The organism is Paenibacillus sp. J22R98 (genome assembly GCF_059383835.1).
Window position 1 is genome coordinate 115,344 of record NZ_JBXENW010000007.1, and the last position, 115,343, is coordinate 230,686.

Annotated in this window: 100 protein-coding genes, 1 pseudogene and 1 riboswitch (1 of these 102 only partly in view); of the genes and pseudogenes, 20 read left to right on the plus strand and 81 right to left on the minus strand. The window is 50.4% G+C overall.

Annotation, left to right across the window (positions count from 1 at the left end):
• The first annotated feature begins 13 nt into the window (after positions 1 to 13).
• Positions 14 to 1,069 carry a LacI family DNA-binding transcriptional regulator gene (locus AC50Y3_RS19950; protein ID WP_494820477.1) on the plus strand — a complete coding sequence of 352 codons (1,056 nt, stop codon included), beginning with the start codon at positions 14 to 16 and terminating at the stop codon, positions 1,067 to 1,069.
• A gap of 56 nt (positions 1,070 to 1,125) precedes the next feature.
• Here the strand turns inward: AC50Y3_RS19950 and AC50Y3_RS19955 are convergent, their stop codons facing one another.
• The 28 genes from AC50Y3_RS19955 to AC50Y3_RS20090 all read right to left on the minus strand — a co-directional run bounded on the left by AC50Y3_RS19955 (position 1,126) and on the right by AC50Y3_RS20090 (position 38,185).
• Positions 1,126 to 2,520 (minus strand): hypothetical protein, encoded by a 1,395-nt coding sequence (locus AC50Y3_RS19955; RefSeq protein WP_494820478.1) that lies wholly within the window; start codon positions 2,518 to 2,520, stop codon positions 1,126 to 1,128.
• 76 nt (positions 2,521 to 2,596) lie between these two features.
• A complete protein-coding gene (locus AC50Y3_RS19960) occupies positions 2,597 to 3,925 on the minus strand; it encodes a sensor histidine kinase (RefSeq protein WP_494820479.1) in 1,329 nt (442 codons plus the stop codon).
• The gene (locus AC50Y3_RS19965; RefSeq protein WP_494820480.1) at positions 3,918 to 4,610 is read right to left on the minus strand and encodes a response regulator transcription factor; all 693 of its coding nucleotides are present in this window, start codon (positions 4,608 to 4,610) and stop codon (positions 3,918 to 3,920) included. Before AC50Y3_RS19965 ends, AC50Y3_RS19960 begins: the two co-directional genes overlap by 8 nt.
• Positions 4,611 to 4,766: 156 nt before the next feature.
• Positions 4,767 to 6,473 (minus strand): FTR1 family iron permease, encoded by a 1,707-nt coding sequence (locus AC50Y3_RS19970; RefSeq protein ID WP_494820481.1) that lies wholly within the window; start codon positions 6,471 to 6,473, stop codon positions 4,767 to 4,769.
• A 127-nt stretch (positions 6,474 to 6,600) separates the two neighbouring features.
• On the minus strand, positions 6,601 to 7,902 hold the full coding sequence (gene efeB, locus AC50Y3_RS19975) for an iron uptake transporter deferrochelatase/peroxidase subunit (RefSeq protein ID WP_494820482.1): 1,302 nt from the start codon (positions 7,900 to 7,902) through the stop codon (positions 6,601 to 6,603).
• Between the two features lie 6 nt (positions 7,903 to 7,908).
• Positions 7,909 to 8,769, minus strand: a complete 861-nt coding sequence (gene efeO / locus AC50Y3_RS19980; RefSeq protein ID WP_494820483.1) for an iron uptake system protein EfeO — start codon at positions 8,767 to 8,769, stop codon at positions 7,909 to 7,911.
• A 153-nt stretch (positions 8,770 to 8,922) separates the two neighbouring features.
• Positions 8,923 to 10,029 carry a Ger(x)C family spore germination protein gene (locus AC50Y3_RS19985; protein ID WP_494820484.1) on the minus strand — a complete coding sequence of 369 codons (1,107 nt, stop codon included), beginning with the start codon at positions 10,027 to 10,029 and terminating at the stop codon, positions 8,923 to 8,925.
• A complete protein-coding gene (locus AC50Y3_RS19990; protein WP_494820485.1) occupies positions 10,026 to 11,111 on the minus strand; it encodes a GerAB/ArcD/ProY family transporter in 1,086 nt (361 codons plus the stop codon). The genes AC50Y3_RS19985 and AC50Y3_RS19990 overlap by 4 nt, the downstream gene beginning before the upstream one ends.
• Positions 11,108 to 12,607: a spore germination protein gene (locus tag AC50Y3_RS19995; protein ID WP_494820486.1), complete on the minus strand. Its 1,500-nt coding sequence runs from the start codon at positions 12,605 to 12,607 to the stop codon at positions 11,108 to 11,110. The genes AC50Y3_RS19990 and AC50Y3_RS19995 overlap by 4 nt, the downstream gene beginning before the upstream one ends.
• 128 nt (positions 12,608 to 12,735) lie before the next feature.
• Positions 12,736 to 13,320: a TMEM175 family protein gene (locus tag AC50Y3_RS20000; protein WP_494820487.1), complete on the minus strand. Its 585-nt coding sequence runs from the start codon at positions 13,318 to 13,320 to the stop codon at positions 12,736 to 12,738.
• A 116-nt stretch (positions 13,321 to 13,436) separates the two neighbouring features.
• Positions 13,437 to 13,994 carry an Hcp family type VI secretion system effector gene (locus AC50Y3_RS20005; protein ID WP_494820488.1) on the minus strand — a complete coding sequence of 186 codons (558 nt, stop codon included), beginning with the start codon at positions 13,992 to 13,994 and terminating at the stop codon, positions 13,437 to 13,439.
• Between the two features lie 161 nt (positions 13,995 to 14,155).
• Positions 14,156 to 14,590: a protein-tyrosine phosphatase family protein gene (locus tag AC50Y3_RS20010; protein ID WP_494820489.1), complete on the minus strand. Its 435-nt coding sequence runs from the start codon at positions 14,588 to 14,590 to the stop codon at positions 14,156 to 14,158.
• Positions 14,591 to 14,677: 87 nt separating this feature from the next.
• Positions 14,678 to 16,594 (minus strand): ADP-ribosylglycohydrolase family protein, encoded by a 1,917-nt coding sequence (locus tag AC50Y3_RS20015; protein ID WP_494820490.1) that lies wholly within the window; start codon positions 16,592 to 16,594, stop codon positions 14,678 to 14,680.
• Positions 16,591 to 19,365: an alpha-mannosidase gene (locus AC50Y3_RS20020; RefSeq protein ID WP_494820491.1), complete on the minus strand. Its 2,775-nt coding sequence runs from the start codon at positions 19,363 to 19,365 to the stop codon at positions 16,591 to 16,593. Before AC50Y3_RS20020 ends, AC50Y3_RS20015 begins: the two co-directional genes overlap by 4 nt.
• A 64-nt stretch (positions 19,366 to 19,429) precedes the next feature.
• Positions 19,430 to 21,046 carry an ABC transporter substrate-binding protein gene (locus AC50Y3_RS20025; protein WP_494820492.1) on the minus strand — a complete coding sequence of 539 codons (1,617 nt, stop codon included), beginning with the start codon at positions 21,044 to 21,046 and terminating at the stop codon, positions 19,430 to 19,432.
• Between the two features lie 68 nt (positions 21,047 to 21,114).
• Positions 21,115 to 22,002, minus strand: coding sequence for a carbohydrate ABC transporter permease (locus AC50Y3_RS20030; protein WP_494820493.1), 888 nt, complete (start codon positions 22,000 to 22,002; stop codon positions 21,115 to 21,117).
• A 36-nt stretch (positions 22,003 to 22,038) separates the two neighbouring features.
• A complete protein-coding gene (locus AC50Y3_RS20035; RefSeq protein WP_494820494.1) occupies positions 22,039 to 22,971 on the minus strand; it encodes an ABC transporter permease in 933 nt (310 codons plus the stop codon).
• A gap of 301 nt (positions 22,972 to 23,272) precedes the next feature.
• Complete coding sequence (gene hutG / locus AC50Y3_RS20040) at positions 23,273 to 24,241, minus strand: formimidoylglutamase (RefSeq protein ID WP_494820495.1); 969 nt, start codon at positions 24,239 to 24,241, stop codon at positions 23,273 to 23,275.
• Positions 24,238 to 25,542, minus strand: coding sequence for an imidazolonepropionase (gene hutI, locus AC50Y3_RS20045; RefSeq protein WP_494820707.1), 1,305 nt, complete (start codon positions 25,540 to 25,542; stop codon positions 24,238 to 24,240). The genes hutG and hutI overlap by 4 nt, the downstream gene beginning before the upstream one ends.
• A gap of 36 nt (positions 25,543 to 25,578) precedes the next feature.
• Positions 25,579 to 27,252, minus strand: coding sequence for a urocanate hydratase (gene hutU, locus AC50Y3_RS20050; RefSeq protein ID WP_494820496.1), 1,674 nt, complete (start codon positions 27,250 to 27,252; stop codon positions 25,579 to 25,581).
• A gap of 29 nt (positions 27,253 to 27,281) precedes the next feature.
• Positions 27,282 to 28,811 (minus strand): histidine ammonia-lyase, encoded by a 1,530-nt coding sequence (hutH, locus tag AC50Y3_RS20055; RefSeq protein WP_494820497.1) that lies wholly within the window; start codon positions 28,809 to 28,811, stop codon positions 27,282 to 27,284.
• Between the two features lie 276 nt (positions 28,812 to 29,087).
• Positions 29,088 to 30,869, minus strand: a complete 1,782-nt coding sequence (locus AC50Y3_RS20060) for a cache domain-containing sensor histidine kinase (protein WP_494820498.1) — start codon at positions 30,867 to 30,869, stop codon at positions 29,088 to 29,090.
• Positions 30,859 to 32,445, minus strand: coding sequence for a response regulator (locus AC50Y3_RS20065; protein ID WP_494820499.1), 1,587 nt, complete (start codon positions 32,443 to 32,445; stop codon positions 30,859 to 30,861). The genes AC50Y3_RS20060 and AC50Y3_RS20065 overlap by 11 nt, the downstream gene beginning before the upstream one ends.
• Positions 32,446 to 32,635: 190 nt before the next feature.
• On the minus strand, positions 32,636 to 33,847 hold the full coding sequence (locus AC50Y3_RS20070) for a glycosyltransferase family 4 protein (protein WP_494820500.1): 1,212 nt from the start codon (positions 33,845 to 33,847) through the stop codon (positions 32,636 to 32,638).
• Positions 33,834 to 34,889, minus strand: coding sequence for a lysylphosphatidylglycerol synthase domain-containing protein (locus AC50Y3_RS20075; RefSeq protein WP_494820501.1), 1,056 nt, complete (start codon positions 34,887 to 34,889; stop codon positions 33,834 to 33,836). Before AC50Y3_RS20075 ends, AC50Y3_RS20070 begins: the two co-directional genes overlap by 14 nt.
• Positions 34,890 to 35,097: 208 nt before the next feature.
• On the minus strand, positions 35,098 to 36,189 hold the full coding sequence (locus AC50Y3_RS20080; protein WP_494820502.1) for a WG repeat-containing protein: 1,092 nt from the start codon (positions 36,187 to 36,189) through the stop codon (positions 35,098 to 35,100).
• A gap of 160 nt (positions 36,190 to 36,349) precedes the next feature.
• Positions 36,350 to 37,117, minus strand: coding sequence for a sugar phosphate isomerase/epimerase family protein (locus AC50Y3_RS20085; protein ID WP_494820503.1), 768 nt, complete (start codon positions 37,115 to 37,117; stop codon positions 36,350 to 36,352).
• A gap of 18 nt (positions 37,118 to 37,135) precedes the next feature.
• A complete protein-coding gene (locus AC50Y3_RS20090) occupies positions 37,136 to 38,185 on the minus strand; it encodes a Gfo/Idh/MocA family protein (protein WP_494820504.1) in 1,050 nt (349 codons plus the stop codon).
• Positions 38,186 to 38,859: 674 nt separating this feature from the next.
• Here AC50Y3_RS20090 and cysC point away from each other — a divergent pair.
• Positions 38,860 to 39,471: an adenylyl-sulfate kinase gene (gene cysC / locus AC50Y3_RS20095; protein ID WP_494820505.1), complete on the plus strand. Its 612-nt coding sequence runs from the start codon at positions 38,860 to 38,862 to the stop codon at positions 39,469 to 39,471.
• 75 nt (positions 39,472 to 39,546) lie between these two features.
• Here the strand turns inward: cysC and AC50Y3_RS20100 are convergent, their stop codons facing one another.
• The 36 genes and pseudogenes from AC50Y3_RS20100 to AC50Y3_RS20275 form a co-directional block, all read right to left on the minus strand.
• Positions 39,547 to 41,352, minus strand: coding sequence for an ABC transporter ATP-binding protein (locus AC50Y3_RS20100; protein ID WP_494820506.1), 1,806 nt, complete (start codon positions 41,350 to 41,352; stop codon positions 39,547 to 39,549).
• A 13-nt stretch (positions 41,353 to 41,365) separates the two neighbouring features.
• Positions 41,366 to 42,307 carry an aldolase gene (locus tag AC50Y3_RS20105; RefSeq protein WP_494820507.1) on the minus strand — a complete coding sequence of 314 codons (942 nt, stop codon included), beginning with the start codon at positions 42,305 to 42,307 and terminating at the stop codon, positions 41,366 to 41,368.
• 116 nt (positions 42,308 to 42,423) lie between these two features.
• Positions 42,424 to 42,564: a paeninodin family lasso peptide gene (locus AC50Y3_RS20110; RefSeq protein ID WP_494820508.1), complete on the minus strand. Its 141-nt coding sequence runs from the start codon at positions 42,562 to 42,564 to the stop codon at positions 42,424 to 42,426.
• Between the two features lie 29 nt (positions 42,565 to 42,593).
• Positions 42,594 to 44,534: an asparagine synthase-related protein gene (locus AC50Y3_RS20115; RefSeq protein WP_494820509.1), complete on the minus strand. Its 1,941-nt coding sequence runs from the start codon at positions 44,532 to 44,534 to the stop codon at positions 42,594 to 42,596.
• 68 nt (positions 44,535 to 44,602) lie between these two features.
• A complete protein-coding gene (locus tag AC50Y3_RS20120; protein WP_494820510.1) occupies positions 44,603 to 45,772 on the minus strand; it encodes a nucleotidyltransferase domain-containing protein in 1,170 nt (389 codons plus the stop codon).
• 12 nt (positions 45,773 to 45,784) lie between these two features.
• Positions 45,785 to 46,189, minus strand: a complete 405-nt coding sequence (locus tag AC50Y3_RS20125) for a lasso peptide biosynthesis B2 protein (protein WP_494820708.1) — start codon at positions 46,187 to 46,189, stop codon at positions 45,785 to 45,787.
• A 37-nt stretch (positions 46,190 to 46,226) separates the two neighbouring features.
• A complete protein-coding gene (locus AC50Y3_RS20130; protein WP_494820511.1) occupies positions 46,227 to 46,529 on the minus strand; it encodes a lasso peptide biosynthesis PqqD family chaperone in 303 nt (100 codons plus the stop codon).
• Positions 46,530 to 46,531: 2 nt separating this feature from the next.
• On the minus strand, positions 46,532 to 47,356 hold the full coding sequence (locus tag AC50Y3_RS20135; protein WP_494820512.1) for a phosphoenolpyruvate carboxykinase (ATP): 825 nt from the start codon (positions 47,354 to 47,356) through the stop codon (positions 46,532 to 46,534).
• A 199-nt stretch (positions 47,357 to 47,555) separates the two neighbouring features.
• On the minus strand, positions 47,556 to 47,687 hold the full coding sequence (locus AC50Y3_RS20140; protein ID WP_143111553.1) for a paeninodin family lasso peptide: 132 nt from the start codon (positions 47,685 to 47,687) through the stop codon (positions 47,556 to 47,558).
• 225 nt (positions 47,688 to 47,912) lie between these two features.
• A complete protein-coding gene (locus AC50Y3_RS20145) occupies positions 47,913 to 49,853 on the minus strand; it encodes an asparagine synthase-related protein (RefSeq protein ID WP_494820513.1) in 1,941 nt (646 codons plus the stop codon).
• The gene (locus AC50Y3_RS20150) at positions 49,850 to 51,094 is read right to left on the minus strand and encodes a sulfotransferase family protein (RefSeq protein WP_494820514.1); all 1,245 of its coding nucleotides are present in this window, start codon (positions 51,092 to 51,094) and stop codon (positions 49,850 to 49,852) included. The genes AC50Y3_RS20145 and AC50Y3_RS20150 overlap by 4 nt, the downstream gene beginning before the upstream one ends.
• A 41-nt stretch (positions 51,095 to 51,135) precedes the next feature.
• Complete coding sequence (locus tag AC50Y3_RS20155) at positions 51,136 to 54,078, minus strand: chitobiase/beta-hexosaminidase C-terminal domain-containing protein (protein WP_494820515.1); 2,943 nt, start codon at positions 54,076 to 54,078, stop codon at positions 51,136 to 51,138.
• A 21-nt stretch (positions 54,079 to 54,099) separates the two neighbouring features.
• Positions 54,100 to 55,440, minus strand: a complete 1,341-nt coding sequence (locus AC50Y3_RS20160) for a UDP-glucose dehydrogenase family protein (protein WP_494820516.1) — start codon at positions 55,438 to 55,440, stop codon at positions 54,100 to 54,102.
• A 51-nt stretch (positions 55,441 to 55,491) separates the two neighbouring features.
• Positions 55,492 to 56,862: a sugar phosphate nucleotidyltransferase gene (locus tag AC50Y3_RS20165; protein WP_494820517.1), complete on the minus strand. Its 1,371-nt coding sequence runs from the start codon at positions 56,860 to 56,862 to the stop codon at positions 55,492 to 55,494.
• Positions 56,863 to 56,895: 33 nt separating this feature from the next.
• On the minus strand, positions 56,896 to 57,861 hold the full coding sequence (locus AC50Y3_RS20170) for a polysaccharide pyruvyl transferase family protein (protein WP_494820518.1): 966 nt from the start codon (positions 57,859 to 57,861) through the stop codon (positions 56,896 to 56,898).
• A 47-nt stretch (positions 57,862 to 57,908) separates the two neighbouring features.
• Positions 57,909 to 58,460 (minus strand): acyltransferase, encoded by a 552-nt coding sequence (locus tag AC50Y3_RS20175; RefSeq protein ID WP_494820519.1) that lies wholly within the window; start codon positions 58,458 to 58,460, stop codon positions 57,909 to 57,911.
• Positions 58,461 to 58,478: 18 nt separating this feature from the next.
• Complete coding sequence (locus AC50Y3_RS20180; protein WP_494820520.1) at positions 58,479 to 59,819, minus strand: lipopolysaccharide biosynthesis protein; 1,341 nt, start codon at positions 59,817 to 59,819, stop codon at positions 58,479 to 58,481.
• A gap of 21 nt (positions 59,820 to 59,840) precedes the next feature.
• Positions 59,841 to 60,740 (minus strand): glycosyltransferase, encoded by a 900-nt coding sequence (locus AC50Y3_RS20185; RefSeq protein WP_494820521.1) that lies wholly within the window; start codon positions 60,738 to 60,740, stop codon positions 59,841 to 59,843.
• Positions 60,737 to 61,786 carry a glycosyltransferase gene (locus tag AC50Y3_RS20190; protein WP_494820522.1) on the minus strand — a complete coding sequence of 350 codons (1,050 nt, stop codon included), beginning with the start codon at positions 61,784 to 61,786 and terminating at the stop codon, positions 60,737 to 60,739. The genes AC50Y3_RS20185 and AC50Y3_RS20190 overlap by 4 nt, the downstream gene beginning before the upstream one ends.
• 5 nt (positions 61,787 to 61,791) lie before the next feature.
• Positions 61,792 to 63,009 carry a glycosyltransferase family 4 protein gene (locus AC50Y3_RS20195; RefSeq protein ID WP_494820523.1) on the minus strand — a complete coding sequence of 406 codons (1,218 nt, stop codon included), beginning with the start codon at positions 63,007 to 63,009 and terminating at the stop codon, positions 61,792 to 61,794.
• Complete coding sequence (locus tag AC50Y3_RS20200; RefSeq protein WP_494820524.1) at positions 63,006 to 64,319, minus strand: O-antigen ligase family protein; 1,314 nt, start codon at positions 64,317 to 64,319, stop codon at positions 63,006 to 63,008. The genes AC50Y3_RS20195 and AC50Y3_RS20200 overlap by 4 nt, the downstream gene beginning before the upstream one ends.
• A 29-nt stretch (positions 64,320 to 64,348) precedes the next feature.
• The gene (locus AC50Y3_RS20205; protein ID WP_494820525.1) at positions 64,349 to 65,605 is read right to left on the minus strand and encodes a glycosyltransferase family 4 protein; all 1,257 of its coding nucleotides are present in this window, start codon (positions 65,603 to 65,605) and stop codon (positions 64,349 to 64,351) included.
• Between the two features lie 19 nt (positions 65,606 to 65,624).
• Positions 65,625 to 66,305 (minus strand): sugar transferase, encoded by a 681-nt coding sequence (locus AC50Y3_RS20210; RefSeq protein ID WP_494820526.1) that lies wholly within the window; start codon positions 66,303 to 66,305, stop codon positions 65,625 to 65,627.
• On the minus strand, positions 66,289 to 67,188 hold the full coding sequence (galU, locus tag AC50Y3_RS20215) for a UTP--glucose-1-phosphate uridylyltransferase GalU (protein WP_494820527.1): 900 nt from the start codon (positions 67,186 to 67,188) through the stop codon (positions 66,289 to 66,291). Before galU ends, AC50Y3_RS20210 begins: the two co-directional genes overlap by 17 nt.
• Positions 67,189 to 67,452: 264 nt before the next feature.
• On the minus strand, positions 67,453 to 68,103 hold the full coding sequence (locus AC50Y3_RS20220) for a CpsD/CapB family tyrosine-protein kinase (protein ID WP_494820528.1): 651 nt from the start codon (positions 68,101 to 68,103) through the stop codon (positions 67,453 to 67,455).
• Entirely contained in the window at positions 68,084 to 68,839 is a 756-nt protein-coding gene (locus tag AC50Y3_RS20225; RefSeq protein ID WP_494820529.1) for a YveK family protein, read from the minus strand. The genes AC50Y3_RS20220 and AC50Y3_RS20225 overlap by 20 nt, the downstream gene beginning before the upstream one ends.
• A 302-nt stretch (positions 68,840 to 69,141) precedes the next feature.
• Entirely contained in the window at positions 69,142 to 69,777 is a 636-nt protein-coding gene (locus tag AC50Y3_RS20230) for a response regulator (protein WP_494820709.1), read from the minus strand.
• A gap of 14 nt (positions 69,778 to 69,791) precedes the next feature.
• Entirely contained in the window at positions 69,792 to 70,490 is a 699-nt protein-coding gene (locus AC50Y3_RS20235; protein ID WP_494820530.1) for a sensor histidine kinase, read from the minus strand.
• A 750-nt stretch (positions 70,491 to 71,240) separates the two neighbouring features.
• Positions 71,241 to 71,909, minus strand: a complete 669-nt coding sequence (locus AC50Y3_RS20240; RefSeq protein ID WP_494820531.1) for a PspA/IM30 family protein — start codon at positions 71,907 to 71,909, stop codon at positions 71,241 to 71,243.
• Between the two features lie 2 nt (positions 71,910 to 71,911).
• Positions 71,912 to 72,397: an LPXTG cell wall anchor domain-containing protein gene (locus tag AC50Y3_RS20245; protein WP_494820532.1), complete on the minus strand. Its 486-nt coding sequence runs from the start codon at positions 72,395 to 72,397 to the stop codon at positions 71,912 to 71,914.
• Positions 72,398 to 72,524: 127 nt separating this feature from the next.
• Complete coding sequence (locus AC50Y3_RS20250; RefSeq protein ID WP_494820533.1) at positions 72,525 to 73,901, minus strand: sensor histidine kinase; 1,377 nt, start codon at positions 73,899 to 73,901, stop codon at positions 72,525 to 72,527.
• Positions 73,891 to 74,566: pseudogene (locus AC50Y3_RS20255) on the minus strand (response regulator transcription factor). The gene AC50Y3_RS20250 and the pseudogene AC50Y3_RS20255 overlap by 11 nt, the downstream one beginning before the upstream one ends.
• A gap of 89 nt (positions 74,567 to 74,655) precedes the next feature.
• The gene (locus tag AC50Y3_RS20260; protein ID WP_494820534.1) at positions 74,656 to 75,585 is read right to left on the minus strand and encodes an ABC transporter permease; all 930 of its coding nucleotides are present in this window, start codon (positions 75,583 to 75,585) and stop codon (positions 74,656 to 74,658) included.
• Entirely contained in the window at positions 75,582 to 76,469 is an 888-nt protein-coding gene (locus tag AC50Y3_RS20265; RefSeq protein ID WP_494820535.1) for an ABC transporter permease subunit, read from the minus strand. Before AC50Y3_RS20265 ends, AC50Y3_RS20260 begins: the two co-directional genes overlap by 4 nt.
• A gap of 27 nt (positions 76,470 to 76,496) precedes the next feature.
• On the minus strand, positions 76,497 to 76,637 hold the full coding sequence (locus AC50Y3_RS20270) for a hypothetical protein (protein ID WP_494820536.1): 141 nt from the start codon (positions 76,635 to 76,637) through the stop codon (positions 76,497 to 76,499).
• Positions 76,638 to 76,678: 41 nt separating this feature from the next.
• The gene (locus tag AC50Y3_RS20275; protein ID WP_494820537.1) at positions 76,679 to 77,317 is read right to left on the minus strand and encodes a succinate dehydrogenase cytochrome b558 subunit; all 639 of its coding nucleotides are present in this window, start codon (positions 77,315 to 77,317) and stop codon (positions 76,679 to 76,681) included.
• Positions 77,318 to 77,499: 182 nt separating this feature from the next.
• Here AC50Y3_RS20275 and AC50Y3_RS20280 point away from each other — a divergent pair, with 182 nt between their 5' ends.
• The 9 genes from AC50Y3_RS20280 to AC50Y3_RS20320 all read left to right on the plus strand — a co-directional run bounded on the left by AC50Y3_RS20280 (position 77,500) and on the right by AC50Y3_RS20320 (position 85,808).
• On the plus strand, positions 77,500 to 78,936 hold the full coding sequence (locus AC50Y3_RS20280) for a spore germination protein (protein ID WP_494820538.1): 1,437 nt from the start codon (positions 77,500 to 77,502) through the stop codon (positions 78,934 to 78,936).
• A 2-nt stretch (positions 78,937 to 78,938) separates the two neighbouring features.
• Entirely contained in the window at positions 78,939 to 80,036 is a 1,098-nt protein-coding gene (locus AC50Y3_RS20285; RefSeq protein ID WP_494820539.1) for a GerAB/ArcD/ProY family transporter, read from the plus strand.
• Positions 80,037 to 80,039: 3 nt separating this feature from the next.
• The gene (locus AC50Y3_RS20290; RefSeq protein ID WP_494820540.1) at positions 80,040 to 81,137 is read left to right on the plus strand and encodes a Ger(x)C family spore germination protein; all 1,098 of its coding nucleotides are present in this window, start codon (positions 80,040 to 80,042) and stop codon (positions 81,135 to 81,137) included.
• A gap of 95 nt (positions 81,138 to 81,232) precedes the next feature.
• The gene (locus AC50Y3_RS20295) at positions 81,233 to 81,481 is read left to right on the plus strand and encodes a hypothetical protein (protein ID WP_494820541.1); all 249 of its coding nucleotides are present in this window, start codon (positions 81,233 to 81,235) and stop codon (positions 81,479 to 81,481) included.
• 156 nt (positions 81,482 to 81,637) lie between these two features.
• Positions 81,638 to 82,678: a ubiquinol oxidase subunit II gene (cyoA, locus tag AC50Y3_RS20300; protein ID WP_494820542.1), complete on the plus strand. Its 1,041-nt coding sequence runs from the start codon at positions 81,638 to 81,640 to the stop codon at positions 82,676 to 82,678.
• Between the two features lie 17 nt (positions 82,679 to 82,695).
• Positions 82,696 to 84,663, plus strand: coding sequence for a cbb3-type cytochrome c oxidase subunit I (locus tag AC50Y3_RS20305; protein ID WP_494820543.1), 1,968 nt, complete (start codon positions 82,696 to 82,698; stop codon positions 84,661 to 84,663).
• Positions 84,663 to 85,253 (plus strand): cytochrome o ubiquinol oxidase subunit III, encoded by a 591-nt coding sequence (gene cyoC / locus AC50Y3_RS20310; RefSeq protein ID WP_494820544.1) that lies wholly within the window; start codon positions 84,663 to 84,665, stop codon positions 85,251 to 85,253. The genes AC50Y3_RS20305 and cyoC overlap by 1 nt, the downstream gene beginning before the upstream one ends.
• A 1-nt stretch (position 85,254) precedes the next feature.
• The gene (gene cyoD, locus AC50Y3_RS20315; protein WP_494820545.1) at positions 85,255 to 85,581 is read left to right on the plus strand and encodes a cytochrome o ubiquinol oxidase subunit IV; all 327 of its coding nucleotides are present in this window, start codon (positions 85,255 to 85,257) and stop codon (positions 85,579 to 85,581) included.
• A 14-nt stretch (positions 85,582 to 85,595) separates the two neighbouring features.
• Positions 85,596 to 85,808, plus strand: coding sequence for a hypothetical protein (locus AC50Y3_RS20320; RefSeq protein WP_494820546.1), 213 nt, complete (start codon positions 85,596 to 85,598; stop codon positions 85,806 to 85,808).
• On the opposite strand, the gene AC50Y3_RS20325 is transcribed toward AC50Y3_RS20320, so the two are convergent.
• From AC50Y3_RS20325 to AC50Y3_RS20335, 3 genes are all read right to left on the minus strand, one after another.
• A complete protein-coding gene (locus AC50Y3_RS20325) occupies positions 85,805 to 86,488 on the minus strand; it encodes an NAD(P)H-dependent oxidoreductase (protein WP_494820547.1) in 684 nt (227 codons plus the stop codon). The genes AC50Y3_RS20320 and AC50Y3_RS20325 overlap by 4 nt on opposite strands.
• Positions 86,489 to 86,510: 22 nt before the next feature.
• Positions 86,511 to 87,149, minus strand: a complete 639-nt coding sequence (locus AC50Y3_RS20330; RefSeq protein ID WP_494820548.1) for an NAD(P)H-dependent oxidoreductase — start codon at positions 87,147 to 87,149, stop codon at positions 86,511 to 86,513.
• 258 nt (positions 87,150 to 87,407) lie between these two features.
• Positions 87,408 to 88,277, minus strand: a complete 870-nt coding sequence (locus AC50Y3_RS20335; protein ID WP_494820549.1) for an alpha/beta fold hydrolase — start codon at positions 88,275 to 88,277, stop codon at positions 87,408 to 87,410.
• 403 nt (positions 88,278 to 88,680) lie between these two features.
• Here AC50Y3_RS20335 and AC50Y3_RS20340 point away from each other — a divergent pair, with 403 nt between their 5' ends.
• The 4 genes from AC50Y3_RS20340 to AC50Y3_RS20355 all read left to right on the plus strand — a co-directional run bounded on the left by AC50Y3_RS20340 (position 88,681) and on the right by AC50Y3_RS20355 (position 91,430).
• Positions 88,681 to 90,036, plus strand: coding sequence for a cytochrome ubiquinol oxidase subunit I (locus AC50Y3_RS20340; RefSeq protein WP_494820550.1), 1,356 nt, complete (start codon positions 88,681 to 88,683; stop codon positions 90,034 to 90,036).
• Positions 90,033 to 91,058, plus strand: a complete 1,026-nt coding sequence (locus AC50Y3_RS20345) for a cytochrome d ubiquinol oxidase subunit II (RefSeq protein WP_494820551.1) — start codon at positions 90,033 to 90,035, stop codon at positions 91,056 to 91,058. Before AC50Y3_RS20340 ends, AC50Y3_RS20345 begins: the two co-directional genes overlap by 4 nt.
• Before the next feature lie 24 nt (positions 91,059 to 91,082).
• Complete coding sequence (gene cydS / locus AC50Y3_RS20350) at positions 91,083 to 91,184, plus strand: cytochrome bd oxidase small subunit CydS family protein (protein ID WP_494820552.1); 102 nt, start codon at positions 91,083 to 91,085, stop codon at positions 91,182 to 91,184.
• A 93-nt stretch (positions 91,185 to 91,277) separates the two neighbouring features.
• Complete coding sequence (locus AC50Y3_RS20355) at positions 91,278 to 91,430, plus strand: DUF6254 family protein (protein ID WP_177186578.1); 153 nt, start codon at positions 91,278 to 91,280, stop codon at positions 91,428 to 91,430.
• A gap of 72 nt (positions 91,431 to 91,502) precedes the next feature.
• Here the strand turns inward: AC50Y3_RS20355 and AC50Y3_RS20360 are convergent, their stop codons facing one another.
• From AC50Y3_RS20360 to AC50Y3_RS20370, 3 genes are all read right to left on the minus strand, one after another.
• Positions 91,503 to 94,310, minus strand: a complete 2,808-nt coding sequence (locus tag AC50Y3_RS20360; RefSeq protein ID WP_494820553.1) for a bifunctional diguanylate cyclase/phosphodiesterase — start codon at positions 94,308 to 94,310, stop codon at positions 91,503 to 91,505.
• Positions 94,300 to 96,069, minus strand: coding sequence for an ATP-binding protein (locus AC50Y3_RS20365; protein ID WP_494820554.1), 1,770 nt, complete (start codon positions 96,067 to 96,069; stop codon positions 94,300 to 94,302). The genes AC50Y3_RS20360 and AC50Y3_RS20365 overlap by 11 nt, the downstream gene beginning before the upstream one ends.
• An 85-nt stretch (positions 96,070 to 96,154) precedes the next feature.
• Positions 96,155 to 96,249: riboswitch (cyclic di-GMP riboswitch) on the minus strand.
• Positions 96,250 to 96,440: 191 nt separating this feature from the next.
• Positions 96,441 to 97,520, minus strand: coding sequence for a Gfo/Idh/MocA family protein (locus AC50Y3_RS20370; protein WP_210655585.1), 1,080 nt, complete (start codon positions 97,518 to 97,520; stop codon positions 96,441 to 96,443).
• Between the two features lie 165 nt (positions 97,521 to 97,685).
• On the opposite strand from AC50Y3_RS20370, the gene AC50Y3_RS20375 reads away from it, so the two are divergent.
• Positions 97,686 to 98,555, plus strand: a complete 870-nt coding sequence (locus AC50Y3_RS20375; protein WP_494820555.1) for an AraC family transcriptional regulator — start codon at positions 97,686 to 97,688, stop codon at positions 98,553 to 98,555.
• 22 nt (positions 98,556 to 98,577) lie between these two features.
• On the opposite strand, the gene AC50Y3_RS20380 is transcribed toward AC50Y3_RS20375, so the two are convergent.
• The 5 genes from AC50Y3_RS20380 to AC50Y3_RS20400 form a co-directional block, all read right to left on the minus strand.
• Positions 98,578 to 99,351 carry a sugar phosphate isomerase/epimerase family protein gene (locus AC50Y3_RS20380; protein ID WP_494820556.1) on the minus strand — a complete coding sequence of 258 codons (774 nt, stop codon included), beginning with the start codon at positions 99,349 to 99,351 and terminating at the stop codon, positions 98,578 to 98,580.
• 87 nt (positions 99,352 to 99,438) lie between these two features.
• Positions 99,439 to 100,158: a response regulator transcription factor gene (locus tag AC50Y3_RS20385; protein WP_494820557.1), complete on the minus strand. Its 720-nt coding sequence runs from the start codon at positions 100,156 to 100,158 to the stop codon at positions 99,439 to 99,441.
• 119 nt (positions 100,159 to 100,277) lie between these two features.
• Positions 100,278 to 102,059, minus strand: a complete 1,782-nt coding sequence (gene pnpS / locus AC50Y3_RS20390) for a two-component system histidine kinase PnpS (RefSeq protein WP_494820558.1) — start codon at positions 102,057 to 102,059, stop codon at positions 100,278 to 100,280.
• Between the two features lie 54 nt (positions 102,060 to 102,113).
• Entirely contained in the window at positions 102,114 to 103,031 is a 918-nt protein-coding gene (locus AC50Y3_RS20395) for a bile acid:sodium symporter family protein (RefSeq protein WP_494820559.1), read from the minus strand.
• Between the two features lie 79 nt (positions 103,032 to 103,110).
• Positions 103,111 to 104,655, minus strand: a complete 1,545-nt coding sequence (locus AC50Y3_RS20400) for a fumarate hydratase (protein ID WP_494820560.1) — start codon at positions 104,653 to 104,655, stop codon at positions 103,111 to 103,113.
• A gap of 150 nt (positions 104,656 to 104,805) precedes the next feature.
• On the opposite strand from AC50Y3_RS20400, the gene yfbR reads away from it, so the two are divergent.
• Together yfbR and AC50Y3_RS20410 are read left to right on the plus strand one after the other, a co-directional pair.
• A complete protein-coding gene (yfbR, locus tag AC50Y3_RS20405) occupies positions 104,806 to 105,408 on the plus strand; it encodes a 5'-deoxynucleotidase (RefSeq protein WP_494820561.1) in 603 nt (200 codons plus the stop codon).
• Between the two features lie 121 nt (positions 105,409 to 105,529).
• Positions 105,530 to 105,943: a cupin domain-containing protein gene (locus AC50Y3_RS20410; protein ID WP_494820562.1), complete on the plus strand. Its 414-nt coding sequence runs from the start codon at positions 105,530 to 105,532 to the stop codon at positions 105,941 to 105,943.
• Between the two features lie 57 nt (positions 105,944 to 106,000).
• On the opposite strand, the gene AC50Y3_RS20415 is transcribed toward AC50Y3_RS20410, so the two are convergent.
• From AC50Y3_RS20415 to AC50Y3_RS20425, 3 genes are all read right to left on the minus strand, one after another.
• Complete coding sequence (locus AC50Y3_RS20415; RefSeq protein WP_494820563.1) at positions 106,001 to 106,333, minus strand: HIT domain-containing protein; 333 nt, start codon at positions 106,331 to 106,333, stop codon at positions 106,001 to 106,003.
• A 298-nt stretch (positions 106,334 to 106,631) separates the two neighbouring features.
• Positions 106,632 to 107,627 (minus strand): phosphotransferase enzyme family protein, encoded by a 996-nt coding sequence (locus AC50Y3_RS20420; protein WP_494820564.1) that lies wholly within the window; start codon positions 107,625 to 107,627, stop codon positions 106,632 to 106,634.
• 30 nt (positions 107,628 to 107,657) lie between these two features.
• Entirely contained in the window at positions 107,658 to 109,466 is a 1,809-nt protein-coding gene (locus tag AC50Y3_RS20425) for an ABC transporter substrate-binding protein (RefSeq protein WP_494820565.1), read from the minus strand.
• A 116-nt stretch (positions 109,467 to 109,582) separates the two neighbouring features.
• Between AC50Y3_RS20425 and AC50Y3_RS20430 the strand changes: the two genes are divergently transcribed.
• A complete protein-coding gene (locus AC50Y3_RS20430; RefSeq protein ID WP_494820566.1) occupies positions 109,583 to 109,786 on the plus strand; it encodes a hypothetical protein in 204 nt (67 codons plus the stop codon).
• Positions 109,787 to 109,800: 14 nt separating this feature from the next.
• On the opposite strand, the gene AC50Y3_RS20435 is transcribed toward AC50Y3_RS20430, so the two are convergent.
• Genes AC50Y3_RS20435 through AC50Y3_RS20445 form a run of 3 tightly spaced genes read right to left on the minus strand, consistent with a single transcriptional unit; the run spans position 109,801 to position 113,385 of the window.
• On the minus strand, positions 109,801 to 110,334 hold the full coding sequence (locus AC50Y3_RS20435; RefSeq protein WP_494820567.1) for a cysteine hydrolase family protein: 534 nt from the start codon (positions 110,332 to 110,334) through the stop codon (positions 109,801 to 109,803).
• A gap of 30 nt (positions 110,335 to 110,364) precedes the next feature.
• Positions 110,365 to 112,101 carry a Rieske (2Fe-2S) protein gene (locus AC50Y3_RS20440; RefSeq protein WP_494820568.1) on the minus strand — a complete coding sequence of 579 codons (1,737 nt, stop codon included), beginning with the start codon at positions 112,099 to 112,101 and terminating at the stop codon, positions 110,365 to 110,367.
• Between the two features lie 54 nt (positions 112,102 to 112,155).
• On the minus strand, positions 112,156 to 113,385 hold the full coding sequence (locus AC50Y3_RS20445) for an MFS transporter (protein WP_494820569.1): 1,230 nt from the start codon (positions 113,383 to 113,385) through the stop codon (positions 112,156 to 112,158).
• Between the two features lie 326 nt (positions 113,386 to 113,711).
• Between AC50Y3_RS20445 and AC50Y3_RS20450 the strand changes: the two genes are divergently transcribed.
• Positions 113,712 to 115,343 carry the 5' portion of a family 78 glycoside hydrolase catalytic domain gene (locus AC50Y3_RS20450; protein ID WP_494820570.1) on the plus strand. It continues 1,245 nt past the right edge of the window, so 1,632 of the gene's 2,877 nt are visible here — the first part of the coding sequence; it begins with the start codon at positions 113,712 to 113,714; its stop codon lies beyond the right edge, outside the window.

The window sequence follows — 115,343 nt, forward strand, 5'->3', positions numbered from 1 at the left end:
CCGGGAGGATAACATGTCAGCTACAATCAAGGATGTAGCGAAGATGGCGGGCGTTGCCGTTTCGACCGTCTCCTACGCACTGAACAACTCGCCTAAGATCAGTGAAGAGACGCGCCGTAAAGTCGTTCGGGCCGCAGAGGCGCTGAATTTCCGTCCAAGCGGGGCTGCTCGCAATTTAAAGAAACGCAAGAGTGAAACAATCGGACTATTCCTAAACGATCTTGGCGGTCCTTTCTACAGCCAGGTCATTGAAGGCGTCCAAGAAATTGTAGCCTCACATGATTACAATTTAATCGTCTGCAGCACCTATGGCGGCGAGAACAGCTCCGCACATCGTTTCTTAAGGGAAAAATTTGTTGATGGCGCTATCATCATGGGAACCGCGATCAGCGACAGCCTTATCCTTCAAGTGGCCTCCGAATCCTTCCCTATTGTCGTTCTCGATCGGGAGCTAAGAGGCGATTACGTACATAATGTCCTCATTACCAATGAGCAAGGCGGTTATGATGCGGTTGCGCATCTGATCAAGCTGGGGCGACGCAACATTGAATTTCTGAGCGGACCAACGGCAGCCTTCGATAATACGCAGCGATACGAAGGCTACAAACGTGCTTTGCTTGAGCATGACCTGCCCGTCCCCAAGCGGATTGCAATGCACGGACGCTTCCTCGAGGCCGGCGGTTATCAAGCAGTCAAGCTGCTAATTGCAAGTAAGCGGCTGCCGGATGCTATATTCGCAGCCAATGATGAGATGGCTATCGGCGCTATTCGTGCCCTGCACGAAGCAGGCCTACGCGTGCCTGAGGATATTGCCATCGTCGGTTTCGATAACATTAACTTAGCCCCTCTAATCAGGCCCGCTTTATCGACGATCGGCCATTCTAAATTTGAGGTTGGCGCAATTGCCACCCAGCTCGTCTTCAATGCACGCAAGGAAGAAGATTCCATTATCCTTCCAACCCAGCTTATCGCGAGACAGTCCTGCGGATTCTCGGGCGGCGTGAGTGAACAGGATCATGACAACCTGGTTGCTTCCATCCTCCATGTCGGGGGACGAACGAAACAATAAGCATCAAACAAAACAAGGAGCTGCAGATGCAGCTCCTTGTTGCTATATATGTTGATTTATTTTTTAAAGGTAACGCTTAGATTAAGCTTCTCATCGACGAACTTATCGACGAACGCACGGGCATCCTTTTTCTCCCGATCTGCTTCTGCTTGCGTTAGTTGCTTGTTAGCCACAAGTTTCTTCAACTGCGCGTCCACATCAATGAGCAAAGCATCGATGAGCTGCTGACGGGTAAAGCCTTTGTCTTTGGCGATATCGCTAAGTGATTTACCGGAATGAACAAGCTCTTCGAATGCGGCTTTATCCAGTCCAAGGAACTCGATCGCTGCTTTCATATTCAGACCATACTTACCATCCGATTGTTGCTTATTTAGAGGCTCGTTTACAATCCGAGCTGCCTCGAAGCTGATCTTCTTCTTCCGATTATTCTTCTCTTCATCCGTCAGTTTCTCGGAGTCGTCAGACTTTTGCAGGCTGCTCAAAAGCTTGTTCGTCACGTCATCGATAATCGGCTGAATCGCGATTCCCTTCTCTTTCGCAAGGTCAGCGAGCGATTTGCCGTCTTCGACTGCCTTCCCATAGGATGCTTTGTCTAGACCGAGCTTCGATATCGCAATTTCGGCTACGTCGACTCCCACGCCGCCGCGATCCACTTTAATAACCTGTTCTCGCTTAGCAGCTTTCAGTTGCTCCGCTAGTGGCTCCGTTACAATCCGCTTCGCCTCAAGGCCAACCTTCTTCGTAATATTGCTCTTCTCCTCAGCCGTCAACTTCTCGGCATCTTTGGGCTTCTGTATACCTGCCAGCAGCTGTTTGGTTAATTCGTCGATAATCGGCTGAATCGCGATCCCTTTTTCTTTCGCAAGATCGGTGAGCGATTTGCCATCTTTGACCGCTTTCTCGAAGGCAGCTTTGTCCAGACCGAACTTCGTCACGGTGAACTCAGCGATGTCGATTCCAAATCCTCCATGATCTTCGATATAAACCGCATTGCTCTTATTATCCTTCAACTGCTCAGACAGCGGCACGGTGACAACCCGATTCACTTCGGTGGTGACTTTCAGATTAATATTGTTCTTCTCTTCGTCCGTCAATTGCACCTCGGAGCCTCGGGACTTCTGTATCTCTGCCACCAGCTGCGCAGTCAATTCGTCGATGATCGGCTGAATCGCGATCCCTTTCTCTTTCGCAAGGTCTGTAAGCGATTTGCCGGCTTTGGCCGCAGCCTCGATAGCTGCCTTGTCCAGCCCGAGCTTCGTCACCGCGAGTTCGAGTACGTCAATTCTTGCATCCTTCCGTTCCGATTTGACGCCGCTTTTGTTGATCGAAATCACATGATATTTCTTGTCCGGGTTTTTCTGGCTTGCCCCATCTGCTGCCGCATATGCCGATACCGGAATCGCTACAGCCAGTGCAATGGCCGCTCCGGCCAGCTTCCACTTCTTGTTCATGGTGATGTTAACCTCCTGTACCTTAATTCCGCCCATCTGGCGGTTACAATACTGATTCTATCGGGACATTCTGAAACTAATCTGAAACGTTCGGCATGTTCACGCGAAACGTTGTGCCGACCTCTGGTTCACTCCATACCTGCAATCTTCCTCTATGAGACAGAACAATTTGCTTCGCAATGGCAAGACCGAGTCCCGTCCCTTCCGAGCGGCGAGTACGAGCTTGATCCAAACGATAAAACCGCTCGAATATACCGGTTAAATGCTCCTTCGCAATGCCGATGCCGGTATCGGTTACCATGATTGCGGCTTCATCCGGCCCGCATTCGATCGCAACGGTGACTGTGCCCCCCGGACGATTGTACTGAATCGCATTCTCCGCGAGAATGAACGTTAGCTGCCTGATTCGCACCTCATCGCCGCAAAATTCCCTCTCCACCGTCTCGGAGCTTTCCGCTAAATGCAAGCGCACCTGCTTTCCCTGTGCAATCGGCTCCAGCTGCTCCAAGACTTGCAGAACCATGCCGCGCAGCGAGAACGGCCGCTTCATAATTTCAATCCGCCCGTTCTCGCTGCGTGCAAGCGTCAGCAAATTGTCGACAAGTCGGATCAAATGATGGATTTCCTTGCCGGACTTCGCAAGCACATTCCGGTAGAACTCAGGCAGCGTCTCTCGCTGTTCATTAAGCACCTCCACGGAGGACCTTAATATGCTGAGCGGAGTACGCAGTTCATGGGATGCATCTGCCGTGAACTGCTCTTGGCGCCGGTAAGCATTGAATATCGGAACCATTGCCCGGCCTGCAAGCAAGTAGCCGGCAGCGGCTCCCGCGAGCAGCATAACGAGGGCAAAACCTGCGAACGCCCATCGCAATTGAACAAGCAGGGCGACGTCGCTTGTCACCTCCTGCGCGACGATGACTCGATATTCATCACCGGTTGAGGCGTTGATTGTCAGCCCTCCAATGCGAAACGTTCTACCATCAGACCGCACATTGTGATACTTATCATCCGGCTTGCTTAGTATGTTCGGAAGCAGCGGCAGAATGGGAAAGTCGCTTGCAATAAGACTGCCATTCTTACCCCCGGGAGATTGAAGCAGAATTTCCCCTTGATCCGAAACAAGCCAAGTCATCTGATTGAGTTGCAGCCCCGTCGGCGAGAAAGCCTCGTTAAGCTTCTTGTCATTCATATTCTGGTCAAACAATACAGCCGCTTTCGGCGAATCCAGCAGTTGTTGAAGATCCTTGGCATACTGATGACTAAGTGATCGCAGCTGATTATTCTCCGTTGACGTAAGGATATATTGGACCATCCAATGCGCGAAGAAGACGGTAACGAGAAGAATAATTCCGATCGTGATTGAAAATTGCCGTGTCAGCTTGGTCTGCGTTCGTTTAAACATGATGCTCCCCGCCGTTCTGCGAGAGTCGGTAGCCTGCGCCGTAAACGCTGTGAATGCATTTATGCTCGTACGGCCCGTCCACTTTCTTGCGAAGCAGCTTGACCGTGGCATCCACTGTATTCAGTGTTACCTCTGCTCCCACACCCCAAACTTGATCCAGCAGCTGCTCGCGCGACAGCACCTGCCCTTCATGACGCATCAAGCAGACAAGCAGCTGAAATTCTCGCCGGGTTAACGTAATCGCGGCTCCACCGCGCGTCACCTCGAACCGATTCAAATGGGCAACCAGCTCGCCAACCTGCAAGGAATCGGATTGAATCACACGTTCTTGACGTCGGAACAATGCGAGAAGCCGTGCTTCTAATTCTTCGAACGCAAACGGCTTGATCATATAATCGTCCGCGCCTGCGAGCAATCCTTCTACTCGATCCTGAACGGCGTCCCGCGCTGTAAGCAGCAGAATCGGCGTATGATCTTCCTTCTTCCGAGCTGCGCGAATCAGGTCCATCCCCGTTGCACCGGGAAGCATCCAATCCAGCACATAGACGTCATATCGGCCGGGACCCATTGCTTGACGCGCTTCTGCCCCATCCTTCATCCAATCCACAACATGATAACGCCGCAGCAGCTGATGCTCTGTCAGCTCTCCCAGCGTCTCATCGTCCTCCGCAAACAATATCCGCAACGTCTGTTCCTCCTATGTAACCGTAGACCCTTATAATCGTCGAAAATATAGCTCCCATCATTATACCTGCAAAAGATGAAAGAAATCTGAAAAGCCATAACGAAAAAAGCTTAATCCGTTATCCCCTTTCAGGAATTGGATTAAGCTAATTCATGTTTATTTTAGAGTGGTTTTGGTCATTCCTGCCCGGCGCGCACCGATGATAAAGACGGAACTATACCGAATGAGCAAATATAGAACCAGTGCAGCTTGCGGAATGGCGGTTTCGAGGGTCGGGTAGATCCCCAGTGCATTCACGGAGAAGCTTCTTGGCAGCGAATGAGCCGGTACCCATGTTGCTACCTGCAGCGAATGAATGCTTTCGCCGATGAACCGGAACACCAGCAAGTAGATGAACGCCGAGGCCGTCAGGAAGAACGGACGAAGCGGCAGCTTCACGCTGTACTTGATCATCAGTACGGCAAGAATCAGGAGTAACAGCAGCGCCACCGCGATACCGAGCAGCATTTGCATCGGATCGATCGACGGGGCCATTCCGACATAGAATATAGCCGTTTCTGCTCCTTCACGGAAGATGGAAAGCCCCGATACGACAAACAAAGACCATAAGCTGCCCTTTGCCAAAGCGCCTCCGACTTGTTTATCAATGAATGCATTCCATGCGCGGATATTCGATTTATTATGGAGCCAGTTTCCCACCAAGAGCATGAAGAGAACCGCGGCGAGACCGCTTAAGCCTTCGATTTTCTCCCGCATAGTGCCTGATATCGCTTGCGAAACCGCATAGGTCAGCACGACCGCCATAATAGCGCTTAGCAGCAGCCCCATGCCCGCTCCGCCCCAAATCCATTTGCGCTTATCCGCATGCCCGGCCTTGTTCAAATATGAGATGAGAGCCGCCAGAACCAGAATCGCCTCAAACCCTTCTCTGAGCAAAATCGCGCCTGCATCGAAAGCGTTATAACTCGCTTCCTCCAGCATCGGTGCCAGCTGTTCCTTCATTTCTGCAATAGTTGCACTGGCTTTCTCCGTTTCAGGCGGGTCGGATAGCAGATAACCGGCCGCTTCCGTCATCCGATTCTCGATATCGCGATAAACGGTAGCCGATCGCAGCTGAACATCCCCTTCAACGCTCGGCCACATCCGGATGAAAGCTTGCATCTGGCCGTTCGCTTCCGCTGCATGCCCTGCTTTCGCATCCGCCTCCGCTTGACTCAGCACCTCGAATGCATCGGTAAGCGTTAAACTCGTATCCACGGATGCCTGCGCGATTTTGCCGGATGCGTAATCCTTAACCTGCTGCAGCAATGCGGCGGTTTCCGACTCCGCCTGCGCGGCGCGCGGAGGGTCCGAGCGTAGTGCAATTCGAATCATGCTCATACTCGTCTCAAGTGAAGCGTATACCGTAACATTATCGCCTCGAATCGGCTGTTCAATCTTCTTCCAGCCGCTGTCGATCTGTCTGTAGTCCGCATTCGCTGCTGACCAAGCAGCCGCCTTAATATGCGTAGTCAACTGATCCAACAAGGGAATCAGCGTTGCCGCAGCTTCAGGACCGGACATCTGCGACTTGCTGCTGTTCGCTTTGGAGTAGGCATTGATCGCCTTCGCGGCTGCTGCCAATGCTTTCTTCGCTGCAGCCGGATCACCTTTCGCATCGGCTACCGCTTTAGCAGCGTGAGCAAGGGAAGAATTCACATTCGCAGTCAACTCCGAATTCTCGGCTTGAACGTCTACCCACAGCTGGTTCGCCTCAGCTAACGCATCCTGCGCTTCCGTGAATTTCTCTTGACCGATATCTACAAGGGCATCGCCGATCAGAGGGAGCATACGTTCAACGGGGGTTTGTTCCCCTGCTGCCATTGCTATACTTCCCAGAGGAAACCATAGCATAAGTGCTATAAAAACAATGGGGAGCAAGCTTGCTCCCCGCTTTATCCAATGCTTGGATGGATGAGACCTTAACTTCATGTATCTATTCCCCTTCTGATCACAACAGTGTGTCCCCAATATAGCCGCCTTTGCGTACGCCTGGGAAACAAGCAAATACAGCACTTCCATGGTGAAGGATGTACTCGTTCAGCTTGTCGGTCGCAAGCCGCTGCTGCATTGGAATAAACTGTTTGGCAATGTCGCGTTGGTAGCTGATGAACAGAAGTCCCGCATCCAATTGTCCGGTCACATTATCGAGCCCGCTTGAGTACGAATAGGAGCGCCGCAAAATCCGAATCGAGCTGTCGCCTCTTGCCAGGCGCACATGGGAATCCATTGGGATTAACGGTTTTCCTTTCTCATCCTTCGCGGCAAGATCCACCTTATCCAGCTCATTCTGACTGCCAATCGGTGCTCCGCTGTGCCGATGGCGGCCAAAGGTATCTTCCTGATCCTTAAGCGTCGAACGATCCCATACCTCAACGCGAATCCGAATGCGCCTCACCACCATATAGCTTCCCCCTGCCATCCATGGAGCGCCATCGCCCGCCCCAGCCCAAACGACCTCATTCATCGTCTGCGCATCACGAATATCGGGATTGCCGGTACCGTCCTTGAAGCCCATGAGATTTCGCGGTGTACCGCCGGACGGATCTGACTGACCCGTCCGTTGAAAGCCCTCTTGTGTCCAGCGAAGCACGGCCTTCCCACGCGCTATGCGAGCGAGATTGCGAATCGCATGGAAAGCAACCTGCAGATCATCGGCGCATACTTGTACGCCGATATCTCCACCCGTCCATTCCTCGCGAAGCGCATCTCCATTAAAGAGCGGCAATACAGCGAAGTTCGCCGGGCGTTTCCCTGCAAGACCGAACCGTTCATCAAAGAAGCTTGGTCCTACCCCGAACGTAATCGTCGTACGGGAAGCATTCAGTCCAACCGCTTCTCCGGTATCGGTCGGCGGCACGTTCTCGTTCTCATGAACCGGCTCTCCGATTAATTGTCCGCGGGTCATTGCACCGGAAGCTTCCGTCCACTTCTTGAACAGCTCGCGTACATCCGCAATATCCGTTGTTTTCAAATCGAATGCGGCAAAACAAACAAAATTCTGAGAAGGCGTCGTAATGCCCGCCTGATTCGGACCGTAGAACGCAACAATCTCATCGTCAGACGACGAGGTCTCGTTGCCAAGCAGACGTCCGCTTGCTTCCAGCAGCCCGCCTGTTCCAAGGCCGCCCAGCAGAAGACCGGCTCCGCCGATACCGGCCATCTTAAGCAGATCACGCCGGCTGACCGGCTTTTTCCAAATTCCGCCTTGCCCCTCTTCCGGATGCCCCTTCTTCATATCCTGGTCCTTCATATCTCATTACGCCCCCAAAATAGTTCCCATCTGTGAAAGCGGCTCTGCAAGCGCATCAAGAGATTGACTTAGCGATTTGGTATCCGCATCCTTTAATTCGGTAAACAAGACAAAACCATCGCCTGATTTGTATTTATCCAGAAGACCTTCCAGATCCGTAAAACGTTCACCGATTTGCTTCTCAAGATCGGCATCCTTCTCCGCAAGAGCTGGCTTCAGCAGTTCATAGATTTTCTTCGCGCCTTCTACGTTTGCTACAAAATCATAGAGGTCCGTGCGGGAATAACGCTCTTCTTCCCCGGTCACCTTCGAGGAGGAAACCTCGTTAAGCAGTTCCACGGCTCCGGTCACAAGCATCGTGCTGTCAACTTCAACGGTTTCCATCAGAGCGCGAAGCGCTTTAACATCGCTGAGCAGGCGATCCGCGTACTCTGTCATACCGTCAGTCGTGTTATCGGCCCACAGCGCTTTCTCAATGCGATGGAATCCGCGCCAGTCCGCATCTGCCACATCGCCTTCACGTGCATCGATATTCGGATCGAAATCGCCAAGCGACTCCGCGATCGGTTCAATACGCTCATAATACATACGCGCAGGGGCATAAAGCTTCTTAGCCTCATCGATATTGCCTGCTTTCACGGCCGTTACGAATTTCTCCGTATCCGCGATCAATAGATCGCACTGTTCAATGCCGTAAGTCTGATATTTAGCTTGCGCCTCCGTCAAGTCAGCAGTTCCTTCTACATTCGCAGCTGCTGCATTCGTCGCATTGGACACATTAGTCGTTTTGTTGTCATTCTTACCGCAACCGGACAATACGATTGCCGCTGCAGTAATTAGAATTGCACCTCTATACCAAGCTTTCATCTTTACATCCCCCTAGTAATGATAATCAATCTCATTATAAGCCTGTAGAGGCTGAATCGTAAATCTCTCTTGTGAACGATTGGTGAATAAACTTTTTCCATCTCGCCAAAACACAAAAAGATGACCTCTCATTAGGAGAGATCATCCTTCCAATCACTTGATAATGCCCGTATTTGCAATATGGACTTGAACTTCCGTTTTGATCTTCACTTCCTTGTATGTTTTCTTCCAGTCGATCGTTTTCCACAGCTTGGAATGATGGGCTTTAAGCCTTCTTCCGATCCCAAGCGCATCGCAATTCGCCTGCTGCAACTTGTTTGTTACGCCTATGGCGCGTTTGTTAAGATTTCTGTTAATCTCCAGTGCCACCTGTTCGCGGTCAATCTTCTCGCCTAGATGGTTCGGAAAACTACTAATGACACCAAATAGCTCTACTTTAACGGCGCATTCGATTTCGGACGTAGATGGATTGACCGTCAACCGGATGGATCTCTTTTCTTTTCGCACTTGATAGTTAAGCAAACTCCCCTCTGCCTGAATGTCCATGTTTGCCATTTTGTTCAGCTTCCCAAGCATGAGCAATAACAATGTACTATCTTCCGACATGAAGGTATGACCCGTGAATTTATCGCCATCGAATAAACCGACACTGTCAATGACCAAGGCTTTATTACCAACTTTATGGATGAGGGGCAGCACCATATCTTCGCCCGTGTCGAACAATGGACTCCAAATCGAATACAGCGTTTGATTCGGAATCACCGTCGTGCGTTCTGACCCGTTAATCAATTGTTTAATGCCAAACGCGATGGGACTATTATCTATTTTTCTGAAAGATAATACTTCGGAACCCTGCCCCTTGCTTATTAAAATATTCGAGTTCAGATATCCTTTCGGATTACGATAAATGTACTCTAAGGGAACCTTTATCCCTTGTTTGGCGAGTTCTTCCCCAATGATAACAACATGCATTTTCGTGGCTTCAATGGTACCGGGAAGCATACTATCGATTTGCATGCCGGTATTGGCAATCGATGGCCCGGTTGCTTGCATCTCTTGATCCTTTACATCGAATTGACCGCCGCCTTTGCTATTCAGCAGGATTGTTTTTACGGTCGTCGTTAATTGATTGTTTTTATCCAAATCCATGCTAATTCCGTTTACCATCTTCTTCGTGGATAAATATTGGGCGTCCCAGCAGCCTGTCAGCATCGTCGCGCATAACAAGCCCCCGACCACAACCAACCATCTTCTTCTCATATTGACCCTACCTTTTCATTGGTTTTAACAAGGAAGGATGCAAGCCAGAGCAATAGCGGCACCGCTGCAATCATGATCAAATAGCCATATTCCAGCCATTTACTTACGAGATTCACATTCTCGATCGTTGTTAAATACCATGCTGCGAAGAAGACAATCCCCGCGCTGAACCACACAAGCTTGCGATAGGAGCTGCGTTTGGTCGATAGGCTTTTCCCGGCGACACATAAATAAGAAACGATGGTAGCGGTCATCGGAATGATCCAAATCGTCAGGAAGATTAAATCCAATCGATCAAATAGCTGAAAGTACAACCCCCGTAATAAGAACAATACCGGTTCATTCACCTGCTCTAACGCCTTTGGACTCAATCCCATTAAGCAGATGAAGACAAAGTAGGTATAAAACAAAGTCACAAAGCCATTGGCGGCTGATATGACAGTCAACATGCCCTTCCGGTTACCTTCAACTTGAGAGTAGAAGAACAGCGTTACCTCAAACCCGAGCATGGAGAAAAACGTTTTTTCGCTTCCGCTGAATATGGGTATCATGCCTGATTGACCTATAGGTAAAATGTTCGACATGTGCATATCATTCTTAAAATTCAGAATGCTCATCAGAATCAATACAACAAACAGGATAGAAGCAAAGGCAAAAAAACGAGCGATGACACGTAAATTATCCAGCGCCAAATAGACGCTTGTCCCGACAATAAGCAGAAGCACTACCCATCCAGGCGTCAATAACAGCATCCAGCTATTAATCAGTTTGGTGTATAGCGAACAAGCATAAGCCGCAATGAGCACGAAAAAAACATAATAAACGACGTTGACTGCCTTCCCTAAATATCGTCCAAGCATGCGAACCGTAATTTCACTTAAAGTGTTGTTCGGAAACTTCTTAAGCAAACGCCAATAAACGAATAGCATCAGTTGAATGACAACCCCGGCAACAATAACCGATATCCAAGAATCCCCATCCGCGATGCCCTGAATTTCAGAAGGTAAAGATAATAAGCCTATTCCAATCTGCGTTTTGACAATCAAAAAAAACAGTTGGGGTTTACTTATTGTCAGCTTCACGGCCGCTTCCACCTCCCGAAAATCGCCTGTTTAATGGGGCTGACTTCCGCTTTATGTGCGCCTTTATTGACCATCCACAGCGGTAGTCTGAGGAATACATCTTTGAAATTCTCTTTGCCTTGAAACGGACCAAACGGCGTGAAATACGGAATGCCAAGTGTCTCGATTTTGCACAGGTGAATAAAAATCAGCATGAGCATAATGGAGATGCCGAAAAAACCGAATAAGGAGGCGGCCAGCATCATCGGAAACCCCAGAATGCGAAGGCTTGTTCCAAATTCGTTTATCGGGGTTACGAAAGACGCGATCGCCGTTAACCCGATGACAACAATCATCGTGTGCGATACCAATTGGGCTTCCACCACAGCCGTTCCGATGACTAACCCCCCAACAATACCGATCGTCTGGGAGATCGGTGAGGGCAGCCTGATCGCCGCCTCTTTGAGCAGTTCCAGAATGATTTGCATCACAAGTGCCTCCAGAATAGGAGGTAAAGGAACGTAGGTTAACGACACCTTGACCGAATACAGAATCCCGATCGGCAGCACTTCAGAATGATAGGTTACGGTAGCGATGTAGATGGCCGGCAAGCAAATGGCCAGAATGAAGCTAATTAACCGAATGAAGCGATAAAAGGAACCGATGATCCAGCGGCTGTTGTAATCATCAGGCGATTGATAAAACGAAAAGAACGTGATCGGCAGCACCAGAACGCTTGGATTGCCATCCACGATAATCGTGATTTTTCCTTCCATCAGGTAGGAAACTGCCCGATCCGGCCTCTCCGTCTGCAGCGTTTGCGGAAAAGGAGACAGCGGATGCTCCTCAAGCATTTCATCGATGTTCCCGGCGGAATACAAATATTCCAGATCAAACTCGGAGAGCCTTCTCTCGCATTCCGCAACGACCTTGGGATCAGCGAAGCCATCCATATAGATCATGGCGACCTTCGTATTCGTAACGCTGCCTAACGTGTAATACTTCACTTTCAACTTGGGGTTTTTCATTCGATTGCGAAGCAAAAATAGATTTGTGCTAAGGCTTTCAATAAAACCGTCATGCGCGCCTTTAATAATCTGTTCGGCTCCAGGCTCTTGTATGGCTCGGTCTTGCGATTTGGCTGCGGGTATCACGATGGCTGTTGAGTCGTTTTCCGTTACAATGACGCAATGACCTTCAAGCATATATTTTCCGATTTGGATCAGATCGGATGACTTTTTGACTTCGACAGCCGTTAACTTCTGCTCGATCTCATCGGAGCTGGATTCCTGCAAGGCATCGATGACAAGCGTTTGAATGGAAGCCGACTGTACGAGTGACTCCAGATAGATCAAAGAGCAGGTTTGATCCGAGCAAGAAAGCTTCTGCATTTTCAGATCTTCCGTTTGTGCGAAATAGTTCTGAATCTGTGCGATCTTCGTATCAAGGTCTCCGGATTCCAATTCAACGGATTGTGGTTTACCGGATTTCCGGATTGTTTTCTTGAAGCGGAACATGCCATCACCACCTGCCGATAGTCAATTATTTCCTTATTGTTTGCAGTCGCGCTTATAATTATGAATACTCACCATCAACGCAAAAAAGCCAGTTCGATCAGCGCTCTGATCGAACTGGCTTTTCCCTTCTAATTCGCCTTTCTCAGCAACACGCGTTCAATCCGCTTGTCGGGCACAAACCAGAGCACCGCAACAAGCGCGAAGAAGAAGCAAGATACCCATGCGTTCAAGTAGGCCGTCACGATCGCTAATAGATAGATCACAGGCGAAATCTTACCTTTGAAATCTCTTCCCATCGCCGCCCGAATCGCAGAGTCAGATGGATGCTGGCCCAGAATCGCGCGCTGCAATAACCAATATGAAAGGGAGGCCAGCAGCAGCACGATGCCATACAACGCTGTTGGCGTGGGAGCAAAGTGACTCTCTCCAATCCACGCCGTAGAGAAAGGCACGAGAGATAACCAGAATAGCAACAGCATATTAAGCCACATCAGCTTTCCGTTCATCGTATGAACGGCGTGAAGCAGATGATGATGGTTATTCCAGTAGATCCCTACGTAGATAAAGCTGAATAAATAACTGAGCAGCTTCGGAGCCAAACTTACCAGCGAATGCCACTCGTGTCCCTCCGGCACTTTCAATTCAAGCACCATGATCGTTATAATGATGGCTAATACGCCATCGCTGAACGCTTCCATTCGATTTGCTTTCAACTTGCACGCACTCTCCATTTATAGATGTATGTCTGGTTGTTTCGACACACTCGGCGGAAACCCTTTTTCACGCACGACAAAAGAAGGCAACCGGCGCGGCTGCCTTCTTTTGTCTATTAAGCGGCGGGTGTATTTTTCTTAGCATCCCAGCCGCCTGTGATTGGAGTCCGTATCCCTTTCGCATCCGTAATCCAATACGTCCACTTGATTTTACCGTAATTCAGCACCACGGTCTCTTCGGTATCATCGAAGGTGTAGCTGTTTAGGGTTACATCTTCAAGCTCGAGCATCAGGAATGGTTGATTCCCATCTGCAGCATTGCGTGTATAGACAAGCTTGCCTTTCGGAATATGTAAGCCTTTCATCGCAGTCAGCATGATCGGTATGGAAGCTGCATCGGTCGATTTGGTAATGGTGAGAGAGGACAGACTGACTTTACCAGCCCCTGAACCTGAACCTGAACCTACAGCAACGGAGCCCTGACTGGATAAGGAGAATGAGGCACCGGTAACGATACTCCACTTTTCATACCCTTTCATGGTAGATTCGCCGGATATCCCATCCAGCTGCAGCAATACGCTGCCGTTACTCGGTGCTGCCGCACTTGCCGGTACAATGCTGAGCGTAGTTAGCCATAAACAAGCAATCAAGACGGACGATAGCAGCTTCTTCAAAAATGATCACTCCTCCTTTGTTATAGATACATTATGTATCAACAAAAGGAGTATGACAATAACTGTTCGTTTCAAACTCGAAAGGTTTTTCCCGATGTGCATGAATTGGTTTTCGATATTAAAAACCCACCATTACTATGGTGGGTTGGTGGATTATAGGTTTAATTCTCATACAGCTTCTCAAGCGCTGCACGCTGCGGTGGTTTTATATTGATTTTGGCGCGAATATCGATTGCCTTCGCTTCCGCTTCTTCAATTCCGGTTGCTTGCGCAAGCTCGATCAGTGTTCCGACCGCTACGACTCCTGTTCGGCCACCTCCGCCGGCGCAATGAAAGGCTACCTTCTTGCCGTTCTTATACGCACCGACAACTTCAGCAATTGCTTTCTTAAATAAGAGATGGTCTTCAGCCGTATTGTCGCCAAGCGGGATTTGAATCCAATCCACATCCGCACCTTCATACGCACAGCCGGTGGACTCAGCACGCAAGTCGATGACGACATCCACCTCTTCGTTCTTGATCATATCCTCTACATCCGCGGCTCCGCCCATGAAGATTCGATCATGGATTAAGGCTTGATAGTTATTCTGTGACATGTATAATGGCTCCTTTGCGTTTTCTTGACCATGCCAAACTATATGTTCCAGCCTAGCAATAGTCTGAAGAAATTGCAATTGAAGCTATTATTCGAATTTATGCTTAATCCACGAACCAAGATCCGTAATGTGATGCGGGAACGATTGGCCGAGCTCCGTGAAGATTAAGCTGTACTCCGCATGACGCCCGCGCCGAATCGCTTGCAGCACGATTTTATTCCTGCCCTGACGCAGCTTAACCTCAGCATGATGTCGGTTCTCGGCCGTCCACCAATCGTGGTGATCGGCCTCACTGATTAATTGATCGTTGATCCATAGACGATAGGCTTCGGTATGCCCGAATATAATATTGACCTCTCGGTCCTCCGGAAGCTCGATCTCCCGCTCCGCGTATACAACGCAAGGTCCCTGGAAGCCGATCAAATCCGAAACCGAGAACAAATCCTCGGTGACATTCACGAGCCGATAGTCCTTCGGATCGGCCTGGCTCCGATAATCTTTGCTCGCATCGGCCTTCGTATTGAGATGGAATTGACGCGTCAGATCGGCGACTTCGTCTCTGGTGCCTTTGAAGGCGCCATAATACCATTCACCGAGCTCCGTGCGAGGAAGCTCGATATGATTTTCCCAGAAAGGTCCGTATACCTTCCAGACTTGGGCTCCGTTCAGACCGAAGACAAAGGAAGCCTCGCCAAATTTGGCCGTCAGCAAGTTTTTCTCCGACAAGTAGCAAACCTGCTCCGGTACGCTTACCGTGAGCGTAACCGATTTGATTTCCCCCGGCTGTAGAACGATATGCCGCGAAGTCCAATCACTTAGCCAGCCTCCAGGCAAGTCGACTGTCAATTGATCCACAGCGACAAACTCCGTCTCGTTCGACAGTCCGATTGCAATTGTCTTACTCTCGGACCATCCAACAACGGGAATTCCTAGATAGTCAACGGAAAGCACAATCGAAGGCTGCGGTTTATGCGATGGAATCGAACCGAGCTCGGACGGCAAATCCGTAATGCCGATGGCCGAATTAAGCTCCCTCAAGATAGTCAAACCAGCTGCACAAGTATCCTCAGCCAAGTCCGCCAGCTGATTGGAGCGGCGAGTTACTTTCACATCAAGCTTATAGCTGGTGTCGTAGAAGGCGTGCTTCTCAATTAAGCTGCGTGCCCCATATATAATACCGAGAAGAGCGCCTGCCGTCGCGCAGCTGCAATCCGTATCAAATCCGCAATTCAAAGCGATCATCGTCGTCGCCAGGAAATCCCCTTTACCGTAAAACAAACATACCAGCGTAAAGCCGATATTCTGATACAGGTTCGTACAGTCCGGGTGTCCGTAGTCGCGAATGATTCGAGAGCGAACCTGCTGCCAGGTCAAATCCTGCAAGGACCATGCCATCGTGTCCTCCACAAGCCGGCGAATTCTCGTGCCCGCAGGCAAATAAACCATGCCGTCCCGCAGTACCTTCATGAGATCGTTTTCGACGAATGCCATAGCTTCAACTGCCGCTAAGTACTGCTCTGCATAGATGGAATCACCCTCATGATCCAGCATGCCGTCGCGTCCCGCGAACTCTGCCGCCAGCTCGGGATTGCCCGGAGCAACACAAGCCCATATTTCGGAACGGATGGGACAGCCCATTCCGTTGATATAATAGCGATTATTGAACGCCCCCGATACCGGCGGATAGATACCACGATTATAGTTTTTCTTGAACCAAGCATATTCCCCCGGTACGAACGGATAACGTTCATAGAAGGCCTCTGCCAAATCCATCGAGGTGAAATAAACCCCTTTCTGCTCTAGCACATGCAGCCATAACACTTGAAGATCCAAATCATCATTCGGCAGCATTTCCTTGATGGCGCGCGGGTCATACTCGTAATCGAACAGTTCCTTCCTGCCTTCGAATGGGGCGCCGATCGTACCGGCAATGCTTTTGCCCAGCCACGCGCCATACACTTTATCCAGATAATTCTCGTAGGTCAACCGGTATTTAGCCATCATCGCTCTCCCTCTTGTCCTTGAATTTGCCCTTGAAATTTAATCGTGACCAGCTCCCCGGCTTGCATCGCGATGCCCTTCGTTGCTGCGTCATCGACCTTTTCCTTCACGCTTTCATCTAACAATGTGGAATAGACGCCACTAGCCCCACCGAGAAGCACGCCTGCTACTTGCAAGTGCCCCGATTGATCCGGATTCCATAGACGAGCGACCCATCCACTCCGATCCTCCGCCTGTTTCAGACAGCTCATGAATGGATGGCTGCCTGCCGTCGATTGTACAGACAGAATGGAACCGCAAGATGCCCAATGACCAGCATGCTGCAACGAGGCTTCTACCAATAGAGGTGTACGGAAATCGGAAGCTTTCCCCAAACATTGTCCTTGCCGCCAATCCCCTTCGTGCGGAATTAACGCATATTCGAAACGATGCGGTCCTTGGCATTGTCCTCCAGGAGCCGGATAGTTGGCGCCGGCTGCTTGCCCGACGCTGCCTGCCGATCTGACTAACGTAAACTGCACAACGGTTCCTTTATCTCCGCCGCCATGAACAGCCTCATAAGCCGGGAGCCCTTTTGTCGATATACATAGTCCTTCTCGTCCATCCGATACATCAATAAATTCCTGGAACGGCTCGTCTCTCCATTCCCCGCCGCCATCTCTCACCTTCCGATCCACGACTTGAAAATGATCGTAGGCCGATACCCTATGAGCTGGCAGTCCCGTCTCGAAAGCGACTCGCAGCATATGGTCTTTGCAGGTATTATCGATTTCGAGCACGAGGTCCAGCCTCTCCAACTTCTCATATAGCGTTGCATACATCGTGATCGGGAGCCCGGCCATCACCGAGGATCGTTTACCAGCTTGATTCGCTTCAGGCAGTTCCCAGGTAAAGTCGGCTTTATAGACGATACGATCTTCAAAATATTCATGAAGCCGCCAGCCCGTCTCCGTTCCCGTCCCAGCTCCAACTCCGGCTCTTGCTCCGCAATCTCTGGAATCACGTTCATCATGCTCCGCAAATTCATGATGGTCGTACAAATCGCCCGTCTCTTCCCGATCGAGCAAATAATGAAGCTGGCGATACTCACGCCCTGTGCGCTTATAAAGAAGATCGAACGTGCCATTCTCATGGAAACGAACCCGGATCGCGTCGTTCTCCATGCCGTTCTCGCACAAGGAAACCCCAGAAGGAGCAGTTGCTGCTTCAATAGATACGCCTTCATTGCTCGGTGAACCGGGCTTGATCCAATAGGTTCGATATCCGGCTGCCGGAACATGATCCGCGATAAAATCAACCTCCAGTACCGTAAACACCTGATTATCCGCGCGCGTGTCCTCACTCGTCTTCGAAATCAACACCGCCAGCATGTCAGCGGTCATATATTCGCTTTCCAAATCCTTATTTTTGTCCGCGATATGGCGTATTCTCGCAGCAATGGGCTGCCCTTCCTCGTCGACCAGCCTATAAGAGTCATGCTTGAAGCGCTTCGGAACTCGCACATAACGCTTTACCGGACCCGCATGCGTGCGGCCAAGCGGATTGACCACCACAACGGCAATCGCAGCTTCTTCTTCCGAAGTAGTCGTATCGATAGCCCCTATCAAATGGTGGAGCCCATCCTTGATCAAGTAAGCTCCGGTATGCTCTATTTCCTCGAATCGGTTCTGCATATCCTTGTGAACCTGATCCAGGCTGCAGCCGCAGATGGAATCATGCGGATGGTTCGCCAGCAGCAGCTTCCATAGGTTCTGAATGAGCCCTTTCGGATAAGCCACGCCGCTCGCACCGGAAGCCATCACCCACAATGGCTCTACTAATCGCTGCAACAGAATTTCGCTGGCATCGTTCTGCTGCTTCAATCTCATATGAGAAGATAATGTGCCTACCAAATCCATCGGAAACGCATCTGAGCCGCGCATCTCTCCGGTATACGTGGACAGCCCTTCGGCTGCTTCTGCCACAGCGGCGAGATAATCTTCCGGCATCGAATAATGCAGCTCAAACGCTTCTTGATGCTGATTGATATAATCAACTATCCCAGGCAATGAAGGCCGGGGCTCCATATGGTCAATTCCAATGGACATATATAAATTTGAGGTTGCTGCCAGATCCAGCTGTTTCTGTGCCTCTTCAAGGAAGCTGCGCAAGGTCATCTCGGCATCAGGTGCAAGCGAAGACGGCTGGCTAATATCGGACCAAATATCCGGATAACTCAGAAATATGCCGTGACTGTAACCGTGATTGGCAGCTAAAACTTTAGAATTTGCCGGTCCCTGCCACCAAAATTCATAATGGGGAAGCTCTTCATCCCACTTCGGACGTCCACGCCCAAACGTTGCATATCGAATCCCGAAGCCATTGAGAATCATCGGCAAACTCGCAATACTCCCGAAGGAGTCCGGCACATAACCGAGCATCATTGGCCTGCCGCGCATTTGCCGAATCAAATCCATGCCCATTAACAAATTCCGAATCGTAGACTCTCCATTCTCCAGAAACTGATCAGCCAGCACATACCAAGGACCGGTAACCAGCCTGCCCGACTCCATCAGGGCAGCCATCCGTTCCCTCTGTTCCGGTTTGATGGCTAAATAATCCTCAAGCACGATCGCTTGCCCATCAAGCAGAAACCGATAAGTCGGATGTTCGTCCATGATGGTGAGCAGCCGATCAATCAGATGAACCAAACGAACCTGAAACTGCCCTTTCGTCATGACCCATTCCCGGTCCCAATGCGTCGTCGGCGTAAGGAACATCTTCTTCTTCTCCATGAGTACCTCCATTTGTTCAAAAAAAGGGCTGCCACCTTCCGGGAGCAGCCCTCTTCCGTTATCTTTACTGCGCTTGTTTCGAAGCAACGAATGCCGCTGCTTGTTTCTTCACTTCCTCCAGCACCTTCTCGGCACCGGCTTTCTTGTATCTTTCGATCAGGTCATTGACTGCTGCATCTACATCTTTCACAAGACCCATTTGAATCGGTGCAGAGTATTGTTTATCGATGTTCACGATGTTCGCAAGCTCCGTCTTGATGTTTGTCGTGTCGATGTTGAAGCCGTTAAGCAGGAATGGCTGCGCCTTCTCAAGCAGTGCTTTCTTCGTGTCGATATATTGCTGCGTATAGCTCTCAAGCGGCGGCCATTGGTCGCGGTTGTTGGACCACCAGCCTGCACCGTACATCGGATACGGATTCGGATCGGATTGGGCGATTACCATTTTGCCATCGGCATTCATCGTGTAGTTTTTGCCTTCGATACCGAATGCGAGCAGCATGTTATAAGCTTTGTCTTGATGCAGCAAATCGATCGCCATCAAAGCTCTTTCGTAGTTTTTCGATTTCGGCGAGAATGCGAAACCGTTACCTGTAGCAGGGCGAGTCATAACGACGCCGCTGTCTGTCAAGTTATTCACTGCACCAAGCTCCCAGCCTTTAGCAATCATGTCGGAGCTGTATTGGGCATAGTTCTCGAACGCGTTTGCCCAGTAGCCGGATTTCCCTTCTTTGGCAAGGTCAGCCGCTGCCGTCTTCTGCGCGAATGCGTTCTTAGGCAGCAAACCTTTGTCCGCCCAGTCCTTCATTGTTTTGGCAGCATCGATGAACTTCGCTTTGAAAGCATCGTCGAGTAATCCGGTTATCGTATAGTTCGGATCGTCAGGGAAGAATCCGGTGATATACGGCGCTTCTTTAAGTACATAGTTCTTCATCAAGCCGCCGAAAATGCCTTGAATATCGGAAGCGGAACCGTCAACAGGAAGCATGCCTTTCTCATTGTCTTTCAGCGCTTGGAAGTAAGCTCCCAAGTCCTTGAAGGTTTTGATTTCAGGAACATTGTACTTTTTACGAAGATCTTCGCGGAAGAAACCTGTACCTACATCCAACTCCTTAAACGTTTGCGGAATCATGTAGATTTTTCCGTTTACGCGGGCATCCGTCCACTGGCCTTCGGACGTTGCCGCTGTCGTCAAAGGCATGAACTTGTTGACGTCATCCATCGTGATTTCATGATAACCGCCTTTGGATGCATTGGAGCCGTAGTTGATGTTGCCGTAGATGACATCCCAATCCTGCGGGGAAGCCAGTACGAGCGGATACTTGGTGTTAATGTCTGCGAATGGAATATAAGTCAATTCAATTGTCGCGTTGATGTCGGCTTCAAGCTTCTTGTTGACTTCAGCCATGACCGCTTCATTGTCCTTCGGAGCTTCGCCGAGCAGTACGAATTTCAACGTTACCTTATCCAATTGCGGTTTCTCGGTGGTGTCTGTAGCTGTGTTATCGGCACCGGCGCTGTCTTCCGTGTTGCTTGCCGCAGCGTTGTTCTTCGTCTCATTGGCAGGCTTGTTGTTTGCTGCAGCATTGTTGGTATTGTCATTCTTGGAACAAGCGGACAAGATTAACATCAGGCAGAGCGTAAGCGATAAACTCAGACTCAGTGCTTTTGACTTCTTGCTCATCTTTGTTTAACCTCCCAATTATTGAATGAACTATGTTAAACCGCTCTTGCGGAATTAACCAAACTTTACTAGCCTTTGACAGACCCAATCGTGAGGCCGGCAACGAAATACTTCTGAACGAACGGGTAGGCGAATACGATTGGCCCGGTCGCGACGACGGTCAGTGCAAGCTTAACCGTTTGCTGCGGGAGTTCAATGGCAGATGCAGCACCATTATTCTGGAGCATCTGCTTCGCAAAGGTCGTGGAGCTCAGAATTCTGTAAAGCGTGTACTGGAGCGGAAACAGGTTGTCTTTGGTGATGAACAGCGTTGCCGTATACCAATCGTTCCAATAACCGAGGGCGATGAATAACCCGATCGATGCGAGTGCCGGCTTGAGCAGCGGGAACACGACTCTGATGAAGATGGAGAAGTCATTCGCGCCGTCGATCTTCGCCGATTCGGAGATGGAATCCGGAATGCTGTTCGCGATATAGGTTCTCAGAATCAGGATGTAGATGACATTGAACATCCCGTTCAAGAGCAGAATCATCATCGTATTTCGGAGCTGCAAATAATTGGACATCAGCAGGTAGTAAGGCACTAAGCCTCCGCTGAACAAGGTTGTGAAGAAGAGGTAGAAGGCCATCCCATTGCGGTACTTCACATCTTTTCTGGCGAGTACATAAGCGGTCATCGAAGAGAAGAAGATGGATATTCCGGTACCTGCTACCGTAAGGAATATCGTGACCAGATAACTGTGAAAGATCTTCTCCGGCTCCAGAAAAATGAATTTATAAGCGCCAAGATCGAAGGTCCGCGGAAGTAGCGAGTATCCATACTGTAGGATCGAGCTCTCGGATTGAAAGGAACCCACCAGCAGCATAATGAACGGCAGTATCGTGGCGATGCCAATGAAACCCACGACGATGAACGCGATAATATTAAAGGTGATGACGTCTTTTCCCATTTTCATAGCTTGATCCGCCTTCCCTGCTCCCACCGAGATTGACTAATAGAGCGCATAATCGCTGTTCCATCTCTTAACGCCCCAGTTAACCGCATAGATAATGAAGAAGCTCAGAACCGATTGGTATACGCCACCGGCGGAGGCCATTCCGAAATCATTCGCGAATATCAGGGAGCGGAATACGAACGTATCGATAATGTCCGTTTTGTCTGCCAAGAGGCCGTTGTCGCCAATCAGCTGGTAGAACATATCGAATTCGCCGCGCATAATTCGGGACAGACCGAGCAGAACCAGCGTAATGATGGTCGGCTTCAGCATCGGAATCGTAATGTACCAGATGCGTTGGAACAAATTCGCGCCGTCGATTTTGGCCGATTCGTAGCTTTCATGGTCAATTCCCATAATTGCCGACAGATACAGCACGCTGGAGAAGCCGATGCCCTTCCATACATAGAATAGAGGCAGAAGGATGAGCCATATATTCGGATTCGAGTAGATGTCGATCGGCTCTGCGCCGAGCGATTTCAGCCACGAGTTCAAAGCACCGTAGTCATAGTTGAAAATGTTATAGAAAAACGCCGAGACGGTAACCCATGAGATGAAGTAAGGCAGGAACATGAAGGTTTGTGCCGTCTTCTTGAAGTATTTGCCCATCATTTCCGCAATTAGGATGGCCACTAGCACCGATAAGAGCGTGCTTACGGTCAGAAACACGAGATTGTACAGCACCGTGTTCTTCGTAACGAGCCATAGCTTGCCGGATTCGAAGAAGTATTTGAAGTTTTCGATTCCATTCCATTTGCTTCCGAAAATGCCGCCGTCGTAGGAGTACTCCTTGAATGCGATGACGATACCCGGCATCGGAAGATAAGCCAGCACGAGAAAGTAGATCCCGACGGGCAAAAACATCAGATAGAGAATTCGGTTTTTCATAATCTCATAGAAGAAGCCTTTTTTCTTCTGAACCGCTTGCATGCAACCACCTCTTACCGAATGTCGTTTATTGGTTACGCTTTCATAATTCATGATAAAGCGTTTTCAAAGTCCGTGCTACGAGAGAAAATTACGATCCCTTTGCAATCTTACGCAACACCTCCAAGAGATTATGGCGGACTGACTATACGGCCCATCTTATCATAGGGTGGTGTGCAATTGTACAATTCCAGTGTCCTAAACGCAAAGAAAGCTTACTGGAATTCGCCTCCGAGCATGAATGCTCTTTCGGAAAATTCTAGTAAGCTCCCAATCCTTCTCTCAATAGCTGCAAACTAGCGGATCAACCAATTCGACTTGCCATTCCTGCCAAGAAGCTAAGCATGAACTGTACCGCGAGGCGAGAAGTCACGTTGCGCACATCCACGGATGGGTCAATGCAAACAAAATCAATCCCCATCACCTGCGGCAAAGCCCCGAGACGGTACAACGCATCAAGCGCATCCCACGGATTCATCCCCCCAGTCCCAATAGCCGGACAGCCCGGCGCGAAGGCTTGATCGATGACGTCTACATCGAAGCTGACATAGATTGCTTCCGTTCCGTCGCCCGCAAGCGCGAGCGCTTGATCGATGACCGGATCGATGCCCATCCGGCGCACATCCCGCGAGGTAAACACGTGTACGCCCTTACTCTTCACATAATCGTGATAGGGCTTCGCATTCATAAAACCTCGGATGCCGATTTGCACGATATTGCGCCCTTCTACTGCGCCCGATTCCAATATCCCACGGAAAGGAGTGCCATTCGTAACGCCGCCGTCTTCGAAATTACGCACGTCATGATGGGCATCGAAATGGATGATCCCTACTTTCTTTCCCGGAAAACGCTGGCTGAAAGCTTTAATAGATGGGCAGCTTGTCGAATGGTCCCCGCCCAGAATGATCGGAACTATAGAAGGCTGAGCCCCGTAAATCGCGTTCATGCTTTCCTCGATGCGACGGTGGCATTCCGCGATATCCGTCACGTGCATCTGAATGTCGCCGAGGTCGCGGACGGCCATGTCCTGCAAATCAACGCCATATTCGAGCGAGTATGTCGTAAACGACTTGAATGCCGTACGAATCGCTGCCGGCGTCGTCGAGGCGCTCGATATTGAAATGGAAGGTTTGGAGAGCGGTACTCCGATGATGCCCGCAAGCAATTGCTCCTTGCCGTCCCACTCTCGAATCCAGTGAGCAACCTTTGTCTCCAGATGATCTCTAAACACTGCCTGATCAGGTCGTTTAAGATTAGGGATCTCCTGGCTCATGGAAGTGTCCCCTCCTTCTTTGCTTGCTTTGTCACGATTTGCCGATCCCAAACCGCGACATTCCCGTTCTTGATCACGCCATACGTATGGTTGATGCCGAAATGATAGGGCAGATAAGCTAGACTCGGCGCGTCGAATATCGTGATGTCCGCGCGTTTCCCTACTTCAATCGAGCCTATTTGATCGCCTCGCCCAATCGCGTTTGCCGCATTGACCGTGCAGGCCGTCAATATCTCTTCCGGCGTCATCTTCAAGTTTAGTGAGGCAAGCATAATCACGAGCTGAATGGATTCGGTCGGACAAGAACCCGGATTATAATCGGTCGACAGGGACACCGGCAGGTTGAAGTGGTCGATCATATCCCGAGCACGGGCATGCTTGTTTAGTCCAAGGTTAAACGAAGTGCCGGGCAGCAGCACCGGGATGACGCCGTTTGCCGCAAGCGAGCGCAAGCCCTCATCGGATGCAGCCAGCAAATGCTCAGCGGAAATCGCGCCGATTTCAGCCGCTAATTCAGTACCGCCGAGCGATTCGATTTCATCGGCATGGATTTTGGGAAGCAAGCCGAGCCGCAGCCCTTCGAGCAAAATGCGGCGAGACTGTTCGACGGTAAAAACCCCATGCTCGCAAAATACGTCGCAAAACTCTGCCAACCCTTCTTTTGCCACTTCGGGAAGCATGTCGCAAACGAGGTCCACGTAATCCTGCGTCCTGCCTTTATATTCAGGCGGCACGGCATGGGCACCCATAAACGTTGAGACAACGTCAATCGGATGCGTTTCGTTCAGCCGTTTCGCCGTACGCAGCTGTTTAAGCTCATCCGCTAAGGTAAGGCCATACCCGCTCTTCGCTTCCACCGTCGTGACCCCTTGCAAAAGCATAATATCGAGGCTTCGATAGGCCTTCTCATATAATTGCTGCTCGCTTGACGTACGGGTCGCTTGAACGGTGCTGAGTATACCGCCGCCTTGAGCCAGAATATCCAAATACGGGACGCCGGAACGCTTGAGCGCAAGTTCATGCTCCCTTGAGCCGCCATGAACCAGATGCGTATGCGGATCAACGAGGCCAGGCGTAACCAGACACCCGCGAGCGTCTAGCGTTTCCGTAATTTCGACGCCCTGCAGCAGGTTAGTCACTTCCTCTTCGGAACCGATATGCGCAATGCGGCCGCCTTGAATCGCGATCGCAGCGTTTGTAATCTCCCGGAGCTCCTTCATCTCTCCTCCGTAACGAGGTGCGTTCCCGATAGGGGTTACCAACCGGCCGATTCCTGTCAGCAATAAGTCTATCCGTTCTATGATCGTCACGCTCCTTTAAGGTTATTGCGCGGCATCCTAATCGCGCATAGGGATACGGATTCCGTGTTTCTCCGCGCTGTCGATGGCTTCGTCGTAACCGGCATCCACGTGACGGATGACGCCCATTCCCGGGTCTGATGTCAATACGCAGCGAAGGCGTTCGGCTGCTTCATCGGTTCCATCCGCAACGACAACCATGCCCGCATGCAAGGAGTAGCCCATACCGACGCCTCCTCCATGATGGACGGACACCCAAGATGCCCCTGCCGATGTGTTGATGAGCGCGTTCAGAATCGCCCAGTCGCCAACCGCGTCAGATCCGTCCTTCATCGCTTCCGTCTCCCGGTTCGGCGATGCCACGGAGCCGCAGTCCAGATGATCGCGGCCGATGACGATCGGTGCTTTCAACTCGCCGTTCTTCACCATGTCGTTGAGCGCGAGACCGAACTTTTCCCGTTCTCCGTAACCGAGCCAGCAGATGCGTGCCGGTAGACCTTGGAACGCTACGCGCTCGCTCGCCATTTCAATCCAGCGGCGGAGATGATCATTCTCCGGGAACATGCGAAGGACGAGCTCATCCGTTTTGCGAATGTCTTCCGGGTCGCCGGAGAGCGCTGCCCACCGGAACGGACCTTTGCCTTCGCAGAACAGAGGACGGATATAGGCGGGCACGAAGCCGGGAAAGTCGAAGGCATTCGCTACCCCCTCATCAAACGCGACTTGACGAATGTTGTTCCCGTAATCGAACACGACCGAGCCGAGCTTCTGCAAGTCCAGCATCGCCTGAACGTGGGTTGCCATGCTTGCCTTGGACAGCTTCATGTATTGCATCGGATCACTCGCTCGCAGTGCCGCCGCTTCTTCCATGGAATAACCGGCCGGAATGTAACCCACAAGCGGATCATGCGCGGAGGTTTGGTCTGTCACGAAATCCGGTTTGATGCCGCGGCGCACGAATTCCGGATAGATTTCCGCCGCGTTCCCCAGTAAGCCAATGGCAAGCGCTTCTCCTTCTGAAATGGCTTTGTTCGCCAATGCCAAAGCTTCATCCAGCGTTTCCGCGAGAACATCGCAATACCTCGTTTGAATGCGCCGATCGATTCGCGAACGATCGACTTCAACAGCGATGACGACGCCTTCGTTCATCGTAACAGCCAGCGGCTGCGCGCCGCCCATACCGCCTAGCCCCGCCGTCAGAGTCAGCGTGCCTTTAAGCGTACCGCCTGCATGCTGACGGGCGGCTTCGGCGAAGGTTTCATACGTCCCTTGCAGAATTCCCTGGGTCCCAATATAAATCCAGCTTCCGGCAGTCATCTGTCCGTACATCATCAGCCCCTTCTGCTCCAGCTCGCGGAAGTGCTCCCAAGTTGCCCATTTCGGCACGAGTACGGAGTTGGACAACAGTACTCTTGGCGCGCGTTCATGGGTTCTGAAGACGCCGACAGGCTTGCCGGATTGGATCAGCAGCGTTTCGTCGTTCTCTAATCGCTGCAGCTCACGCACGATAGCATCATAGGAAGGCCAGTTGCGGGCTGCTTTGCCAATACCGCCATAGACGACCAGGTCTTCCGGACGCTCCGCCACCTCAGGGTCAAGATTATTCATCAGCATCCTGAGGGCTGCTTCCTGCACCCAGCCTTTGCAAGACAATTCCGTACCGCGCGGGGCACGGATTACGCGTTTTGGTTCCGGTTGATTATACGTTGTCATATCGGATCCTCCCATGGAACATGATTGGTTTAATAAAGCGGTCCCGTTATAGCTTCCACCGCGACCAGAAATTCGCCGGACAGCAAAGCGGCCGCCGTTCTTTCGATATCAGCTGAAGTAGAGCGGTCATCGACAACCGGCGGAACGAGGGCTCTCAGCTTCCCATATAACGCGCGCGTCGCGGGAGCTAACCCGTCAACGCCGATAAATTCGGCTGCTTCAGCAGCGCATATCAATTCAATCGCCAGCACTTTGGAAACGTTGTCAATCACCTGTACCGCATGTCTGGCGGCCGTTGTCCCCATGGAAACATGATCCTCCTGGTTCGCCGATGACGGAATGGAATCCACGCTTGCCGGATGGGCGAGCACTTTATTCTCCGAAACGAGCGATGCGCTCACATACTGCGTAATCATCAAACCTGATCCGATGCCCGGGTTGTGGCTGAGGAAGGCAGGCAGGCCGCCGGATAGCGCCGGATTAACGAGTCGTTCCGTTCGGCGTTCCGAAATATTCGCGAGCTCGCTCATGCCGATTTTCAGAAAATCCATGGCAAACGCAATCGGCTGACCATGGAAATTGCCTCCCGAGATGACTTTCCCATCCTCTAGGAATAAGAGTGGATTATCGGTAGCGGAATTGATTTCGATGGTCAGTTTATCCTGCACATAATCAAGCACTTGGCGAGTAGCGCCATGCACCTGCGGCAGACAGCGAAGCGAATAAGCATCTTGAACCCGGATCTCTCCCTGCCGCGTCGTTAATTGACTGCCGTTCAGCAGCGTCCGGAGATTCTTGGCTACGCCGATCTGCTCGGGATAAGGCCGCGCGAAATGTACTTCCTCCGCGAATGCTTCCGGGATCCCGCGCAAGCTCTCCAAAGTAAGCGAAGCAATCGCGTCTGCGATTTGGGCCAATCGCTGCGCTTTTATGAAGGTAAGAGTGCCGATGGATGTCATGATCTGGGTGCCATTAATGAGCGCCAACCCCTCTTTGGCTTGCAAGGTGATCGGTTTCAGCCCTGCTTTGGTTAGCGCCGCAGCACCCGGAAGCCGCTCCCCTTGATAGAAAGCCTCCCCTTCGCCCATTAGGACCAGCGCCAAATGGGAAAGCGGCGCTAAATCGCCGCTTGCGCCGAGCGAGCCTTGCTCGGGTATAACGGGATGTACGCCTAAATTAATACAATCGATCAGCAATTGCAGCGTGACCGGACGAATGCCGGAATACCCTTTGGCAAGCGCATTGGCGCGAAGAAGCATAAGTGCCCGAACTGTTGCTTCCGGCAAGGGACTGCCCACCGCGCAGGCGTGACTGCGAATTAAGTTAATCTGCAGCTTCGCGGCGTCTTGAGGCGAGATGTGCACATCACTGAATTTACCGAAACCCGTACTTACGCCGTAAACGACTTTACCGGCGGCAACCAGCTCCTCCACCATTTCACGGCAGCTGTTCACGCGCTCGGCCGCTTCCATACACAACACGACCGCTCTTTCCTCGAATGCCACTTCCATGACCATTTCAGGCGTTAGCTTTTTTCCATCCAGCACGATAGGCGTCATGTCAACACCCCTCTCTTGTTGTTCAGCGACTAACATGGCGAGTGATCCCCTTTCTTGCTTTAATATAAGAAAGGGACCGAGCGGAAGCTTTAAGCTTCCACGCGGTCCCTTTTTGAAAAGGGGATATGCGATTGTCCCGTATTATGCTTTCGCCAATACTTCATCGCGACCCACTCGTTTCAGTTGTATTTTTCATTTCATTTTAATTGTCACATGCCGGTTTGAATGTTGTCAATGGGATCTCGCGGATTCCACGCAGGAAACTTGCCTTCCCGTTCACCACGGCAGCTCAATCATGACGGTAACACCGGAACCCTCATTGCGCCGATAAGTAAGCCCATATTCCTCCCCATAGAGCAGCTTAATTCGCTTATTGATATTGTTGGCGCCATATCCGTGGAAGGGATCCGTTCGATCCATATTGAAAATACGCTCCAGATTTTCCTGCGAGATACCTACCCCATCGTCCTTCACCATAATGACGAGCTTGCCATGGACTGCATTCGCGCTGATCGTAATGGTCCCTGTCTCGCTCTCCGTCTCCAGAATGCCGTGTATAATCGAATTTTCGACCAGCGGCTGCAGGGTGATTTTGGGCATCGGATGCTCGTATAAGGCTTCCGGAATATCAACTACCAGCGTAATTCCGTTCTTGAATCTGGCGTTCTGAATGTCAATGTAGGCTGCGATATGCTCCACTTCATTGCGCAAGGAGACGATGTCCTCCCCTTTGCTTAAGCTAAGTTTATAGAATTTGGACAGCGATTGGACCAGATCGTAGATGCCTTGCTCCTGAATCCGCATCGCCTTCCAGTAAATCAGGTCAAGCGTATTATAGAGAAAATGAGGATTAATCTGTGCTTGCAGCGCCTTGAGCTCCATCGACTTTACTTCTTGGCCGAGCGCATATTTCTCATCGAGCAGCTGAGCGACCTTGGCGATCATCGACTTGAAGTTCCGCGATAATTCCCCGATCTCATCCTTGCCTTCATGCTGAATTTGCAGGTCGAAATCCCCCTGCTTGACACTCTTCATCTGTGAGATCAAGCCGCGGATTCTGCGCGTGCCCGACGCAGCAGCCAGAAAGGCCAGCGGCAGCAGGAACATGGCGATTAAGAACGCAATGAGGAGCATTTGCTCCATCGCTTTCTTTTGCGAGCCTAGAATCTCCTTATACGGGGTCAAACTGACCAAATACCAATCCGAATCCTCGACCAGCTGTGCTCCAACCAAGTACTCTGCATTGTCAAAAACCCGCTTGCCCCAGACGCCTTCCTTGAACTGATCGTTCGTACTTCCTTTCAGAATGTCCGTCTTGAACGACAGCATGCCCGAATTCGCATGGGAGGAATGGACCATAATCTCGCCAGCTTGGTTGATGAGGAAAACAGAAGATTCCTTCGTAAACGCAACACGATCCAGAATGGATTCGAAGATGCTCTTCGGTATATCGACACTAAGTACCCCTATGACATTTTGGAAGCTTTCATTATCGAAGATACTTCTTGCGATCGTAAACGTTGGCGTCTTTTCCTTCTGTAATTCGTTCAACAAGATCATGCTGGGGAAAACCTCAAACGTGGTGCTGCTCTTATTCAAATTCGCATACCAGGCGGTGTCCGCGATGCGATTCGTGCTCATGACATCATCGGTTTCGTTCGTGCTCGCAACGGCCTGAGAGGTATATAAGCTGGTTTTAATAATGTCTTCGCTCGGTTTCGTAATATAAAATTGCTTACGGATGCCTTCCACATCAAAGCTCCATAATCCATAACTGTTGTAGTAATAGCTCGCGCCGCGATGCAAAATATCTTGGATCTTCTCATTCGAGGCTAGGATCGTTAAGAAGTTCTTGGCTACATAAAGCTTAAACTCCATGAAGGAACGGCTCTGTTCGAATACTTGCCGGGAGGAATACCTTGCTTGCGCCTCGAGATCCTTAGACGAGATGCGGTAATTCACGATAATAAACAACGTAAACGGGATCGCAAGCAGCAGTAAATATTGCAGGAAAAGCTTGTAATGCATTTTCAAATCGCGGTAGATGTTAACTCTCATAGAGTTGCTTCATCCTATACTCGGATGGTGTGGAGCCCGTATATTTCTTGAACAGCGTTGAGAAATAGTTCGTATCCGCAAGTCCGATCTCGGTCGTAATATCGTACAGCTTCTTATTGCGATCCTGCAGCAGCTCCTTCGCTTTCTCAATTCGAAGCTCCGTAATGAACTCGTTCAACGTACGGCCGGTCGATTTCTTGAAAAATGCGCATAAATACGTTTGACTCAAGAAGGTGTGCTGCGCGATGGTCTGAATCGACAACTGATTGCTGTCGAAGTGGCTTGCGATATACTTCTTGATCTCATCAATTTTCTCGATGCCGCCTGCCTTGTTCTCCGACTTCTGCATCGTCATTTCGATATTCGACAGCAGAAACTCTGTGAGCTCGCGAAGCGTGAGGCGCGTATCGATTTCACGCCACATATAGGTAGTTTCCTGTTCATCCCCTGAATCGGCCGCGTCCCATTGCATGGTCACCTCAAACAGAATACGAAGATGATTGAAATAGAGATTTCTGATTTTGTTGGTGTCGGGATCTCCGGCAGCGGCAATTGCTTCTGTCATCTGATTCACATAGGCGACAATCGCTTCAGGCGGCTCGCTTCTAAGCATTTTCTTAAACCGCGTATAGACGGTCTTGTCCAGCTCATAACTGGCAGGCACAGCGGAACTCGGAAAATAGATCCGATTCGTTCCGGAGTAAAATTGACGCTTCGCTGCCTCGGACGCAGCCTTATATAGCACGGAGAATTCATCCGTTCGGACCGTTTGATAGCTGCAGCCGGCAGACAGCGAATAGGTTCCCTGCGAAGCCTCTTGAATCTGCATCAGCAAATGGTAGGCGAATTCCTCTGCTTTGGTCTGCTGCGATGCGGTTGAGGCAGGCGATGTGGCGTCATTCGCGATGATTGCCAGACATTTATCCCCCACGAATCCGGCGATATAGCTTCGATTCGCGGCGTCAGGGGCATGATTGAGCAGCTGCAGAATTCGCTGCTTGATTATGGTTTTCTCGTCTTCAGCCGTCGCTGAGGACCAATTAAACAGAAACGTATAGACGCGATAGGGTTCTTCTTTGGATAACGGCAGGATGCTGGCGTCAACGCGCTCCATCCAGTCGGATAGATCGGTTTTGTTGCAGATCGTATCCACAACGATTTCTTCACGCCGGTACTGGATATCCACGGTTTTATTCGCCGCAATGACAATCTTCTTCACCACGGCTGTGAACAGAGTCTTCAGTTGTTCCATATCGACCGGCTTGTCTAAATAATCGACAGCATGCAATTGAATGGCCGATTTCAAGTACTCCTTGTCCGAGAAACCGCTTAGGAATACAATCTCACACTCCGGATAGAGGTCGCGGACTCTCTGTGCCAGCTCAATGCCATTCATCTTCGGCATGCGAATATCGGTCAGCAATATCGACGGCTTGAACTTCTCCGCAAGCGCGAGCGCTGCAATGCCATTCTCCGCCGAATGCGCTTCTGTAATTCCCCAATCGGACCAGGGCACCAACTCCATCAAGCTATCGCGCGTCGTTTCTTCATCATCGACTATCATCAAGTTAATCACCCTGCTCCCCCTCCCTGTAATCGCTTTCAGACAAATCTATTATACAACGAATGCATGAATCTGGAATGAGTGTGTTGAAATAGCCGTCTGTTTCATGCAAGAAGCCTCCCCATCCACTGGTCAGGTGGGATGGGAGGCTTCTTCTGCGATTATCGTTCAACGCAGCTGCAGTAATACATGGCATCAATTCTTACCTGGCGTTCTCCCGGGCAGACTCCCCCGTCAAACGTCCGCGCACCATACTGGTTGCCGGAAGCGTGCATATCCGCCCGATATATTGATCAAATCCCTCTGCGAGCACCTTATGCTGGAACTCCGACTTGGCCCGTTTATACCCGGTCCGCACAAGACGCTCCCGCAGGGCAGCATCGCTGGCAAGCCGAACGACGCTGCCGGCGATTTCAATCGGCGACTCCGGATCGACAAGCAGACCCGTTACCCCATCCAGTACCGCCTCGGATGCTCCGCCAGAACGCCCGGCTATGACCGGAACGCCTGCGGAGGCCGCTTCCAAATACACAATCCCGAATCCTTCCGCGTCTCCCCGCTCCAGCTCCCGGCTCACCATGATGAACTGATGCGCTACATTATAATAATCGTTCAAACGCTTGCTTCCGCTTACGCTGCCGACGAACAGCACCGCTTCCGCAACCCCCGTCGTCCGAGCAAGCTGCTCTAGCCGCTCTCGGTCCGGCCCGTCTCCGACGATCACGTATATGGCATGCGGAATATGCCTTAGAATGGCCGGCATAGACCGGATCACCGAATCATGGCCTTTGCGCGTCACCAGCCTTCCGACCGTCAACAGCACATATTTCCCTTCAAGTCCTTGCTGCCGGACCCACTCGGCGTCAACCGAACACTTCTCGTATACGTGCTCGACCCCGGGATGGACGAGTCCGATTCTGCGAGGATCGACCCCATAGTCCTCGACGAGTTTCTTCGTAAACTGGCTGTTCGTGAGCACGCCGTCCGCTTTGCGCAGAATCAGCTTCACGACCGCGTTCAAACCGACGAATCGGCGGAACATCAGCATATCCATTCCGTGCGTGGAAATGATGTAGCGCCGGCCGCCGAACATCCGAAGCAGCAGTCCAATAAACCCGATCAGTACATAGCCGTATATGGTAACATCCGGTTCTTCGCCGCGAAGCGTCTTACGCACCTGACGGAACAAGCGGCCCCAACTGGCCGCGTCCACGCGTTCGTCCCGCAAGAAAGGACCTCTGACGATTCGGAAAGGCACGCCCTCGTCGAACGCGCCGCTCTCCGGGTATTCCGGCGCAACGACAGTCATATCATGTTTGCTGTGCATCGATAAATTATAGTAATAGTTCTGCATGCCGCCGATGCCCGGCGGAAACACGCCTGTTACGAGAACGATTTTTCTACGCTTCATCATAGGTTCTCACCTTTCTCGTCAAGTAGCTTACCGCCCGCACGACAGCCCAGAACAGTACCTCCGCCATCATGTTCCATAAGCGTGCGATCACCGAAATATAAAGCGCCGTCTCCGTACCCAGTCGGAGCGACAGGAAGTAGACCAAGAACCCCTCTCTAACCCCAAGTCCGCCCGGAAGCGGACTGAATAACCCGAGCAGCCAGGAAGTGGCGAATGTCCCTGCGGCGTACAGCAAACCGATGCTGCCTCGGTCAAAGCTGTTCGTCAGCATCCAGAAGGCGATCCCCATTACAAAATGGCTGCCGAGAAAGCAGAACAAATAGCCGAAAAACTGTTTGCGCGTTAAGCTCGCCCGAGCGCCTTCCACCGCTGCCTTCGTATCCGCCGTCGTTCCTAAGGAAGTCTGAAGCTTGCCGAAGACCCGCCGCAGCACTTTCCAACGCGACAGTTGGCTGAAACGCCGCCGCAGCCACACGGAGCCCTTATCGTAGTAAACGTATGTCAGCGCAAATACGGCCAGAATCGCGACTGTACTGGCAATCGGTGCGATATCCAAGCTGACCAGCAGAATAGTGGTATAGCTCAGCGCCGCGGAAACGAGCAGAATATTCTCGTAGACGATAGAAGCGAGCTGCGCATCCATCGCAACCCCCACGCGCGTAGCGAGCACTACGCGGCCCGCATAGTTCCAGAAGCCACCAGGGATATACTTGGCGAATTGTGAATCGATGAAGATTCGCAAACCGAGGAGCAGCCGCAGCTTCGGACTTGCCGCCTTGCTTGCCGCTGCTCTAGCCGTAGCGTTCACGATCATCACCCAAATGCCTGCCTGCAGCATCAGAAATAAAGCAAACACCAACAAGGACATGTAGAATGCCGCCTTCGCGTGCAACAGGAAGGTTACAATGTCCGCCAGTCGAAGCGGAATGTTCCATACTACGAAATAGACAATGATGCCCAAGAGCGCGATTTTGACCGCCGCCGGCGCCAATCTCCGAAGCACCGCCACCACTTCATCACCTCCCGATTCGGTAGAAGCCATCCTTCAATCCCTTCATTGTAGAACCGGACTGTTTCCGCAATGTCATCCGAATATGCGATTCCAATGAAAATATACGAGAGGCATCGTATCGAAAGTAAATCCGCCCTGTCGATTTCCTTTACTTCCACGACTGCACGACAAAAAAGGAGGTGCCCCGTCATCATGGATGACAACGGGACCTCCTTGCTCATGTACCTTTTTGACCCTTTTACTTCTGCTGCGGCGGCCATACGATTGTTCCGCTTCGGTTCATATAACCTTGCACATAATCCCGTGAGTTCGGAACGTTAATATAAACCTCTGCCAACTCCCCGGCGAACGAGGCCGCCCATTCGAGCTGCTCCTTGAACACAAACTTGCCGGAAGTGTTGATAAAGCCGTATTTCTGCCCCGTGCTTGCCGGTGCCAGACCGCCGGAGAAGGTTCCGCCCGCTTTCATATTCTGGATGACCTTCTGTCCTTTCTTGTTGATATAGAAGGTCACACCATTGCGCTCAACAAAGGCCAGACCCTCTGAGAACGGCTGCGCCATCGAGAACTGCGGCTTCAAGATATATTTTCCGGCTTTATCGATATAGCCATACTTGCCATTCTCATACACGGCGGCAACGCCATCCGAGAATGACCCTGCTTGGGTAAAGCGCGGAGACACCACCAGCTTCCCCGATGTGTTGATAAAGCCGAACCTGCCATTGAAGGCCAGCTTAACGGCCGACATTCCCTCTGAGAAGTCTGTGGTGTAGCTGAATTGATACGGAATCACCAACTGTCCCTTCGTATTGATGAAACCGGAAGCTTTGCCAAGATTAACGCGGGCGAGCCCCTCCGAGAAATTATAGGCATTCACATAGATGGGCTCAATCGCGGTTTGCCCCCGGCTGTCCTTAAACCCATACCGAAGTTCAGACTTCCCATTAGCCCCTTGAATCTTCGTGCCAAATAATGTCAGCCCATCGTACATCAAGCCGCAAGTATTTAACGGGCAATCGAATAACTTGTCGCCTGCAAGACTATAGTACGTCTGCTTCTTCTCTGCAAGATTCGTGATTGCATAAGGATTCCCCGGTTCGTTGTCGTACCATATTCCATCGTATATCGGTGCAACAACCGGCTCACCTTTACTATTAATGAGACCATATTTACCATCCAGTTCGACGCGATAAAGCCGTTCCACGGCTGGCTTCTGCTCAGCGGCCGTCGGTTTACCAGTGACAGACATCTCTGCCTGTCCGTGCGCCACCCAGGCAAAACTTGTCATCGTAAGCATCATTGCAGCGATAGCTGCGACCCGTCTCAGCATTTGATTGCCCCCTTATTTTCCAATAACATGTAGAATAGCTCATTATCTAGACGTATAGAGGCGAGAAAAGTGTGCAAGGTATATTAATTTCCCCTTAACAAACAGGCTGCCGAGTTTCATCTCGGCAGCCTGTTTGTTTCGTGCGATTTTATAAGATCAATTAGAGCAAGCCTTTTTCCTTCAAGTTCAAATAGCTGACTGTTGCCGTCTCGATTCCCGAGAGGTTGCGGAGCTGATCCTGCTCGACCGTCATCCATTCCACACCGATTTCGGTAGCGGCCTCAATCGATGCCTGGATGTTGACCACGCCTGTTCCGACAGCCGTCCACTTCCCGACCTCGTCTGTGCCGTACACATCTTTCAAGTGAATCGCAGGTACGCGGCCCGCCATCTTGCGAAGAATATGTGCCGGATCTGCACCGCCCAGCGTAATCCAAGCCACGTCCATACGGAAGAAGAGATGCTTCGGATCGGTATGCTCAGCCAGAATGTCCAGCGAATATACACCGTTGAACGTTCTCTCGAATTCATGGGCATGGTTGTGATAGCAGAAACGCAGACCCTCAGCCGCAAAACGAGCACCTGCAGCATCGTACAATTCAGCATCGCGAAGCAGCTGCTCTCGATTATCGACTACGTCCCACCAGAATGTAACATCCTTCGTTTGCAGGGCATGAGCCTCGCGAATGAGGCGATCTACTTCCTTCTCGTCGCGAAGCAGCTCCTTGCTTGGAACACTATGTGTCGCCACTTGGAGTCCCAGTTCGTGGAAACGCGCGACATTGGCATCGACATCGCCCTTAAGCAGCTCGCCGCCGCCTTCGATTCCCTTATAGCCGATTTCAGCGACACGTTTCATCGTTCCCCAGAAATCCTGTTGTGCTTCTTCATGCACGATTCCAATTAACCCGAGCTTCGGTCTTGTCATGGTTCGTTTCCCGCTCCTTTATTTCGCAAAGTGGCCTTCATTAAGCATGGTGATGAACGGGCTGTCCGTAACGCCGGTAAGCGGAAGCTCAACCCGTGCATTACGTCGAACCGACTCATATACGGCAAAAATAATTTCCGAAGCGCGAGTCGCCTTCTGATGCGACGCCTGAGGCTCTTCCCCCGTCCCTAAGCAGTCGATCGCATGGCGGACATAACCGATCATCTGATCGGACATTGAAGAAAGCTCCATCTCCGGCTTCCAGGATGGATCATCGTAGTTAACGGCTTTGACGATTTGACCATCCCACATCACTTCGATAAAACCTTCGGTGCCGATAACGCGAACGCCGGCCCAAATCTTCGTCATATCCTCGCTCGGTTCCCATGTATCGATGGAGCCGGAATACAGGCTCGCTTGAACACCGTTAGCGAACAGAATTTGTCCGGACGCGCCGCATTCGGATGGTACGTTGAACCAGTTATAAATTTCAGTCGTATCGACAGCACCAAGCACCGACTTCGCAGGCGTTTCTTCCATGTAGCTGATCGCCTGATCAAAGGTGTGGATGCCGCAATCGAGCAGATTTGGCGGTGAGTAGAGGTCTAGGCGAAGCACCTGACCGATTTTGCCTTCCTTGATGAAGCGGCGCACGGTTTGATTTCCCTTGGCGAAACGGCGTTGAAGCGAGAAGGTCAGCTGGCAGCCAAACTCGTCTGCAATCTTGCCCATCTCTTGGCATTCGCCCCAAGTCGCGGACATCGGCTTCTCACACAATACGGCTTTGGCACCTGCTTCCGCACAGTCACGGAATACCGGTAAGTGCAACGGAGTCCACAGACAGATCAGGACAACATCAGGCTTTTCCTTCGCCAGCATTTCCTTATGATCGGTATAGATGTTGGCTTGAAAACCAAATTCAGTGTTCAGCGTTTCCGCCGAAGCAGCAGAAATATCAGATAATGCAACAACCTCTAATCTGCTGTCGGCTTGTACACCGATCGCGTGTTCATGCGCACGTTTGCCACAGCCGATAAAGGCTACTTTATAAACGGATGATATGTTCACTTCGTACTCCCTCTCCCTCAAACTCTATTCGCACAGACTTTTTCGCTACCAATTGAAACGTTTCACATATCTCCAGAATACATCAACGGTTGCAGCGCTTTCAACCCAATTTTTTCAAATATTTGATGAATGTTATGGAATCGCTCCAGCTTTCCTAGTGTTTATTGTCGGCACTTGTTGAAGCTGCTAGGATCTAACGAACTCACAGGGCTTTATTTTCGCGTATATCGCCACTTTTGTATGTGTGGCTCCTAGAGCTACACATCTGTACGAAACCGGCACTTGCGGCACATGTGTGACTCCTAGAGCTACACATCTGTACGAAACCGGCAATTACGGCACATGTGTGGCTCCTAGAGCTACACATCTGTACGAAACCGGCACTTGCGGCACATGTGTGGCTCCTAGAGCTACACATCTGCACAAAACCGGCGCTTGCGAAGCATGTGTGGCTCCTAGAGCTACACATCTTAGCTTATGTTCGTTAATGTAAGATCCCCAGGTGAGCTACTTTCTCCCATTTCCCCACAATCACGCCAATGCAGCTCCCTGCGCGGTACAGCGGCTCTGGGATCCGCTAGGGTGATCTGCCTCTTAATTTCAGGGAAGTGATTCGGCCAACTTCCTCTACGTTTAATTAATGGTATACAGATTTTGGAGGGAGAGAGAACACGTTGGACCACAAGAGCGACAATATCACATGGCATCACTCTAATATTTCAAGGGACGATCGGCAGAAGCGAAATCGTCACAGAAGCTGTACATTATGGCTGACGGGTTTATCTGGCTCTGGCAAGTCGACGCTTGCGTTCGCACTTGAGAAGGAACTGTATGCAAGAGGAATTGCCTCTTACGTGCTCGATGGGGACAATATCCGGCATGGACTGAATCGCGACCTCGGATTCTCAAATGAGGATCGTCAAGAAAACATCCGCAGAATCGGCGAAATGTCGAAGCTGTTCGTGGATGCCGGCCTAGTCGTGCTGGCGGCGTTCATCTCTCCGAACGAGAAAGACCGCAACATGGTCAGAGAGCTGCTGCAACCGGGGGATTTCAACGAAATTTACGTGAAATGTTCGTTAGAGGAATGCGAGAAGAGAGATCCGAAAGGCTTGTACGTTAAAGCGAGGAGCGGACAAATTCCCAATTTCACGGGGATCAGCGGGCAGTACGACATCCCAAGCGCACCGGAGCTTATTATTGATACGGAACAATTAACGATTGAGCAATCTATAGCAGCCATTATGAAATACCTCGAAGAACGGAACTACCTCACAAGCCATTGATCCCCTGCTGTAAATGGCCTTCGACTCGAATTAATCCTGACAAAAGAGGGAGCCACTCGGCTCCCTCTTTGTCTGTTAAGGCACAACTTTATCCGATTGAAAATGCAATAACTTGCTAAACGTGCCTTTCATGTCCGCGGAAAGCTGCTGATAGCCGCCTCTCTGAATCACCTCGCCTTTCTCCAATACAACGACTTGATCCGCGCTGCGTATGGTCGAGAGTCTATGAGCAATGACAATAATGGTCATTCTCCCTCTTAATCGATCCAATGCCCCTTGAATTTGCGCTTCATTCTCGCTATCTAAGGCACTTGTTGCTTCATCCAAAATCAGAATGCTCGGCTTCCTTAATACAGCCCTAGCGAGAACGATCCGCTGTCTCTCCCCGCCTGAAAGTCTCACTCCACGATCGCCAAGAACAGTATCCAGTCCCTGTGGCAGGTTTCGTACAAATTCATCGGAAGCGGAGAACTGCAGCGCCTCCCACATTTGCGCTTCCGTTGCATCCGGGGCTGCGATTAACAGATTCTCTCTGATGCTTGCATGGAACAAGAACGGATCCTGCGAGACATAGCTGACGGATCTCCTGAGCGAGAAGCTGTCGTCATTGGCCAGATTGCGTCCGTCTACAAGCACCTCTCCTTCATCCGGTTGAATCAGTCCAATAATAATATCGATCAAGGTGCTTTTCCCGGCACCGGATTTTCCAACGATAGCTGTCATCCGATTCACCGGAATAGACAGATTGATATTGTGCAGGGCATAGGAAGACTGGCTGCCATCATAACGATAAGAGATCCCTTTGCACTCGATTCCTTGCTCCATGCTTACCGGATCTCCGCCCGCCGGATAGTCATGCACTTCCAATTCCTTTGCCAAGTCGCAATCCTTCTGTAGATCCGCAAGGTTTTTGAATGCGGGAAGCGTTTGGGCAATTTGTTCCCAATTAGACTGCAAGGTCGAAAACTTCGGCCAAAGACGGGAAAATATGATGATGATCAGCATGAGCTTCTCAGCCTGTACATGGAATACTTCCAGCGATACGTAAACAAAAAGCGTAATGATAATGACGGACGCCACTTTATAAATGTATTGGGAGGTAGCCTGCGTTTTCCCAAAGTGAACGAGATTATACTCCATTTTGCCGCAAAGCGCGCGAAACCAAGCCAAATGCTGCGCTTCCGATCGATTGCTTTTAATATCTTTCATCCCGTTAAAATGATCGGTCATCCCGCCCATATAATGCTGAGCAAGCTCGGAAGTTTCGTCGCCGATGCTTTTGGAACGTTTAATGAACCGGCTTGCATACACGGCAAGCGCTACTCCGCAGAGCAAGACCATGACCGTCAGTTGTGCCGACAACCACAGCGCAAAGCCGATTTGTACGGCGGTAAACAGAATTGTGGTCATTAAACGCATCGCGAGATAGGCGCCTTGACTGACACGCGACAGCTCATTGGTCATGATATTATAGAAATCCGATCTTCTTCTTTGCAAATAGAACGCCCACTTAGCCTGCAGTAAGCCCTGGTACATTTCCATTCGGAGGTACCTTATAAACCCATGCTGAATGTCCAGGTTCAAATGCGTTTGCTTTCGCTGCAGATGAGCCTGACCTGCAATTAATAGAATGAACCCCCCTAGAACAACAAGCAGTCTCATTCCGTCCGGTATAGCCTCTAACGGTTTCACCAAAACAGCAACGAACGGGATTCCATCCGTGTTCAAACCCAGAACCCCAATTAAACCAAGCACCGGAATCAACAGAAAGATTCCAATACCCTCCAGAAAACTGATCACCATCATACCGACTAGATTGATATAGAGCTTGGTGCCGGCAAAATGATGCATTTTTTTGATGTATAGCAGCAGATGCTCCATTTTTCTTTTCCCCCTATCCGTGCGAAATCCATATTCCTTCTTCAACCGCATTCAGGACTCGGCTTACTAAATCGTAGGCGGTAAATCTCTCAGCCGGCCTGCATAATTGGTACATGTTAATGCGATTGACGATCGAGACGGAGGCAGAGAAATGCCACTGATCCAAGCCAAGCTGAGAAATCAGAAAATGGCGGTAGGTATGGTATCGGATGGTAGGAAGTCTCTCAAGCCCTTGGAGATGGCGAAGTTCCGTGCCACACTTGTCTGTCTTCACGAGTTCGAAGATGCCTGCCAGAGGGACCGGCTCCTTCCAAAACATTGCCGCTGCGGGTATCGCATATTTGGTCTCGTACAGCGGAACATAACGATCGGACTGCATCCCAAGCTTGTCGATGCTCTCCCGCCAAAGCTTCTGCTGCGGGTAAGAGGGAATGACGACGGGGACTCCGTCGCGGTTCAACGTTACGGCAATTACATCGTCGGTAAGAAGCGGATAGCCGCGCTTGAGAAAGGCGGCGGCAAGGGTGGACTTGCCCGCGCCGGAATCGCCGACGAACGCGTACGCCTTGCCGTTAATGACAACGGCGCTTCCATGTAAGGGCATCAGCTTACGCTGGAACAGCAGCGCACCCATGCAGGCTCCGAGCAAGTATAGCCGAACAACGGTATCCTCCGCTCCGATTGCCTGCGAGACGGTGATCCGGTTCCCTCCCCGGACTCTGTAAATGGCCGTGCCTTCTATGTTCAGCATAAGATCATCGCCTTCAAGAGCATAATAATCGTCGCTGTCACTGCCGCTGCGCTCGTTCCAGGCTTGGTACAAGTCAGCCTTGTCGATATAAACATCCGCTTCGCATGCTTGTTCCGCTTCCCGAAGCAGCTCCGGCAAGGCGATTTCACTTGCCATCGTCAGCCCAAATGCTCTATAAATCGTTCGTTCGACAGCAGGGTTCATCTTCCTCACCTCAATTTCAGTAGAGTAGCTCTAAATAATCAAGAAGAAACTTGAAGAGGCCCTTATACGCTTTTCTTCGTATAAGGGCCAATTGGTTTGCCACGTATCAGGTGCATTTAGGATTCAAAAGCGTGCCCATTGTTGGAACCTTTGCCGTTCTTGTCCGGGAATACACCATTCGGTCCACCCATCGTCATGTTTACGTCGAGTACTTCCAGCATTGGTTGCTGCCATTCTTTCCGTGTTTGCTTTTCCATATGTGTCACCTCCCTTCAAATGGAATCAATCATGTAAATTGCTTCAAGAACCGAAAAGCTATCAAACCACGCATTAATAATCTCGCATCTGGATCGTATGCATGCTTCGGCTTGGGCGCATCGCCGATTTTCTCAAGCGATGCCTTGATTTGATCTACGTTCAAATAATGCGAAGCCATCGGATCCCGGCAAAGCTTCCGAATCTCTTCGTTAAATAAGCACCATATCGGAATCATGCGATGGACCCAATCCGCTCCTTGAACGCCGTGAATGCGTTGGTTTAACCGTACTTCATCAGGCAAATACGATTCGGTTGCCCTCCGGATGAGCGATCGGTCCATCCCGTTTTGTACATACTGCTCGATCGGCACGGACAGGCAGAAGCGTACCACTCTCGGATCGGAGGTCGGGTCCCTTTCCCAGACGCCATAACGCAGGGAAAACTTGGTTACAGATGTGCCTTGATGGTTTGAGGTTGCCAAATTTCTGAATTGATAGTCTCTCGCTTCGAATTCATCGAAGGCAGCCACGCCCAAGCCGACGTCATGGTGTTTAAGCTTTTCAAAGACATTTGTTCTTGCGGCCAAATCCGGATGGATGAGATTTGGAATTTCGTTCTTCGGTTCCTTGGCGTAAAAAGACCTGGTCGCAAATGGAAAGGCTCGTTTAGCGATAATGGGGAGCAGCCGGGATCTTCTTACATTCATCTGTCTCCCGTAGTGCTTTAGCTCGCGGTAAAAATGGAACAAGCGCAGCTTCCTTAAAAGATTGGCGTAGTAGTCCATGGCCGGTCCCCAAGAAACGGTGTAATTTCCCCGTGCGCCCGTAAGCAGCACGCCGACCCCATCCTGCCGCGCTTTTTCAAGAATCCCTTTGATCCAGAACGAATTCTCGAAGAACTTATAAGGAGCTTCCAGAAGCCCGACCAAGTCGTCGATTTCCCCGAACGAGTTCCTGTCCGAAAAATCCAAGCCGTTGTGCGATATATTCCCTACGTGACGTACCGTGGCTCCAATGTGCGGACTTTCGTCAGGCATCATGCTTCTCGAAGTCCAATCCACGAAATCGGGCGAAGGAACGAAACTGTAGGTATGCAATGATTTTCCTTCCTTACGCAAGGGGTCGGCGGCAAAGCTTGTGACTGCGCCTGAATCCAATCCGCCGCTTAAGCTTGCACCTACCGAACGGAATGTCCGAAGCTTCGATGTTACGGCCTCCTGAAAAACATCGCGAAACGCTTCCTCGTATTCGCCGTTTGATTTCAGCCGAAGCTGCTCCCCGGGCGCTTCCAGCGTCTCGTACTGCTCCAGCGTCATTTTACGATTCTGGACCGTAAAGCTGTGTGCCGGAGGAATTTGCTCGATATTACGGTATACTGACCCGTTCACGTCGACGGAATCGAGAATAATGGGAATGGCCAAAAACTCTGCAAACCATGATTCATTAAGCTCCTTCCTGGCGCCGGTGATCTCGAATAACGGATTGGCTGCCGTGCAAAAGGCGAACTGCCGCCCATGACGATGATAGTAGAGCGTTCGGTTTCCCAATAAGTCGCGTGCTCCGAAAAGAAGACACTTCTTCTCGTCCCAGATAACAAAAGCGAAATCGCCGATCAAATAGCGCGGGACTTCCTTTCCCCACTTTAAGTAAGCCGACAAAATAAGCTCACTGTCGGTCATCCCTTTCCGCCGGGAATAAGCAATTTGCAGCCGGTTAAATAATTCCTCCCGGTTGTCGATGATCGCATCGGCGGTAATGGCCAATTTATTTAGCTCATCATAGAACGGCAGACGTTCATGAACCGATTCCGGTGTAATCCACTGGGCATGGCAACCCAGAAATACGGACCCGCCATACCAGGTTTGCACATCATCGGCAGGATATATTTGCAAAGCTTGCATAAGCTTCTTGCTATCCTCTATCGATACAATCTCTTCGTTGTAACAAAGAATACCTGCAATTGCGCTCATGTTTGCCTCCGAGGTGCTTGTCATTCTTCGTTGTGCAGTCAAGTCATACTTGATAAGGCCGGATTCCTTTAGGCTTCCTGCCTCATTTGCCGCCATAACCAGACGAACGGCCTTAGGGGAAAGTATAGAAAATGTAATTGTTTCGGAAGCGGCATCGCCTCCGTATCCCTAAAGCTCGGGTATAATTGACCAACTATATAAACCGACTTTTGCCGGGTCGTTTTCAATGCAAACAAGTAACGTTTATAGGTCTTGGCTAATTCTTGGGAGCTCGGCACAGGCGAGAAAGCGACGACATCCCGAATGAAATAGAGCGAACGTTGAGCCAACTCGCGATGGTAGCTGCTAGTCATCAACGGTTTGGTCGAGCTTGGTATCGGCGTGCCAAGCAGTGCGGAAGCAAGAATTAGAGCCTGTCCTCCAAGCTGAAGGCATTCATAGCGTCGCATAAGCAAGATGAGCGTTTCAACGTTTACACCTTGGCGCACCAAGCAATCAATATCCGCCAGCCAGCGGAGCCTAAACCAGCCGTGACGGGCGCCGTGCGAGACCAGATACATGAAGAGATCTTCGCTTCCCAGCATATAAATCTCATTCCTCGTAAGAGTACTGCGTCTTCTCCGTTCCCAGAGCTCCTCGAATGAAGGTTCTTTGCCCATATCGGAATTAAGGCGCCAATGAAGCTCCACTTGAATCTTCGTTTGCGGGTGCGTATAGGAGATATGATGCATCTTCCACTTCCAATTGAATAAACGCGGCGCATGACTATCGCTTACATAGCCAAGCTTGGTCAGCATCTCTTCCGCTGTCTCCACACTCTCCATGGGGACCAGAATATCCAAATCCTTGGATGTTCGGAGTGAGATATCACCATAAAGCAGATCGGCAAGCACCGGTCCTTTAAGAACTAATGAAGGAATCCCTTGATCCAGAAAGGCTCTGCATACAACACCCATTTCGCCGCTTAAGCGGAGCATTTGAAAGGTGTTCTTACTGTAATCCTGATGAAGAGCTTGCAGGACATAGGCAGGAATACTCGGACTGTTCTTCAGCTTCGCATACAGCTGCGGGTACACGCGATGATGTCGGATCAGCTTCAGAAGTTGATTCCAATCGATATCAGGCATCGATGGATTGCCCCATTGCTGCGCTTGATCGGCATTCATCTGCATGAACGCCAGCATGATGTTTAATTCTTCAGGAAAAGCGCTTAGATCCAGGGTACGATTGTTCTCCATAACGGGACACCTTCATTCCTTTCCTTGCGTTTTGTCCGACCCGAATGCGGCCACCATCGTGAACCTCTTCATCTCCTCGGCTCCGGTCACATAGAATGGCCCGCTGCGCAGCCAAGCATGCGCGATCATGTTCCCCTGATCATCCCTCGCCGTACCCAGATAGAGCGTGCTTTCAATCTGACGCCGCTTCAGCATTTTCTTGGCTGCGATCGCTCTAACCATACACTGGCTTTCCCACATGGTATGACGGCTCATCACCTGAATCGCTTGCGCAATTTGGCGGATCGGCACTTCGTTCGACGGATCATATACTAGCGGAGTTTCGGACATCCGACCGCCCAAGGATGGCGCGAGTCGGGAGAACGGAATGATCTTCAATACACGCGCCCAGCCCAAGTAGATGAACGCTTCGAGCATGAACCGTTTCTTCTCCGCAGGCAGAGCGAGAAACTTCCTAACGATGCGCTTCAAGATTCCGAACCTCGATCAGCGATTCCTGATGCATTTTCCGAAGGAAGGCGTCAACCTGTTCCTCACAAGCAGCCCGTGTCACGTTATATTCCAAAAGGAGCTTGTCTACCAATTGGCTGGCCGTAATCGGCGAAGCGATGAGCTCCCAAATTCGGCCGCCAATTACGCCGAGATTGTAATATTTTCCACTGCGAATGCTGAACATCACCTTCTCCCCATTCATGTCACTCACAATGCTGTCAGGCGATTGGATAATCTGTTGTTCCGCTAAGTTCACGTTCGTCATGTTTATACGCCTCCTTTTTCAATGGTACGAATAATTTCAGATGCAAGGTCATGCGCCGTAAATCCCGCCATCGGCCGAATGAGCTGATAGACGCTAACCTGATCCGCCATATTGGACGAAGCCTTAAAATGCCACTGCGCAAGGCCTAGCCGCGGGATCAGCATGTTTCGGTACGTATGCATCAGCACGATACGCAGCCGATCCAGATTGGGCAATTGTCGGATCGAAACTGCTGCCGCTGATTCCGACTTCACCAGTTCGAAGACCCCTCCGAGAGGAACGGGTTCATTGCAAAATCCGGAAATCACCGGTACGGCATATTTCGTTGTTTCCCTGTATACCGATTGGTAGTGCCCGGATGCCAGCCCCAGCTGATCGATACTTTCCTGCCACAGCTTCTGCTGCGGATAAGCCGGCATAACGGTAAGCCTTCCGCCTTTGCCCGACAAGGAAACCGGGATGACATCGTCGCTTATTAGCTCATAGCCTTTGCTTACCAGTGTGGCAGCAAGTGTGGATTTACCTGCTCCCGAATCACCAACAAACGCGTAGGCTTTACCACCTATTACAATGGCGCTTCCGTGCAGTGGCATCACATTGCGGATCATTAGCAGTGCGCCCATGCAGGTACCCAGCAAATATACACGCACTTTCTCCTGATCTGCACCTTCTAGCGGAGCGACAGTAATGCGATACCCGTCTTCAATGCAATAAATAGCTGTCTCCGGAATGAGAAACAGGAATCGGCCGTCTTTGTACATGAAGTTGCTTCCGCCAAGCTGCAGCTCTTCCCATAACTTAGCTGGTTCAGCTGCTTCAATAACCACATCCGGGCGCTCCTCTTCTACCATCGAACCGGATACGGGTAGTTCAGGCAGCGGAATTAAACTCGCTATCTGCAGGCCGAAAGCCTTGTATATCGTGTGTTCACCGGCAGATATCAGATCAACCACTCCTTTCAGGGCAATAATAATAAATCCCTTATACAATCCGGTGCGCGGATTGTATAAGGGCGCTGTCCCGAACCTAGCTCGGGTTATAGATGTCCATATCGTCCGTTGTTACGAAGTCAATATTCGTCATACCTTTTCCATACATCGTTTCGCTAACGTCAAGCATTTCAACAGTCGGAACTTGCCATTCTTTTTTGTTCGTCATGGTTTTTCACCCCCTCTCAATGGAGTCAACGAGTTTTAATGCTATTTTAGAAGAAAGTTATAAGGAAGAGCTCCGGGTTCAGGGATGTGCCTGCGGCCGCTGTTAAACTTGTATTCTCTTTGGATTAGATTAGGCGGTAACAATACAAGTTTAAAGGCGGCACGTAAACTCTCCGGCACAATCCCTTTCACCCTTACGCAACTTTTAGTTACTTCTTAAAATCTTTTAAAAGCGTTTTAGGAACCTGTAGATGATCAGGCTGCGCATGAGCATTCTCATCTCGGGGTTGAACGCGTGCTCCGGACGCGGGACTTCGCCAAGTCGCGAAACGGCTTCCCGGATTCGGTCGACGTGAAGGTACCCCGAGGCGATAGGGTCTGAGCAGAGCTGCCTCAGCTCGTCGGTCAACGGTTTCCAGGACGGCGCAATACGGTGAACCCAATCCGCTCCCTGGATGCCGCGGATACGCTGATTTAGCCGTACTTCATCGGGCAAATAATGCTTCGTCGCCCTGCGAATAAGCGCGCGATCCAAGCCGCCCTGCACATACTGCTCCACCGGCACCGAGAAGCAGAACCGAACGACTCTGGGATCGCAGGTCGGATCGCGTTCCCATGCGCCGTAACGCAAGGACAATTTCGTAGCCGAGGCGCCGTTCTTGTTGCCGACAGCTAGATTCTGCATCTTCTCCTTGCGCAGCTCCAGCGGATCATTAATGGTAGAGCCATTCACCCCGATCTGGTTGGCCTGCAGCTTGGCGAACACATCGGTTCGTCTGGCAAACTCGGGATGGATCAGCATCGTCGGAATATCCGGAGCCTCGCTCCCCTGCTGCGAACGTTTCGCCAGAATCGGGAATGCCTGCTTGCCGATCACGGACAGTAGACGCGATCTGCTAATCCCTTTATTAACGCTGTAGAGCCGAAGCTCCCGCATGAATTGCAGCCATTTCAGCTTTCTGAGCAGCGTAGCGTAATAATAGAGCGCCGGTCCCCATGAAACCGTAAAGTTCCCTCTAGCTCCGGTTAGCAGAACAGTCGCATCTTGCGCGCCGGCTCGCTCGTGTATCCCTTTCAACCAATAGGAATTCTCGAAGAATTTGTACGGCATCTCGAGCATATCCAGCATTTCGTCTACTTCGGATAACGGGCTGATGCCTTGGAAATCCATCGCTTGGTGCGAAATGTTGCCGACATGCCGAATCGTGGCATCGATGAACCGGCTTTCATCCGCCGCTGTGCTGCTCGGCGTCCAATCCGTGAAATCGCGGGTTGGAATGTAGCTGTAGGTATGCAGTTGCTTCCCTTCCTCACGAAGCGCACGTGCGGCAAAGCTTGCAACGGAACCGGAGTCCAGGCCGCCGCTTAAGGTGGCCGCTACTTGACGATGCGTGCGCAGCCTCGACTTCACTGCTTCATCGAACACCTCGCGGAATGCCTCCTCGTACTCATGATCGGATGGAAGCCGAAGCATCGACTTCGGTTCCAAGGAACCATACCTAGCGAGCGAGACGCGTCCATCCGAAACGGTTATCGTATGGGCCGGCGGCAACTGATGAATATTCCGGTAAGGGGTGGAGGTGACCTCCGTAGATTCGAACATTTCCGGAATCGCCATAAACTCCGCTAACCAGGGTTCATGAAGCGCTTTGACAACTTCCGGTAAAGCGAATAACGGAGCCATTGTCGTACCGAAGGCAAACCGATCGCTTCCGTGAACATAGTAGAGCGTGCGATGCCCCAGCAAATCTCTGGCACCGAACAACTCCCGCTTCTCCATGTCCCAGATGACGAACGCGAAATCGCCGATCAGGTATTCCGGAGCTTTCCGCCCCCATTTCCGATAAGCGAGCAGAATAAGCTCACTGTCCGTGATCTTACTGCGATGAGCCGGATAAATCTGCAGCAGTCCGAACAATTCCCGGCGGTTATCAAGGATGGCGTCAGCCGTGATCCCGAGCTTACGCTCAGCGTCGTAATAGGGCATCCGCTCGCCTACGGACTCGGGCGTAATCCACTTGGCTCGGCAGCCGAGGAATACCGCGCCGTTCGTCCACGTTTGAGCATCGTCGGCACTGTACCGCTCCATGGCTTCCATCATCCCATCGCTGTCTCTGCTGCTGACCGGATGCCCATTGTGCTGATAAATACCGACAATGGCGCTCATTTGTTCAGCCTGCTGTTATTGAAGTAGGTCGAAGCCAGCTGGGACAAGCGATTGCCGAAGGGAATCAGCATTTTCAACCGATTCGCCTTTCTCCTCATGGTATCCAGCTGCAATTTCAACTGTCTTCGCTCTTTCGCGCTGTTCTCCAACCGTTTCTCAAGCATACGCACCGTCATCTGCAGCTGAAGCTCCTCGGGATGCAGCCATTTCTCACCGCCGAATTGGTCCGGCAGCAGCAAGCTCCCCGATGAACCTGGCTCCGTGCGCATCTTATAGTCCGCTTCCCACCTGCAGCCCGTCGCATCCACTAGTTGCTTGGTGTACAGGGCAAGCAGCTCCGCATCCGGTTCAAGCTCGAAGCGTACGCCTGTCAGCTTCTCGGCTTCAGCTAGTTCCTCGCTATAGCCGAGATCATGAAAGATTTGAGCGCCCAGCACGCGGCCGTACATTTCGATCTCCTGCTTGTCCAGCACATCTTTCCAAATCCCGACGGAATCCTGATTCGCCTCCGTATGATTCGCGACAAACGGGTCACCGACCCCCATGCTGAAATACAAGTCGGACTTAGCGGTATTTCTAAAGTTCCCGTATGTCTCTAACCCTTCCTCATAAGAAACGCCCAGGAATCGGCAAACCTCAATCATCTGCTCTCTGGGGCTGGTTACCAGTTTCTCGTAGGACAACCGGTGCGTGTAGGGATTATCCTGGGCAAAATAATGAAAATAGCGGAACAGTCCGATCGTCAGGTCAGCAATCTTCATATCGAAGCTCGCATTTCGCATGTCTTCCCTCAGATTGAAGCTTGTTCCCCGTTTCCCGTTCACCTTCTTATGGGAAGAGAGGACCGCGAACGGATTACGCATGAGCCAGATCCGCCGAGACTGCGGGAACAGCGCATCCAGAAACTCCAGCAGATAATAGTACCGAGGCGACTTGTCGATCACCATCTCCGCACCGGCGCTGCTTTGCATTAAGCCGTTGTATACTTGGAGAGCGAAAGCTCGGCAAGCCTGCTCAAAGCTGTGTTGCGGCAGTACACCATTATAGAACTGATTCAGGATGCCTGTCCCGCCATAAGCGCGCCGCTGCGGCGATTGCAAATCGTACAAACTCATCAGAAACCACATTTCCTGGGTAGCGAACAATTTACTGTGATTTTGGAGCATAACCGTGGCCAGAGAGCTTCCGCTCCTCGGCGTACAGAGTAGAAAAACAAGGTTGTTGCCGCTGGAATCGACCAAGGTGTACCTCCTTCAAGACAAAGATCGCGAAACAACCGACCTTATCCTTTATTGAAATCATAATAAAATTTCGCGCGCTCCCCGAGCATGACCTTATAGATGTCATAGTTCGTATCCATGATGGCTTTCAAATAATCCTTGTAAGGGCGATCCGCCACATTGATCAGACCGGAGTTGTAATGCTCTCCTCCTTCGCCCTGCCAATACCTGCCCAGCCCGGCTTGATCCACATAATTAAACACATGTGCACCGACTACATAAGGCAGAGTGACCGCACCTTCCACATAATTGCGATAGCGCATGCCCCGCTGGAATTGATTCACTGCCGAATTTGGAAGAAGCGGCGCAAGCCCCTGCTCACTCGTCCCATAACCGAATTCACTGAACAGAATCGGTTTTCCGCCTGAGAGGTCGTAGACCTTTTTCAGAAGATCAGGCTCGAGCTTGTAGGTGTAATAGTTGATGCTGATGACATCCACGTATTTGCCTTCCGCTTTAGCGAGCGCGCTGCTGATTTTCTCATTATGGAACGTTGTCGTAATCCATCGATCTCCAAGGAGGAGATGGTTCGGATCGTATTTGTGGTACGCACGGGAGACCGTTCCGAAGAACGTATCCAGATAGTAGTCAAAGAAAGCTTCCATATCGCGCCAGGATTGAGAGGTTGAAACAGGCAGCTCCGCTTCCTTCATGTCGTCGAACGATTTGAATGTCGTCTTCCAATTGGCGTTGAATGAGCTGATGGTTTGATACTTGTCCTTCAGCCTCTGAACCAGCTTCCCTTTCATCGCGGCAGAGCTCGCTTTGAGCTTCGGTACATTCGTATAAAATTTGTGAAAATCGTATTCGTTGTCGATGAAATAACCGATCAGATTCTTGTCATTTTTGTTTGGCGAGAGCGCGTTCTTGAATGCCTTATCGATCTGCTCTGCGGCGTTCGGGGCAAAGATGTCAAATAGCGATAATCCGTTTATTTTGGCCCATGCCATTCCGCTCAGCGGCAGCATCCTTACGTAAGGAAGCTTGCCCTCCTCGCCGTACTTCTCGGTCGAATAGTTGCCTACGCCGTTAAAACCCCATTTAGGCAGCCGGGATATCGCTTCCGAATAGATCGCATGCTCCGTCGGGAAAACGCCTTTCTTCCGGAACACATTCGCCATAAAGAACGAATAATTGTCCTTGCCGATGTACGCGTTCTTGTAGATCCCTTGATTCGGAAATAGCGATTCGAATTTCTGCTCCCTACCCGCAATGCTCGTGTAGGTTTCATGTGACGTCACGCCATTCACGGCTAAGCTGAAATAGAGATTGCCGTCAGGCGTCGTCATCACTTTGCGTTCACCCATCCGCTGGATCGCGAAGTAACCTTTGGCAGCCAAATTGTATTTCTTCCCGCTGCCGGCCAGCCCGCCGTAAGGGTCGCGTCCTCCCGGCGGCTTCAGGCTGCCGTAATAGGCTGCATCTGCCGCCGCATCTGCCACCAAATCCTGCTCACTGGTCACCTTCCCAGTGAAATTCGCAGCATTCATTTGACCGAATCGATCGACAAGGATTTCATTGCTCGCATTGACCGTAAATTTGCGGATTGGACTTGGTACCCAGCCATCTTTCACCGCATACGTTTCCAGCACGTTATATCCTTGAAGCTGGAGCGGCTTCGAATAAGGTACGAAATCCGGCCCTTTGTTCAACCGGTAATAAATGCGCGACCCTTTCGTAGTCGAGGTCAATTCAGTCTTGACCGAAGTACCGCTTCGGGACGTGGCCAGCTTCACGGAAGCCGTGTTTTGATTAAGGACAACCTTCGAAACTTGAGGCGACCAGGCTTTCGTGCCGAGCAATACGATTTTCAAATACCTCGTATGTTCCGGCAATGCCGACGCTTCATACGCGTATTGCTGCCAATTTCCGGTCGGATAACCGACAAGGTTTACCGTCGCGGGAATTTGCTTGTATTGTTTGCCGTCCGATGAAACCAACAACTGATGCTCCTCTATCGGAATCCCGCTAAAAAAGCTGCTGTACACCGTAAACGAATTCATGTCGTAATCGGTATGGTACACCATGCTGCCCGGCGCACTTGTCGTTCGCACGAGCCGGCCCTTGTCGTTATCGAAATAGCCGGGCTGGTTCGTAGCCACATACAGATTGGTACGATTGGCAAGCAGCTTGAAATTATCAAGCGGATCGATCAATCCGACTGGCGGCGCCGTCTTAGGAGCCGGTACGTACCGATAAGTCGATACGCCGGTCGCTGCCGAATGGCCTGTACTCGAATGGCTCACAGCCGTGATTTGAAGCAGCAAGTTGTTTACGACGGCAATCGGCGAGCTGTAATGCAAGCGAGTAACCGAGGTTCTGGGATCGCTGCCATCCGTTGTGTAATAGATGGTTTCACCCTTCTCGCCTTGATTCAGCATGACCATGCGGCCGTAAGGTACCGTCCCCGAAGGCACGCTGGTGTCTGCGCTGGAAGGTCCGTTCAATACGACCTTCCCGATGGAAGGCGATCTGCCGACGCTGCTGCCTTGATAGACGATTTTCAGAAACTTTGTGCCTGCCGGGAACTTCCTCGATTCATACACCATGTTAACCGCTGTGCTGTCTTCTTCATGGATGTCCGGTATGACCTGGCTATAAGTCACGCCATCCTTCGAAATGTAGAATGCCGGATGGTCATAGGTCTTGCCGGCGTTCGGCTGATAATAGGCGTAAACCGCGAAGGAACGCAGATAACCTTCCGCTTTGTACACCATGTTCTCGCCTGAAACGCCGCTGCGTTTCACACGGGTCGGATCCGCGGCATCACCCGGAACCTTCGTCAGAAAGAGCGTATCCGTATGCTTGTACACCTGCTCCCAATCTCGTAGATGATCGACTTCGATCTCATAGAATGATAGTGGAGCGGCGTCCCCGGTAGCGGATAACGGATACAAGCAAGCGATCAGTCCGTACAATAACAGCATTGAAGCATTTTTTCTCACAATAAAGGCCCTCATCATCCTTTAGTAATGTAAAGCCAACACTTCCTCCTTGACGCCTTGATTCAAGCTGGGACGGCCGATGGAATAGTAAATAAATGCTGTACCTGCCAAATCCTCTTCTTTGAAAACATTGCGGCCGTCAATCAGAATAGGCTTCCGCAGTACTGTTTGCAGCTGATTCAGATCCACATGGATGAATTCATCCCATTCCGTCAGGAGACAGAGCGCGTCTGCATCCGCTGCCGCCTCTAGTGCCCCTTCGCACCAGACCACGCCGTTCTCGCCGTACATCCGGCGGAAGTTCGGAATCGCAATCGGGTCGTACACCTTCACCACAGCCCCGCTATTCACCAAATGGTGAACGATTTCGAGCGCGGGTGATTCCCTCACATCGTCCGTATTCGGTTTAAAGGAAAGTCCCCAGATGGCAATCGTCTTGCCCTGCAGGTTGCCGTCAAATATCGTTTCCAGCTTCTTGATCATTTTGAACCGCTGGTCCTGATTCACCTCAACTACCGCACGAAGCAATTTGAACTCGTAGTCGACATGGCCGGCAATTTGGATGAGAGCCCGCGTATCCTTCGGGAAACAGGAGCCCCCGTAGCCAATCCCTGCTTTCAGAAACGAATGGCCGATCCGGTTGTCATACCCCATTCCTTTGGCCACCTGGGTGACGTCGGCGCCTACCTTCTCGCAGATATTCGCAATTTCATTGATAAACGATATTTTCGTAGCCAGAAAGGCATTGGACGCATACTTCAGCATCTCGCTGCTGCGAATGTCCGTTACCACGATTTGATCCGTCAATGAAGCATGCAGCTTCGTCATCGTGTCTGCGGCATGCTGACAATCGGCCCCAATGACGATCCGGTCCGGATGAAGCGTATCCTGCACGGCCGAGCCTTCTCTCAGAAACTCCGGCAGCGAGATGCTGTCGAACTGTTCATGGGTCAGCTTGCGGATTCGATCACGTACGCGTTCGTTCGTTCCGACGGGAACCGTGCTCTTCACGGCGATGATCTTATACCCGTTCATAGCTTCCGCAATTTCATCAGCCGCTTGATCAATATAAGATAAATCCGCCTCGCCGTTAGGCAAGGAAGGTGTCCCGACCGCGATGATCACGATATCCGACAGTTGAACCGCACGATGAAGATCGGACGTGTAGCTCAGCTTTCCGGCAGCCATATTCTTAAGTGAGAGCTCCTGCAGATCCGGTTCGTAAATAGGAATGGCTCCGTTTCGCAAAATATCCAGCTTGGTTTGATCCTTGTCGACGCAGATCACTTGATTCCCAAGCTCCGCATAACAAACGCCTGACACAAGCCCGACATAACCAGCACCGATAACCGTGATGTTCATATTCAACAACTCCTTAGAATTTTCGGAGAAAACGCAGCAGCACACGCTTCGTTACTTCATACAGAGCTGCATAATTTCGTTCCAATCATGTTCAAGCCTTACGATATCTTCTTCAATGAGCTGCGTACCGGTTTGGATTTCGATGATTTCGATATCCGCTTGCGCACGCAGGCTATGTCGGTTTTCCTTCGGTATCATGAGAACGTCGCCCGTAGTAATGGAAAACCGCTTTCCGTTAAGCACCATCTCTCCATGTCCGGCAACCACCGTCCATACCTCGTCCCGAAGACTGTGGTACTGGTAGCTCAGATTGCTGCCTTCATTAATAAAGATCCGCTTGGTCAGCACTTCCCGGCCATCCGGATAGGTCGCGTAATCCAGCACGCGGTACCGGCCCCAGCGTCGCTCTTCGTACATCGGGCGCTGCTCCGAATGCTTCATGACATCCTTAATCCGCGGACTTGAAGCTTTGTCTGCAACAAGGATGCCGTCCGGGCTTGCCGCAACAATGACATCGGACAAACCAAGCAGCGTAATCGGAACTTCCAACTCATTAATGACATGGGTATTCATCGAATCTGCCGTTATAATGCCTTTTCCGATCAGGGAGGTTTCAATTTCCTCCGTCAGCGTGTTCCATGTGCCAAGATCCTTCCAGGACCCGTCATATTGAATCGCTGCAATCCGGTTCGCTTTCTCCACTACTTTATAGTCGAAGCTGATTTTCGGCAGCTTGCTGTACTGTTTCAACATTTCATCGTACTGGATCGGCAGCCCGTTCACGATCAGGATGTTGATGATCAGATCCAGCTTGAATGCGAACACACCGCAATTCCACAGAGCATCCTGACTGATCATCTCGACGGCTTCTTCTTCGCGAGGTTTCTCGCGGAAGCTCTGAACATCCATGAACGAGCGGTTAGGATCGCCATCCTGCTTCGGAATGATATACCCGTATTTCTCGGAAGGGTACGTCGGCTTAACCCCCATCAGCGCTAAGTCGGCATCGGAGCTGGCAAGCACATGCTCCAGCTCTTTCAGCTTCTGGAAGAAGCCGATTTCCACGAAAGGGTCGACGGGCATGACGACAATGGCTTCGTCCAAACTCACGCCTTCGACAGAGTATAGATAAGTGGCTGCAAGCGCGATGGCTGGGAATGTATCTCTGCGCTCCGGCTCGACGATCAGGTTGATTTCACTCCCAAGCTGACTTTGAATCATTTCAACTTGAGGTTTGCTCGTCGTGACGTAGGCGTGATTCCTCAAATCGGCTTCACCGATTTGCCCCCAGACTCGTTGTATCATGGACTCCAGGTGGTCATCGTCTTTTTTCAAGATTTTCAAAAACTGTTTCGACCGGGCGTCATTTGACAGCGGCCACAGCCGTTTCCCCGATCCTCCCGAAAGCAATACGACTTTCATGATATCCCTCCTATAATAGGGAGTTTAATTGAATCAAACTCTCTCTGCTGAAGTCTGCTGCGACAATAGTTTCGCTGACGTTATACCATTCGTCCACGTGCGATAATAGCTGGCATTTTTTCCGTAAGAGTTGTCCAGCAGAATATTCGGCTTATCCATGAGACAAGACAGAATATGTCCATGAAGCCTTGAGGTCTGTACATTCTTGTATTTGCTAAACCGGTTGACGGCTTTGTTTACCAGATAGTCGGTGTATTTGCCCCAGATCATGCTCACGGGAAGCTTGCCGCTGCTTACTGCCGACATTTTGAAAATGGCGCGAATCGATTTATGCTCAAATCCGCTGAACAGCGTAGCCCAGTCCAGGTAGTCCCCCTGACCGGAAGCTTCAAGCCGCTCTTGCTCTGCCGTCTTCTCGATGTCAGTCCGGAGGAAACAAAGCAGTTCCTTGTCCGGGCTCGTATGGCTCCGAATCGGCCATAGTTGGTGCGCCATATCCGGAGATAGATAGACATGACAGGTCGTGAATTTCACGGTAGCCATCTCTTGCGAGTAGATGTCGCGAACGTAGAGATGCAAATCCTTATGTGTGTTAAAGATCCTTGCCGTCTTATCAAATTCAGCCTCATTCTTGTAGAAAATCGTCTGCGGCAGCATGACCACCCGGTGACCGGGATAGTCGGACACGATTTTCTCGCGCAGCTTCTGGTGAGCGGGATACAAGTCACCGAAGTTCCCGCCGCCGTGCAGCACGATAATATGATCCTTCGGGATCTTCACGCCGCTCGGAAAATCTAGCACGCTATAACGCGCCGCAACGCGAATATGGTTATCTTTGAAGAAAGCTTCGGTTCCTTTCATAATCAACAGATCTCCGCCATTGCCATGAACCGGATAATCGATGTAGTAAATCTTGGAATGCGGCGGAATCACCTGCAAAATTTGCCGAAGCTTGTCCTTGAGCTCATCCATCGGATGAGCAAACTGTACGCTTTCCATTCATCCGTCTCCTCCGTGTATCTTCTCTCTCTCTCGAGCTTGTTCCGTCACTTGTTCCACTTGATATTCTTCTTGATGGGCTTCGCGGGGACGCCTGCGACAAGCGTGTGGGCTGGCACGTCTCTCGACACGACTGCCCCTGCAGCGACAACGGCGCCTTCCCCGATCGTTACGCCTTTCAAAATAACCGCCTTATTGCCGATCCAGACATGATTGCCGATGATCGTCGGCTTGGTCGCCACACTTCCCTCGATACAGTGGTAATCCGTATCCATAATGGTGACATCCCACGAGATGGCGCAGTGACTGCCGATTTTCACCTGCTTCTTGCATCTGATTTCAGATCTTCGATTAATGAAGGTATGGTCGCCGATCTCGATGACAGCCTCGTTGGAATCCAAGTAAAAACCGGCATGTTTGTGCAGGATGACGTAATCGCCGATGAAGAGTTTGGCTCGTTTGGCCTTCGACACCGTCATGCTTCCGCCTACCCGCAGCAGCTTCCCGCATTGATCGACATGCCTCCGAAACAGCGCGCCGAGCACTACGCGATAACCGAATTTAAAGTAATCCTTGATGCTTCTCTTGCTTTTGTTCATTGCGGTGTTGCCGCCTTCCTAGGTATGCATTCTTCGCGAGAGGTGCTCGAATAGAAAGCGTATATCGTTTTTGTCATACAGAATGTCGAGAATGCGCACCTTGAATACGATTCTCATGGCAGCAATCGTAATCAGAATGCGGATGACCGCGCCGAGCAGCAAAGCAATCGCGATCCCGTTCAAGCCATACAGCGGTGTAAGGATGAAAAACAGCCCAATCGTGATGGCCAGCGCGATCGCTTGCCGCATTGCGACCAATCCGGGACGCCCCATCGCATTGAAGGAAGAGGCGAGAATCCATGAACCGCCACCGATGATGCATTCGAGCGACAGCAGATAGAAAGCGGTGCCGGCTTCCAGAAATTGCTCCCCATACAGAAGGCCCAGCAAATAATGACCGATGAGCATCCCCGGAATAACCGCGATGGTCATGAGCAGGAAGGACAGCCGGAAGGCCCTGCTGACGGCTGTTATGATTCGGTCTTGGCTAAGCCCTGTCACCTTCGGAAAAATGACGTTCGATATGGCCGTCTGCACGACATTAAACACGCGGGATAACGTATAGACAACCGTATAAAGTCCGAAATCCCTCGGCGTTAATAAAGACAAAATAATCAGCTTGTCGCATTGCGAGTACAGCGTACCGAGCAGCTCTACTCCGAACACCCTTCCACCGTAGCCAAACAGCGTCCCCAGCACGAGCCGATCCGAGAATCTGCGCAGCCAGTTGAACGACAATTCATGCCGCAGCCGGTGCAGCGCCCAGAAGATAACCATTAGACTGGTCCCGAAGAAAACGAATGCCGCGCCATTCAGCGATAATTTGCCGATCGCCCACAGAACCAGCAGACCGAGCAGATTACTGAGCGGAACGTATAGTCGCAGTCCGTTATACAGCACGAATTTATCCATGCTTTGCGTAAGCGCCGTAAGCAGATTTACCGCTAACAGAATCGGCAGCGTCAAGACTGTGTACCACTGGGCTGTCCGGATCACATCATCCGGATAGTTCCCCAGCCAAACGGGCAAATAGATCCAGGCAACTGTACCGACAAGCAAACTGACAGGCAGCTGAAACATGAATCCTGCCCGGATGTACTCCGCCGCTTTACCCGCATTGATCTTCATGTTGTAGATCAGGGAGGTCGGCAGCCCGAACGAGACAAGCCCTGCCAGCAGGGTCGGCCAGAACAGAATGGCCGAGAACATCCCCTTCCCTTCGACGCCGAACAATCGTGCGGTCACGATAGAGGTTACGGTGCTTAACACCATAATGAGCAGATTGGCGGCGCTGGTATGCAGGATGGTTTGGAATACGCTCCGACCTGCTCCGACTCTTTTGACAGCCATTTGATTCATGATTCAAAACATCCTCAAAGGTTAGATTCGCTTCGGTTGGTAGCTTCGCAGCACGCCGCTGATCAACCCGTTGTTATAAATAATTTTGCTGATATTGCGAAATATTCGCCGTTTATCGAAGAAGAACAAGATCGTCAGCACGGTAAAAATCGGCAGCTTAACGAGCGATTTCATGATAATCCCCGTTTTTTGCTTCGAGGACACCGCACTGCTGACGCCTTGCCAATAAATGCGTCTTAGCAGCCATTTCCGGCTGATCCGGCTTCGCGGAATCTTGTGCAGCACGGAGGCATGAGGCGTGTAGTAGACCGCATAACGAGTACGGATACGCGCAATCAGTTCAGCCTCCTCACTGGAAAGCAAATTGCTTCCCACTCTGCCAAGATCCTCGCGGAAGGCATCCATGCGATCGAACACCGACATGCGGAAAGCCACGTTGGCACCAAACGGGATCGCCGGCTCCTGCATCTCCACAATGTCATCCGAATAATCCAAGATGCTGTAGAGGGAGTGGTTGTCCCGGGAGAGCCACCTTGGCGGGCTGCCTTCCCATGCGGGCTCGATTTTGCCGCCGACGCAGCCGATTCGCGGATTCCCCTCGAACAAGTCAACAATGCCGGAGATCCAATCCTTCGACGCCTTGGCATCGTCATCCAGGAATAGGATGAACTCGCCTCTTGCTTCGCGAATCGCACGATTCCGGGCGACCGATAAACCAAGTCGTTCCTCATACACGTAGCGAACCTGGATGTCGACCATATTCCGGAAGTCCAGTACGGTTTGTTTGGTGTGATCCGTGGAGCGATTGTCGATCACAATGACCTCGAAAGGTTGTTTGTAGCTTTGCTGCAGCAGGCTAAGCAGTGCATCCTTCACATCCGCTGCCCGATTATGTGTACAAATCGCTATCGTTGCTTTCATGCTTTCACCTCGTGCAGCTTTGTACCGCTATAAATAGGGATCATTTTACCGGCGATCCGGCTCCAATCCAGTTCTCGCAGCTTGGCCTCAATCTGCTTCTCCGTTTGCTTCATATCCATGTCCATGGACTTTCGAAGCGCATTGCGTAAGCCGTCCGGATCATCCGGATTGTACAAAATGCCGCAATCGCCGGATATATACTCACCGAGCGCGCCTAAGTTTGGCGCAATCACCGGCTTATGATGGGATAATGCAAGAATCGCGCTCCCGGATGTCGTGATTTGGCTGTACGGCAGCACGACCCGATCGGCCGCCTGCAGGTAGTCAGCAAGTTCATCATCACCCACAAAATGCGGATAGACGCTGATTGCTCCATCGCCGTTAAAGCGGTCGATAAAGTCCAGGCTGTAGCCCGAATCGACCCGGCCGGCGATCAGTAAACTGCAGTTCGCAAGCTTGAGCGACGAGAACGCCTCGACGAGCCGATCAACCCCTTTGTACGGATTGATCCGGCCGACAAACAAGAATAGAAACCGATCCGGCGCGATGCCGAATTTCTGCCGGATATCTGTTCCTGTTCCCGGATAGGCACCGACATAATGGCCATGCGGCGTAACCACTAACTTCCCTGGCGATATACCGAACACGCCGGCAACTTCCTGCTTAACCGATTCGCTCAGAACAAATCCCCGATGGCACACGGTCAAAATATACTTGCGCATGATATAGTCCCAGCGTGTTCTGCCTGTATGCGGCCAAATGTTGTGGACGGTCCAGAACAAGCGAACGCCTCTGACTCTGTAATAGAGCAGCAGGAGAGCGAAGAACAGCGACTTTACGACTGTCAAAGCAATTCCGGATGCATGGTGGTAGGAGTTACTCGGCCAATGCATATGGACGATATCCCCTCTGCCCGGCCGCAGAACCGTTTCTTTGTCGTAATGCTCCACATGCAGCCCTGCCTGTTCAATCGATTGAGTCAGCAGCTCACTGTATTTGTTATCCGGACTCGCTTTCGGCCACATGTAAACGGTCGACTTGCTCATGGCTTTCATCTCCCGTTCACCCCTGCCAGCGCATATTCATGCCGGCCATATTGAATTTGTTCATAGAGGTAGAGGTGCTTGTCGAGCAGCGATTGCGTCGTAAAGTTACGGCAATGCTTCAGGCATTGCTCCCCGACCCGTCTTCTCTCGACGCCCCCTAAGGAATGGAACGCGATAATTTTGGCTTGGATGGCGTCCGAACTCCCCGGAGCGAAGAGATAATCTTCCGGATTCCAGACCGCATCCGGAATGCCGCCGACAGCTGAAGCATAGACCGGCGTCCCAACCTGATAGGACTCGATGATTACCCGTCCGAATGGCTCCTCCCAGATGGAAGGCACGAATGTAACATCCACGCTTGCCATATTACGACGAGCTTCTTCCGGTGTAACTTTGCCGGTAAACACGAAGCGGTCATCAGAAGCGCATAACTCCTCAAGCTGTTTCTTTAGGCCTCCATCGCCGCAGATCATCACTTGCTCGACCATCTTGCGCGGCAGGAAACGGACGGCGTCAACAAGCTCGCGGACGCCCTTCTCGGTTTCGATTCTTCCGAAGTAACCGATACGCAGCGGCTCCCGATTGAAGTCTTTCGCTCCGCCTTCGATAGCGCCGTCCACGGCATTCGGAATGACCAGCTTCGCTGCATTCGGAAACAATCCGGCATCGGTATGACGCTTCAGAATATGCGATGAGATTCCGACAACCGCGGATACCCGTTTACTGTAGCCGAGTGAAGTCGAGTGATACACACGCGCTAATGTCTGATTCTTGATCGGCGAGCTGACCGGCGAGAGAAGCGAGTAATCCCGGAGCGTATGCGCCACCGGTAACCCTTCCTCGGCACAAGCCGACCAGACCGCCGAGCCAAACCCGGATAAATTCTGCGTGTGCACCAGATCCGGTTTAATCGATGACAATAGGCTCCGGAACGTCTTGATTTGCACCGGATTGTAGAGATCAATCATCCTGCGGGCTGCTTTCATCAGTGTTCCGCGGCCCTGAGGCTCGCCAATCCAGTACAGATTGTTGTAAGGCAGACGATGCACGGTGACTCCGTTGATAACCTCTCTCTGGATACCGGCGCTTCGTTTCTGCCCGCCAACGGTCAGGACATGAACCTCTGCTGCGGAAGCCAACGATTCCGCCAAGATTTGAGTCGATATTTCCGCGCCGCCAATGATGTACGGCGTATAAAGGCTATTCACAATTAAAATTCTCATGCAATTCGTTTCATTCCCTTCATGCGCTGCATCACGCTTCCTACTGCCACGGCAGCCGGCCGTTCATTGAAAAAACCGCCTCGGATGAACCCGATTAACAGCCAAAAGTTCACAAAGGAATAGGAATCGAAGTTCATGACGAGCGAAACGCATAGCGCAAAAGCGAATTTAGCGTAAGGATTCGCCCCCGCGCTCCTTAAGGCGGAGATCATAAAGCCGAAGAACAGCGCGGCGCCGATCAGGCCTTCCTCTGCGAACACTTTGGACAGCAGATTCCGTGACGTTGCCATCTCAGGAGTGTCGAAGACAAGATCATGAACCTCGGCGAATACCAATCCATCATTGAAATGCTTCAGCAGCAGTTCCGCGAAATCCCTGTAGTAAAACCCTCCCCCAACGCCGAAGAGCGGGTGGTGGGCGAACTCCAAGAATCCGATAGCCGGAAAAACAACCCGGATGAAGAAGGAATTATCGGTCTTGATCAAGGATTGGAAATCAAACTGGAACCGATCCGTAAAGTATCCGCTGACGTGGAAAGCCTCCAATAAGTATGGGACCCCTAACCCAACGACAAGCACACATGCCGCAAGCACAAGCAGCATTTTCCCTCGGTTCTTGCTCGTGATCAGCACATAGATGAGCAGTGCGGTCAGCAGTACGCTGTATGCATAAGCCGAGAAGGACAGCACCAGCAGCACCGCCGTGCCGATCAGCAGCACCAGATGCTTGCGGAAGCCTTGTTTAAAGAAGTAGAACATGAGAATACCGCCGCTCAGCATATGAATCGCTCCCCACGAAGGCTCGCCGGACAGCATTTGAATCCGTCCGCGATATACCTTCTCCGAGAACAACCCGGTTAAAGATAAGGAGAACCCGCTGTGAATAACAAGCGCATCCACAAGCTGCATGAATCCGAAAGCGAGCGGCGGGATAAATCCGATTAGCAGACTCTTCGCGATCCACCCTTTCAGGGCAGGATCCGCTTTCGTTTGTTCGGCGATATAAACGGACACCCGGTACATCGATAAGCCAAACAGCAGCGTAATCACATGCTTAAAGCTGCTGCCTGCATCCTCATAGCCAATCGCCACCACTAAAGAATGCGAGATGCTGTAGATGACGAATGCAAGGAAGAAGAGGTCGCCGGGCCTGAACCGGAAATCGCAGAACAACAGCAGAAACGAGGCTGCGAACATCGGGAACATGGCCACCGGACGATAGACCGAGAAGTGAAAATACGGCAAGCTATCGTAGGTTAGAACGGCCAAGGAGAAGAGAAACAGCATAATAATAAGATTTCGAAGAACCATGTATGCACCTGCTCTTGACGCAAGCGGAGCTATGATAAGATCAGCTCCATATGTTTGCGCGTGACGGAGCTGCTGAAATGACCTGCGACATAGCGAACCGAATTGCGCGATACTTTATCGTTAATCTCTGGGTTGCTGAGTAGAAGCAATACGTTCTGAACGATCTCGTCGTCCGAATCGCAGATGAACAGATCCTCGCTGTGATTCGCGCTGATGCCTTCAACCCCGATCTGGTTTGTCACGACCGGGACACCCCAGGACATGGCTTCGACGATTTTCGTTTTGATGCCCGTCCCGAACAGCAGCGGAGCGATCATGAGCGCGCATTCGCTGACGATCTCTTTCACATCGTCTACTTCTCCGGTGACAACAACGCCCGGATAGGTTTCCTGCAGCTGCAGCACCTCGGCAGTTGGACTCTTCCCGACAATATAGAAGGTAGCCTCCGGCGCCTGCCGCTTGATCTTGGGCCATATGCGCTCGCAGAAATAGACAACGGCTGAGCTGTTATGCGGAATATCCATCTTCCCAACGAACACCAGCTTGTTCCGGTCGTATCTGCGGGGACCGCTGCCCCGCTGCCCATCCGCTTCGAATTTCATCGGAATGCCGTAGCAGGACTCGTGGCGAGTAACCTTCTGGAAGCTTTCCGCTTCGGTCGGCGAAGTGAAGATGAGATGGTGAAAATGAGCCGCAACCCGCTTCTCGTACTTGGCGAGCAGCCGGCTCTCCAGATCGATCAGCCACTTCTGAATAAACTTCACATCCGCAAATCGCTTCAGCTTACCCGGCAATTTGTCCGCAAACCCTCCAAGTGCGGAGGGAATGTAGTGAAACCATTCCAGCTGCCGCCGATAGCGCAGCGATAACAGATCGTCGTAGCTCAGAACCTGCGTGCCTTGTTCCCCGGATACATATTCCGCCACCCTTACCATGTCGTACAGGATTAGCTCCGGTTTCTCCGATTGCACAATTTCTTTGATTTTCCGGTGTGTCTTCCGGCTGTAATAGACGGATACCTGAAGCGGCCATCTTCGCAGCAGCAAGGAATAAAACGCTACATTGAAGAGCTTCTCGGCCAAACCGGGCAGTTCGAGACATACCAGTCGGTCAATTTCATCCGGCCGATGTTTGAGGTACCGGTCGTCATCCACGAAGGATAAATTAACAATTTCACTGCCCGGATAAATCTCTTTCATTTGCCGAATGTACTGCAGAAGCATGTTTTTCCGTCCATCCGTATTCGGGAAGGGAAACCGGTTCGTAATAAACATGATGGTTTTCATGTGCAGTCCCTACCCCCTATCAGAAAGCATCCTTCGCACCAAGCAGCAGCTTGAAGGTTTTGAAGATGATTTTCAAATCGCCGGTAACGCTTCTTTTCTGGATATATTCGAGGTCGAGCTCTACCATTTCTTCGAAGCTCAGCTCATTGCGTCCGCTGACCTGCCATAAGCCCGTACAGCCCGACGTTACCGTCAGCCTCAGCTTGTCGTACTCCGAATACTCGGCTACTTCCCTTGGCAGCGGCGGTCTTGGGCCGACCAGCGACATGTCGCCTTTCAGTACATTCACCAGCTGCGGAAGCTCGTCGATGCTTGTTTTCCGAATGAATTTGCCGACTCTCGTAATGCGAGGATCATCCTTCATCTTGAACATGGCACCTTGTATTTCATTCTTATCCAGCAGTTCCTTCAGTTTCTCCTCCGCGTTTGACACCATGGAGCGGAACTTGTACATCTTGAACGGTTTCTCGTCTTTGCCAATCCTGGTCTGGTAGAAGAACGCCGAACCTTTTGGATCTTCCAGCTTAATCAGGAGCACAATGAGTACGAACAGCGGCAATAGAATAATTAACCCGAGCAGTGCGCAGGTAATATCGATGATGCGTTTTACTAACGTATAGAAAACCAAATTATTGTACGTTTGCAGAGCCCGATGTTCCGACACCTTCACGACAGCTTCCTGATCAAATTGTCGATTCATGAGATACACTCGCTCTTTCCCGCTCGAGGATCTCCTCAAGCTCTTCTATTAGTTGATAGCGCAGCTCGCGATTGCCGAGCGCGAAATCTATGGTTGTCATAATAAATCCGAGCTTCTCGCCAACATCGTAGCGAATCCCCTCGAAATCGTAGGCGTATACGCCCGAGTCCTCATTCAGCTTCTGAATCGCATCAGTCAACTGAATTTCCCCGCCCGCTCCCGTCTCATGACGGCCCAAATATTCGAAAATATCCGGTGTCAGAATATAGCGTCCCATAATCGCCAGATTCGACGGTGCTTGTCCAAATGGCGGCTTCTCCACAAAACGGTTGACCGTGCACAGCCGTCCTACACTTTCCATTGGATCTACGATCCCGTAACGATGCGTTTGGTGAGCGCCAACGGCTTGAACACCAATAACCGATTTCCCTGTCCGTTCATATTGTTCGATGAGCTGCCTGGTGCACGGAACATCCGCTTTGACAATGTCGTCGCCAAGCAGAACGGCGAACGGCTCGTCACCGATAAAATTACGCGCGCACCATACGGCATGCCCGAGGCCTTTTGCCTCTTTCTGCCGGATATAGTGAAGCTCTACGTTTGAAGACTGCTGTACCTTCCGGAGGATATCGTGTTTCCCTTTCTCCTCGAGCGTATGCTCAAGCTCAAAGGCAATATCGAAGTGATCCTCAATTGCACGTTTTCCTTTGCCCGTGACGACGATGATGTCTTCAATACCGGATGCGATCGCTTCCTCCACGATGTACTGGATTGTCGGTTTGTCGACAATCGGAAGCATTTCTTTGGGCATTGCTTTGGTTGCGGGTAGAAACCTAGTACCGAGTCCAGCCGCAGGGATAATTGCTTTTCTCACTTTTTTCATTGATCTCACCCTATCCAATTTATTTCTGTATCTATGTCGTGTTCTAAAAACACGAGCTATGTTTTCTCGCCATGGAGGAAAACATAGCTCGTATTTCTAGATAAGAAGAAACGGATCTAAAAATAGAGTAGGGCATTGAACCCTTCCTCACGTCATACCCCTGACGATTAACGTCTAAGGCCGCTTGACCCACAGCATAACCGAGTGCCTCCGGTGATAGAGGAGCAGGAGACATTTCCTTAAAATCGGCTGAGATGTTGTATGCTAGCGGCCTGCGCGGTTGAGAACAGCTCCGATAACGGTCGCATGACCATACTCCAGCGCTGCCATCGCTTTGGCCGCTATATCGTTCTTCACTTTGCCCGGTTTGACGACTAGGACGACACCGTCGCTCTTGCTGGCTATTACCAGTGCATCCGTAACCGTCATAACCGGAGGCGTATCGATGATGACCATATCGAACCGCTCCTTGGCCTTCTCAAGCAAAGCCGTCATATTAGGTGAATCAAGCAGCTCGGACGGACCATCCGGTTCCGGCCCCGCACTCACCACGTAGAGGTTCTCGATGCTTGTCTGTTGAATAACCGCTTCTAGCTCGCTGCGATCCGCTAGCGCCGTACTGAGCCCATAGCGATCGTTATTTAGTTCAAAGATCTGATGCTGAACCGGCGTTCGCAGATCGGCGTCAATGAGCAGCACCTTCTTATTGGCTTGAGCGTAGGCTACCGCGACATTGGCGGCTGTTGTGCTTTTACCTTCACCGGGAAGAGCTGAAGTGATCATGAACGTTTTCAATGCCGCATCCCGATTCGAGTAGGTGATCTTGGTCCTCAAGCTGCGATAGATCTCGGAGGCAGCCGACTTCGGATTATTCTCGGTAACGAGACTACGACTTCTATGCATCAAGCGAGACATTGTTCTTCCTCCCTGACAGAGGCTTCATCTGAGCATTATGGCCGCTTGCGGCCTTATCGCCTCGTTTTATTCTCGGGATATCCGCAAGCACCGGAATTCCGAACTGTTCCTGAACGTCTTCCTCCGTCTTAACCGTGTTATCCAGCTGATCCAGAATGAAAGCAGCTACGATGCCGGCCATCAATGTCAGTACGAAGGTGACCATCACGTTCATCGTCGGATTAGGCGATACTTGACCACGGCGCTCCGCCGGATCAGCTAAATTCAGAACCGCTATATTGTCCAATTTCATGAGCGTCCGAATTTCTTTGCGGAAGACCTCCGACATCGCATTGGCCATATTGGCTGCCCGCTCAGAAGATTGATCTCGGACGGTAATCGTCATCACCTGTGTATCATTGATGGAGCTGACAGTCACCTTCGAAGCAAGCTCACCTGCGCTTACGCCAAGCTCCGGATGCTCCTTTACAACCTTCTCCATGACAAGCGGCGTCCTGATAATTTCTTTATAGGTTTTGATCAGCAAAATATTGGAGTTGATCGATCCGACATCGATGTTTGATTTGTTCGGATCCGCGTCCTTGGTCTGACCTACGATCAGCTTCGTCGAAGCTTCATACTGCGGTTTCACGAAGTGGCTCGTGTAGTAGCCGACAAGCGTACAGCTGACAATGACCAGCAAAGCAATCAACCACAGCTTCTTTCTGACAATGCTCCAATATCGTTGCAATTCCAAAGCTAGTTCCTCCGATACCGCGTTCATAGGTGGGGATTGAACACTATTTTTTGTCTGAATATTCAGAAATATTTAAGTATTGCTGTCTGACTTTCCGGGATCAGCCCTCCCCTGCTTGGTTAGGCTATTTCCCTGTGCAACTTAATTGTATAGCGACATTACGCTTCAAGACTATTGAACGGCAGGATGATTTTGTTTCATCTCAAGTTGTACTCCGAACCGCCTCATTGGATAAACCCGGCTTATACTTTCGTACCATAGATAGCCTATGACGAACAAAAAGAGCGGCCATCGCCGCTCTCTTAAGTAGTTCCGGATAGCTCATCCGACAATGCGTAGGCAGCTACTCCCCGCGACTGCGCATAAAGTGCAGCTTGTGTGCGGTCACTTACATTTAATTTTTGAAAAATATTGCTGATATGTTTCTTGACCGTAGACTCGCTTATCATCAGCTTCTGCGCCAAAGCGCTGTTGGACAATCCTTCACCCAGTGAAGACAGCACGTTACGTTCCTTCGGCGTCAGCTTCTCGAGCGGATCATCCGGATCCTTGCGAATTAGAACTTCCATGAGCCCTTGATCGAAGTACTTTCTTCCGCGATCAATCATCTTGATGGCGAGCAGCAGCTCCTCGGGCATCGAGTCTTTAAGTACATATCCGTCAGCGCCGCACTCCTCTGCCCTGCGAATATCCGCTTCTGCCGCAGATGATGTGAGCATCATGAAACGGCAGCTATGTTGACGAAGCTGTTCAACCACGTCAAAGCCGCATTGATCGCCAAGTCGAATATCGACAATGGCCAGATCCGGCTCTACCGTCTCTATGAGCTGCACAGCCTCCTCGACCGTCTCTGCTTCCCCCATAATTTCGATTCCCTCTTCCTGCGTTAGTACGGCTATCAAGCCTTTGCGAACCACATGATGGTCATCCACAATCACGATTTTCAAGTCGATCACCCGCTTTTCGTAGTTTGGCCAGTTCCTTGATGAACGCCGGTTATCGGCAGCAAGACCCGAATGATGGTCCCGCTCCCTTGTTTACTGCTTATCTGATACTGGCCGCCCAGAGATGCGGCAAGCGTACGCATATTGGATAAACCGAAACCGGAATCCGGTTTGCTTGGCTTTAGCAGCCAAGGGTTAAAGCCGCGTCCGTTATCTTCAATGGTGAGTCTTATGATACGCTGCTCCACAGTCAAATGGATTGCAATACTGCTGCTCGCTCCATGACGGATTGCATTGCCTACCCCTTCCAGGATCATCCGATACAGCGCTTTTTGATGCGTTATAGAAATGCGGTTGTCAGAATTAGGTGCGTTGATACGGATTTGGACACCGTTCAACTTGGCCTGATTGGCCAGATGTGATTTTACGATACTAATCCAGGAAGCATTGTCGTTCTCATTGCTCTCACGAGAGCTCAGATTGTAAATCGATGCACGCAGTTCACGAGAAGCAGCCATTGCCGCCTCTTGAATTTCTTGCATCTGCTCTTGAGTCCGGTCGTCATTCATGCCGTTACAGTCACCTTTCATTGACTGAATGGCGTAAATGATGCCGAACAAATGCTGGGAAACACGATCATGCAGTTCCTCAGCGATCCGGTTACGCTCCTCCATTAAGAATCGTTCTGACTCGATCTGAATTGCCATCGTTATCATCACCTTTCTTGCCATTCATTGAAAACCACTTCCGGTTATGGAGTGCTCATACTATGAATAAAATGAGAGAGTCTAAAGGTTTCGTCATAGATATCCAAATTCGGACAATGGGCTCCTCATCTCAACATACCTTGAGAAGGTTGACATGGACATACTGCAGGAGTACTGATTTTGTTAACCGTACGTTTACAGGTAAACAGTGACCTTGGACTCAATCGACTATACCCGCCATTTGTCGAATACGAAGGACATAGCTAACGACCGAAGTCAGGTCTTGTAATCTTTTTGTAAGAGTAAAATCTTGATAGAAGAGCACTGCGCTTGGAAAGAGAACGATTCTCAATAGCCTCAAATAGATCCATTCTTAGCCCTTTCGGCACTTGGGCCTCATTACCCAAATCGAGCGTGGAGAGAACCGCTTAGAAGTGGGACTATAAGCAATCATCAAAATCATATCTTTAGATAAATTTTAAGGATTATTTACATATTTTAGCTTAAACACTCCCCATAGTAGTACCGGACATGGTTCTTTTGCACACTGAACAAGTGCAAAAAGGAATTAATAATGAGAAAAAAGTGAGAATAATGAGAAGAATAATTTGCCATAATCATCTCTTCTTTCGGCAAGCCAATACTTACCCTCTCTGTATTGATATGAAACATTAGCTCCTTATCGAGTAGTAAAAGGCGCCCCATAAGGGACGCCTCGATTCATTACGTATTTTGCGGATAAGCTGCCAGCTACTCCTCTGTATGCTGCTGTTTCAACTCATCCAACGCCTTGTCGATGTCAGCCGTAAGACTTGGATCCAAATATTGAGGAGCAGAACGTTTGACCGGGGAGGAGAAATGAGCCATGGCTTCCATCTCTGCTTCGATCATCAGAATTCTCTCTTCCGCGCGAGCAAATCCTTTGGATACATTCTCGGTTTGAAAGGATACGACGTTCTGATTCAACTCCTTCAGCGAACTGGCAACGTTGGCGCGAGATGCGAGCAGCAGGCGGCGATGATTGTATTCCTCCGATTGCACAAGCAGCTGGCCGATTCTCTCTTCCAAGAGCTTCGTTTGCTCCTGAATCGTCGAATACTGGGCACTGTAAGCCGCTAGTTTCTTCTCATGCATCAGCTTTTCTTGCAGCGCCAGCTTCGCAATGTGCTCCTCATCTTGCTTCACGGCTAGCTTCGCTTGGCGATCTCTCTTCTCAATGATCGCTTCGGTCTCGGCAATAAGAGCAGCTTGTCTTTTCTCAATAAACAATTGATTCGCCAATGCCCGCTGCCCTTTCGCAAGCTCTTGTTCAAACTCGCGAATATATTGATCTACCATCTTGAGGGGTTGTTCGCACTTATCCAGAAGCCCATTCGTTTCCGCCAGAAACAAATCTTTCACGCGTTTGAAAATGCCCATATTTAATTCGACTCCTTTGAATTAGCAGAATGATTTCTTTCCCATTGGTCTAGGAAATCGGATGTGGAAGGAAGCACGGGAGCTGCTGCACTTGCTGCAAAACGGTCACGCGGTCTCTTTCTTCTCTTAATGATCAGGAAGAGCAATCCGGCAATAAGAATCGTACCGACTATAGCAATTCCGGCATCCCAATCTTCGTGGTGGTGACCCTCTAAACGCAAGTCTTTCACATGAAGAGCACCCGGACCCGCTATACCTCTGTCATCGCCTCTGGACATGATTGTGATGCCTTTGTCCTCACCTTTGCTCCTGCCGCCAATCCCTTCGCCACCGGCCATGAAGGGTTCGGCGTTTACTTTCACTTGCGTGAACGCCTGCTTATGAACCGACATTTCATCACCTGATGCAAATTTCACGCCAACTCCAACTACGACAATTACTACAGCTATGAGAAGTACTTTCTTGATCCAAGATCTACCGGATCTCATCTCTCATCCATCCTCTCGTGACGTTTATCTTCTTTACAACTCTCACTATAGACGCCAAAAGTAAAAGTACGGTAAATAGGCAAAAAAACACCCTTCCTCAACATGCATTGAGAAAGGGCACATGATTCTAGATGTGGGGAAACCTCAACATAAACGTACTTCCTTCGCCTAACGAGCTCTTCACCTCGATCGAACCCTGATGGGATTCTACAATCCATTTTGCAATCGATAACCCTAGTCCCGCACTTCCTTCTTCCCGCGAACGGTGCTCCTCCACCCGATAGAATCGGTCGAAAATCCGCTGCGTCGCGTGCTCCGGGATACCAATACCCGTATCGCTGATGGAAAGCGACCATTGTTTAGGGTTGCTGCTCAAGGCTACTCTAACTGCCCCGCTCTCCGGTGTATACTTGATCGCATTGTCCAAGAGGATGTACACCAGCTGCTTGAGACGCTCGATATCTCCCGTAACCACTACTTTATCCGGCAGCTCAGCCTTTAACGAAATCTGCTTCTTGTGGGCAACTGAATCGATCGCCTGCACCCACTGCCTGACCTTCGGAACCAAATCAAACGAAACCTTCTCAAATTCGACTGAGCCGGCATCCGATCGAGCGAGCAGCAGCAAATGCTGAACCATGCGGCTCATGCGCCCGACTTCCTCTTTCATATCTACGACGACTTCTTTCGTGTAGGCCGTGAAGTCTTGCCCGTTCTCCAGCTCAATGACATCCAGCGAGGTATTCATAATACTAAGCGGCGTTCGAAGCTCATGTGACGCATCCGCCAGAAACTGCTGCTGCTGCCGATACGCTAGCTGGATCGGGATCATCGCTTTCTTGGACATCGAATTACTCAACCATACGGCAGCCATGATGAAGAGGACGAGAATAAGAAGGAATACGATAAGCAAGTTTCGAAACACCTCATAATAGAAGGTCACATCTTTGGCTGCATAAATGACGGCTCTCGAACCATTATCGAGCATAACCGGACGCGCGCCGACAAAGAGGAGCCGCTCCCCGGCCATCATCAATTCCGGTGCTTTCGGTACTTCAGGAACTCCTGTTGCTTCCGGTAATCTCGGTTCTTTCAAAACACGTTGGCGCATCTTCACATGCGTCTCCGGCTGCCATTCCAATTGAAACGAAACTTCTCGAGGCTGCCATCCCATCAATTTCTGCAAATTAATGTTATTAAATTGAGGAACAACGGAGCTGCCTGCAAGCACATTCCCCTGCTCATCCACGACATAGAAAAAGTACAAATCGTCACCGCGGGAGTTCGTCAAATCAGGAATCACCAAGTTTCCATTCTCTGTCGCAAACAACGTGGACATGAGGGATTCATGCTGCTGCCGATAAGCCATCCCCAGAAATAACGCGGAAACGATGATCGAGAACACCACCAAGAAGAGGATAATCAGCCACGTGTAGGTGTAGGTTAACTTCCTTCGCGTTTGAACGAACAGGTCTGTCTTTGGCCCTCGACGTTTATGCTTCAAATCGGTAGCCTACCCCTCTGACACTCTGGATCATCGTTTCCCCTTGTGCTGCCTCCAGCTTGTCCCGAAGCATTTTGACCGTTACATCCACATTCTTATTGGATACCTCGCTGCCAACGCCCCATACCCGATCCAAAATGACGTCCCTCGTCAGCGCACGGCCGGGATTCTGCAGAAATAAATCGAGCAGCTGATACTCCCGCTGGCTGAGGAAAATCTCTTCCCCACTTCTGAACAGCTGACGGGACGTCCGCTTCAGCATGAACTGACCGAACGTTACCACCTCCACTTGAATAGGGGCAAAATTCCGCCGTGTCAGTGAGCGCAGACGAGCAAGGAGCTCGTCCATCTCAAAGGGTTTCGTGAGATAGTCATCCGCCCCGGCATCCAAGCCAACGATTTTATCCTGCAGCGCATCCTTCGCGGTAAGTAAAAGGATGGCCTGACCGTAGTTGGCCGCTCGTAAGCTTTTACAAACGTCAATCCCATCCTTACGGGGCATCATCCAATCCAAAACGAGCACATCAATAAGTCGATCCGCCTGCGTAGTGGAGCGCATCATCGCCGTTATCTACCCAATCGACGTGATAATCGCCTTTCTTCTCCAGTACATATTTCATCAATTTCCCCAGCTTCTTATCATCTTCCGCAAGCAGAATATTCATTTCGTTTCACCGCCGACAATAGCCTATTTCGTTTAGAATACCATACAAAAGGTAAAAGTACGGTAAATGAATCGATAGAAAGTCTGGAGTCAGAAGTGCGAGAATTTGGAAAATCTCTTCTTGTACATCTTCTCGAGCCCAATCGAGATCAAATGAAAGCCGAGGATATACATGATGTAGGCAAGCAGCGGGATAACCAGGACCCACTGATAAATAAACAAATAACTGCGTGCTTGTCCGACCAATCCGCTCCATTCGTTCGAGAGGCTCACAAACTCAGGCGGGTCCGGTGGATTGTAGTACACCTTCGTGCCCCCTACGAAGATATGGAAGATCGCCAGCTGTCCGAACAACCCCATTATCATGACGATCTCTTGGACGAATAAGATCAGGAAGCTTTCCTTCAAGTGAGGAAACAGATGCTTCCGGATAATCGTGAAGCGGCTTGCTCCGATTGACTTGGCGGAGAGTACGAATTGCTGCTCGCGGAGCACCATCGTTTTCTCTTTCATCGTAGATGCAACTGTCGGAACCCCGATCAGCGCCAATACGATGGAAATGATAATGGTCAGCTTTAAAGGTGAAGCCGTGGGTTCAATGGAAATGCCCACCATGATCATCCAAACCAGAATAAAGGTCGGGATCCCGTTTAATACACTCCAAATAGTCGGACGCTTATCGCTTTCGGTCTTGCCTTTTCCGAGAAATCCAAGCAGCATTCCCAGCACGCCGCCAACGAAAATACGAAATGCGGCAATCGACAGCGATGCGAGTATCGTAAATTTCGCTCCGTCCAGCAGCTTCGCCATCATATCGACGCTGAATTTATCGGTTCCGAACGGATAGTTTGCATTTGGCGAGAATGGCGGAGCCAGAAGGATGCTATTGCCATTCTCGTCAACCACATAGTCGACTTTAGCCGTGTCACTTAGTTCATGGGGTGCAACATAGTGGCCGAAGAAGGAAGCCAAGATGATTAGAACGGTAATCGTTAGGCCGGCAAACAGCGTTTTATTCATCGTACGATCACCTTCTCCCAGCCGTAAATTAAAGCTCTCATAAGGAGATATATAACGGCGTATAGCAGCAGCAATGTGAAGATGCCATTCACGACCAGATTGTACTGGTACCCTTCAAATGCATAAGCATTGGAGAAGACTAACAGCGTCACGCCGTTCAGATTGTACAAATATTCGAATATAAACAAGTTTCCGAACAATATCCCCAGGAACTTATTCAAATCCGCTTTGACGAAGGGCAGTACGTTCGGCAGTGCATGAAAGAAAATAATATAGCGTTTACCAAGTCCCCGCGCTTTCGCAAAACTGATATAATCCTCGGTCAGCGTATGACTCATGTGAAGGGCTACATTTCGAATCATATACGTTGCAGGAATGATGATCGTCGAAATTAACGGAAGCGCAATCGCCGGTTCATCGGTAGAGAAGCTTGCCACTTGAAAGATGACAAGCCCCGTATTATCCGCGACTATGACAATAAGAAACTGCAGCAGCAGCACGATAACAAAGTCCGGGAGCACGCTCGTCAGTTCCAGCAGCCCTTTGAGCCACTGTTTACGCGTTAACGAGAAGTAGATGCCGAGCAAAATACCTACAGTCATGCCGATTACCGCACCGACCGCCAAATAGGCAAAAGAGAGCGTGATGCAGCTTCCAATCTGTTCCCAGAACGATCGTTCCGTCTTGCCGGACAAATAATGAAAGGCATTGCCGCTCGCCAATCCTTCTATATATGCTTTCAAGCTTGTTAGCCCACTGGACCAAAGAAAATAGACGGATCCGTCCATACGACCTTGGATAAGAACATCAGGAACCATGGCAAAAACAAGTACGAACAACAGAATGCCCAGAACGATTGAAGTGTACTGCGCTACCTTTGTCATGATGCAACGATCCCTTTCTTACTTAAGTTAAACGGACCGGCTGAGCCATTCCTTATAGGGTGTCGAGCTAATGCGTGCGTTATCAGCACTAGGAACGAGAGATAGATCATTCACCTCTGCGGATGCGAAAGAAAGAAGTCCGCTGCCGCCAATAACTACGATTTTCATAGGAGTGCCTCCTAAGATGTGTTAACGCAATTCGATGATTCTTAAGATGATAGGAATTCATTGCCTGTAAAAGCAACGAGCGAAAGAATGAACAGCAAGGAGACCAGTGCAAATACGCCCATGCAGATATAAGAAGAAAGTTTCTGTGATCGTGGCGAAATGGTAATCCCCCAGCTGATCATGAATGCCCAGAGTCCGTTGCTGAAATGGAATACGGCCGACAAGACACCAATGACATAAAGGCTAAAGTACAGTGGATTCGTGGCAATTTGATGCATTGTCGAACCAAGCTCTTCATGCGTAATGTTGCCCAAATAAATTTGCAGGCGCGTATTATAGAAATGCCAGAAAACGAAAATAAACGTAAGAACGCCTGTCATGCGCTGCAGAATGAATGCCCAGTTACGACCATAGGAATATTGCCCCGCGTTCATATTGGACCGATAAGCCATGTACAGCCCATAAACGCCGTGAAACAGAATCGGAAGGTAGATTCCAAAGATCTCAAGCAGCGGCTTCAGCGGCAGACTGTTAATGAAATGCACATAGGTAGCGAACCCCTCGGGTCCGCGTTCAAACGCTTGAAAGTTGATCGATACATGCACAAGAATAAAACCTCCGAGAGGAATTACCCCGAATAGCGAGTGCAATTTACGCCAGTAATAGGCATTTCCTTTCATATTACTCCACCTCTCAATGATGACTTGTTTCCGGTTGCTTATTAATTAAACGATTGACGAGGATCATATGTGACACCGAGAGATCGGAATATTTACCTCGGCTCCAAGGATTGCATAATGGGCTGAGGTATTGGAAATATTTAAACAATAAATAAACCGGCACGCTCACGGAAGGAACGGCTATGAAAACCAGTTCTCCCTCTCAAGAAACCTATCAAAAGTTCGTGAAGGCGTTATCGTCCAGCTCGGATTTAACCATGAAAACGATGAGCTTTCCGGATGCTGAATATCGACTATTCTACTTGGATACGATGGTAGATTCATCCGTCTTTCAAGATCACATCATTAAGCCATTATCGCAAAATCCGGACGGAAACATCCAAGAAATCGTCACCGTTCAAGAGATTCTCCCGGCGAAGGATTTCGAAGAAGCTGTACAAGAAATCGTGCAAGGGAAAACGGTGCTGGAAAAAGAAGGGGAACCTCAATTATGGCTGCTCAGCACAGAGCTGCATAAAGAACGCACGATCAACGTTTCCACAATTGAGCGGGTATTGCGGGGCTCCAAAGAAGCGTTCATCGAGGACTTGGATACGAACATCAATTTAGTAAGGAGACGTTCCGCCTCTTCCGATGTCGTCGTTAAAAATTTCACATTGGGCAAATTATCGCGTACGAAAATCTCTGTCGTCTACTTGCAGGGAGTCGCGAATCCCGACGTGATTCGTCTCATCGAACAAAGACTTCAACAAATCGATGTCGATTACGTGTATGCGCCCGGGTTCATTCAGGAATACATTCAGGACCATCCATTCAGTTTGTTTCCGCAGATCCTGACAACGGAGCGCCCGGATCGGACGAAAGCTTACTTATTGGAAGGTAAAGTCGCCATCATAACGGACGGGTCCCCGGAAGCGTCCATTTTGCCGGTTTCTTTCTGGTCCTTTCTGCAATCGCCGGACGATTATCAAATCAATTGGTTAATCGGCAGTACATTTCGAATGCTGCGCGCAATTTGTTTTCTGATTGCAATTGGGTTGCCTGGACTCTATATTTCGCTTGCATCCAATCAAACGTACGTACTTCCGCTCAATCTCGCATTAACGCTGCAAGGAGCACTAAAGTATATCACCTTTCAGCCGATAGCGGAGGTGTTTCTCATGATGATTGCACTTGAAATATTAAGAGAAGCGACGGTACGACTTCCAAGTCCGATCGGACAAGCAATCGGTGTCGTCGGAGGTATCGTCGTCGGAACCGCGGTCGTTCAATCCAATATGATTTCAAATACTGCCGTGATTGTCGCTGCTTTCACCGGTTTGGCGTCGTACATTTTGCCGTCTTACGAGATGAGCAACTCCGTCAGAATCGTCTCCATCCCGGTTCTCTTGCTATCCCAGCTATTTGGATTAATTGGGCTTACCGCCTCTTTCTTATTCGTGATTATTTATCTCTGCCGAATGAATACCATGGGTCTTCCTTATTTCTATCCCGTCTTCACCGATGGGGCCATTAAAGACACGCTGCTGAGAGCGCCTTTCTGGCTTATCAATAAACGTCCGCAAGAAGCCGCACCTCTAGATAAACAGCGAAATCGCAATGATAAAGGGTGGACGTAACGATGATGAAGGAAGAGTCTATTTCCTACAGGCAATTGCTATTCCTCGTGCTGTTCATGCAGGTAGGCACGCGCGTCTTGTCTTTGCCCTTCGCGGAAGCGAAATATGCAGGCACACTCGGGTGGGCGGCTGTTCTGTTCGGAGGACTCGTGGCCCAATTGGGTATCGTATTGATCTGGTTGCTCGCCAAAAAACATGCTACCCAAAATCTATTTCAATACGTTCACATGCTGACAGGGAAGTTCACAGGCGGCGTATTATCCCTCCTATTCGCTGTCTATTATATTTACTCGGCTCTAATCGTCACCGTTATTTACGTGGAGATCGTAAACCGATGGGTGCTGCCAAAGACTCCATGGTGGACGCTGCTGCTCTTGTTTTTCCTTCTTTGCGGATATGCCGCCACTTCTTCTTTGCGTGTGCTTACATTTATCAGCTATTCGCTCGTTTACATTCTTGTTGCGGGTTATGTATTAATCATATATAGCAGCTTTACGAATCTCGAATTTCGCAATCTCTTGCCCCTCCATCACGGCGGAGGAACTTCATTCGTCTACGGAGTGTTTCAAGGGTTTTCGGCTTGCCTGGGCTACGACCTGCTGCTCTTTGCTTTTCCACTCGTCAAGAGCACCAGTCCCAAGAAGCTTCTTGGCGTCATGACTTTGGCAAACGGGATGACGACGCTGATTTATTTTACAGTCGTCATCGCTTGCACTTTAAATTTCACTACGGAACAAATGAGCCTAATTCCGGAACCAATCGTCTTCATCATTAAACAAATCGAATGGGATGTCGTGCAAAGTTTGGACATCGTATTTATTACAATGTGGTGGACAATCATTTCCGCAACTGTCTACGTTTATTTGTATTTGGCTGCCAAAGGCCTCAGCTATATCGGCAAACCTGCCGGGAGCAGCCATATTCGTTGGGTATGGATATGCACGGGATTCTGTTTTGCAATCGGATGCTGGTTGTCTAAACAAAGCGTTATCTCTACTCTGGCAGGCGTTCCCTACAATATCTACAGCCTGGTCTGCGTCGCAGGCATCCCACTCCTACTGCTCCTATTTCCAAAAAAGATTAACGTCAAGGCGGGATAAAATATGAAAAAGATCTGCGGGGTTATCGTACTGCTTCTTACGTTGTGTGGTTGTTGGGATAATACTGCAATCAATAACCTTCAAATGATCGATGTTGTAGGCTTAGACAAGGTGGAGAATAATAAATTAACCAATATTAGTCTTGCGATTTCGTTTTTAAACGAAGCTCATCAAGGCGGAGGAAAACCACAGAAAGAAATAATCTCCGTAAAAGGTGCAAACTTGTCCGATGCCAAAGAACACGCCGACCTCTCTACGGCCGGGGAATTGACCTTTAATCAAAGTCGATTATATATTCTGAGCAAAGCGTATGCATCCACTAATCCTGCGAATGAAATGAATGTTCTTGGACGAATCTCAACATTTCCGCTTACCTCAAGCGTCGCCGTCTATGACGGTAACGTATCCGAACTCCTCACAAAAGGCAGGATTCAAGGAAAGACGGTCGCGAATTACTTGGTCGTCATGCTAAAAGAAGCGGAAGAATCCAATATCATACCTAAAAAAACCTTGCTTCGCTTCATTCTAGATAAACCGGATCCATTCGTTGATGTCGCTTTACCTTTAATTCGATCAGAGAAAGACAAGATTTTCATAGACGGTTTGGCTTTATTTCGGGAGGGCAAATATTCCGGCGTTGATCTTTCGATGGATCAAACCAAAATGGCTTTATTTATGAGGAATGGACACCGAACCGGCGTTTACCTCATATTCGATATCGACAAATCTCCCATTCAATTCTGGGTGAAGGATGTCAAACGAGACATCCACGTCAGTATTAAGGGTGATAAAGTGACTGAAGTAGCGCTTCCTAGTGAGATTCGAGCGGTCTTATTGGATACGAAGACAACCGATAAGGCATTAACGGAGAAGGATTTGAAAGAGATGGAAAAAGAACTGACAGCTGAAGTCAATAAACAAGCCCTTAAAACGATTTTAAAAATGCAAAAGGCGAATTGCGACTTCTTGGGTATCGCTCGCGAACTCCATGCTTACCACTATAAGCAATGGAGCCGAATGGACTGGCGCAAAGAGTACCCGCTTCTTCCGATTCATCCACAGATCAAGATCACTTTATTGAACTCCGGCGTTATGCTCTGACGATATAGTCCTGCTTTGATGAACTAAAAAACAAATAGATGTCCATACTAACAGGAAGAATATGAAATAGATCCTTTTGAGGAAGTGAACGTCCATTGACGACGAAATCGGTATCGAATGAAAAAACGGAACGTGAAGGTAACGCGCTGTTTCTAACCATGAAAATTGCCGCTTGGTTAGCGCTAATTATTGGTGTGGTGTTGTGTCTCATCAATTATGAAGATTTTAGCGACAATAATAAGTCATTAATGACTGGCATCGGCTTCTTGGTCGGCAGTGTGTTCATCTATACGATTGGTACGGCAATCAGCCTGGTGCAAAAACGCAAGGCTGAATCCGAATAAGTAACTTCACATGGATCGATTTAAAGGCTGCTTCCTTCACATGGGAGCAGCCCCTTTTGTATGGATAAGACTAACAGCAGAAGCCGCTGTAATATTGATCCGCATTCCGGGGAAAATTAAGTTAATCCAAGGTGATGTTTAGGAGATGAGGAACTAATGAATATTTCAAAGCTCATGCGGCTGTTATCTACAAGCGGCGTCTTGGCAAGCACCATCCTGTTTACTTCGGGTTGCAAATCGATGATTGTCTTCGATCCGAAAGGGCCGATCGGTCACCAACAGCGTGACCTTATCTATTTCACGGTGCTCCTTTGCCTCATTATATTGGTTCCGGTGATCATCATTACAGCCTGGATCGTATGGCGCTACCGTGACAAGAAGGGCAACAATGCGCCATACCAGCCTATATGGTCTCACAGTACCAAACTGGAAATCATCTGGTGGAGCATTCCCATTCTTGTCATTCTGATCTTGGCTATTGTGACTGCGCACTACACGTACGCGGTAGATCCGGCTAAACCGATCACGTCCGATAAGAAGGCTATCACGATACAAGTAACGTCGTTGGACTGGAAATGGCTGTTCCAGTATCCGGATCAAGGTATCGCAACCGTCAACCATCTGGTCATTCCCGAGCAGACGCCGATTAAGTTTGAGCTTACCTCAGACGGACCGATGAATTCGTTCTGGGTGCCGCAGCTTGGCGGGATGATTTATACGATGTCCGGCATGGCAACTACGTTATATCTTCAAGCCGATGAACCCGGTAACTATATGGGTACCGGAGCAAATTTCACAGGCCGCGATTTCGCGAGAATGGGCTTTACTGCCAAAGCCATTCCGCAGAAGGATTTCGATCAATGGGTGGCTGAAGCGAAAGCTAGCGGGAATGCTTTATCCGAAGAGGGCTATCAAAATCTTGCAAAGCCGGGCACTTCAGGGCCGATGACGTTCGCTTCCATCCCGTCCGGCTTGTTCGAGCGAATCGTCCATGTCTACTCCATGAGCCGCGGAGCACCTCCGGGATATACTCAGAAGGCACAAACGCTTAGCGGAGAAAAGGCAGCCGAGCATTCGGAAGGCGGTCAGCTGCCGCCTGGAAATAACGCGCAAAAGGATAACCCGAACTTAGGCAGCTTCGGCTCCGGGCATTCCTATCATAAAATGGATAACATGCACATGAATCATGGCAAATGAGGGGAGAGGCTTCCGTGATGGACCAAATTAAAGATTTCGTCTCGTGGTTCTTTGTCACAGGCGACCCGTTGATTTACGGGGCGGATGTGGCGATCGCGCTGACGACGGTGGCTATCATCTTCGTGCTTAGCTATTTTGGCAAATGGGGCTGGCTGTGGCGGGAATGGCTGACGACCGTCGATCATAAGCGCGTCGGGATTATGTACATCATCGCTTCGCTGCTTATGTTGTTCCGCGGCGGCGTCGACGCGCTGATGATGCGGACGCAGCTCGCTTTTCCCGAGATGAAATTTTTATCGCCGGAACACTATAACGAGGTGTTCACCACACATGGCGTCATTATGATTCTGTTCATGGCGATGCCGCTCATGTTCGGCTTATTCAACATCGCAGTGCCGCTGCAACTCGGTGCGCGTGACGTCGCATTCCCGTTCCTGAACTCGCTAAGTTTCTGGCTGTTCTTCTTCGGCGCGATGCTGTTTAATATGTCATTCGTGATCGGCGGCTCGCCGAATGCCGGCTGGCTGTCGTATCCGCCACTCTCAGAGATGACCGGCAGTCCCGGAGTAGGGGAAGACTTCTACATCTGGGGCATTCAAATTTCCGGGATCGGGTCCCTGATGACGGGCATTAACTTCATTGTTACCATTGTCAAAATGCGGGCTCCCGGCATGACCTGGTCGAGGGTGCCGATCTTTACATGGTCGGTCCTTTCAAGCTGCATTGCGATTATTGTCGCGTTCCCTGTGCTGACCGTAACGCTGGCGCTCCTGTTCCTGGACCGCTTCTTGGGTGCGCACTTCTTCACAATGGACGGCGGCGGTAATGCCATGATGTACGTCAACCTGATCTGGATGTGGGGCCATCCGGAGGTATACATTGTCGTTCTGCCTGCTTTCGGGATTTTCTCGGAAGTGGTGGCAACCTTCTCCAGGAAACGCCTGTTTGGCTATGGATCCATGGTGTTTGCGATGATGAGCATAAGTCTGATGGCCTATTTCACATGGCTCCATCATTTCTTCACGATGGGCTCGGGAGCAAACGTCAACATCTTCTTTGCAATATCAACGATGATCATCGCGATTCCCACAGGCGTGAAAATATTCAATTGGCTGTTCACCATGTTCCGCGGGCGAATTTCGTTTGCTACTCCAATGCTTTGGACAATCGCGTTTATCCCATGCTTCGTCGTTGGCGGCATGACCGGGGTGATGCTCTCGGTAGCACCTGCGGATTTCCAGTTTCATAACAGCTATTTCCTCATTGCTCACTTCCATCAAGTGCTCATCGGCGGGGTAGCTTTCGGTTACTTTGCGGGCTTGTATTATTGGTGGCCGAAGATGTTCGGCTTCAAGCTGAATGAAACCATCGGCAAGTGGGCGTTCTGGATATGGAACATTGGTTTCTATGTATGTTTTATGCCTCAGTACGTGGTCGGACTAGACGGCATGACTCGCCGGCTCAATTCGTACGACTGGGATACCGGCTGGTGGGCGCTCAATTTCACATCGACCATCGGCGGTTTCCTGATGGGCCTTGGCTTCCTGTTCCAGGTATGGCAGATCGCGCACAGCATCAAGTTCATGGAGAAGGACACAACCGGCGATCCGTGGGGAGCCCGTACACTGGAATGGTCCATTCCATCGCCGGCACCGCTCTATAACTTCGCGACGACACCTCTCGTTACGGACAGAGATGATTGGTGGGAGGAGAAAGAGCGCATCGCCGCAGGGAAAGCGCCTAAGAAGAAGCCGGCGCTTGAGCCCATTCATATGCCGAAAAACTCGCCGATCCCTTTCATTCAATCCATCTGCTGGTTTACAGTCGGCTTTGGCCTTGTTTTTCACTGGCTCTGGATCGCGATTCCCGGTTTCATCGGGATTGCGCTGACAATGCTGGCGCATTCGTTCAACTACGATACCGATTACTATATCCCTGTCGATGAAATCAAGCGCACCGAAGCCAATGCAAGGGGGAGTATCTAATGGCGCACGCTCATGCGCATGAAGGCCATCACGATCTGGAAGAGCTCCGTAAATTCGGCTTCTGGATCTTCTTGATCACCGACTGTATCTTGTTCGCGACGCTGTTTGCCACCTTTCTCGTCCTTCATGAGAATACGGCAGGCGGTCCGGGGGCCAAAGAAATCTTCGAGATGCCCGGCGTCATCGCCGAAACATTCATCCTTCTGACAAGCAGCTTCACAAGCGGTCTGGCTGTGCTGGCAATGAATGCGGGCAGCAAAAAAGGACTGATAGGCTGGCTTGTTGTGACCATCTTGCTCGGTGCCTGCTTTATTGGCATGGAAGTGACTGAATTTCTGAAGCTCATCCACGAGGGCCATACAATTCATTCCAGCGCGTTTCTGTCAGGCTTCTTCACGCTTGTTGGTACACACGGGCTGCACGTCTCGCTGGGCGTCTGCTGGATCACTTCGTTGATCATCCAGTTAACCCAGCATGGCATTACACCGGTGACGCAGCGCAAAGTACATATCACAAGCCTGTATTGGCACTTTCTAGATGCCGTCTGGATTTTTGTATTTACGTTCGTTTACTTGATGGGAGTGATGTAGATTGGCGCATAACAATGCTATCGGACATGGAGATCACGGTCACCATGGCTCGCTCAAGGAGTATGTGATCGGTTTCGCGCTCTCGATCATCCTGACCATCATCCCGATTCTGGCCGTCATGAACGGCTGGTTCGGGAAAACCTCAACGATCGTTGTCCTGCTGGTCACGGCGGTATTGCAATTCGCGGTGCAGTTGCTATTCTTCATGCACTTGCGCGAAGAAAATGGACCGCGTTATAACCTCATAACGCTTATTCTCGGCTTGATCATCGTCGTGGTCGTCATCTACGGTTCCGTATGGATTATGGATCATAACAAAATGTATTAGACGAGGAAGAGCCGATGCCTCCCCCATCACTTTGGGCTCGGCATCGGCTCTTCTCTCAAGCTTCGATCCATTTGCAGGAGATGCAAATCGCGTTTTTTGCGACCCTAGAGCAAGCCATCCAGGTTCTGATGGAATCGAACCAGTGGACGGAAGCAGCTGCAACTAAAAGACTTATCGCACAATTTATGACTGGCAAATCACCGGATGCTATATTCGATTCCATTTAGAAAGTCTTTGCTACTTCACGCGCTTTTCGAATCGTCTTATCTATTATCATCTTCGCTTGGTCGGAGGCTGAAGCCGTGCCCTCCACGAAGATTCCTTCCAAGGTCGGAACGCCAAGAAATTTCATGATCACATTCAGGTGGCGATGCCCCATTTCGAATGCGGCAAAGTCCGATCCAGGCGACAATACGCTTCCGCTGGCTTGGATATGAACCGCTTTTTTACCATTCATTAATCCAACCGGACCTTTGCCTGCCACATACTGAAACGTTTTCCCAGCTACGCAGATGGAATCGATATAAGCCTTCAACACGGGCGGAAACGAAAAGTTCCATATCGGATTCACGAAAACATATTTATCTACATCCACAAATTGATCAACGAGCTCGTTCAGACGATCGATTTTGGTTTGTTCCGCAGAGGATAATGGCTTGCCTTCCCCCGCTTTCTTCCAACCGTTCATGACATCGGCATCGATTTCCGGAATGTTGGATTTATAAAGATCCAGGTGTATCACTTCATCGTTCGGATTTGCTTTTCGGTAAGTCTCTATAAATGCAGCGCCGACGGACATGCTATATGAAGTATCTTGATTTTTGGGATGAGCCGTTATATACAACACTTTTTCTTTACGGCCATCGCCGTTATTAGAGCTGAATATTTTTTTAAGAAGTTGGATCACGTTAACATGACTCCTTCAATACTTAGAATGTTTTTGCCAGCTTCCAAGCTTGTTGAATGGCAGTTTCTTTAATTTGGCGAGCTTGGTCCGCCGCAGCCGCCATGCCTTCTACGAAGATGGCCTCAAAGCTCGGAACACCGATGAATTTCATAATCACGTCCAAATGACGATGGCCGATTTCAAAATCAGCATAATCGGAGCCTGGGGACAATACGCTTCCACTAGCTTGAATGTGGATGGCTTTTTTGTTGTCTAGAAGACCGACTGGACCTTTATCCGTATATTTAAACGTTTTTCCGGCAACGCAAATCGAGTCAATATATGCTTTCAGCACCGGAGGGTACGAGAAATTCCATGTCGGGTTAACGAAAACATATTTGTCTGCTTCTACGAATTGATCCACCAACTCGCCGAGTCGAGCGACTTTCGCTTGTTCCTCGCTCGTTAATTGATCGAATGCCGTTCCCGATCCCAGTTTCTCCCAGGCGCTAAATACGTCAGCATCGATGCGCGGGATATCCATCTTAAATAGGTCAAGATGTACGATATCGTCGCTCGGATTGGCCGCCGTATAGGCTTCGAGAAATTGTTTACCAACCGCCAAGCTATACGAGGCTTCGGTTTCATTCGGATGAGCGGTAATATACAAAACAGTGGACATAATCATAATCCTTCTTTCGTTTTTTATTCGGAATTTATCCGTCTACGTTTATTCCTAATAAACGTTTATTACTTTTTATTAAGCTTCTCACTTTTTGTATGTTACTATAAATTAAATATAACGGTCAATGATAATTTATGCCATGTCGCAGTCGCGTCATGCTGCAATTACGATTAAAGTCGGATTTATTTGCAACACAAATGAAACGGATCGGCTGGGCGCCGTCCGTTTCATTTGTTCATTTCTATCCTTACACCACTAAAATCCGTAAACCCGGCAAAAAAATGATTTGATTAATCCAGCAACCGTGACGCTCTCTTCTTCGAGGACAAAGTGCCCGCCACATAACAGTACGAGCTCGACACAGGTTAGCTCCCGTTCGAGCGCATACGCCCCTGCCAAAGTGAAAATAAAATCATTTTTGCCCCAGGCAATCAAAGTCGGAGGCTGATAGGTCCGCAAATACTGCTGCCATTTCGGATATTGTTCCACATTAGTTCGGTAATCGTAGCCGAGTGCCAACTGAATGGCTGCATTTCCCGGCCGATCCAGGAAAAGCTGGTCCATCGTATAGCCGTCCGAACCAATTAGAAAAGGATTACATGCGCCAAAGGTATATTGCTTCTTCGTGAACTCCTTATCGACAAGCGCGGCAAACGCTGCCTTGTTCTCGGGACTCGGATCAGCCCAAAGTGCCTTGAACAAATCGAATGGTTGTCCAAGCCCTATAGCATGTGCAACTGCGTTCTGGATGACGAAACCCAGTACCCGCTCCGGATGGCGTATGGCGAGCCTGAAACCGATAGGGCCGCCGTAGTCATGGCAATACAGAATATAGCGAGGAATGCAAAGTCCATGAATCAATAGTTCGATAACCAAGGAAAGATGCTCGAACGTATATGAGAATTCAACCACTGAAGGCATACTACTATATCCGTAACCGGGATAGTCCGGTGCAATGACATAATAGCGATCGGCCAATAGCGGTATCAAATCCCGAAACATGTGGGAAGAACTCGGAAATCCATGAAGAAGAATAATGGCCGGATTGCGCGGATTCCCTGCTTCGCGAAAGAAGACTTCCAGCCCTTCGATGTTCATTTTCTTATACCGCACAGCCAAGGACATCTGCAGTTCACCATCCTTGCAAGGTTCAATAGACTTACTATAAATATGAATAAATAGCCCATCTAAGACCAATCGGATGTATGTGGGAGTATGATTATGATCAGTACTCCCACAACCCTTTCCCCAGAATTCAAACCCTCGTCACAATTCATGTGAAAATAATCACATAGATCGGATATAATAAGCGTGTAACCACCACATGACATCAAAATGAGAGAAGGGATCCTATTGGCCGGCCATTCGCAAAACCCGAAAAACAGCAGCCGTGTAGCCAAACAAGAGAAACGCCTTATCCTGCTTTGCATCATCGTTGCGGTCATTATGCTGCTATCTCTGTCTCGCTATTTGTTTAAATAATTCGTAACCATGCAATACAACATCAAGCACTAGGGAGGGATTACATATGCTGCTTAGCAGTTATGATCCGGTCATGTACAGCCGAATGCTCACAGGACTCACGCTTGCTTTCCATATTATTTTCGCAACGATTGGTGTAGGGGTCCCGCTTATGATTGCACTCGCGGAGTGGATCGGGATCAAACGCAATGATGAGCATTACTTGCTGATGGCGCGCAGATGGGCACGGGGCTTCGTCATTACGGTGGCGGTTGGGGTTGTGACGGGGACTGCGATTGGACTGCAGCTCAGTCTGCTGTGGCCAACCTTTATGAAGGTAGCGGGGCAGTCGATTGCATTGCCGCTCTTCATGGAGACGTTCGCGTTCTTCTTCGAAGCTATTTTCCTCGGCATTTATCTGTACACTTGGGATCGATTCAAAAGCAAGATGACACACTTCTGGCTGCTCGTCCCTGTCGTCATCGGGTCGTCCGCTTCTGCCTTCTTCATTACAGTCGTTAACGCATTCATGAATGCACCGGCCGGCATCACCGTGAAAGACGGCAAAATCACAGACATTTCACCTTTCGGTGCGATGCTGAGCCCGGCAATGCCGACCAAAGTCTCGCATGTGCTCGTTACGGCTTACCTCACTTGCGCATTCGTTCTTGCTGCAATATCCGCTTGGTCGCTGCTTAAGGGCCGCAATCATGTGTATTATAAAAAAGCGCTCAAGCTAACTATGGTTTCCGCCTTTATCTTCTTAATCTCAAGTGCAATCATTGGCGATTTGTCCGGCAAATATTTGGCTAAGTATCAGCCTGAGAAGCTCGCGGCAATGGAGTGGCATTTCGACACGACAACCGAAGCACCTCTTGTGCTTGGCGGGATATTGACGGGCGACAATGAAATCAAATATGGGCTCAAAATCCCGTTTGCGCTTAGTATTCTCGCCCACGGACTACCTAATGCGGAAGTAACCGGTCTAAATGACATCCCGGAGGACGAACATCCGCCGCTCTATATTCATTACCTGTTCGATTTGAAAATGGGCTTCGTTGCGCTGATGGTCCTGGTTGCCTCAGCCTTCATGCTCACCTTATGGCGCAAGCGTGAACTCGCCTTCAGCAACAAATGGATTCTCCGCGGCATCATTCTTGCTGCTCCGCTGGCGATGATGACCATTGAGCATGGCTGGATTTTCTCGGAGGTTGGCCGTCAGCCTTGGATTCTTCGCGGCATTATGCGCACATCGGAAGGCGCAACCGTATCCGATCATGTGGATACGATGCTATGGGTATTTGCACTGCTTTACATTGTACTGGGCTTCTCGGCAGTAACCGTCTTGATCCGTATGTTCCGCAGCAACTCGGCTGAACAAGAAATCGAGGCGAAAGGCATCAAAGGAGGCGACGCGGAATGAGCTACGAAGTACTCGGCATAACCGTGCTCTGGATCTTCCTATTCGGTTACTTAATTGTCGCTTCGATCGATTTTGGCGCAGGCTTCTTCAGTTACTACAGCACGATTACGGGCAAACGCCATGTCATCAACAAGATTATTGAACGATATCTCTCTCCGGTCTGGGAGGTCACGAACGTCTTTCTCGTCTTCTTCTTCGTTGGGATGGTCGGGTTCTTCCCGGATACGGCTTACTATTACGGTACCGCCCTGCTCATTCCGGGCAGTGTCGCAGTAATCCTGCTCGCTATCCGGGGCTCGTATTACGCCTTCAACACCTATGGCACGAACAAGAACAACCGCTTCTACATGCTGCTCTACGGTGCAAGCGGCCTGCTTATTCCCGCTTCCTTGTCAACCGTAATGACGATTTCGGAAGGCGGCTACATTGAGGTCAGTGACTCCGGTCAAGTCAGCTTCCTCTTCAGTAAACTGTTCCACAGCACATACTCATGGACTGTAGTGCTGCTGGCGCTTGTCAGTGTGCTCTACATTTCGGCCATGTTTCTCAGCTATTATGCAGACCGTGCGAATGACCGAAGCGCCTTCGAGGTCGTGCGCAAATACGCGCTCGCCTGGAGTGCACCTACAATTCTAAGCAGCCTGCTCGTATTCTTCGCTATTCGCGGCCATAACGCGGAGCATTACCAGCGAATGACGGAGCATGCGTGGATGTTCGTGGTATCCTTCGCTTGCTTCCTGGTCGCGGTCTATCATGTGTGGACGCGCAAACGTCTTGGACTATCCTTCGTCTTCGTCATGCTGCAGTTCGGCTTTGCCTTCTTCGGCTATGGCGCAGCTCACTTACCGTACATTCTGTATCCGTATTTAACGATTCACGATAATTTCACCAGCGAGCCGATGGCCATTGCGCTTATTTCCGTTTTCATACTCGGGCTGCTGCTGCTGATTCCGTCGCTTTACCTGCTCATGCGATTGTTCTTGTTTGATACCAAATATGTACAGGGCAAGCGCGGCAAATAACCCTTCTGGAGGAGCTGAACCGAAATGGAGCAATTTCTGATCTTCGTTGCACCGCTGCTAGTTGTGGTATTGTCTGTGGGATATCTGTTCTGGTGGGGAGCCCGGAAGCCGAAGCCGAAACGTTAATCATGTCATAAGAAGCGGCACAATCGCACACGATAAATGGGTACGATCCCGATCCAACGATCACAGATATTTATAAAGGAGCATTCACCCACTATGACATCTTCGAAGAACCGCCGAGAGAACGCATGGAAAAGTCGAAAACAGAACCAGAAGCCTCATGGCGAGGTCAAATCGCTCGCCGAAATTTCTGATGAAGGCACCTCCGGCGTAGCCGGCTATGAGAATGCCCGCAATAACGGCGACTAGTCCGTAATAAGGAAAATGCCACCTAAACCACAACTTTTGTGGTTTAGGTGGCTTCTTTTGTGGAGCTGCAGCTTATCCCGCCGCCGCACCTGCAGCAGCTTCAACTCCTGCCAGATAAGCCGCGCTTAGATACGTTTGCTCGAAATGCTGAATCGATAGCGGCCTGCTGTGCCAATAGCCTTGCATATCCGTGCAGCCCAGCTGGCAGAGGCGTTCGGATTGCTGCTCCGTTTCCACCCCTTCAGCCAACACCTGCAGCTTCAGACTGCGCGCCATCGCAATAATGGCCTCGACGATCGCGGTATCCTCGCCAGCACCGGTAACATCCTGTACGAAGGATTTATCGATCTTGAGCGTATCGATCGGAAACCGTCTCAGATAACATAAGGACGAGTAGCCCGTACCAAAGTCATCGATGGAGATCGAAACGCCGAGCTGCTTGAGCGCATGGAACTTGCTGATGATGGCAATGTTATTTTGCATCGCCATACTCTCCGTAATTTCCACGACCAAATATTTGGCGTCCAAACCGGTTTGTCCCAATACACGAACGATCATGTCTACGATTTGATCTTGATTAAACTGGATGACGGAGAAATTGACAGCCACCGGAATTTTAGGGAGTCCGGCATCGTGCCATCCTTTCATTTGTTTGCAGGCCATGCGCAGAATCCATTCACCAAGCACAATAATATGACCGGTGCTCTCGGCAACCGGGATGAATTCACAGGGCGAAACCGATCCCAGCACCGGATGCTCCCAGCGGGCAAGCGTTTCGACGCCAATCAACTGACCTTCCTCCGCATTAAACATCGGTTGATAAACAAGATGGAACGCCTGCTCTTCGATCGCAGCGGGCAGTGCCTGCTCGATGTTCATACGGCGCGCCTGACAATGGTTCATGGACCATTCGAAGAATTGGAACTGATTCTTTCCTTTCTCCTTCGCCGCATACATCGCCGTATCCGCATTCTGAAGCAGCATCTCAAGCGTTTCGCCATCCTCCGGATATATCGCAATACCAATACTCGATGTGATGAAAATCTCCTGGTTATCCACTTGAAACGGCTCAGCCACTCGTCTTATCAGCGTTTCCGCCATGACCTCCAGCTGTGCGCGGTCGCAGTCCTGGATGATCGCCACAAACTCATCCCCGCTTAATCGCGCAACCATGCGGTTGTCCCCAATCGACTCACTGAGCATCATCGCAAAATGCTGCAGCAGCCGATCTCCCATCAAGTGTCCCATCGTATCATTAATCAGCTTAAAGCGATCTAGATCGAGAAACATTAGTGCCGCCTGCTGCCCTCTTGCGCTCACCACCTGAAGCAATTCGGGATAATACAGGTTGAACCAATTCCGGTTCGGCAGCCCGGTGAGCATGTCATAATAAGCCAGCTGCCTGATCGTATTCTCGTAACGTTTCTTATCCGTAATATCCCAAGCGATCGTTTGAATCAAGGCTTGTCCGGCAAAATGAACCAGAATCGACTTCGCTTCGATATCGATCATCGTGCCATTGAGCTTATGCATCTTCAGCTCAATAGGATCGCCTTTCGCTGAGCCGGCTTGAATGTGCTCCAGCCACTGCGCCGCAGATGCAAGACATTCCGGATGAACGAGTTCCAGGAACCCTCTCCCGATCAAGCCATCCTGCTCGGCACCGAACGTACGCAGCGCTGCTTCGTTTACGAAGGAGATAACACCTTGATAATGAACCAGAATCGGCTCCGGAGAGAAATCGACCAGCTTCCGATAACGCTCCTCGCTCTCGCGCAGCGCTTCTTCTACAAGCCTGCGTTCCGATAAATCACGCAAATACATTGTATAGATCGGGAACTTCTCTTTGCGAATGCGCGTCACGATAATTTCCACGGGAAACGCAGTCTGATTGCCTCGCGACAGAATCGTCTCTACCCTTGTCCCGAGCACGGTCTTATCCCCGATGCACAGCATCCAGTTCACCGATGTCTTATCCCGGGGCAGCTCAGGCATGAGCAGTTCAACGATAGGCCTGCCGATAACCTCACTGCGCGGATAGCCGAAGAGGTGCTCCGCTGCCGGATTAAATTCAAATATGGCTCCTTTATGATCAAACATGATGAGGCAATCGATAGCCGACTCTAATATAGAACCCTTAAGCGACATTTGCTCCGATAGCTTCTTATCGACACTCATCGAACTGATTAAGCTCACCGCCATAATCACGATCGTACCGAAAGCTACATAGATCGCCATTTCGATAAAATCCATCGCCTGCGAATCGGACATACGACTAAGCATATGTATGGGCATCGACATTTTGGCTGCCGACATCCCTGTATAATGCATGCCTGTAACGGCAATGCCCATGATGAGGCCGCTTAGCCAGTAATGATTATTTCTGCGGAAGGAGAAAATCAATGCGACAATGGATGCCATCACCGCGATGAGGATCGAGACCGAGAACAGATATGGGTTATAAGTAACCGTAAGTCCCGTTAAGGCGTACATGCCTATGTAATGCATACCGGTGATTGCAAGCCCCATAATGGTACCGCCTACAATCAACCTTAGCCTTCCGCTGCCCGAATGGCTGGCAATTCCAAAACCGACAAATGCGCCGACTATAGACACACCAATCGATACTAAAACCGTCACAAAATCATAGGTCACGCCGGTGGGCAGGTGAAAAGCGAGCATCGCGATAAAATGCATCGACCAGATCCCAATCCCCATGACGACCGCTCCGCCGAACAGCCATCCTCTCTTCTTCCAGCCCTCGGACAACAGCACATGTCTCGCTAAATTCAATGCCGTATACGAAGCGAACAACGCAATAATAAACGACAGACATACCAAGAACCAGTTGTAGCTTCCTTCGATATGATTATGCACCATTTCGATACCCCCCAGGGAGTGCCACTTGAAACGTCGTACCCTCTCCCATTTTGCTGGAAATAGAAATTGACCCGCCATGACTGGAAATGATTTTGTTGCTGATCATAAGTCCAAGGCCTGTTCCCTGCTCCTTGGTCGTAAAGAACGGTCTCCCTACCTGATCGAGCATTTCTTGAGGAATACCACAGCCGTTATCTGCAATCGAGGTCATGATCTGGTTGCCGACCTGTTCTACGGAAATCCGAATATCGCCGCCTTCCGTTGCTTCGATCGCATTCTTGATGAGATTAATGAATACCTGTTTGATCTGACTCTCATCGCAATAGATAAGCAGCTCCTGCTCCGAGAATTGCAGCTCGATGTTCACATCTTTCAGAATGGCCTGTGATTCCAGCAGCGTATAAACACCAGCCAGAAGGTCACATAGATTGGTCGCTTGAAACCGGCTGATTTGCGGCTTCGCAAGCAGAAGCAGCTCTTTGATGATGCCTTCCATTCGAACGACTTCAGAACTAATAATGGCAACATACTCCATTTTGTTCATGCCGTTTTGAAATAGCTTCATAAATCCTTTAATCGCCGTGAGCGGATTTCGAATCTCATGTGCAATCCCAGCTGCAAGCTGGCCTGCCATCGAAAGCTTCTCCGATTCCACGATAAACGACTCTTGCGCCTTGCGCTGCGTCAGATCGGTAAAGTTAATGACGACACCGGCTTGCTCGCCTTTACCCTGCATCGGCGTGATATGATATTCCACCGGAAATGTCGACCCATTCTTGCGTCGGAACAAATCATCCGCTATATATTCAGCACTGCCTGTGCGTGTAACCCTCTCGATGGGATCCCATTCCTCGCCCTCTGTCTGTAAGGCCCGCAGTCCAATCTTTCGCCCAAGTACATCAGAAGCCTCGAACCCGGTTAAATGGACAGCTGCTTGATTCCAAAAGATGACTTTGCCCCGCTCGTCCACCCGGTAGATGCCCTCTGCCACGGAATCCAAGATGTGCGAATACGCTTCATTCATCCGTTTCAGACGCTCTTCGCTCTGCTTCAAACGGCTGTCGATCATCATGATGACGATCGAATACATGCAGATTACGGATACGATCAAACTAATGCTAATGGCAAGAAAGAATTGATTTTGCGATAATGCCACCGATTCGCCCGCACGCAGTGAAGTGATGCCATGCATCATTGGCATATTGCTATAATGAAGAAATTCAACAGCTGCGGAAAGGAGTAAAGCGTGGACTAACTGCCGCTTACGGCTTAGTTTGTGGAAGCGATGCTGACTTGTGAATACGAAACCCAGCACAACGGACAGAACGATGATGGATAGGAAACCTGTAGTTGATTCGTAGTGGAGCGTCGCATGGGCTTTGATTGCTTTCATTCCAATATAGTGCATCGCTACGATGCCGCCCGTCTGAACCAAGCTGCCTAGAACGAGCAGGCTCGTCCGTTGTCGCTGCGCAGCACGCTCAAACAAGATTAGCGCCAGCGCTGACAAGGTGATTAGCACACCCATGGAGAGAAACACATAACCGAAATGGTACATCACTTTAACCGGGAATGGATAGGCCAGCAGTGCCACAAAGTGCATGGACCACACCCCGATACCAAATACAAAGGCCGCACTCATAAGCCAGAAGAAAGTTGTGTACCCGGCTGCATGAATACGCCGATAGAGATGAAAGAGGATTAAAGAAGAGCTGAATACGAGTACAAATGAAATGGCGACGAGTGCGATGGATGCCATGCCAACCTTCCTCCGGTTCATTGACTTAGCATGCTGTTTGCAAATTGGCAATAAAAAACCACCCGAATAGGATGGATGACATCTACTCGGCAACCTTGTCTACCTTAGCATCACAAGGAGTGATCCCTTAGGCCATGGCTTTGCGTCCCATAGTTTCCAAATGGTTTGCCTTTAACTTAGGTATTTAGTTGTAAAATTCTTCTAATGACTGGATTTAATTCTCATTATATGTTTTTTTGCGGAACTGTACAGAGCGAAATACGTAGAAGATTAGCTGATTTTGTCGAATCGGCAAAATATATGTAACATCATTAATTATATAAAAAAAGCCGAGGATGACAACGCCATCCCCGGCTTCCTTGTTTGTAATTCTACTCGAAGTATACGGCCTTGCCCGTGCGGGAAGACTCGTAGATCGCTTCAAGAATTTCGGAAACCACAAGCGCTTGCTCTGGTTTAACGAAAGTTTCTTTGTCGTTTTTAACGGCATCGATCCACATGCTTGCTTCAAGAACTTCTGCAGTTTCGCTCGCGCCTTCATAGAAAGCAACGCCGCCGCTGTTAAGTTCTACTTTGTTTACATAAAGGCGGCTGTTGTGCTCGCCATTGAAACGAAGACCGTCTTTCATGTCAGCGCCTGCTTTAGTACCGCTGAGGGAAACTTTAGCCTCATCGACTTCAAGCGAGTTAAGCGCCCAGCTGGACTCAAGGATAACAGTTGCACCGTTCTCCATTGTGATCATAGCGAAAGCGGAATCTTCAACTGTGAATTGTTTTGGATCCCATGGGCCCCAAGCATTCGCAGCGTTTTCGTTTTGGGACAACTTGTGGTAAGCGCGGCCAAGAACGACTTTCGGCTTGTAGTTGTCCATCATCCATAATACAAGGTCAAGCGCGTGAGTACCGATATCGATAAGCGGTCCGCCGCCTTGTTTCTCTTCATCCAAGAATACGCCCCATGTCGGAACAGCACGACGACGGATTGCATGTGCTTTAGCGAAGTAAATTTCGCCAAGCTCGCCTGCATCGCAAGCTTCTTTCAGGTAACGGCTGTCTGCACGGTAACGGTTGTTGTAACCGATGCTGAGTTTTTTGCCGGTACGTTTTGCAACTTCAAGCATTTTGCGAGCGTCAGCAGCTGTTTTAGCCATTGGCTTCTCGCAAAGCACGTGTTTGCCAGCTTCCAATGCGTCGATGGAGATGACCGCATGGGAATCGTTAGGCGTACAAACGTGAATCACGTCGATCGACGCGTCTTGAAGCAGTAGTTTATAGTCAGAATATACTTTTGCCTCTTCAGTGCCGTATTTCGCTTTTGCTTGTTCAGCCTTCTCAACAATGATATCGCAGAAAGCAACGATTTCAGCGTCTTTGACTTGGGCCAAACTTGGGAGATGTTTACCGTTGGCGATACCGCCGCAGCCAATAATGCCTACACGTACTTTTGACATTTTAAATTTCTACCTCCATGAGCCTCGAAATGATATAATTTGTAGTATGCGTGTCAGCTAGTTAGAGAGACACAACTGACTACAGTATAGACGAACTTGTCCACTAAAATATAGGCGCTATATAGGTATGGTTTTATGTGATTTTGTTATTGAAGGGATGGTACCGTGGAATTTTACAATGAGAAGGTCGTTTACGAGAACCCGCTGCTCTCCATAAAAGTGTTTCAATCCCTGCGGAATAACGATCTGTTTATCAATTGGCATTATCACCGCGAAATCGAATTGCTGCTTGTCATCACCGGCGAGCTTGACGTAAATATCGAAGATGAGTGCATAAAACTACAAACGGGCGACATCGCGTTGATCGGCGCAAGGCAGCTTCATCGCGATCGCAGCTTAAGCAGTCCCTTGAATTATATCGTTTTGCAGTTTGATTTGGAGCAATTCATCGATCAAAGCTCGATGCCGTATATGCGATTTTTCTCCGAGACGAAGAATCCGCTCAGCCGGGCGAATTATATTTTTCAAGAGAATGAATCCACTCGGGCAGAGGCGTCGGAATGTATCCGCGGCATTCTGCAGGAAGTCACGACAAAGCAAAGCGGATATGAGCTAGCCGTCAGCATGTACATAAAGAAGCTGCTCCTCCTTCTGATTCGAGGCGATTCGAGGAAAGTGCTTGCTGATCATGATGACTTTGACCGTGCTCGCCTCAGAGGGGTCATCGACTACGTGGAAGAACATCTAACCGACCGCATTCAGGTTGAAGAAGTATCGAAGCTAGCCAATATGAGTTACTACTACTTCGTTAAGTTCTTTAAGAAGGCGATCGGAATGTCCTTCACGGAGTATGTGAACTATCGCAAGATCAAATGGGCCGAGCGTATTCTGCTCACGAAGGACCTAAGCGTGTCCGAGGTCGGCGATCGGATCGGAATGCCGAATATGGCCCATTTCTATAAAATGTTTAAGAAATATAATGATTGCTCGCCAAAACAATTCCAGAAGAAAATGCTGGAGTGGAACCGCGCCTAATCTTACGTTGAACGGCAGCCTATCAGCCAATCCGCTGGAAGGATTGTTTCATGAATGTCAGACTGGTCGGCAATTCTGAGTCTAGTCGCTGAAGGCTGCATTCTGCGGAGATCCCGCCTTTGTAGCCTGCTGCCGTCAGCTGCGCGGCAAATTCCGCATATGGATATTGCCCGGTTCCCGGTGATAATCTGCCCGTATCTGCGATGTGGATATGCGCAAGCCAGTCCTTATGTGCGGTCAATGTATCCAGCGCTTCGCTTTCCTCATCCATGTGATAGAAGTCAGCCAGCACCCGAATGGAAGAATGATTAATTTGTTTCGCGAAATGAACAGCTTCCGCCACAGAGCCAATCAAATTGGTCTCTTTCTTGTTCAGCGGTTCAATAGCCAGCTTTACGCCGCTGCCCGTAAATTCCTCCGAAATCCAGCTAAGTAAAGTGAGCAGCTGGTCCTCCGCCCGATTACGTTCCCATCCATCCGGTATGTCACGCGCTCTCCCGCTTCCAAGCACGGAAATTTTCGAACCGATTTGATTCATCGCCTTCGCAGCGCGGTACAGATATCGCCGAATCCGCTCGGGTTCTACATCGGGACCAACGACCTTAATATCGCCGGGGAAAAACAAGTTAAACGCATAGACAGGCAGTGGACTCTCCTTATAAACAGGCAGCAATTCTTGATGCAAGACTTCGTTCTCCAGCTGCAGGGCGGACAGAGGACACTCGATGTAATCAAACCCGTATTTGTGAAGAAGCGCTGCGTCCTCGATCCCTCTGCACCAACCGTAAGCAACCATTCGATCAAACACCTCCATGAGTTTCTAAAGTGATTTTACCATTATTTGCTTCGGAAATTGGATGTAGCGGACAAAAAAAAGTTCACCTTATTTAGGTGAACCTAGCTTCTTCGGCATAACCAGCTTATAGCCGACGCCGCGAATGGATTCAATTTCGACCGATTGCTGACCCAGCTCCAATTTCTTGCGCAAGGAGCTGACATGTACGTCTACCGTTCGCTGTCCGCCGAAATAATCGAAGCCCCATACGACATTCATAAGATCATCGCGGGTTACGACAACGCCTGGACGTTGAACTAGATAGAGCAGTACCTCGAATTCCTTCGGCCTTAGCGGTACGGTCTCTCCATTAAGGACAACCTCATACCGTTCCGGATAAATCGATAAATCGCCGGCCGTAATGACTTTGTCCGTAGACTCCGTCAGCTTGCCGTCATCTTGACCGGTTCTGCGAAGCACCGCAGATACGCGTGCAAGTAGCTCCGCCACGCCAAATGGCTTGGTCATATAGTCATCGGCGCCACGCTTAAGACCTTGAACAACTTCTTCCTCCGCATTGCGGGCTGTCAGTACGATAACCGGCGTACGGTTGCCGCTCTGCCGCAAGCGAGATAAGATCTCGAAACCGTTCATGCCGGGCAGCATGATATCTAGAATAATAAGATCAAATGCGCGCTGCAAAGCAACCTGCAAGCCTTCCGCACCATGATCGATGACAGTCGTATCATAACCCTCTTGCGACAGGTTATACGAGAGTAATCTGGCTAACGTCGGCTCATCCTCAATGACCAACACTTTCTGTGACATGTTGACCCCCTGGCTTCCACGCATGCCGCTGTTCATAATCGGCATGGTAACTCGTTCTACTTTCATAACCATGATAGCATTGTTCAGAGGAAGGGGAAACCCCAATTACTGGTTCACTGCTATTGTAGGACCGGCAGCTCAATCGTAAACGTCGAACCGCTGCCTACTCGGCTCTCGACAGAGATCGTTCCTTTGTGTAGTTCTACAAGATGTTTCACGATGGATAAGCCCAGCCCCGTTCCGCCTGAACTGCGGGATCTAGCCTTATCTACGCGATAGAAACGCTCGAAAATGCGAGGCAGATCTTTCTTCGGAATACCGATTCCAGTATCGGATATGTGAATGCGTACGGATTCGTAATTTTCTCCGCCAACCGGCTCAACGACGATGGAAACACTACCACCTTCCGGCGTGTAGTTAATTCCGTTGGAGAGCAAGTTCATGATGATTTGGCGCAAGCGATCTTCATCCGCCTCGACATAAACATCCCGATCCGCCTTATAAGATAACCGGATTTGCTTCTGCAACCCTTCCGCACGCATCAGTTCAACCGTCTTCTCTACGAAAGACGCCAGCTCAATCGGCGAGAATTGCAGCGGTACGCGGCGTGATTCAATCTTGGACAATTCCAAGATATCGCCGATAAGCCGGTTCAATCGATCGCTCTCGTCATAGATGATCTGCAAGAAGGAACGCGCTGTTTCCGGATCATCCACGGCGCCCCCAAGCAGCGTTTCCGCGAAACCTTTTACAGCCGTAATCGGCGTCTTCAGCTCATGCGACACATTCGCAACGAACTCGCTGCGCATCCGCTCCAGTCTGCGAATGGCCGTCACATCTTGAAGGACAAGCAGCACACCGCCGAACGAATCATCATCTTCGAAGATGGGCACAAGATTAAGATCAAGCAGCCGCTCCTCCGGATAATAGAAGGTGACCTCTTCGCGCAGATGCTCTTTGCGCTCGATCGCCTCTTGAATAATTTGCGACAGCTCGTACTGCTGTTTGGCCACTGTGAAATGATGACCGACCAGCTCGCGCACCGAGAACCCAAGCACTTCCTCGGCCCGCCGATTGAGCAGCACAATATGCCCGCTGGCATCGATCATAACAACGCCGCTGATCATGTTATCCAGAACGCTTGCCAATTGGCTCTCGTTCTGATGTATTCGCGTCATCTGCACTTGCAGCGAATCTGCCATCGCATTGATGGCCAGGCCAAGCTCACCGATTTCGTCGTTGCGTTTCACATGAACGCGCGCGCGATAATCCAAGCTCTTAATCCGTTTCGCGACGCGAGTAATCTGCTCAAGCGGACGCGTTAGTCCAAGTGCAACACGGTAGCTGATGAGCGCGGCAGCGATAAACAGAATGAGCAGCCCCAGTACGAGGGTTATCCATATTCGCTGTACACTCTCGTCCACCTTCTGCAAGCTGAGCGCCATACGGATAATGTCCGAATTCGGATCATTCGGATGAACCAGCATCGCGACATAAAGCAAATTCTCATTAATCGTGTCGCTGTAACGCGTTGTTCGGCCAATGCCGTCCTTCTTAGCCTCGATCACTTCTTCTCGCTTCAGATGGTTGTCCATCGTTTGCGGATCATGATCGGAGTCGCCAAGCACGACACCATCGCCGCGAATGAAGGTGATCCGAGTATCCGTGATCTCCTTTAACCGTTTTGCTTTGCTGGTGTAATAGTTGAAGACCGATGCAGGCTCCCCATTTTGCCAATCCATTTGATCAAGAATAATCTTCATTTCGCGCACCATATTATCTTGCAGCGCATCCAGATGATTTTCCTTATACGTCTTGCCCATAAATAAACCGGCAGCCAGAACGGAAAGTCCGATCATACCGATCAGAATCATCGTCAGTCGCACGCGAAAGCTGTTCATCTCATCCTACCTCCAAGCCGGGTTGCTCCATGCACCATCCATCGTACCTTGTTCTCAGCCGCCTGCGCCAGCACTGCGATTGTTAAGTTTTTGTAAAATATAATGATGCAGCGTAGCAAGCGGCTGTTGAATCAGAATCGACAGCACAACCGGGACAGCCGCCAGCGGGCTGAAATAGCCCATTGCGAGCACTACGCCAAGCGAGATGTTCCGCATGCCCGTCGCATAGGAGACCGTAACTTGGACCTCGCGGCTCCGGTAATGCGTCGTACCGAAATATCCAATTGCATAACAGAGACCAACCATGACTAGAGCCGCTGGCACGACCTTCAAGAGATCGCCGCGAAGCGCTTCTGTGGATGGGGCAATGGCTGCCGCATTCAGCATGACCACTGCTGTGAAACACAGCTTGGATAAGGGCGGTGCATACGGCTGAACTGCTTTCTGAATGCGTCCCTTGGACCATTCATGCAGCGCGACGCCAATGATCGTAGGCGCCACAATAAGGAGCAGCAGATCGCCCATCATGGCTAACGTATTCGTCTCAACATCGGTACGAAATAGCAGATGAATGCCGGTTGGTACCACGATGGGACTCAGCGCCGAATCAATGACAACCATGGCCAGCATAAGCGGCACGCTTCCTGCCGACATGCCGACCCATAGCACGGTTGAAATCCCAAGCGGGATGATGGTGAATAGGACAAGCCCCACGACGTACGGGGAATCCGGTCCAAACAGCATATACCCAAGTGCGTACGCCACCAGCGGCGACAGGACATGCGCGAGCAGGAATGTCCAAATCATTACGCCAGGCCGGTTTAATACGGCTCGCAGCTGCTGCAGACCGCATCCGATCGCCATCGTTAAGGTGACGAAGGCGAAGCAATACGGCACGGCATGCACGTATTTGTGCAGGTGCGAAGAAAAAAAGAATCCCAGGATAAGTGATCCAGGGATAATAAGAAACATCCATTGCTCATACCTTCGATTGAAGGCGAGTCCGAAGCTGCGCGTACCGCATCCCTCATTCTATTGTCTACTTTGGTAATTATTTAAATACAGGCTCTTTAAATTGGGCAAGCTTAGCAAAAGAGTCCTTGTCTACATCCGCATGCAAGCTGTTGCCATGGGAATCCATCGTTACGACGGCAGCGAAGCCTTCCGTCTTCAGATGCCACATCGCTTCCGGAATACCGAATTCCATAAAGTCGACGCCGTTTACATTCTTGAAGCATTCCGCATAGTACTGTGCCGCACCGCCGATTGCATTCAGATAAACCGCACCGTGCTCCTGCAGAGCAGCAAGCGTCTTCGGTCCCATTCCGCCTTTTCCGATAACCGCGCGGATGCCGAACTTCTTAATGATATCGCCTTGGTAAGGCTCCTCGCGAATACTTGTCGTCGGTCCTGCCGCTTTCACGTGCCAGCCGCTCTCATCCTTCAACATGACTGGTCCGCAGTGATAAATAACGGAGCCATTCAAGTCGATCGGCGCGTCATGATCCATCAGATGGTGGTGAATCGCGTCACGGCCAGTGTGCATTTCTCCGTTGATGATGACGATGTCGCCTACTTGCAAGCTGCGCACATCTTCTTCGGAAAGCGGCGTGTTCAGAACCACTTCACGGCGAGCGCTGTTCTCCGTTACCGCCTCAGCCGCTTCATCAGCAGCCTGCGATTTCATCGGTGTATCGGAGCCGTTCGGATAAATCCAGGATTTGATTTCACCGCTGTCTGCAGAGAGCAGTACGCCTTGACGGCGGTAAGCCCAGCAGTTGTACGCAACGGAGACGAAGTAGCTCGCAGGCAGACGGTTCATGACGCCGACTTTACAGCCGAGCAATGTCACTTGGCCGCCGAAGCCCATTGTACCGATGCCAAGCTTGTTGGCATTCTCCATCACATATTCTTCAAGCTGAGCAAGCTCAGGAATCGTATTCGTATCGTCGGTATGACGGAATAATTGCTGTTTCGCTAATTCATAGCCTGTAGTCCGGTCGCCGCCGATGCCAACGCCGATGAAGCCCGCGCTGCAGCCTTGACCTTGTGCTTGATAGATCGCGTGCATGATACATTTGCGAATACCGTCGAGATCGCGGCCTGCTTTGCCAAGACCCGGAATCTCCATCGGCAGGCTGTACTGAATGTTCTTGTTCTCGCAGCCGCCGCCTTTGAGAATCAGACGCACATCAATATCGTCCTTCTCCCATTGCTCGAAGTGAATAACCGGCGTTCCCGGTCCGAGGTTGTCACCTGTGTTGGAGCCGGTGAGCGAATCTACGGAGTTCGTGCGCAGTTTGCCGTCTTTCGTTGCGCGTGCAATGGCACTGCGAATCTGCTGCTTCATAACAATTTGGTTGGCGCCAACCGGCGTATGAACGACAAAGGTCGGCATGCCTGTATCCTGACAGATCGGGGAGACATTGCACTCCGCCATCTCAATGTTCGTTGCAATCGTGGAGAGCGACAGTCCTGCGCGAGTTGCGCGGTCCTCCGCCTCTTGTGCGGCTTGAATCACTTTCCGGACGTCTCCCGGTAGATTCGTAGAAGTTTCAACAATAAGGTTATACACACTCTGTTCAAAATGCTGCATAAGGCCTAAATGGCTCCTCTCTCTATTCGTTAATCGTCTTTCCTTATATAATCAATCTATATCATACCATATCCTAATCGAGCGGGCATACCGCTTTCGGAGCCTCGTATGTTCTCCTATTTCTAGAGTAGAAGGAGCTTACTTCCAAATATGGACAGTCCATTTATCGCTTATATGTACCGGCTTCGTTATATCGAGAGATGGAGCCTCATGCGCAATACCACCCGTGAAAATGTTGCGGAGCATTCCTATCATGTCGCGCTTCTCTCGCATATGCTTTGCGAGATTGGCAATCAGCTGTTCGGCCGTTCGCTGAATGCCGACCGTGCTGTTACGATGGCGCTGTTCCACGACGCCACCGAAGTGTTCACCGGCGATATTCCAACGCCGGTCAAGCATCACAATCCGAAGATGCTCGCGAACTTCCGCGAGATCGAGGCGCTTGCCGCCGAGCGGCTGCTCGGCATGGTGCCGGAGCCGCTGCAGGCGGCTTATGAGCCGCTCGTCATCGGAGCTGCACATGACGACGAGGAGAAGGATCTGCTCAAGATGGTGAAAGCAGCGGATCTTCTGGATGCGTACATGAAGTGCCTCTCCGAGCTGTCCTCCGGCAATCGCGAATTCGCTGTCGCCAAGGGGCAGACGGAACAGAAGCTCGCTGATCTGAACATGCAAGAGGTCAATTGGTTTCTGACTTATATGGCGCCAAGCTTCAACAAGACGCTGGATGAGCTGTCCGAGCATGAGGCTTAGCTATCCTCAAGCTCGTTGAAGGTGCGATTGGGGATATCTATGAATCTGCTGCTGACCCCTATTTGCTAGGAACGGCTTCACATTTAATCTATATCGGGCGGAAGAAAGGGTGTGAGCAGTGATGGAAGACAACCGGACTTGCATGCAGATTCGTACGAAGGGAAACTATCAGGGGAAACAAGGATTCGACTATCAAGAGGCCATTTCTGCTGAGAGTGTCGGCTCGACCGGGCTCTGCATGCATTTGCTGACCATCCCTCCGGGCGGCCGTGCCAAAGCGCATCTGCATGAGAATCATGAGTCTTCGATTTATGTATTATCAGGCCGAGCCGGCATGTGGTATGGTGAGAGGCTTGAACAGCATATGGAGGTCGAAGCCGGGGATTTCATGTATATTCCGGCAGGCGTGCCGCATCTCCCATATAACCGTTCGGATTCGGAGGCATGCACGGCGGTCATCGCCCGCACCGATCCGAACGAACAGGAGAGCGTAACATTGCTGCCGGAGTTGGATGATCTTCATCGTTCGATGTAGCAAATTGAAACTACTGAAGCTGTTGCGCTGCGACTTGATTCCGATTCACTTCGTTACTCAGCGGCGCAGCAGCTCACCATGAATGACATGCCAATGGAGATGCTTCGAATCCTGGTATTGGCCCAGGTTCGTAATGACCCGGCATGCACCGTGCTCTGCCGTAACTTTGGACGCCACCTGTTTCACGACCTCTAGCAATTCTAGAAGCAAGTCATTGTCGCTCGGCTCCAAAGTGAGCAAGGAGGAAATGTGTTTCTTCGGAATCGCAACGATGTGCACCGGATAAAACGGACGCGTGTGATAATAGGCAAGCACATTTTCCGTCTCTATTACTTTCTGAACCGGCGTTCGACCGCTTAAAACTTCCTCGCAATAGAAATCCTCAGACATGGGTTTCCCCTCCTTTTGATAGGGTGATGGGTATACATACCCTCTGCGCTAACGCACCCACGAGGTCATAATTTCTAACGAATCGTAGATGCCTTATTTCCATGAAAGTAGCGGTTCATAATTTCTAACGAATCGTAGAGGCCTTATTCAGGGGAATTGGCTTGAGAAACCGCGTTCTGACACCCAATAGTGCCTGTAGAATTCGTTAGAATTTCATAGCCCCTGTTTTCGCTCAAATAAGACCTCTGTAGTTCGTTAAAAAAATCCAATCCATCTCTGGCATCGGGCAAAAGCTTCCTCACACTTTAAACCTCTCCATCACCGGCTCCCCCGACAAATAAGGCCGGCACAGATTCGCGCAAAATCCGGGCATGCGCTCGCGAATCCATGGATGGACATCTCGATTCTCCATCTGGAACGCGTAGTAGCCGAGGACTGCGATCAGCATCCAGCCTTCCAGCAGCACCTTCGCTTGATCCGGCACGTCGCCTGTGTCTCCATAATAGCCAGCAAGAAAATGCAGTCGTTGCTCCGCGGGGACGACCAAAGCGCCCATCCCCACATCAAACAGGTAGTAGCCGCTCCCGCATAATCCGTAATCTATGAAACAAATCTCTCCCGATAACGTCAAAATCATGTTACTCATGTTCAAGTCGCCATGGATGATTCCGTACGTTTCTTCAGACTTGGCTAAGCTCTCAAGTCGAGCATTCACGAGACGAATCGTTTGCTCCACACAATGAAACTCATCCTCGCCAAAAAGTCCCTGTTCAACGCCGCGCCGAATTTGAGTGATCATCAGACGATTGCGCTCGATACCTTGCGAAGGTCTGCTATCATAATCAAACTGCGATTGATAACTTCGAAAGAACCGATGCAACGTCGCAATATGAGCCCCGAGTTCCTTCGCCATGCCTGGATCGGCTTCACAGGTTTGCTTACTGAAAACCGCCCCCTCTACCCACGTCAGCAGCGAACAAGCGATCCTTTTCCCATCATGTTCAATATGAGTCAGTAGATTCCCGGAGCTATGATAGACAGGTTTCTGAGCAACAAGCTTCGTACACTTGCCCAACTCTTCAATGAGCTGAAGCTCGGCCAACAACCCCTTATCCGTTTGCTGCAGCCCCTCGAAATTAACGGTAAGCGGTTGATGAACTCGAAATAAGTAGAGCTGCCCCGTCGCCGAATCGACCACTTTGTACGTCCGATTCTCATTATGCCTAAGGAAATGAAGCTGCGGCTCTTGAATGCCATAGCCTCGAAGCAGCTCGATCATTGCATCTTCTCTCATGCCGCCAGTCCTCCTTGCTTCCCTTCTCAATCAACCAGACGCACTCTGCACCCACACATCCTTGAAGTCGATCCAGCCGAGCGACGACATGGTGATCCCCTTAATCCCCGGATGATAGGAGGTGTTCGTCTTCTTGTGCAGCAGGAACACGACATGTCCCTCCTCGCGAAGCCGATCCTCGATTTCTCCCATAATAAGCCGGCGTTCCTCGGATGACTTCGAGGCTAAGGCCGAATCGATTTTGTCTCTCGCCCATGCCCGGAAATCCGGATGCAAATGCTCCTTGAGGAAGCTCCCATGCTGCTCATAGGACTCAATCTCGCACACCTCATCCTGCGCAAATAAGATGCCGTACAGGATGGTGTCCGCCTCGTTGATCAGATCTCTTTTCTTAAAATCATTGGTGTCATGCTGCTCAATATGTACGACAACTCCGTGCTCCCCGCAGCGATCCGCGATCCATTTGGCATCCCGCATATTGAAGCTTGTTGTATAGAGCGTAATCGGCGTCCCATCATAGCCTGACTCGCGCAGCAGCGCTCGCGCCATCGCAGAATCGTGACGGATGCTCCTCAGCGGCGTATTATCGTCGGGACGGAAACCGCGAGCCGCATACATCCGGTCTTCGCCCAGCTCTCGAATCATCGTATGGCGGTCAATCAGCAGATCAATCGCCTTGCGAAATAACGCGGATTGCTGAGGCCCTTCTTTCCCCAAATTCCAAGTCAGCATCGTGCAGCCTTTGCACAACGTCTCCACCGTAACCCAATCCTCTTCCGGCTTCTGATCCTGCAGATCATGATCCCAGATGAGCTTCTCCCAGCATTTGCGCGAAGAATCACCATGCTCCGGGGGCATGAACGCGATGACGACACCGTCCAAATGCGCTCTGCCATTGTAGTAATTCTTGTTCACGGTAAGCACGAACCGATCTTCGTTCCACTCCCCGGCCATGAAAGGCCCCGTACCGGATGGTTTGCGCCAGAACTGTTCCTCATCGCTCTCGAGCAATTCACGAGGCAGAATGGAGGCTGCCGGCGAGCTCATGAATCGGTGGAAAATACGGTTCGGCTTCTCCAATTCGATTCGAATGGTTCGCAAGCCGACGCTCTCGATCTTAAGCACCGATCGAAGCAGCCAGCTATGCGCCTTCCCGGAGCGCAGCCGCTCTAACGAGAAGATAACATCGTCGGCCGTCATTTCATGACCATGATGAAAGTAAACGCCTTTGCGCAGATGAAACTGCCACACGGTCGCTTCCTTATTGGACTCCCATGCATGTGCGATTGCAGGGACGACCCGTCCGGCAACCACATCGTAATAAAGGAGCTGATTAAACAGCTGCTTGATCATATGCGCGTCAAACGCATACAGCACATCACCCGGATCCAGCGTTACAATCGGAGTTTGCACGGGAAGCCGCAGCGTATCCACGCTTCGCTTGCCATCCAGCACTTCCGTCCGGTAGCCAAAATGAAGCTCCAGCCATTCCGAGAACCGATCCTTCACCGGCGAGCCTTTCCCGTGGGAATGAATCAGCTCGAAGGCTGGCTTATATTCGCCTCGCTGCGCCATTCTCTGCGCGAGCTCAAGCAGCATCATATCGCGCTCCAGCAGAAAGACCAGCTGCGAGCGATTCCCTCTTCCCCGCCCCGGCAGCCAGCGAATCCAGCTTTCCTCTTCCATCTTACGCAGTACGAGCTTGACGTTACGGGTTGTGCAATACAGCACTTGCGCAAGCTCATCAAGTGAAACTTCAACAGGTGATCCAGTCGCCGCGATCCCATCAGCGAATCGACTATACAGATCCAAATAGCGTTCAGCGGCAGCCATTTGCATAGCATCATCCCTCCTGTACCCGGTTGAAAAGGGGAAGTATTTTATGAAGATTCTACTCTTTTTATCCCCTTTTAGCGAGCGCATAATTGAACTATAAACGAGAGGAGGAAACCAACATGTTACAACACACAAACACGTACACGATAGAGAAGCTCGGGCAATACCAACAGGCGGAATTGGAACAAAACCTTCGCAGGGGATTACTGATTAATACCGTGGAGGAAGCAGATGAACAGGCAGAATCGGAGCAAGCGCATAAGGAACGCGGTTGGTTACACAGATGGTGGAGTAATAGGCGGTTCGACACTTCAGTGAAGTGACGACCGCCCTTTTTTTATTTAAACTCGATGTCTGCCGAGGGGCTGATTTGGGCAAAAGAGGAAAAACGCGCGTTATGTTCTGCAATGATTTCCTCCGCGGTGAGACCGCCGGATCCCCATGTACTATGAGCATCTCCGGCCACGATGATCTCATAGCCAAGCTCAGAAGCTCTTGTCGTCGTCGCATTCACGCACATGTCTGTCTGAAGACCCGCGATGACGAGCTTGCCAACGCCTCGCTCCGACAACACTTGCTGAAGCTCCGTTTCATAGAAAGAATCGGGTTTATACTTCTGGATTCGCGGCTCATCGCCTATCGGAGCAATCGCAGCGTGAATTTCCCAGTTCGGGGAACCTGTTTCCAGCTCTTCGCCTACCCCTTCATTATGCTGGACATAGATGACCGAAACGCCGGCCGCTCGCGCTCTCGCCAGCAAACCGTTGATCCGCTCCAGCAATGCCTCGCCATTATAAACAGGATATGACTCCGCGAACATCGCCGATTGAACGTCAATGACTAGTAATGCCGTATTCGAATTCGCACTCATCTTCCTAATCTCCTCTCACACGATTAATCGTTACTCTTCAAACAACCGTTCGCCCTTATGCAGACGCCATGCAATTTGTGCCGTATGCGGCAGCTCGCGCGCTGTCGGCGCATGTGCAGCCAAGTACCTTGTACAAGCAAGCAGCATCGTCTCTTGTGCCCTCACCGCAAATTCATCGGTCCTTAAGCACCAGCGCTCATATTCGGCAAAAGCAGCCTCCACCATCTGGAACGTATGGAACTCCGCATCCTCACGGAGCAGCGCATGACCGAGTGTATTCAGCAGCGCATTCATCTCGCCGCCGCTCCTCAAGTAATCGAATACCCACTTTGCTGCCTGATCTACTTGCTGGCGCTGATCGAGCAGTTGAAGCAGCTCCGCCGTATTCGTCGCCGCATTCACATCGCCGGGAGCCGCTTTCGGCCGTTTCGCCGACGGCACATTCAAGAATCGATCCAAGTACACGCTCATCGCACCATGGAAAATAGCACGAACAAGCAGTGGTTCCCCGGAGCGTAACAAGCGCTCATGCAGAGCATGCGCATAGGTGAACGTATGGAGCACCGCAATCCAATCACGGTGATCGTTCTGCGTGTGGAAGCGGACTACGCGCTCGGCAGAGGCAAGGGTGACCAGCTGCGTCAGCTGTGCCGGTGCTGCGCCTGCCAATAACAGGTCCTTCAGCAGCGCTATCGTTTCAAGCGGTTCTTCGCTGAGCAGCTGTTGCAGAACGGCCTCTTCATCGAGGGCTTCAACTCCTCCGGCCCGCGCCTCCGCTAGCTCTTTCACAGCCTCTTGAATCGGCTCAACCAGATTGATCGGTGCCTGCCAGTGATGCTGTTCTTCGCTCCGAGAAGGATTCCCCATCATATGAAGCAGCGAGGTGAGCACCTGCTTGGATTGATCAGCACCTACAAGCTCAAGCGCTTCAAACGCCTTATTGTGAAAATCAAACACATGCCCGCCGTCCAGATAGAAATGATCCGTTGCGGCAATCAGCATCATATCAGCCAATTGCTCCGGACTCATCCCTTTCTCAATTGCTGTAATGACAAGCTTCTCGGCGCCCTGCGTATCTCGAACCTCGATGCAATTGCGGTACCAGCCCGCAAGCCGCTCGAAGGAAACGTCTGCACTCGGCAATGCGCCGAGCAAATAATGAATGCCTCGGCCTGAGCTGCCCCTCGCTACATGTACGAGGCCTTGATAGAGTGCCAGAATGCGCCCTGTCTTGTCCAGCTTCGGGATCACGCGGACCATCGCCGTCAGAATCGTCAATCCGGAATTCCAGCCGCTTCCGCTGCGCGTCCCGAAGGCGATACCTACACCGGCAATCTCGGCATCCGGCACATTGGCTTCCACCAGACCAACGACTGCTTTGGCGATAACGATACTAATATTTTGCTCCAAACCTTCCATGAGGCGATCTTTATATTTCTGAATATGGTTCGCTATCTTAGGCTGCGGGTTCACCCACACGGTCTCTTCTTCCACCCTGACTTCATAGGAGGGCACATCATCCGCCCAAGGATCGAGCGTCCCGCCGCTGCAAACGTCGAATCGGGCATGATGCCAGTGACAAGTTAAGATACCATCGCACAAACTTCCCATATGAAGCGGAAACCCGAGATGCGGGCAACGGTTATCAACGGCGAAGATGCCTTCCTCATGCACGAAGACGGCAATCCCGCCTTTAATGACAGCCGATCCTTTCTCCTTCAATTCTTGGACTGAGCCGGCCTTGATCCACTCTGCGGTTCGATTCATATTCAGCCTCCTTCAAAATGATGGTGCTTCCTACTTCTTCTATAGCTGCGGAGTCTAGTCCTTCATTAACCAGAACATTACATACTGCATCGCAGCCGTCCCTGCAACGACAACCGGAAGCCAGATCGATTCCAAGTCTTTGGAAACAAAGAGCAGCAGCGTAATCGATACAATCCGGCCCGCATTCAGAAACACTTCCCGCATCACAACCGATTCAACCTTGAGCTGTCCTTTGAGCGGCAGTTTGCCAATGAGCCTGTAATAATAGGAGGTTAACGTGTTCACTGCGAGCGGATTGCAAATCGAGAAGGCAACCATATAGAAGACAACCGTCCATGCAGACACATCATAGAGTAGGAATGCCGCACCTACCAAAATCCCACTCGTGGAAAACAGCACATGCTTGCGCACCTGCTCCTTCTTCGCTTTACGCGATATGACATACCCGGTTGCGACGGTTAATGCGGAGAAGCATACACCCAGGTAGCCGACGAAGTCTTCCCTTCCGACGGTTTGATAGAGCAGAATGTTCGGCAGAAACAGCATGATGCCTTGAAATAATCCCAGAACAAAGAACGCCAGCAGACCTTTGACCCATTGCACGTTCTTTCGCATGACAATGCCCATTAATTTCAAATGATAGACGCGGTGATGGGACGCTATCGTTGGAATTCGGAAGCTGATAATGGAAGCTACCAGAAACATGATGAATGCAAGCAGGAAGGTGATGATATAACCGCTCAAGCCTTCGTTAAATTGGATGATAAAGCCGGCAAGCGCAGGTCCAAGCAGACCTGCCAAGTTAAAGACGACCATATTAATGGCCAGAAATCGGACACGATTGTTTTCCGTCGATACGTCGTACATAAGAACGAGATATCCGGTCCAATACAAGCCCGAAGCTAATCCGTGAAAAATTGCAAAAAGCACATACCACGCCGCTACCTGCTCCTGTGCGATAACAACCAGCAGATAGAAAACTGCAATCATGAGGATACCGAGCCGATAGGTGACCATCCGATCCTTGCGTTTCGTGATCCATCCCCCTAGCGCGAACGCAACCGGTGTGAATAAGAATACGATCATATTATAGAAACCATTTACGGCCAAATCATGTGTGAGCCGCCACAAATACAAGTTCAGAAACAACCCCGACATCGAGGCGCCGAATTGAAAGCAGCCGTGGATGATCAGCGCAACCAGCGCTTCCCTTCCAAGCTCTCGTTCCTTTGGAACCGGACTGCCTTTTATCGCATTCCATCTTATTCCTAAACTTGCCTTCATCTGCACGGGGCCACCCTTCGACTTAGCTGCTACCAATTGCTGTCATTGTAACATAGCCGCCAAATCAGGTAAGCGCTTTAACCAACCGCTCTGGGCCAAATAACCTCTTCTGCTAGAATCTTGCTTGAATTCCGCCGTATAATCGGTCTTTTTGCCCAGATAAAGGGGATTCTGGCTGTCATACTCTGCTTGACTGACGCTGCTGCCAATAATTGTTTGCGCGGATGTCCGAATCGCCCTATATAAATGTCCGAAATAAACCCTTTCAGTCGGCTAGTAATCGTTTACAATGAGGGTGACGATGACGATAGAGGAGGCAATTTATTATGTGGCAAGCATCCTGGATTTGGGGCAGCGGCGAGGAAAGTCCTCGCAATGAATGGCGCTGCTTCCGCAAAACCTTTCAATTTGAGCCAACCGGCACCAGCGAAACGAAGCTGAAGCTAACAGCGGATTCCCGCTACGTTCTTTATGTCAATGGCACGCAGGTTGGCCGCGGACCGGTCCGATCTTGGCCGTTTGAGCTGGCTTACGATGAATATGAAATCGGCCATTTGCTGTACAGTGGCGCTATGAATACAATCGCGGTATTGGTGCTGCATTCCGGTATCGCTACTTTTCAATATTTGAGAGGCAGAGGCGGCTTGCTGCTGCAAGTCGAGGATACGGATGGCACTGCCTTACTTTGCACAGACGAATCTTGGTCAACTGCTATTCATACCGCATATGATGCGACCTCGTCTCGAATCTCCTGCCAGCTGCCGTTCACAGATCGGTATGATGCACGCAACTGGGATGATGCTTGGGTGAAGGCGCAATATGACGATGCAGCTTGGGAGCAGGCAACGGTCATTGGCAGCGTCGGCATGGCCCCATGGACAAGCCTTGTGCAAAGGTCGATTCCTTATCTAACCGAAGAGCCGATCTACCCGGCGCGGGTGGAAGAGATGTCATTCGTAAAGCCGGTTGCTTGGAGTGCCGTATTCGATGTTCGCACGATGCTCGTTCCGGATAGCGTGAATCACGCGAATCCGATTTCTTTTATCGGGCTTATGGCTACTGTCCTCACGCTTCCGGAAGCAACTGCTTTTACAATTGGCACCGTGGACGGAGGCAGAGTCCCGTTCCGCGTTCGCGTCGGCGGCAAATGGTATAGCGATGACGACTTCGCCGGTGAGCGGCCAAACATGTTCCTCGAGCTATCCTTGCAGGCAGGCGAGCATTTCATCCTGTTCGATCTGAGTGGCGGCTCGCACGGACATGGCTATCACCTCGGCCTTCATTGCGACGGCCCGTTTGAGCTGCGCTCCCCAATTGCTGCGCATGCGCATAGGAGTAGCGTGCCTTTTGCTCAGATCGGAGCTTTCGATTCGGCCGAGCATATCGACCATCAGCCCGGCGTGTCGATGATGCAGGAGCAGCCGCTTTATGAAGCTGTGAAGCAAATTGATTCTGCAGAGCAGCTGAGTGAATTTGCCGAGTGGATCCATCCGATCCCGCCGCAGCTGGTTCATTTCACTGACGTCTACTCCCAAACCGCATGGCGAGTCGTGGACCTGCCGCAGCCGGTTCCGGTCCAATTGCAGCAAGCCGTTCTTGCTGGGTCAGATGCAGGCATTGTTCCATTGCATGCGGAGCTGGATACCGAAATCTTGATCGATTTTGGACGTGAGTTGACCGGATATGCGGCTTTTACGATCGATGCCGCCGAAGGCACCATCGTGGACGGCTACGGCTTTGAATATATGCGCGATGGCTGGCGCCAATACACATATGAGCTCGACAATACATTCCGTTATACTTGCCGTGAAGGAAGGCAATCCTATGTCTCCGTCGTTCGCCGCGGCTTGCGTTATCTTGCGATTACGGTACGCGGTGCAACAAGGCCGGTGAAGCTGGTTGAAGTCAAAATGATCCAAAGTAACTTCCCTGTCGCCAATGTCGGTACATTCCAATCC

Bases quoted from the DNA above. Each gene is read 5' to 3' on its own strand.
- AC50Y3_RS20385 (WP_494820557.1), bottom strand. From the start codon at position 100,158: ATGTCACAGAAAGTGTTGGTCATTGAGGATGAGCCGACGTTAGCCAGA.
- AC50Y3_RS20185 (WP_494820521.1), bottom strand. From the start codon at position 60,740: ATGAAAGCAACGATAGCGATTTGTACACATAATCGGGCAGCGGATGTG.
- AC50Y3_RS20275 (WP_494820537.1), bottom strand. From the start codon at position 77,317: ATGAAAGGAAATGCCTATTACTGGCGTAAATTGCACTCGCTATTCGGG.
- AC50Y3_RS20190 (WP_494820522.1), bottom strand. From the start codon at position 61,786: ATGAGCAAGTCGACCGTTTACATGTGGCCGAAAGCGAGTCCGGATAAC.
- AC50Y3_RS20080 (WP_494820502.1), bottom strand. From the start codon at position 36,189: ATGCTGAGACGGGTCGCAGCTATCGCTGCAATGATGCTTACGATGACA.
- AC50Y3_RS19970 (WP_494820481.1), bottom strand. From the start codon at position 6,473: ATGGCAGCAGGGGAACAAACCCCCGTTGAACGTATGCTCCCTCTGATC.
- AC50Y3_RS20035 (WP_494820494.1), bottom strand. From the start codon at position 22,971: ATGCAAGCGGTTCAGAAGAAAAAAGGCTTCTTCTATGAGATTATGAAA.
- AC50Y3_RS20165 (WP_494820517.1), bottom strand. From the start codon at position 56,862: ATGAAAGTCGTATTGCTTTCGGGAGGATCGGGGAAACGGCTGTGGCCG.
- AC50Y3_RS20370 (WP_210655585.1), bottom strand. From the start codon at position 97,520: ATGTCAAAAGTACGTGTAGGCATTATTGGCTGCGGCGGTATCGCCAAC.
- AC50Y3_RS20030 (WP_494820493.1), bottom strand. From the start codon at position 22,002: ATGAAAATGGGAAAAGACGTCATCACCTTTAATATTATCGCGTTCATC.
- AC50Y3_RS20115 (WP_494820509.1), bottom strand. From the start codon at position 44,534: ATGAGCGCAATTGCAGGTATTCTTTGTTACAACGAAGAGATTGTATCG.
- AC50Y3_RS20175 (WP_494820519.1), bottom strand. From the start codon at position 58,460: ATGAACAAAAGCAAGAGAAGCATCAAGGATTACTTTAAATTCGGTTAT.
- AC50Y3_RS20345 (WP_494820551.1), top strand. From the start codon at position 90,033: ATGAGCTACGAAGTACTCGGCATAACCGTGCTCTGGATCTTCCTATTC.
- AC50Y3_RS20120 (WP_494820510.1), bottom strand. From the start codon at position 45,772: ATGGAGAACAATCGTACCCTGGATCTAAGCGCTTTTCCTGAAGAATTA.
- AC50Y3_RS20400 (WP_494820560.1), bottom strand. From the start codon at position 104,655: ATGCAGCATTTTGAACAGAGTGTGTATAACCTTATTGTTGAAACTTCT.
- cyoA (WP_494820542.1), top strand. From the start codon at position 81,638: ATGAATATTTCAAAGCTCATGCGGCTGTTATCTACAAGCGGCGTCTTG.
- AC50Y3_RS20105 (WP_494820507.1), bottom strand. From the start codon at position 42,307: ATGAACCCTGCTGTCGAACGAACGATTTATAGAGCATTTGGGCTGACG.
- AC50Y3_RS20305 (WP_494820543.1), top strand. From the start codon at position 82,696: ATGGACCAAATTAAAGATTTCGTCTCGTGGTTCTTTGTCACAGGCGAC.
- AC50Y3_RS19955 (WP_494820478.1), bottom strand. From the start codon at position 2,520: ATGAACAAGAAGTGGAAGCTGGCCGGAGCGGCCATTGCACTGGCTGTA.
- efeO (WP_494820483.1), bottom strand. From the start codon at position 8,769: ATGAAAGCTTGGTATAGAGGTGCAATTCTAATTACTGCAGCGGCAATC.
- AC50Y3_RS20360 (WP_494820553.1), bottom strand. From the start codon at position 94,310: ATGGTGCATAATCATATCGAAGGAAGCTACAACTGGTTCTTGGTATGT.
- AC50Y3_RS20285 (WP_494820539.1), top strand. From the start codon at position 78,939: ATGATGAAGGAAGAGTCTATTTCCTACAGGCAATTGCTATTCCTCGTG.
- AC50Y3_RS20365 (WP_494820554.1), bottom strand. From the start codon at position 96,069: ATGGCATCCATCGCACTCGTCGCCATTTCATTTGTACTCGTATTCAGC.
- AC50Y3_RS19995 (WP_494820486.1), bottom strand. From the start codon at position 12,607: ATGTTCCGCTTCAAGAAAACAATCCGGAAATCCGGTAAACCACAATCC.
- AC50Y3_RS20010 (WP_494820489.1), bottom strand. From the start codon at position 14,590: ATGTCACAGAATAACTATCAAGCCTTAATCCATGATCGAATCTTCATG.
- AC50Y3_RS20420 (WP_494820564.1), bottom strand. From the start codon at position 107,627: ATGAGAGAAGATGCAATGATCGAGCTGCTTCGAGGCTATGGCATTCAA.
- AC50Y3_RS20025 (WP_494820492.1), bottom strand. From the start codon at position 21,046: ATGAGCAAGAAGTCAAAAGCACTGAGTCTGAGTTTATCGCTTACGCTC.
- AC50Y3_RS20320 (WP_494820546.1), top strand. From the start codon at position 85,596: ATGCCTCCCCCATCACTTTGGGCTCGGCATCGGCTCTTCTCTCAAGCT.
- AC50Y3_RS20140 (WP_143111553.1), bottom strand. From the start codon at position 47,687: ATGACGAACAAAAAAGAATGGCAAGTTCCGACTGTTGAAATGCTTGAC.
- AC50Y3_RS20110 (WP_494820508.1), bottom strand. From the start codon at position 42,564: ATGGAAAAGCAAACACGGAAAGAATGGCAGCAACCAATGCTGGAAGTA.
- AC50Y3_RS20270 (WP_494820536.1), bottom strand. From the start codon at position 76,637: ATGAAAATCGTAGTTATTGGCGGCAGCGGACTTCTTTCTTTCGCATCC.
- AC50Y3_RS20340 (WP_494820550.1), top strand. From the start codon at position 88,681: ATGCTGCTTAGCAGTTATGATCCGGTCATGTACAGCCGAATGCTCACA.
- AC50Y3_RS20245 (WP_494820532.1), bottom strand. From the start codon at position 72,397: ATGAGATCCGGTAGATCTTGGATCAAGAAAGTACTTCTCATAGCTGTA.
- AC50Y3_RS20435 (WP_494820567.1), bottom strand. From the start codon at position 110,334: ATGAGTGCGAATTCGAATACGGCATTACTAGTCATTGACGTTCAATCG.
- AC50Y3_RS20395 (WP_494820559.1), bottom strand. From the start codon at position 103,031: ATGTTTCTTATTATCCCTGGATCACTTATCCTGGGATTCTTTTTTTCT.
- AC50Y3_RS20335 (WP_494820549.1), bottom strand. From the start codon at position 88,277: ATGTCCTTGGCTGTGCGGTATAAGAAAATGAACATCGAAGGGCTGGAA.
- AC50Y3_RS19960 (WP_494820479.1), bottom strand. From the start codon at position 3,925: ATGTTTAAACGAACGCAGACCAAGCTGACACGGCAATTTTCAATCACG.
- AC50Y3_RS20280 (WP_494820538.1), top strand. From the start codon at position 77,500: ATGAAAACCAGTTCTCCCTCTCAAGAAACCTATCAAAAGTTCGTGAAG.
- AC50Y3_RS20060 (WP_494820498.1), bottom strand. From the start codon at position 30,869: ATGAGAGTTAACATCTACCGCGATTTGAAAATGCATTACAAGCTTTTC.
- AC50Y3_RS20130 (WP_494820511.1), bottom strand. From the start codon at position 46,529: ATGACGAACGTGAACTTAGCGGAACAACAGATTATCCAATCGCCTGAC.
- AC50Y3_RS20195 (WP_494820523.1), bottom strand. From the start codon at position 63,009: ATGAGAATTTTAATTGTGAATAGCCTTTATACGCCGTACATCATTGGC.
- efeB (WP_494820482.1), bottom strand. From the start codon at position 7,902: ATGAAGGACCAGGATATGAAGAAGGGGCATCCGGAAGAGGGGCAAGGC.
- AC50Y3_RS20075 (WP_494820501.1), bottom strand. From the start codon at position 34,889: ATGGCTTCTACCGAATCGGGAGGTGATGAAGTGGTGGCGGTGCTTCGG.
- AC50Y3_RS20260 (WP_494820534.1), bottom strand. From the start codon at position 75,585: ATGAATAAAACGCTGTTTGCCGGCCTAACGATTACCGTTCTAATCATC.
- AC50Y3_RS20200 (WP_494820524.1), bottom strand. From the start codon at position 64,319: ATGGTTCTTCGAAATCTTATTATTATGCTGTTTCTCTTCTCCTTGGCC.
- hutU (WP_494820496.1), bottom strand. From the start codon at position 27,252: ATGACAACGTATAATCAACCGGAACCAAAACGCGTAATCCGTGCCCCG.
- AC50Y3_RS20020 (WP_494820491.1), bottom strand. From the start codon at position 19,365: ATGGAGAAGAAGAAGATGTTCCTTACGCCGACGACGCATTGGGACCGG.
- cyoC (WP_494820544.1), top strand. From the start codon at position 84,663: ATGGCGCACGCTCATGCGCATGAAGGCCATCACGATCTGGAAGAGCTC.
- AC50Y3_RS20100 (WP_494820506.1), bottom strand. From the start codon at position 41,352: ATGGAGCATCTGCTGCTATACATCAAAAAAATGCATCATTTTGCCGGC.
- hutG (WP_494820495.1), bottom strand. From the start codon at position 24,241: ATGAGCCAGGAGATCCCTAATCTTAAACGACCTGATCAGGCAGTGTTT.
- AC50Y3_RS20145 (WP_494820513.1), bottom strand. From the start codon at position 49,853: ATGAGCGCCATTGTCGGTATTTATCAGCACAATGGGCATCCGGTCAGC.
- hutH (WP_494820497.1), bottom strand. From the start codon at position 28,811: ATGACGCCTATCGTGCTGGATGGAAAAAAGCTAACGCCTGAAATGGTC.
- AC50Y3_RS20380 (WP_494820556.1), bottom strand. From the start codon at position 99,351: ATGGTTGCTTACGGTTGGTGCAGAGGGATCGAGGACGCAGCGCTTCTT.
- AC50Y3_RS20015 (WP_494820490.1), bottom strand. From the start codon at position 16,594: ATGATGGCTAAATACCGGTTGACCTACGAGAATTATCTGGATAAAGTG.
- AC50Y3_RS20410 (WP_494820562.1), top strand. From the start codon at position 105,530: ATGGAAGACAACCGGACTTGCATGCAGATTCGTACGAAGGGAAACTAT.
- AC50Y3_RS20235 (WP_494820530.1), bottom strand. From the start codon at position 70,490: ATGGCAATTCAGATCGAGTCAGAACGATTCTTAATGGAGGAGCGTAAC.
- AC50Y3_RS20330 (WP_494820548.1), bottom strand. From the start codon at position 87,149: ATGTCCACTGTTTTGTATATTACCGCTCATCCGAATGAAACCGAAGCC.
- AC50Y3_RS20440 (WP_494820568.1), bottom strand. From the start codon at position 112,101: ATGAATCGAACCGCAGAGTGGATCAAGGCCGGCTCAGTCCAAGAATTG.
- AC50Y3_RS20265 (WP_494820535.1), bottom strand. From the start codon at position 76,469: ATGACAAAGGTAGCGCAGTACACTTCAATCGTTCTGGGCATTCTGTTG.
- AC50Y3_RS20240 (WP_494820531.1), bottom strand. From the start codon at position 71,909: ATGGGCATTTTCAAACGCGTGAAAGATTTGTTTCTGGCGGAAACGAAT.
- AC50Y3_RS20445 (WP_494820569.1), bottom strand. From the start codon at position 113,385: ATGAAGGCAAGTTTAGGAATAAGATGGAATGCGATAAAAGGCAGTCCG.
- AC50Y3_RS20070 (WP_494820500.1), bottom strand. From the start codon at position 33,847: ATGATGAAGCGTAGAAAAATCGTTCTCGTAACAGGCGTGTTTCCGCCG.
- AC50Y3_RS20180 (WP_494820520.1), bottom strand. From the start codon at position 59,819: ATGAATCAAATGGCTGTCAAAAGAGTCGGAGCAGGTCGGAGCGTATTC.
- galU (WP_494820527.1), bottom strand. From the start codon at position 67,188: ATGAAAAAAGTGAGAAAAGCAATTATCCCTGCGGCTGGACTCGGTACT.
- AC50Y3_RS20425 (WP_494820565.1), bottom strand. From the start codon at position 109,466: ATGCAAATGGCTGCCGCTGAACGCTATTTGGATCTGTATAGTCGATTC.
- AC50Y3_RS19985 (WP_494820484.1), bottom strand. From the start codon at position 10,029: ATGAGAAGAAGATGGTTGGTTGTGGTCGGGGGCTTGTTATGCGCGACG.
- AC50Y3_RS20160 (WP_494820516.1), bottom strand. From the start codon at position 55,440: ATGAACATCACGGTTATCGGTGCTGGTTATGTCGGGCTTGTGTCAGGC.
- cydS (WP_494820552.1), top strand. From the start codon at position 91,083: ATGGAGCAATTTCTGATCTTCGTTGCACCGCTGCTAGTTGTGGTATTG.
- AC50Y3_RS20205 (WP_494820525.1), bottom strand. From the start codon at position 65,605: ATGAAAACCATCATGTTTATTACGAACCGGTTTCCCTTCCCGAATACG.
- AC50Y3_RS20210 (WP_494820526.1), bottom strand. From the start codon at position 66,305: ATGAATCGACAATTTGATCAGGAAGCTGTCGTGAAGGTGTCGGAACAT.
- AC50Y3_RS20290 (WP_494820540.1), top strand. From the start codon at position 80,040: ATGAAAAAGATCTGCGGGGTTATCGTACTGCTTCTTACGTTGTGTGGT.
- AC50Y3_RS20125 (WP_494820708.1), bottom strand. From the start codon at position 46,189: ATGCTCGAAGCGTTCATCTACTTGGGCTGGGCGCGTGTATTGAAGATC.
- yfbR (WP_494820561.1), top strand. From the start codon at position 104,806: ATGGACAGTCCATTTATCGCTTATATGTACCGGCTTCGTTATATCGAG.
- AC50Y3_RS20430 (WP_494820566.1), top strand. From the start codon at position 109,583: ATGTTACAACACACAAACACGTACACGATAGAGAAGCTCGGGCAATAC.
- AC50Y3_RS20355 (WP_177186578.1), top strand. From the start codon at position 91,278: ATGACATCTTCGAAGAACCGCCGAGAGAACGCATGGAAAAGTCGAAAA.
- AC50Y3_RS20220 (WP_494820528.1), bottom strand. From the start codon at position 68,103: ATGTCTCGCTTGATGCATAGAAGTCGTAGTCTCGTTACCGAGAATAAT.
- AC50Y3_RS20085 (WP_494820503.1), bottom strand. From the start codon at position 37,117: ATGACAAGACCGAAGCTCGGGTTAATTGGAATCGTGCATGAAGAAGCA.
- pnpS (WP_494820558.1), bottom strand. From the start codon at position 102,059: ATGAACAGCTTTCGCGTGCGACTGACGATGATTCTGATCGGTATGATC.
- AC50Y3_RS19950 (WP_494820477.1), top strand. From the start codon at position 14: ATGTCAGCTACAATCAAGGATGTAGCGAAGATGGCGGGCGTTGCCGTT.
- AC50Y3_RS20170 (WP_494820518.1), bottom strand. From the start codon at position 57,861: ATGGAAAGCGTACAGTTTGCTCATCCGATGGATGAGCTCAAGGACAAG.
- AC50Y3_RS20415 (WP_494820563.1), bottom strand. From the start codon at position 106,333: ATGTCTGAGGATTTCTATTGCGAGGAAGTTTTAAGCGGTCGAACGCCG.